This is a genomic window from Planktothrix tepida PCC 9214 (assembly GCF_900009145.1).
Taxonomy (GTDB): Bacteria; Cyanobacteriota; Cyanobacteriia; order Cyanobacteriales; family Microcoleaceae; genus Planktothrix; species Planktothrix tepida.
In genome coordinates, this window is sequence record NZ_LN889803.1 from 115344 (window position 1) to 205886 (window position 90543).

Annotated in this window: 78 protein-coding genes and 1 tRNA gene; 39 read left to right on the forward strand and 40 right to left on the reverse strand. The window is 40.4% G+C overall.

Annotated elements, in window-relative coordinates; translation table 11 throughout:
- Positions 1-63: 63 nt before the first annotated feature.
- Positions 64-897, forward strand: coding sequence for a type I methionyl aminopeptidase (map, locus tag PL9214_RS18335; protein WP_072720216.1), 834 nt, complete (start codon positions 64-66; stop codon positions 895-897).
- 300 nt (positions 898-1197) lie between these two features.
- Here the strand turns inward: map and PL9214_RS18340 are convergent, their stop codons facing one another.
- The 5 genes from PL9214_RS18340 to PL9214_RS18360 all read right to left on the reverse strand — a co-directional run bounded on the left by PL9214_RS18340 (position 1198) and on the right by PL9214_RS18360 (position 5591).
- A complete protein-coding gene (locus PL9214_RS18340; RefSeq protein ID WP_072720456.1) occupies positions 1198-2190 on the reverse strand; it encodes a pentapeptide repeat-containing protein in 993 nt (330 codons plus the stop codon).
- Positions 2191-2220: 30 nt separating this feature from the next.
- Complete coding sequence (locus PL9214_RS18345; RefSeq protein WP_072720217.1) at positions 2221-3048, reverse strand: pentapeptide repeat-containing protein; 828 nt, start codon at positions 3046-3048, stop codon at positions 2221-2223.
- 267 nt (positions 3049-3315) lie between these two features.
- On the reverse strand, positions 3316-3510 hold the full coding sequence (locus tag PL9214_RS18350; RefSeq protein ID WP_072720218.1) for a hypothetical protein: 195 nt from the start codon (positions 3508-3510) through the stop codon (positions 3316-3318).
- A 352-nt stretch (positions 3511-3862) separates the two neighbouring features.
- A complete protein-coding gene (locus PL9214_RS18355) occupies positions 3863-4504 on the reverse strand; it encodes a TIGR04282 family arsenosugar biosynthesis glycosyltransferase (RefSeq protein ID WP_072720219.1) in 642 nt (213 codons plus the stop codon).
- 43 nt (positions 4505-4547) lie between these two features.
- A complete protein-coding gene (locus tag PL9214_RS18360; RefSeq protein WP_072720220.1) occupies positions 4548-5591 on the reverse strand; it encodes an AI-2E family transporter in 1044 nt (347 codons plus the stop codon).
- Positions 5592-5883: 292 nt separating this feature from the next.
- On the opposite strand from PL9214_RS18360, the gene PL9214_RS18365 reads away from it, so the two are divergent.
- The 8 genes from PL9214_RS18365 (at position 5884) to PL9214_RS18405 (ending at position 15035) form a co-directional block, all read left to right on the forward strand.
- The gene (locus PL9214_RS18365) at positions 5884-7719 is read left to right on the forward strand and encodes an APC family permease (protein ID WP_072720221.1); all 1836 of its coding nucleotides are present in this window, start codon (positions 5884-5886) and stop codon (positions 7717-7719) included.
- 470 nt (positions 7720-8189) lie between these two features.
- Entirely contained in the window at positions 8190-9680 is a 1491-nt protein-coding gene (locus tag PL9214_RS18370; RefSeq protein ID WP_083580077.1) for an ammonium transporter, read from the forward strand.
- A 427-nt stretch (positions 9681-10107) separates the two neighbouring features.
- The gene (locus tag PL9214_RS18380; protein WP_083580088.1) at positions 10108-10869 is read left to right on the forward strand and encodes an SGNH/GDSL hydrolase family protein; all 762 of its coding nucleotides are present in this window, start codon (positions 10108-10110) and stop codon (positions 10867-10869) included.
- A 4-nt stretch (positions 10870-10873) separates the two neighbouring features.
- Positions 10874-12043: an FAD-dependent urate hydroxylase HpxO gene (hpxO, locus tag PL9214_RS18385; RefSeq protein ID WP_072720224.1), complete on the forward strand. Its 1170-nt coding sequence runs from the start codon at positions 10874-10876 to the stop codon at positions 12041-12043.
- A gap of 53 nt (positions 12044-12096) precedes the next feature.
- The gene (gene uraH / locus PL9214_RS18390) at positions 12097-12459 is read left to right on the forward strand and encodes a hydroxyisourate hydrolase (protein WP_072720225.1); all 363 of its coding nucleotides are present in this window, start codon (positions 12097-12099) and stop codon (positions 12457-12459) included.
- Positions 12460-12461: 2 nt separating this feature from the next.
- Complete coding sequence (uraD, locus tag PL9214_RS18395; protein WP_072720226.1) at positions 12462-12980, forward strand: 2-oxo-4-hydroxy-4-carboxy-5-ureidoimidazoline decarboxylase; 519 nt, start codon at positions 12462-12464, stop codon at positions 12978-12980.
- Positions 12981-13017: 37 nt separating this feature from the next.
- The gene (guaD, locus tag PL9214_RS18400) at positions 13018-14343 is read left to right on the forward strand and encodes a guanine deaminase (protein ID WP_072720227.1); all 1326 of its coding nucleotides are present in this window, start codon (positions 13018-13020) and stop codon (positions 14341-14343) included.
- 35 nt (positions 14344-14378) lie between these two features.
- Complete coding sequence (locus PL9214_RS18405; RefSeq protein ID WP_072720228.1) at positions 14379-15035, forward strand: SH3 domain-containing protein; 657 nt, start codon at positions 14379-14381, stop codon at positions 15033-15035.
- 13 nt (positions 15036-15048) lie between these two features.
- Here PL9214_RS18405 and PL9214_RS18410 read toward each other — a convergent pair whose 3' ends face one another.
- The 3 genes from PL9214_RS18410 to larC all read right to left on the reverse strand — a co-directional run bounded on the left by PL9214_RS18410 (position 15049) and on the right by larC (position 17944).
- Positions 15049-15576 carry a Ycf51 family protein gene (locus PL9214_RS18410; protein ID WP_072720229.1) on the reverse strand — a complete coding sequence of 176 codons (528 nt, stop codon included), beginning with the start codon at positions 15574-15576 and terminating at the stop codon, positions 15049-15051.
- Positions 15577-15720: 144 nt separating this feature from the next.
- Positions 15721-16506, reverse strand: a complete 786-nt coding sequence (locus PL9214_RS18415; RefSeq protein WP_072720230.1) for a slipin family protein — start codon at positions 16504-16506, stop codon at positions 15721-15723.
- A 124-nt stretch (positions 16507-16630) separates the two neighbouring features.
- Positions 16631-17944, reverse strand: a complete 1314-nt coding sequence (larC, locus tag PL9214_RS18420; protein ID WP_072720231.1) for a nickel pincer cofactor biosynthesis protein LarC — start codon at positions 17942-17944, stop codon at positions 16631-16633.
- 68 nt (positions 17945-18012) lie between these two features.
- Here larC and PL9214_RS18425 point away from each other — a divergent pair, with 68 nt between their 5' ends.
- Entirely contained in the window at positions 18013-18678 is a 666-nt protein-coding gene (locus tag PL9214_RS18425; protein WP_072720232.1) for an L-threonylcarbamoyladenylate synthase, read from the forward strand.
- Positions 18679-18682: 4 nt separating this feature from the next.
- Here the strand turns inward: PL9214_RS18425 and PL9214_RS18430 are convergent, their stop codons facing one another.
- Positions 18683-20290 carry a tetratricopeptide repeat protein gene (locus tag PL9214_RS18430; protein WP_072720233.1) on the reverse strand — a complete coding sequence of 536 codons (1608 nt, stop codon included), beginning with the start codon at positions 20288-20290 and terminating at the stop codon, positions 18683-18685.
- Between the two features lie 83 nt (positions 20291-20373).
- Complete coding sequence (locus tag PL9214_RS18435) at positions 20374-20970, reverse strand: hypothetical protein (protein ID WP_072720234.1); 597 nt, start codon at positions 20968-20970, stop codon at positions 20374-20376.
- A 331-nt stretch (positions 20971-21301) separates the two neighbouring features.
- Between PL9214_RS18435 and PL9214_RS18440 the strand changes: the two genes are divergently transcribed.
- Positions 21302-21571, forward strand: a complete 270-nt coding sequence (locus PL9214_RS18440) for an FmdB family zinc ribbon protein (protein WP_072720235.1) — start codon at positions 21302-21304, stop codon at positions 21569-21571.
- A gap of 13 nt (positions 21572-21584) precedes the next feature.
- On the opposite strand, the gene PL9214_RS18445 is transcribed toward PL9214_RS18440, so the two are convergent.
- A complete protein-coding gene (locus PL9214_RS18445; protein ID WP_139295106.1) occupies positions 21585-22115 on the reverse strand; it encodes a hypothetical protein in 531 nt (176 codons plus the stop codon).
- 183 nt (positions 22116-22298) lie between these two features.
- Here PL9214_RS18445 and PL9214_RS18450 point away from each other — a divergent pair, with 183 nt between their 5' ends.
- The gene (locus PL9214_RS18450; protein ID WP_072720237.1) at positions 22299-22748 is read left to right on the forward strand and encodes an ammonium transporter; all 450 of its coding nucleotides are present in this window, start codon (positions 22299-22301) and stop codon (positions 22746-22748) included.
- A 38-nt stretch (positions 22749-22786) separates the two neighbouring features.
- On the opposite strand, the gene PL9214_RS18455 is transcribed toward PL9214_RS18450, so the two are convergent.
- The 4 genes from PL9214_RS18455 to PL9214_RS18465 form a co-directional block, all read right to left on the reverse strand.
- Entirely contained in the window at positions 22787-25003 is a 2217-nt protein-coding gene (locus PL9214_RS18455) for a DUF3769 domain-containing protein (protein WP_072720238.1), read from the reverse strand.
- Positions 25004-25006: 3 nt separating this feature from the next.
- On the reverse strand, positions 25007-25159 hold the full coding sequence (locus PL9214_RS31375) for a hypothetical protein (protein ID WP_186440398.1): 153 nt from the start codon (positions 25157-25159) through the stop codon (positions 25007-25009).
- A 52-nt stretch (positions 25160-25211) separates the two neighbouring features.
- Positions 25212-25328 (reverse strand): photosystem II reaction center protein I, encoded by a 117-nt coding sequence (locus PL9214_RS18460; RefSeq protein WP_072720239.1) that lies wholly within the window; start codon positions 25326-25328, stop codon positions 25212-25214.
- A gap of 198 nt (positions 25329-25526) precedes the next feature.
- Entirely contained in the window at positions 25527-27035 is a 1509-nt protein-coding gene (locus PL9214_RS18465; protein WP_139295107.1) for a hypothetical protein, read from the reverse strand.
- Between the two features lie 49 nt (positions 27036-27084).
- On the opposite strand from PL9214_RS18465, the gene PL9214_RS18470 reads away from it, so the two are divergent.
- Complete coding sequence (locus tag PL9214_RS18470; protein ID WP_072720241.1) at positions 27085-30285, forward strand: alpha-mannosidase; 3201 nt, start codon at positions 27085-27087, stop codon at positions 30283-30285.
- A gap of 13 nt (positions 30286-30298) precedes the next feature.
- Here PL9214_RS18470 and PL9214_RS18475 read toward each other — a convergent pair whose 3' ends face one another.
- The 3 genes from PL9214_RS18475 to PL9214_RS18480 form a co-directional block, all read right to left on the reverse strand.
- Positions 30299-30820 carry a phycobiliprotein lyase gene (locus PL9214_RS18475; protein ID WP_072720242.1) on the reverse strand — a complete coding sequence of 174 codons (522 nt, stop codon included), beginning with the start codon at positions 30818-30820 and terminating at the stop codon, positions 30299-30301.
- 175 nt (positions 30821-30995) lie between these two features.
- Complete coding sequence (locus PL9214_RS31380; protein WP_186440399.1) at positions 30996-31151, reverse strand: hypothetical protein; 156 nt, start codon at positions 31149-31151, stop codon at positions 30996-30998.
- Positions 31152-31371: 220 nt separating this feature from the next.
- Complete coding sequence (locus PL9214_RS18480; protein ID WP_072720243.1) at positions 31372-32472, reverse strand: YheT family hydrolase; 1101 nt, start codon at positions 32470-32472, stop codon at positions 31372-31374.
- Between the two features lie 215 nt (positions 32473-32687).
- Between PL9214_RS18480 and PL9214_RS18485 the strand changes: the two genes are divergently transcribed.
- Complete coding sequence (locus PL9214_RS18485; RefSeq protein ID WP_222425252.1) at positions 32688-33554, forward strand: DNA adenine methylase; 867 nt, start codon at positions 32688-32690, stop codon at positions 33552-33554.
- A 5-nt stretch (positions 33555-33559) separates the two neighbouring features.
- Complete coding sequence (locus tag PL9214_RS18490; RefSeq protein ID WP_072720244.1) at positions 33560-34852, forward strand: type II restriction enzyme; 1293 nt, start codon at positions 33560-33562, stop codon at positions 34850-34852.
- A 14-nt stretch (positions 34853-34866) separates the two neighbouring features.
- On the opposite strand, the gene PL9214_RS18495 is transcribed toward PL9214_RS18490, so the two are convergent.
- Both PL9214_RS18495 and cofG read right to left on the reverse strand, forming a co-directional pair.
- Positions 34867-34937: transfer RNA gene (locus PL9214_RS18495), tRNA-Cys, on the reverse strand.
- Positions 34938-34953: 16 nt separating this feature from the next.
- Positions 34954-35931 carry a 7,8-didemethyl-8-hydroxy-5-deazariboflavin synthase subunit CofG gene (gene cofG / locus PL9214_RS18500; RefSeq protein ID WP_072720245.1) on the reverse strand — a complete coding sequence of 326 codons (978 nt, stop codon included), beginning with the start codon at positions 35929-35931 and terminating at the stop codon, positions 34954-34956.
- A 193-nt stretch (positions 35932-36124) separates the two neighbouring features.
- Here cofG and PL9214_RS18505 point away from each other — a divergent pair, with 193 nt between their 5' ends.
- A complete protein-coding gene (locus PL9214_RS18505) occupies positions 36125-38185 on the forward strand; it encodes a prolyl oligopeptidase family serine peptidase (RefSeq protein ID WP_072720246.1) in 2061 nt (686 codons plus the stop codon).
- Between the two features lie 78 nt (positions 38186-38263).
- Here PL9214_RS18505 and PL9214_RS18510 read toward each other — a convergent pair whose 3' ends face one another.
- The 9 genes from PL9214_RS18510 to PL9214_RS18550 all read right to left on the reverse strand — a co-directional run bounded on the left by PL9214_RS18510 (position 38264) and on the right by PL9214_RS18550 (position 49158).
- Complete coding sequence (locus PL9214_RS18510) at positions 38264-38992, reverse strand: hypothetical protein (RefSeq protein ID WP_072720247.1); 729 nt, start codon at positions 38990-38992, stop codon at positions 38264-38266.
- Positions 38993-39099: 107 nt separating this feature from the next.
- On the reverse strand, positions 39100-39771 hold the full coding sequence (locus tag PL9214_RS18515; RefSeq protein ID WP_072720248.1) for a Fe2+-dependent dioxygenase: 672 nt from the start codon (positions 39769-39771) through the stop codon (positions 39100-39102).
- Between the two features lie 6 nt (positions 39772-39777).
- The gene (locus PL9214_RS18520; RefSeq protein WP_072720249.1) at positions 39778-40062 is read right to left on the reverse strand and encodes a hypothetical protein; all 285 of its coding nucleotides are present in this window, start codon (positions 40060-40062) and stop codon (positions 39778-39780) included.
- A 114-nt stretch (positions 40063-40176) separates the two neighbouring features.
- Positions 40177-41040 carry an SPFH domain-containing protein gene (locus PL9214_RS18525; RefSeq protein WP_072720250.1) on the reverse strand — a complete coding sequence of 288 codons (864 nt, stop codon included), beginning with the start codon at positions 41038-41040 and terminating at the stop codon, positions 40177-40179.
- 187 nt (positions 41041-41227) lie between these two features.
- Complete coding sequence (locus tag PL9214_RS18530; RefSeq protein ID WP_072720251.1) at positions 41228-43132, reverse strand: S9 family peptidase; 1905 nt, start codon at positions 43130-43132, stop codon at positions 41228-41230.
- 149 nt (positions 43133-43281) lie between these two features.
- Entirely contained in the window at positions 43282-44004 is a 723-nt protein-coding gene (locus tag PL9214_RS18535) for a M15 family metallopeptidase (RefSeq protein WP_072720252.1), read from the reverse strand.
- Positions 44005-44141: 137 nt separating this feature from the next.
- On the reverse strand, positions 44142-45437 hold the full coding sequence (gene purB, locus PL9214_RS18540) for an adenylosuccinate lyase (protein ID WP_072720253.1): 1296 nt from the start codon (positions 45435-45437) through the stop codon (positions 44142-44144).
- 455 nt (positions 45438-45892) lie between these two features.
- Entirely contained in the window at positions 45893-47500 is a 1608-nt protein-coding gene (locus PL9214_RS18545) for an SdrD B-like domain-containing protein (RefSeq protein WP_072720254.1), read from the reverse strand.
- Between the two features lie 665 nt (positions 47501-48165).
- Positions 48166-49158 carry a ribose-phosphate pyrophosphokinase gene (locus PL9214_RS18550; protein WP_072720255.1) on the reverse strand — a complete coding sequence of 331 codons (993 nt, stop codon included), beginning with the start codon at positions 49156-49158 and terminating at the stop codon, positions 48166-48168.
- A gap of 23 nt (positions 49159-49181) precedes the next feature.
- Here PL9214_RS18550 and PL9214_RS31385 point away from each other — a divergent pair, with 23 nt between their 5' ends.
- The 4 genes from PL9214_RS31385 (at position 49182) to PL9214_RS18565 (ending at position 53639) form a co-directional block, all read left to right on the forward strand.
- Positions 49182-49328, forward strand: coding sequence for a hypothetical protein (locus tag PL9214_RS31385; RefSeq protein WP_186440400.1), 147 nt, complete (start codon positions 49182-49184; stop codon positions 49326-49328).
- A gap of 182 nt (positions 49329-49510) precedes the next feature.
- Positions 49511-49966 (forward strand): GatB/YqeY domain-containing protein, encoded by a 456-nt coding sequence (locus PL9214_RS18555; RefSeq protein WP_072720256.1) that lies wholly within the window; start codon positions 49511-49513, stop codon positions 49964-49966.
- 213 nt (positions 49967-50179) lie between these two features.
- Entirely contained in the window at positions 50180-52186 is a 2007-nt protein-coding gene (locus tag PL9214_RS18560) for a serine/threonine-protein kinase (RefSeq protein ID WP_072720257.1), read from the forward strand.
- Positions 52187-52265: 79 nt separating this feature from the next.
- Positions 52266-53639 carry a 2-succinylbenzoate--CoA ligase gene (locus PL9214_RS18565; RefSeq protein ID WP_072720258.1) on the forward strand — a complete coding sequence of 458 codons (1374 nt, stop codon included), beginning with the start codon at positions 52266-52268 and terminating at the stop codon, positions 53637-53639.
- On the opposite strand, the gene PL9214_RS18570 is transcribed toward PL9214_RS18565, so the two are convergent.
- Positions 53617-54033 carry a DoxX family protein gene (locus PL9214_RS18570; RefSeq protein ID WP_186440401.1) on the reverse strand — a complete coding sequence of 139 codons (417 nt, stop codon included), beginning with the start codon at positions 54031-54033 and terminating at the stop codon, positions 53617-53619. The two genes, PL9214_RS18565 and PL9214_RS18570, sit on opposite strands and share 23 nt — an antisense overlap.
- A 178-nt stretch (positions 54034-54211) precedes the next feature.
- The gene (gene menA / locus PL9214_RS18575; RefSeq protein ID WP_072720260.1) at positions 54212-55111 is read right to left on the reverse strand and encodes a 2-carboxy-1,4-naphthoquinone phytyltransferase; all 900 of its coding nucleotides are present in this window, start codon (positions 55109-55111) and stop codon (positions 54212-54214) included.
- Between the two features lie 325 nt (positions 55112-55436).
- Between menA and PL9214_RS18580 the strand changes: the two genes are divergently transcribed.
- Positions 55437-56918, forward strand: a complete 1482-nt coding sequence (locus tag PL9214_RS18580; RefSeq protein ID WP_072720261.1) for an isochorismate synthase — start codon at positions 55437-55439, stop codon at positions 56916-56918.
- A 110-nt stretch (positions 56919-57028) separates the two neighbouring features.
- Positions 57029-58030 carry a thiamine-phosphate kinase gene (thiL, locus tag PL9214_RS18585; RefSeq protein WP_072720262.1) on the forward strand — a complete coding sequence of 334 codons (1002 nt, stop codon included), beginning with the start codon at positions 57029-57031 and terminating at the stop codon, positions 58028-58030.
- A 147-nt stretch (positions 58031-58177) separates the two neighbouring features.
- Here the strand turns inward: thiL and PL9214_RS18590 are convergent, their stop codons facing one another.
- The 7 genes from PL9214_RS18590 to PL9214_RS31390 form a co-directional block, all read right to left on the reverse strand.
- Positions 58178-59194 (reverse strand): type I glyceraldehyde-3-phosphate dehydrogenase, encoded by a 1017-nt coding sequence (locus PL9214_RS18590; RefSeq protein WP_072720263.1) that lies wholly within the window; start codon positions 59192-59194, stop codon positions 58178-58180.
- A 262-nt stretch (positions 59195-59456) separates the two neighbouring features.
- Positions 59457-62996: a WD40 domain-containing protein gene (locus PL9214_RS18595; protein ID WP_072720264.1), complete on the reverse strand. Its 3540-nt coding sequence runs from the start codon at positions 62994-62996 to the stop codon at positions 59457-59459.
- A gap of 66 nt (positions 62997-63062) precedes the next feature.
- Positions 63063-65141 carry a hypothetical protein gene (locus tag PL9214_RS18600; protein ID WP_072720265.1) on the reverse strand — a complete coding sequence of 693 codons (2079 nt, stop codon included), beginning with the start codon at positions 65139-65141 and terminating at the stop codon, positions 63063-63065.
- 183 nt (positions 65142-65324) lie between these two features.
- Positions 65325-65528 carry a phycobilisome linker polypeptide gene (locus PL9214_RS18605; protein ID WP_072720266.1) on the reverse strand — a complete coding sequence of 68 codons (204 nt, stop codon included), beginning with the start codon at positions 65526-65528 and terminating at the stop codon, positions 65325-65327.
- A 222-nt stretch (positions 65529-65750) separates the two neighbouring features.
- A complete protein-coding gene (apcB, locus tag PL9214_RS18610; RefSeq protein WP_072720267.1) occupies positions 65751-66236 on the reverse strand; it encodes an allophycocyanin subunit beta in 486 nt (161 codons plus the stop codon).
- A 68-nt stretch (positions 66237-66304) separates the two neighbouring features.
- Positions 66305-66790, reverse strand: a complete 486-nt coding sequence (gene apcA, locus PL9214_RS18615) for an allophycocyanin subunit alpha (protein WP_072720268.1) — start codon at positions 66788-66790, stop codon at positions 66305-66307.
- An 803-nt stretch (positions 66791-67593) separates the two neighbouring features.
- Positions 67594-67764 carry a hypothetical protein gene (locus tag PL9214_RS31390; protein ID WP_186440402.1) on the reverse strand — a complete coding sequence of 57 codons (171 nt, stop codon included), beginning with the start codon at positions 67762-67764 and terminating at the stop codon, positions 67594-67596.
- 77 nt (positions 67765-67841) lie between these two features.
- On the opposite strand from PL9214_RS31390, the gene PL9214_RS18625 reads away from it, so the two are divergent.
- The 14 genes from PL9214_RS18625 to PL9214_RS18690 all read left to right on the forward strand — a co-directional run bounded on the left by PL9214_RS18625 (position 67842) and on the right by PL9214_RS18690 (position 83798).
- On the forward strand, positions 67842-68366 hold the full coding sequence (locus tag PL9214_RS18625) for a thylakoid membrane photosystem I accumulation factor (RefSeq protein ID WP_072720270.1): 525 nt from the start codon (positions 67842-67844) through the stop codon (positions 68364-68366).
- 121 nt (positions 68367-68487) lie between these two features.
- Complete coding sequence (locus PL9214_RS18630) at positions 68488-68667, forward strand: DUF3285 domain-containing protein (RefSeq protein WP_072720459.1); 180 nt, start codon at positions 68488-68490, stop codon at positions 68665-68667.
- A 127-nt stretch (positions 68668-68794) separates the two neighbouring features.
- A complete protein-coding gene (ybeY, locus tag PL9214_RS18635; RefSeq protein WP_072720271.1) occupies positions 68795-69364 on the forward strand; it encodes an rRNA maturation RNase YbeY in 570 nt (189 codons plus the stop codon).
- A 387-nt stretch (positions 69365-69751) separates the two neighbouring features.
- Positions 69752-70030 carry a zinc ribbon domain-containing protein gene (locus PL9214_RS18640; protein WP_281250347.1) on the forward strand — a complete coding sequence of 93 codons (279 nt, stop codon included), beginning with the start codon at positions 69752-69754 and terminating at the stop codon, positions 70028-70030.
- 217 nt (positions 70031-70247) lie between these two features.
- Complete coding sequence (locus PL9214_RS18645) at positions 70248-70667, forward strand: diacylglycerol kinase (protein WP_245824297.1); 420 nt, start codon at positions 70248-70250, stop codon at positions 70665-70667.
- A 3-nt stretch (positions 70668-70670) separates the two neighbouring features.
- A complete protein-coding gene (locus PL9214_RS18650) occupies positions 70671-71258 on the forward strand; it encodes an anthranilate synthase component II (RefSeq protein WP_072720273.1) in 588 nt (195 codons plus the stop codon).
- Positions 71259-71317: 59 nt separating this feature from the next.
- On the forward strand, positions 71318-72121 hold the full coding sequence (locus PL9214_RS18655) for an MBL fold metallo-hydrolase (protein WP_072720274.1): 804 nt from the start codon (positions 71318-71320) through the stop codon (positions 72119-72121).
- A 118-nt stretch (positions 72122-72239) separates the two neighbouring features.
- The gene (locus tag PL9214_RS18660; protein ID WP_072720275.1) at positions 72240-72800 is read left to right on the forward strand and encodes a fasciclin domain-containing protein; all 561 of its coding nucleotides are present in this window, start codon (positions 72240-72242) and stop codon (positions 72798-72800) included.
- Positions 72801-72827: 27 nt separating this feature from the next.
- Positions 72828-73424, forward strand: coding sequence for a fasciclin domain-containing protein (locus tag PL9214_RS18665; protein ID WP_072720276.1), 597 nt, complete (start codon positions 72828-72830; stop codon positions 73422-73424).
- Positions 73425-73472: 48 nt separating this feature from the next.
- Entirely contained in the window at positions 73473-74666 is a 1194-nt protein-coding gene (locus tag PL9214_RS18670) for a glycosyltransferase (protein WP_072720277.1), read from the forward strand.
- A 132-nt stretch (positions 74667-74798) separates the two neighbouring features.
- Positions 74799-75860, forward strand: coding sequence for an N-acetyl-gamma-glutamyl-phosphate reductase (gene argC, locus PL9214_RS18675; protein WP_072720278.1), 1062 nt, complete (start codon positions 74799-74801; stop codon positions 75858-75860).
- Positions 75861-76078: 218 nt separating this feature from the next.
- On the forward strand, positions 76079-78667 hold the full coding sequence (locus tag PL9214_RS18680) for an N-6 DNA methylase (protein ID WP_072720279.1): 2589 nt from the start codon (positions 76079-76081) through the stop codon (positions 78665-78667).
- A 180-nt stretch (positions 78668-78847) separates the two neighbouring features.
- Positions 78848-83446, forward strand: coding sequence for a PAS domain S-box protein (locus PL9214_RS18685; protein ID WP_139295108.1), 4599 nt, complete (start codon positions 78848-78850; stop codon positions 83444-83446).
- The gene (locus tag PL9214_RS18690) at positions 83424-83798 is read left to right on the forward strand and encodes a response regulator (RefSeq protein ID WP_072720281.1); all 375 of its coding nucleotides are present in this window, start codon (positions 83424-83426) and stop codon (positions 83796-83798) included. The genes PL9214_RS18685 and PL9214_RS18690 overlap by 23 nt, the downstream gene beginning before the upstream one ends.
- Before the next feature lie 231 nt (positions 83799-84029).
- Here PL9214_RS18690 and PL9214_RS18695 read toward each other — a convergent pair whose 3' ends face one another.
- The gene (locus tag PL9214_RS18695) at positions 84030-84812 is read right to left on the reverse strand and encodes an SDR family NAD(P)-dependent oxidoreductase (RefSeq protein WP_072720282.1); all 783 of its coding nucleotides are present in this window, start codon (positions 84810-84812) and stop codon (positions 84030-84032) included.
- 101 nt (positions 84813-84913) lie between these two features.
- Entirely contained in the window at positions 84914-85468 is a 555-nt protein-coding gene (locus tag PL9214_RS18700; RefSeq protein ID WP_083580079.1) for a DUF2062 domain-containing protein, read from the reverse strand.
- A 168-nt stretch (positions 85469-85636) separates the two neighbouring features.
- On the opposite strand from PL9214_RS18700, the gene PL9214_RS18705 reads away from it, so the two are divergent.
- The 3 genes from PL9214_RS18705 to PL9214_RS18720 all read left to right on the forward strand — a co-directional run bounded on the left by PL9214_RS18705 (position 85637) and on the right by PL9214_RS18720 (position 90419).
- Positions 85637-86848 carry an RNA-guided endonuclease InsQ/TnpB family protein gene (locus PL9214_RS18705; RefSeq protein ID WP_072720284.1) on the forward strand — a complete coding sequence of 404 codons (1212 nt, stop codon included), beginning with the start codon at positions 85637-85639 and terminating at the stop codon, positions 86846-86848.
- A gap of 506 nt (positions 86849-87354) precedes the next feature.
- Positions 87355-89799 carry a response regulator gene (locus PL9214_RS31395; protein ID WP_072720286.1) on the forward strand — a complete coding sequence of 815 codons (2445 nt, stop codon included), beginning with the start codon at positions 87355-87357 and terminating at the stop codon, positions 89797-89799.
- Between the two features lie 221 nt (positions 89800-90020).
- A complete protein-coding gene (locus tag PL9214_RS18720) occupies positions 90021-90419 on the forward strand; it encodes a four helix bundle protein (RefSeq protein WP_186440404.1) in 399 nt (132 codons plus the stop codon).
- Positions 90420-90543 lie beyond the last annotated feature (124 nt).

Sequence of the window (90543 nt, forward strand, 5' to 3'; positions counted from 1 at the left end):
GTTGATATTTTAGGGTAACTTATAAAAAGGTCTTTTATCCGAACACACTCAACCCTGAACAAGATGAATATTCTGGCTGATTTTCTGTCTAAACCGGCTCAACCTAACCCCCCTCAAGTTAAAAAAAGTCGTCGAGGAATTTATATTAAATCCCCTCAAGAAATTGAAATCATGCGACAAGCTGCAAAAATTGTAGCTACGGTTTTAAAAGAAATTTCAGAGCAGGTAAAACCGGGAATGACAACGGCTGATTTAGATACTTATGCAGAAAAACGGATTCGAGAAATGGGTGCAAAACCCAGTTTTAAAGGTTATCATGGCTTTCCAGGTTCCATTTGTGCTTCAATTAATCATGAAGTGGTTCATGGCATTCCTAACCGTCGTAAAGTCATTCGCACTGGGGATATTTTAAAAGTAGATACAGGGGCTTATTATGAAGGATTTCATGGAGATTCTTGTATTACAATTGGGGTCGGTGAAGTGTCCCCAGACGCTGCCAAATTGATTCGAGTTGCGGAAGAAACTTTATATAAAGGAATAGAAAAAGTTAAAGCGGGAGCCTATTTACTTGATCTCGCTGAGGTGATGCAAGATCATGCAGAAGCCAATGGGTATAAAATTGTAGAAGAATTTACAGGTCATGGTGTCGGACAAAATTTACACGAAGAACCCTCGGTTTTTAACGCTCGTACCTATTCTTTACCCAATGTTAAATTGAAAGCTGGGATGACCTTAGCCATTGAACCCATTCTAAATGCGGGATCTCGATTTACCCGAACTTTATCCGATAAATGGACAGCCGTAACCGTTGATAATTCCTTATCTGCTCAGTTTGAACATACAGTTTTAGTCACCGAAACGGGTTATGAAATTTTAACAGATCGTTCTAAAATTTAGCCAGACTAGGATTCAGGAAACAGGAGACTGTGAGACAGGAGTAAGATGCTTAATGATTCAGGATAACAGCAATTATTCATGTCCTATTCTTGCTGTTCCCTGTTCCTTATAAAATCTCTAAGAAAGTTAACTCTCAAGAAAGAAAGGAAACCGGATGTTCTCAATGACAGAACAGGCAACTAAACTAGGAGCCGTGTGCGGTGAAAATCGTAAGTACGGTTCTGAATGTGAGGTGAGGGTTGTAAAGCCCTCATCGACCCCTAATAAGACCCTTAAAAATTAAAAGGGGTCAATGACTTTTTAAACTGCATGAAGAGTGCCATTGGGAAGTGTGACCCCCGCTAGATTAACATTTCTTAAATTAACTCCTTGTAGGTTGGCCCCGCGTAAACTCGCCCCAGAAAGGTTTGCACCTTCTAAATTAGCTTCGGATAAATCGGCTTTCCAAAGATAAGCATTTCGCAGGTCAGCACCGCGTAAATCCGTCTTTCTCAAGGTAGCTAAATTTAAGTTGCTTCTGAGCAGAGTGGCACAGGTTAAACTCGCCTGGGATAAATCAGCCCGCATTAACACCGCATCCGTCAAATTTGCCTGGAAAAGCTGGGCTTCAACTAAATTGGCATCTTGTAACTGAGCTTGTTGTAAATTCGCTTGTTTTAATTGAGCTTGGCTTAAGTTAGCAGCCATTAAATCAGACTCTTGTAAATTAATTCGCGTCATTACGGCTTGAGCAAAATTAACCCCACTTAAATCAAATCCTTGAAGATTAACCTCGATTAAATAGGCGGAACTCAAATTAATTCCTGTCATTTGGGTTTCTTGAAGAATCGCCCCACTCAATTTAGCTTGGCTCAAATTTGCCCAGTTTAAATTGGCCCTGGTTAAATTAGCACCGCGTAAATTTACACCGTAAAGATTAGCACCGCATAAATTGACACCCTGCAAATTGGCAGCCCGGAGATTAACTCCCCGCAAAATAGCACCACTAAGCTTAACGCCACTCATCTCCGACTTGACTAAAAACGCCCCTTCTAGGTTTGCTTTTGTCAAATCAGCATTTTTTAATTGCCCTTTTCCTAACTTAACAAAACTTAAATTACTGCCATACAAAAAGGCATTAGTCAAGTTAATTTCATGGAGCAAAGCCCGTGTTAAATCAGCCCGGGCTAAAGATGCTCCAGCCAGATTAGCCCCCACTAAATTAACTTGATGCAGAGAAGCACCAATCAAGTTCGCATTCTGGAAATCTCGTTCTCCAGCTAAATAACGATACAACAGTTCTTGAGAATCGATAATGGACTGCACTGGCACAGAATTCACCGCCTATTTATTGGGTAAAATCGCACCTCTCATATCTGCATCTCTTAAATTCGCTCGATCTAATTTAGTATCAATCATAATCGCTTCAATCAGATTTACACCACTTAAATTTGACCAAGATAATTTTGTGCGGTAGAGTCTGGCTCGACTCATATTCGCCCCGCGTAAGGTTGTCCAAGTCACGTTAGCTCCTCGCAGGTTGGCTTCACTCAAGTTAGCTTCACTTAAATCCGCCCCAATCATTGTCACTCGTGTTAAATCCGCTTCATGAAAGTTAGCTCCAATCATCATTCCCCCACTCAGGGTTGCATTCGTTAAATTGGCCCCTTCCAAGGTGGTTTCTCGCATAATCACGTTGGTTAGGTTAGCACTTTCTAAAATGGCTCCCGTGAGATTGGCTTTCATCAAATTTGTTCGGACTAACGTAGCATGGGTTAGATTGGCACCGACAAAATTTGCTTGGCTGAAATTGGCTTCGGTGAGGTTAGCTTCGGTGAGATTTGCTTGAGTTAAGGTAACATTTTTAGAAGAAGACCCGCGTAAACTCGCCCCGGTCAAGTTTGTTCGGTTAAACTTCGTATCACTCAAATAGCTGCCAATTAAGTTCGCATCACTCAAGTTCGTGTCAGTCAAGTCAACCCCCATAAACTTGGTTTCTCGAAAATTGACCCCTGTTAAATTGGCTCCAATAAAGGATGTATTTTCCAAGGTAGCCCGGGCAATAATGGCTTCACTGAGATCAATCCCACTTAAATCCACTCCAACTAGGCTAACGGCTCGAAACAACCGCTCTCCTTCTGTATAACGCTTTAATAATTCATTAACCTCCATATCATTCGCCTCACAAATAGTCCCGGTATAGGATGACACTATAGAAAAATCCTCTTTCCATCATCCCAGATTACTTAGGTTTATGCAGGAACAATCTATGGAAGTTAATGGTTGACAATAAACACTTGGCTATTACACCCGTCCCCCTGCTCCCCCTCATCCCCCGTCCCCTCATCCCCCCGTCCCCTCATCCCCTTGTCCCCTTGTCCCCTTGTCCCCCAGTAGGGATATTTGAGGATTAGCAGAAATTTGAGCTTGAAAGAATGTTTATGGAGGTATATCGAGAAAAGTACGGATTTGATTAGCGATTTCAAGGGCTTGATTTTGAAGTAAACTATAATTACTAGAAATCTTGATAGTTTTACCAGCAGAAGGGATTTCTAAAACAACAATATAAATGGGTTCTTTTTGACTGATTAAAATTGAAGAATAGGTTTTGACTTGGAAAGAAGTCCTTTGCACCCTAATATTGAGATTATCAAGGGGATATTCTGCTTTTTTTGTTCCGAATAATCTTTTGGTTTTCAGGGTTAATTTGTTTTGATTTTTATCTAAATAAATAGTTTGATGAGAGGTAAAAAAAAACGCCTAAAATTCCGACCAATAAACAAAAAACAATAAACAGACTGGGAAATACTTTTTCAGTAATAACGATAAATAATCCCAGAATTCCAAACATTAAAAATGGAGTACAAACCAATCTAATAAGCAAAACTCTTGTGCTGGAGTCTTTAAGAAGCAGTTGAGTTGAAGTCTGTTCTATTAGTTCCATAGATTTTTTGATTAAAAATTAAGGATTTTAACGGACTAAAGATTAAAAATCAACTCTTTTGTTCTCTATTTCCTTTAAAGCAATAAATTCCATAGACTCTAAATCTTCAGGGCGATCAATATCTGATAAAAGGGGTAATTCACTCACTGATAAATTGAGAGTTTGACAACACTTGATGGTTGTTTTAAAAACCTTTGAAGTTCCCCAAGGAATATCTTGAAAAAGTTCGGGGATATAATGATTTAATCCAATTAAATAATATCCCCCATCTTTTGCTGGCCCTAGAACAACTGCATGAGTTTCTAAAGCCTTAAATCCTTGAACTAAAATATCAACGGTTAAAAAGGGGCAATCTGTTCCCACCATAATAATATGGGTGTTTTCTTCATGAAATGCTGTTTCAAAAGCGTTTCTCATGCGATCGCCTAAATTCCCAAAACATTGAGCATCATAAATTAAATCCGATCCTAACCAATTCTGCATGACATCTAAATTTCCCCCGGTAAATCGAACTTCTATCGATAGGGGATCTAATGCTTGTAATTCTCGGACTGTAATCAGGGTTTTTTCGGTCATGTGACGATGCAAATTAGCGGCACCTTTTTCTCCTAAAATAGGAATTAATCGGCTTTTAGTTTTACCGGGTTCAGGATAGCGAGTGAAAATGATTAAATGTTTTTTCATGGTTGATTTTAATTAATAAAAAAGATAGAAAATTGGCAAATATCTAAAAAGCTTCAGAGGAGGGAGTTTGTAGTATTCCAATTAAGGATTTGAAAAAACTAGCTAGAGGAACAGCAACTATTAAACCGAGAAAACCTGCCACTCTAGCACCAATTAAAAGGGAAATTAAAATCAAAACGGGGTTTAATCCGGTAAATGTTCCTAGGAGGCGTGGAGCAATTCCATTTTCTACAATTTGATCAACAATAATCGCTGTAATTAAAACTTTTACTCCCAACCAAATACTATTTAAAGCCACTAAAAAGCAAACCAAAATAATCCCCAAACTTCCTCCAAAGGGAAAGAAAGCCATCATCCCGATGACAATTCCAAATAACAATCCAAAGGGAACCTGAATAATTAAGAATGCTAAGGTCATAAATCCCCCTAAAAGTCCAGCGACGGAGGCTTGACCAATAAAATAATTCTTAAAATTTTTTCTTAAAGCACTACGAACAGGAACCCGGATTTTAGTTGGAAATAGTTGATAGAAATCATCCCAAAGCGACTCTCCATGTAATAATAGATAAAAGGTCATAGCTGCAATGATCACAACATCTAATACTCGACCAAAAACGGTTAGAACTCCTCCAATTACATCTCCTCCTAAGGTTTGAACTTGACTGGATAATCGTTCCAATAGTTGAACAGTTACTCCTCCAACATTAACAGGGATATTCCGACTAATTGCCCAAGCTTCAAAGGTTTTAATTTGTTGGTTTCCTGACTCAATCCAACTGGGAAGACGTTCGATTAAGGTATTGAACTGTTGAATAATAATTGGAAACAAAGTGATCCCTAAAATTCCAAAAATAATCAAGGTAATCAATAATACGGCTAAAATGGCTGTGGTTCGTTGCAGTCCATATCGTTGCAGTCTTTGGACTGGATAATCTAAGAGAAAGGATAATAAAATTGCCGTTACAAAAATATGAATGATAGACTTAAAGTATTCTAAAGTCAGCAAGAAGACCCAACCATTTAAAACCAAGGTTGGAATCACTAAGGCAATCAATAATAATTTCAGCCAGTTAGGTTTAGGATTCATGAAATGCTCAAATCAATTCAATCAATTTAGGATTGAGGGCCAATCATTGCCTTCGGCTGTCCAAGTTATTGAGAAATTATATAGCTTTAATTCAATTTTGATGTCTTAATCTTCGTTAAATTTTTCTGATCCTCAGTCTAACCTCTATCGATGATTTAGGTCGATTAAAGCTCTGTCCATTGGCAGAATTGTTAAGCAGATGACTTGCACGTTAAAAATAGATTTCTTATCCTGTAGAATACCTTAATCATTAGGTTTTAGATGGAACCTAAGTTTACCCTTTTAAGGATCTATGTTCACCCTATCTCAAATTAATCGTTTTCTACTGGGTAAACCGTTACCCACCAGTGCCTATAGTCATGAACGCCTAACCAATTTTGCAGCCTTAGCCATTTTAGCATCCGATGCCTTATCCTCTGTGGCCTATGCAACGGAGGAAATTTTATTGGTTTTAGTCGCTGCGGGAAGTAGTTCTTTAGGACTCTCTTTACCCATTGCGGGGGGTATTATTTTACTGTTATTTGTAATTACCTTATCTTATCGTCAAACAATTCGTGCCTATCCTCAAGGAGGAAGTGCCTATTTAGTGGCGAAGGAAAACTTGGGACTTCATGCTGGGTTAGTCGCCGCCGCTTCGTTATTAATTGATTATGTTCTGACGGTCACAGTAAGTATTTCAGCAGGAATTGCCGCCCTAACCTCTGCCATTCCTGCTCTTGATGGCTACACCATTGAACTGTGTTTACTTGCGGTGGTGTTGTTAATGGTTGCGAATTTACGGGGGGTTCGGGAAGCGGGACGGATTTTTATGATCCCAACCTATAGTTTTATTATCAGTGTGTTTGTGTTAATGGGTTTAGGTTTTTATAAATACTCAACAGGTCAGGTAATAGCAACGGTTCCCATACTTCCTGTCAGTCAACCCTTAAGTTTATTCTTGGTTTTACGCGCATTTGCGGCCGGATGTACCGCTTTAACGGGGGTTGAAGCAATTTCTGATGGCGTGTTAGTTTTTAAACCCCCGGAATGGAAAAATGCCCGCACGACATTATTGTGGATGGGGGGAATTTTAGGGTTAATGTTTATTGGGATTACCTATTTAACCCAAGCGTATCATATTATTCCCGAAGAAGGACAAACAACGGTTTCTTTACTGGCACGAGAAATTTTTGGTAATGGTTTTTTCTACTATTTTCTACAATTAGCCACCTTATTTATTTTGTTACTAGCAGCTAATACCAGTTATGCCGATTTCCCGCGATTATCTTATTTAGTTTCACGAGATGGATTTTTACCTCGTCAATTATCCTTGTTAGGAGATCGTCTGGTTTATGCTAATGGAATTCGGTTATTAAGTCTTTGTGCTGCTGTTCTGATTATTATTTTTAAAGGTCAAGTGAATGCTTTAATTCCTCTGTATGCGGTGGGTGTGTTTACTTCTTTTACCTTATCTCAATCAGGAATGGTGATTCATTGGTTTAAGAGTAAATCATCCCGATGGCAACAAAGCGCCGTCATGAATGGTGTGGGAGCCTTAACAACAGCAATAGTTTTAGGGGTAATTGTTGCTACTAAATTTTTATTGGGAGCTTGGTTAGTGGTCTTGGCAATCCCTTTATTAGTGATCCTATTTTTAAAGATTCATAGTCATTATGAAAATCTTGCTAAACATTTCCGAGATGAGGAACTTTCACCTTATCGCTGTCCTTTACCTGCCCCAGATACCACTATTAAACATTCTGCCATTGTTTTAGTAGGATATCCCAATCGGGGCACCTTAGAAGCCTTAGATTATGCGCGTTTAGTTGCCCAAGAAATTGTAGCAATTCATGTTGATATTGGGACAACGAATCAAACGGCTTTGCGACGACGATGGGAAGATTTAGAAATTCATGTTCCTCTCGTTATTTTGGATTCTCCTTATCGTTCAGTTGTACAACCGATTCTGACATTTGTGAGTGAATTTGAAGCTGAACGTCCTTACGGTTTTTCAACGGTGATTATTCCCTCAATTGTTACTCGCTATTGGTGGGAAGAACTGCTACACAACCAAACGGCTTTATTTATTCGTCAAGCCTTGCGAAGTAATCAATGTCGGATTGTAACTACTGTGCGATACTATGTTTAAAAAGAATGCTACAAAAGGGAACTGGGAACTCGGAACTGGGAACAGACAGCAAAAGAAAATAGGGAATAGGAAAAAGTCATTAACCACCCGCGTTCCCCGTTCCCTTAATCACCAGCCCCTTCAATAACCGAAAAGAGGCTCAAAAACAGTATTGTTGAATACAGAAAATCTGTTAAAAATCTATCAAAAATTGTTAACACTTTAGTTAACAATCAGCCACCTACTAGCACCCCTTTGAAGGTGTTGAACTAGCCGTAACTTCTAGTTGATGATGTCAGCCCTTCATCAACTAGCACAAACTGAGAGTTAAGCACGGGGCTTTTCTCGAAGGGTGATTAACACTATCACTCGGATATAACGTTGAACTCAAAAAATAGAACCCGTGATTGATTCTGTAACTGATTAACCATCACTCCCTAGAATTGTGCGATTCATTTCCTGTACTGACATCAATTCCTAAATCCAACACAATGTTTATTCCGAAAACACCTCAATATCCAGGAAAACGGCGACAGCAAAGGACAAGTCGTTTCACCGCTAAAATCAATAGTCTAATCCTGAAATTACAGCATTCTCGATGGCTGTCTCCCAGTTGGTTAGCCTGTATCCCGTTAACGGCGATTATCGTTGGGGTATGGGGTTTTGCCGCCGTTGCTCAAGAAAATGCTCCCCCCCTCACCCCAGAAATTGTTCAGGGTTATTTAAACATTGCGTGGGTTTTAGTCGCTTCCATTTTGGTGATTTTTATGAACGCGGGTTTCTGTATGTTAGAAACCGGTTTCTGTCGCCAGAAAAATGCGGTTAACGTTTTAGCGAAAAACTTAATTGTCTTCGCCTTAGCGACCCTAATTTTCTGGGCTTTTGGATTTTCCTTTATGTTTGGCGGGGAAAACCCCTTCATTGGAGGTGGTGGCTATTTCCTCACCGGACAGTCAGAAACCTACGGTTTAAGCCCCTTTCCCGCAGGATTACCTGTTCCTTTACTGTTCCTGTTCCAAGTCGCTTTCGCTGGCACAGCCGCAACCATTGTATCGGGGGCTGTGGCTGAACGCATTGAATTTATTGCCTTTTTGCTTTTTAGCTTGCTTCTGGTTGGGATTTCCTACCCCATTACAGGTCACTGGGTTTGGGATAGTGCGGGATGGTTAGCCCAAGCCGGATTTAAAGATTTTGCAGGTTCAACGGTGGTTCACTCCGTTGGTGGTTGGGCCGCATTAATGGGTGCTGCGTTCCTTGGCCCCCGTTTAGGGAAATATGGGGCCGATGGACAACCTCGTGCCATTCCGGGTCATAACATGAGTATCGCGACCTTGGGGTGTTTAATTCTGTGGATAGGCTGGTTTGGATTTAACCCCGGTTCCACTTTAGCCGCCAACGAACAAATCCCCTATATTGCTGTTACAACCAACTTAGCCGCAGCGGCGGGCGGGGTTACTGCAACGGCTACATCCTGGTTTAAGGATGGTAAACCCGATTTATCCATGATTATTAACGGGATTTTAGCGGGTTTAGTGGCAATTACCGCAAGCTGTGATTCTGTTAGCTATTTGAGTGCTGTGATTATTGGTGGCTTGGCTGGGGTAATTGTTGTCTACTCTGTGGGTTTCTTTGACCGCATCAAAATTGATGACCCCGTTGGTGCAACGTCTGTTCACTTAGTCTGTGGCGTTTTTGGAACCTTAATGGCTGGAGTTTTTGGCGGTGCTAATTTAATAGTACAAATTCTCGGTATTCTCTCCATTGGCGGGTTTACCGTTGTTCTGAGTACGATTTTCTGGTTAGCCCTCAAAGCCACCGTTGGGTTACGGGTTCATCCTGAACAGGAATTTGAAGGCTTGGATATCGCCGAACACGGGATGGAAGCCTACGCAGGATTCCTCAAAGATGACGTTGGCCCCGGTCTAGGCAGTTCGGGCTCTAGTTTTCCCGGTAAAGGGAGTAGCGTTAGTAGTCGTTATTAATTAGAGTGCGGAGTGCGGAGTGCGGAGTTAGGAGTGCGGAGTGCAGAGTGCGGAGTTAGGAGTGCGGAGTGCGGAGTTAGGAGTGCGGAGTGCGGAGTGCGGAACCCGAACCTAATTATTTCCCCCTCGTCTCCCCCTCCCTCTTCTCCCTCTCCCGTCTCCCCGTCTCCCCCCGTCCCCTTGTCTCCCCGTCCCCCCGTCCCCTTGTCTCCCCGTCCCCTTGTCTCCCCCTCCCCAAGCCGGGGTATTTTTTTTGCCCATTTCAGGGAAAGGGATGTTAAATGTTAAATGGACGGATTAGGTTGAGTCAGTCTTGTTTAAGCAGTATTGGAATCCAGTGTTCATTCGCTCAAAAACGATTCCCCATTGGGCTTGGATATCTTTAATCAGCAATGGGTTACTCTTATTGATCATTCTGGGATTGATAATGCAGAGGCAATCTGTTTCAGGTGCGACTACATCATCGTTAACGGATGCTCTTGGGGCTACTCAGTTACAATCAACATCGGACTCGGCTTTAATCAATGCGGTCGGTGTCCCTCGTCATCGCTGGACGTATGAACAGTGGGTTGAACAGTTGAAGCGGGAAGCGAATGCTATTGCGGAACGCTCACCGGAACATTTACGGATTTTGGCGGGAGATTCCTTAAGCTTGTGGTTTCCATCTGAACTTTTACCCCCAGAACAAACTTGGTTAAATCAAGGGATTTCTGGGGAAACTTCCGCCGGATTATTAAAGCGAATTAAGTTGTTTGATATTACTCAACCGGACACTATTTTTGTCATGATTGGGATTAATGATTTAATTCGGGGGGTAGACGATACAACACTGTTAAATAATTATCGGGAAATTATTCGAGATTTACGTTGGGTACATCCTGATACTCAAATTGTTGTCCAATCTATTCTTCCCCATAGTGGTAAACAGTCTAGTTGGGAAGGGCGTGACCGTTTATTAAAAATTTCCAATGAACGGATTCGGAATCTCAATCAATCGTTAAAATTAATAGCGGAGGAAGAAGGAGCTTATTATTTTAATTTACATTCCTTATTTACCGATGCCGACGGCAATTTAAGGCCGGAGTTAAGCACGGATGGTTTACATTTAAGTCAACAAGGTTATTTAGTTTGGAGTTCGGCTTTAAAACTCTATACTCAAATTGCCTTAGAGCCATCTTCTAACCCTTAATATTATGAATCATCTCAAAGTTATTATTATTGGTGCAGGAATTGGAGGATTAACCGCAGGCTTAACCCTGCGACGGGCAGGATATGCCATTGAAATTTATGAAAAAACAAACGAAATTCGTCCCGCAGGTGCCGGAATTTCAATTTGGTCAAATGGGGTTAAAGTTCTTAATAGTTTAGGTTTAGGTGATGAAGTTGCTAAAATTGGGGGACTGATGGATGTGATGGAATATCGCAGTCATCGCAATGAATTATTAAATCGAATTTCTCTACATCCGGTGATAGAAACGGTCGGACAACGACCTTATCCCGTTTCTCGGACGGAATTACAATCTTTACTCTTAAAAGCGTTTAATAACGAGACGGAAACAGTTAAACTCAATGCTCAATGTATTGGAATTGAGCAAGATGAACATCGAGTCACCGCCTATTTTGCTGATGGATATCAAACCAGTGGCGATGTGTTAATTGCGGCGGATGGAATTCATTCTAAGTTGCGCGATTATGTTGTTGGTCATCCGGTAGAATTGCGGTATGCTGATTATGTTAATTGGAATGGTTTAATCAAAATTCAGGAAGATTTAGGCGATAAAAATACCTGGGTAATTTATGTCGGAGAAGGCAAACGTGCCTCGATGATGCCGATAGGAAATAATCGATTTTATTATTTCTTTGGTTGTCCGATGGCAAAAGGAACTTGGGTTGAACCTGAGTATCGTCAACAGGAATTAAAACAGATTTTTATGGGATGGCCGTTCCCTGTTCAACGATTAATTGAACGTCTTAATCCTTATGAGTCAAACCGTTTAGAAATACATGATTTAGATCCCTTAGAAACCTGGGTTCGAGGTCGAGTTGCATTGTTAGGAGATGCGGCTCATGCTACGACTCCAACCCTAGGACAGGGAGGGTGTCAAGCGATGGAAGATGCCGAAATATTATCTCGATTTTTATTAACGATTAATTTAGGCGTAGAATATGCGTTAAAACGATATGAAACAGAGCGCAAAGAACGCACGTCAACCTTGGTTCTGAAAGCTCGAAAACGTGCAGATATGATTTATGGTAAAGACCCAGAATTAACTCAAAAATGGTATGAACAACTGAAACAAGAAACGGAACGTGATGTTACGGATGCTTTATGCAAAACAATTCTGGGAGGGCCATTTAAGTAAACGATTAGAAACCGGGTTTCTGAAACTTATTTTAACCTTTCAATTTTTATCTTATGGTTGCTAAACTCACAACTCATGTATTAGATACGGCTAACGGTCGTCCTGCTGCTAATTTAAGGATTGAATTATGGCAAATTAATGTAGAAACAGGAGAACGAATTCCGTTAAAAACAGTAGTTACCAATTCCGATGGGAGAACCGACAATCCTTTATTAACAGAAACAGACTTAAACAGAGGAATTTATGAATTAGTCTTTGCGGTGGGAGACTATTTTAAAACCCAATATCAATCTCTACCTCAACCCTTATTTTTAGATCAAATTCCCATCCGATTTGGCATTGCTGACCCCACCGTCGCCTATCATGTTCCGTTATTAGTTTCACCTTGGTCTTATAGTACCTATCGAGGCAGTTAGAGATGACAGCTACTATTTTATTATCCCAACTCAATCAAATGTCTCAAACGGAATTTATCTCAACATTAGGAGCTATTTTTGAAGCATCTCCTTGGGTTGCTGAACAAGCTGGGTTAAAACGACCTTTTGAAGATATCCCCTCATTATATCAAACAATGGTTGATATTGTTAAAAATAGTGATTCACAACAACAACTCGCGTTAATTTGCGCTCATCCTGACTTAGGAAGTAAAGCAAAAATGGCAGAAGCCTCGGTTAAGGAACAAGCAGGAGTTGGGTTAAATTGTTTAACCCCTTCTGAATATGAACACTTTTATCAATTAAATAAAAATTACAAAGATAAATTCGGTTTTCCGTTTATTATTGCTGTTAAAAATCATACAAAAGCGAGTATTTTATCAGCTTTTGAACAACGGCTTAATCATTCTATTGAGGAAGAAAAAATAACCGCTTTAGAAGAAATTTATAAAATTGCTCAATTTCGTCTTTATGAAAAGTTGAACCATAACCTATCTTCGTAACATACACTCTAATATTAGATTAGAACATCGCTCTATCATGACAAACTTAAAACTTTTTCGCTCCTCATTTTTAGACTTTATTGCTGATCCCTTTTATGAATCAGAAGAGAACAGCGTTCGTTATATTCCTGATGGATTATTAGTGGTAGAAGCAGGCATTATTAAAGATTTTGATCATTATAGCATTTTAAAAGACAAATATCAAGGATTTCCCCTTACCCATTATCCCGATTTATTAATTATGCCAGGGTTCATTGATACCCATATTCATTTTCCTCAAACCGAAATGATTGCCTCCTATGGAAAACAACTGTTAGACTGGTTAAATCAATATACGTTTCCCACAGAACGGAAATTTAGTAGTCGAGAATATGCTCAAAAAATTGCTGCATTTTTCCTCGATGAACTCCTCAAAAATGGAACCACAACTGCCTTAGTTTTTGCTACGGTTTTTCCCCAGTCCGTTGAGGCTTTTTTTGAAGAAGCTTATCAGCGAAATTTACGGATGATTTCGGGTAAAGTGATGATGGATCGTCATGCACCGGATTATTTAAAAGATACCCCAGAAACCTCTTATCAAGAAACGAAACAATTAATTCAAACATGGCATAAAAAAGGACGTTTACTGTATGCTATTACCCCTCGATTTGCGATTACATCGAGTCCTGAACAGTTGAAATTAGCGGGAAAATTATTAACAGAATTTCCTGATGTTTATTTACAAACCCATCTTTCAGAAAATCTTAAAGAAGTTGAATTTGTGGCTGAGTTATTTCCCGAAGCTCAACACTATTTAGACGTTTATGCTCAAGCGGGTTTAGTGGGAGACCGTTCAATTTTCGCTCATAGTATTCATTTAAGCGATGATGAATTTAAACGGTTATCAGAAGCAAAATCGGCGATCGCATTTTGTCCAACATCTAATTTATTCTTAGGAAGTGGACTGTTTAAACTGCACAAAGCTAAATCTAAAATTCATCCTATTAACGTAGGTTTAGGAAGCGATATTGGTGCGGGAACCAGTTTTTCCCTCCTTCAAACTGCCAATGAAGCTTATAAAGTTGCCCAATTACAAAGCCAAACATTATCCGCCTTTCAAGCCTTATTTTTAGCAACATTAGGGGGAGCAAAAGCATTAAAAATAGATCATAAAATTGGTAATTTTGAAATTGGAAAAGAAGCGGATTTTATTGTTTTAAACTGTAATGCAACCCCGTTAATGGACTTAAAAAATCAACAAATTTTAGACAATCAAACCCGCCTAGAAATAGCCGAAAAAGTCTTTACACTGATTATATTAGGAGATGATCGAGCCATTCAAGCAACGTATATTATGGGAGAGATGGCATATACCAAAAAATAGGATAGAATAAATTCAATTAGCTGGCAAATGGTAATATGAATTCTACTGCTATTGTCACAACTTACGGTGATACCCTCAATGTTCGTTCGACTCCAAATGGTGAAATTGTTGAGGTTTTACAAAATGGAACCCCGGTTACAATTAGTGGAGAGTCTGTGAATGTCGAGGGTGAAATGTGGACACCCATCGGGACAAATCGTTGGGTTGCTGCGAAATTTTTAACGATTATTAACTCTGATATTTTAAACCTTCCAGGCTCTAAAATTGTGGCGACACAAACTCAGGAACAAATTGGAGGCGGTTTACAAGTTTATCAAACCCAATTAATCGATAATATCGGCAAAATTATTAATACTGTGCGTTGTGTTTCCGGGCGCATTGGTCAACAAATTCCCTCCGATGAACCGGGTTCTCAAACGCCTTTACCCTTTGGAATTTATACCTTTGATGCTCCGGGTGTTGTAGAAGAAGCACCCGGAGAATTTGGGGGGGTTTGGTCAGGAATTACACCCACTTTTCCCACCCAACGATTAGGGTTAGGGGTACATTATGATCCTTCGGCTTTTTCCTATGTTTCTCAAACGGGAACATCAGGATGTTTAGCCACCCCAACCATCGAAGAACGAGAGATAATGACATCATTTATTCTGCAATATCAACCGACCCATTTAATCGTTCAAAAGGCGGATTAAACTTGAACAGAATTTAAGAGTTAAACTGTTGTAAACGAGCCAGATTTTTGGTGAAAATCTGAATTTCTAGGTTATCATTTTCTCGTTCAATTACAGAACGTTTCACCTGACCTAAATAGAGGGGTTGAGACACTTCTGCATTCGGGTGAACCAGAGTTCGGGCACGAATTAACAACGCTTCTTGGAATTGTCCACCTCGTCCAGGAGAATATAAATTCGCCGCCGCTTGACGTAATGTGGCGTTTAATTGAGTTTCGGTAATATTAGGAGGAACGGCAATTACAATTTGTCTACCGCCATCATCAAAAACACGGGTATAAGGTAATGCGCCCGGAATTTCAACATGATAAAATAGACCTAAACTTAAGCCAAAAACCCCTACGGTTAAAACCCCTGTAAAGGCAGTGATTCCAACTAATCTAAACCGAGTTCCCCATTTAAAAATAAAAGCTAAAGCCGTAATTCCGCCAAAAGCTAAAGTCGCAATTCCAACCCACTTAGAAAGCTCTAGCCAATCTGTTGTTGATAACGGGAAGTTCATGATGGTCATTCAAGAAAAAACGTCTAACCTTCTAGCTTAATCTTAAACGGGTTCATTTGGGATAAAGATTCATCAATCTCTTTTTAACCCTTAGATTTGTAGGCTATAGTGCTAGGGAATAGGAAACAGGGTTGCAAAACCTTTTTATTCGGTTTTCGCAGGAAGAGAAGTTTTAGACTGGGGTTTAACGGCTAAATTTTGAGTTAATGAGGTTAAATCTGAAGGAAGTACAACAATCGTTGTGGTATTATTTTCGGTGCCAATTTCCGATAACATTTGCAACCGTCTTAACTCTAAAGCAGCCGGATTTTTCATAATCAGTTGAGAGGCTTCTGCTAATTTAATTGAAGCTTCTTGTTCCGCTTCAGCTTTAATTAAACGCGCTCGTTTTTCGCGGAACGCTTCGGCTTCTTTAGCCATAGCGCGTTGCATAGAAGTCGGAATTTCAACATCCTTCATTTCCACCCGTTCAATTATAATTCCCCAGGATTCTGTCATCTCATCAACAACTTCTTGAATTTTATGATTAATTTTATCTCGATTTTGTAAAACATCATCCAAACTGTTTTGACCGATGACATTCCTCAAGGTTGTTAAAGCGGCTTGATACACTGCTTTTTCATAATTTTCGACTTTAACAATTGCCTTAGACGGGTCAATTAAACGGTAATACAAAACTGCATTAACGCGAATGGTAACACTATCCGATGTAATCGTTTCTTGGGGTTCAATGTCAACGGTTTTTGTTCTAATATCGACTTGAACTTTTTGATCAATGGCTGGAATAATCCAATATAAACCCGGCCCTTTCACCGCCTGCACTCGCCCTAATCTGAAAACAACCCCCCGTTGATATTCTCGATCTAATTTAAACCCTGCAATTGTTAAATAAGTCAGTAGAATAAAAGCAGATCCAAACAGGTAACTCATGATTTTGGCTCTCCAATGCTAATTCTAGGATAAAGAGCAACAGAAATTAAGCTCAAATTCTTAATAAATTTTTAGGATAAGACATAGAAGCCTAATTATTGATCTCTCTTCTCTATCGGTAATTTTAAGGCAAATTATACCAACTTTGTAATGCTAATCGATGGACTTCTAACCAGCTAATTTTATGCTGTTTAGCAAGTTTAGCACAATCTTCATATTCTGGTTGAACATTCGTAATCTTTTCTCCCGAAAACCCGACCTTAATGCGAACAACACCATAAGGGGTTTGAACGGTTTGAATATCCCGTTTGAGAATACTGCGATTTTGCAGAGTATGACGAATTCCTAAAGTTGTCGTTTCTCGAAATAATATCGCTTCACAAGCTTGACGGTCTTCGGGATGACAAATAATCGTCAATAAGACTCCTAAACGAGACTTTTTCATGGTAATGGGTTGACTAAAAACGTCAATTGCTCCCGCTTGAAATAACAACTCAAACGTATAAGAAATTACTTGAGGGCTTAAATCATCAATCTGAGTTTTTAAGACCGAAATTGTTTCTGAAATTGTTTGAATTTCTGGATTAATTTTTGAATCAATATCAGAATTATAAAGTTGGTTCTGTTCTCCAATCCAAAGCCGTAAAATATTAGGAATGGCAAAATCCTGATAACCTGCCCCTAAGCCAATGGTTTGAATCGATAAAGCCGGAGGTTCTCCAAAATATTGAGCTAAAGTCACCGCAATAGCAGCCCCCGTTGGTGTAACTAATTCCCGTTCAATTCCATTGCTATAAATCGGAACTTTCCCCAGTTCAAATAACTTTAAAACCGCCGGAGCCGGAACGGGTAATTGACCATGAGCCGCCCAAACTGTCCCTCCTCCTGTGGGTAATTTTGAGCAGTAAAATTGATCAATATTCAACCAATCTAAACCCAAACAAGTTCCCACAATATCCACAATGGCATCCGTCGCCCCCACTTCATGAAAATGCACTTCTTCTAAGGGAATGCCATGAACAGCCGCCTCTGCTTCTGCTAATTTCCGAAAAATTGCTAAACTCCAAACTTCTACCTGTTTCGGTAATTTCCCTTTAAGAATAATATCTTCAATATCGGATAAATGACGGGTGGGGCTGAGGTCATGGGTGGGATGAATTTCATCTTGATGCAGATGATTGTGAGCCTGATCCTGATTATGATGGGAATGGATGTTTTTTGGGGAGAGTTGCTGTTGAGTTAAATTGACAGAAACTTTAGTGGCCAACTGTCCTTGACGACGAACAGATTTGACTTTAAACTGATATTCCGCCCCAATTCCCAGTAAATCTAACTTTTCCTTTAAATAATCGATGGGAACCCCGGCATGAACTAAAGCCCCTAGGCACATATCCCCAGAAATCCCAGTGGGACATTGAAAATAAGCAATTTTAGCCATAATTTGTCGTTAGTCTGTTAGTCTTAAAATCACTATAAAATTTATTCTCTAAAATACAACATTTGACTATGGCAATTCTGTACGAGCTTCACCCCCAAAACCCTCAAGAACGCACCCTTGAAAAAATCAAAGATGCCCTCAAGGATGGCGCGTTGATGCTATATCCGACGGATACGGTCTATGCCATTGGCTGTGATTTAACCGTTAAGTCGGCCATTGAACGAGTCCGACGCATTAAGCAACTCTCCAATGATAAACCCTTGACCTTCCTCTGTTCGTCCTTATCGAATATTACTGATTATGCCATTGTCAGTGACTCAGCTTATCGGTTAATTAAACGCTTAATTCCAGGGACATACACTTTTTTATTACCCGCAACTAAATTAGTTCCTAAATTAGTTATGTCTCCCAAACGCAAAACCACCGGAATTCGGGTTCCTAATCATCAAGCGTGTTTATCAATTATTGAAACTTTAGGCAATCCAATTATTTCAACTTCTGCCCATATTACCACAGAAGAAGAAGGTCAAGCTCCGATTGCGCTACCCATAGAAGGTCAAATTGATAAAGCCAAATTGTACGATAGTTTAGGAAAATTAGTTGATATTATTGTTGATGATACCTCAGATCCGGGTTATCAAGTTTCAACGATTATTGATTTAACCGCCGATGAACCTGTTATTGTTAGAAAAGGTCAAGGATGGGAAGAAGCAGAAGAGTGGTTGGAAGGATGAGGGCTTAAACCGTTTTTTGAATCATTAACTGATAGCCTTGATGCAAAGTTTTTACAGGTTTAGAAATAGTGTTCAGAAATTTATCAATGCCTTGACGAGTATCTTCTTCGGGATTTTCAGGATCTCGATATTCGTAATCATCAAAAATCATAATTCCTTCCGGTTTCAGTAATTGCCAAGATAGTAACGCATCTTGCAAAACCACTGAGGCTAAATGACAGCCATCAATATAAACAAAATCGTAGGTATGAGGGCAAAGAGTGGGTAATATTTCTTGAGAATAGCCCTCTAATTTAATTACTTTTTCCGATGCTCCAGTTTTAACGATATTTTGATCAAATTCCGTTTTAAAACTTAAGTCTATACAAGTCATTTTTGCCGTTGGGTGGGTTAAAATATGATCCAGTAACCAACAAGCAGACATCCCTTGAAAACTGCCAATTTCTAAGCCTTGAATCTGAGGACGATGAGCGAAAGCATGAAGGGCTTTATCCCACTTCGGAATATTCACGCTAAACCAATCTTTGGTAAAGTGATAATTCTTCTCGCTGCTGGCATTCCATCCCCTTAATTGATGGGATTTCTGATGACATTGAATCGATCTTTCGAGTTCCCCAATTTCTGATAAAAAGTTACCTAAATGGGTATGAGAATGGGGTAAATTAACGTTTATGTTTAAAGCTTTTTCTGAAACGGCGATCGCTTCTTCCCATTGTTTTGTATAACTATAAGCTCGACTTAAAGATAAATAGATAAATGGGTTCTTATCTTCTAATTTTAGAGCTTCTTGGTAAAAGGTGATCGCCATATCCCATTGTTGTAATTTAAACTTAATTTCTGCAATTTGAAAATAAGGTAAATAAGCTTTAGGATTTAAGGCAATCACACGCTTATAAGCCTGAATTGCATTTTCCCATTTGCCTAATTGTTTATTAATATTCCCCAACGCCATATAAGAGGGAAAAAATTGATCATTTCTTTCAACGGCTTGGCTATAAGCTTGAATTGCATTTTCCCATTGTTGCAGTTGATGATAAGCTTCTCCTAGGTTATGATACGCTTCATATCCCTGGGGGTTAGATTGAATGGCATTGCGATAACAAGAAATTGCCTTGTCAATATCCTGTTTTTGAAACAGTCGATTTCCTAAGAATAAATGTTCAGAAAATAGTCCTAAACTGGGTTCTAAATGAAACGCTTTATACCAGAAAATATCCGCTTCATCGAGTTGATTAACTTGAGTCAGAGCTTTTGCTAAATTTCGATAAACAACGGCTATATTAGGATTACATTGAATCGATTTTTGATAATTTAAAATTGCGGTTTCCCAATCTTTTCTTTCAGCAAAAATATCTCCTAAATTTCCATAAGCTTCTGCATAATCCGGCTTTAATTTTAAAGCTTTTTTATACCAAAATTCCGCCTGTTCAAAATCTTCTTGAACTTGCCAAATTACCCCTAATGTTTTACAAATCGGGGCATACTCTGGATCTATATTCATCGCCGCCAAACACACAGACAGCGCTTCATCAACTTGTTGATGTGCTAAATGATAATTTGCCTGTTGATACAAATATTTAACAAAATTCTTGGGATTTAAAGATGAGTCCATTCGATCAGTATTAATCTGGTTTTGGGTCTTGGGTATTAACAGTTGACTGTTAACGGTTAACAGCCAACACCTTTAAAAAGCATTTAACCTAAGCGATGATTACTTTCCATTTGTACAGTCGTTTCTTCAGGAGAAGGAGATGCTAATAAAGGACTATTTTTAGGTTTAAGTACCGCTTGAATTGTTCTTAAAAAACGATTGGGTTTAGTCGCTTGACCATTTAATAATTGACGTTCTTTAACTTTTTTTGCCAAATGTCGCATCACGGATAAATCTAATTCATCAATAAAATGATCCGCAATGCGTTCCCCCATCAATTCAATAGCTTCGGAATACTGTTCCATTAACGATTCTAACGCTTGAGAGGCTTCTGTTGTAATCTCATCAGGAACAGGATTTTGCTGAACAATAGGGGGTTCCGCTTCTACACTCGATTGTACTCGATTTAGGCGACGATTTAAGAAATTTTGATATTCATCAACAGTCATTCCTAAATTATAAACATGATGATGAACGTGATCAATTAAATCCACTTCTGACGGAGTAAATAAACCATCCTGTTTATAAATTCCATGCAAACTTGCCCAAGTTTTTAAGGCGTTGGCATCATGAAGTTGATAACGATCTAACAGTTGAGTGGTTGTCATATTGGTTTCAGGAGTTGGTTTAAAATCACTCATCGATACATCCTCACCAGAATAGGTTAGAGTCAGAAAATTTTAATATAAACTCAATTTTATAGTGTTAGGAAAATTAAAACCCCCGTCAAATTCATTATTTTTTTGTCACCCTGGAAACAAAGTGGATTTTTTCTTCTCTATCAAGATAGAGGATGAGATGTTGTTGAGCAAATGAATGGGAATCACAACCTCAACTTCCGTATTATCTCTGATTTTGGCAAAATTGCATCCGGTTTGGGTCTTGCCTTTTTTTGGGGGGTGAAACTTTGAGCAAAACCCTCCATAATAGAGATATCAATCCTCACCGACTGTGATAATAGAAAGCCTTGCTATGCCAATCTACGATTATTTCTGTCCGAGCAACAACCAAACGATAGAAGTGATGCACTCCTATAGCCGGGAGATCAAAACCTGGGGTGAACTTTGCCAGTTAGCCCAGTGTGAGACCGGAGAGACCCCTGAAGATGCTCCTGTACGTCGTGTCATCAGTGCACCGATGCTTTCGGTTCCCACCTCTAATTCCGATTATAAAAACGCTGGGTTTACGAAATTAGTCAAACGAGACAAAGGAGTCTATGAAAATGTCACCGCATCCGATTAATAGTAGTCTATAATCAATCCTTCTTTTTTTCTTGAGTTTTATCCCCCATAAATCCCTTTAACTTCCTGTAAAAATCAGGATGTTTAAGGGATAATTTATCCGTTTCAGGGGTTTCTAATTCGGAATTGATTTCTGGTTTAATATCTTTTTCTATTGTTTTTTGTTGGGTTTCCTGAGTCGGTAATGATTCGGGATTTTGACTCCTCAGTAATAAATTTTGCGGAAAGCGATGACAAATTAAACGCTCAAAATCAGAAGTAAAATGATAAATGGCTTGTCCCCGACGTTGCCAATAAATTAAGATTTGTTGTACAGAAATCGCTTTATAACGTCCTTGATATAGTGCTTCTAGGATTGCCAAAAACACCCAAGAAGCTTCATATTGTTCTAGCCACTCAGCCACAATTTGTTCAGAAGTCTGATCCGATAAATCAAAACCATAATACTTCAGTAACGCCGAAGCTTCCATAGAAGGCGGGTTCAAAGTTTCGGCTTGGGTTGGGTGGTCTTCCCCATCCGGGAACGGAAATTCTAAAGCAAACACAGCAATCACCTCCTGGGGGTTATCAGTTATCAGTTATCAGTTATCAGTGTAGAGACGTGCCATGGCGCGTCTGTACCAGTTATCAGTTGTCAGTGTAGAAACTTACCATAGTGCCTCTCTACTGAAGTTAATGATTTCCCCCCATCTCCCCTTGTCCCCCCATCCCCATCTCCCCTTGTTTTAGTGGCAATTACCGCAAGCTGTGATTCTGTTAGCTATTTGAGTGCTGTGATTATTGGTGGCTTGGCTGGGGTAATTGTTGTCTACTCTGTGGGTTTCTTTGACCGCATCAAAATTGATGACCCCGTTGGTGCAACGTCTGTTCACTTAGTCTGTGGCGTTTTTGGAACCTTAATGGCTGGAGTTTTTGGCGGTGCTAATTTAATAGTACAAATTCTCGGTATTCTCTCCATTGGCGGGTTTACCGTTGTTCTGAGTACGATTTTCTGGTTAGCCCTCAAAGCCACCGTTGGGTTACGGGTTCATCCTGAACAGGAATTTGAAGGCTTGGATATCGCCGAACACGGGATGGAAGCCTACGCAGGATTCCTCAAAGATGACGTTGGCCCCGGTCTAGGCAGTTCGGGCTCTAGTTTTCCCGGTAAAGGGAGTAGCGTTAGTAGTCGTTATTAATTAGAGTGCGGAGTGCGGANATCCCCTTGTCCCCCTACTTAAGGTTCCGGTGGAGTTCCAAAATCCGGGTCAGGGGTTCCTACCCAGTTAAAATCGCTAATTCTTAGATTAATACTACCAATGCGGCGCACTGGATTAATGCGTAGAATCACCCCATAGGTGCGACGGCTATATTCTAAAGTGAACTCATTGTTTAATGATAAACCATTCTCTAAATTCACCGCCGATTCAATTCCAGCCCTTAACCCCCCATAAATTTGTTGAACTAATCCCATACTAAGCACTCGTTGATCTACTAAGCGATCAAACAAAAAGGGGGATTGTCCATCCAAGAAAACTTGAGTATAAAATACACTAAATCCTGTATAGTCTAAAAAGTCTTTAGAAAAATGACCTAATTGTCCTTGTAGTCCGACTGATGTACTTAGATAAGATTGGGAATAATCTTCACTATATTGGGTTGTGACACCCCTCGTAATAAACGCTAATTTCAAAAAGGGAATCACCGGTTGAGGCGTATACCGTAACCCTTCTGTAGCAGTAGGAGGCAATCTTTCTCCTTGCCATAATAAAATCGGATAAATAAAGGTTCCCAAGGCTTCATAGCGATCTAATGTTACCCGATCATTTGGACGAATGGGTTTCAATAATTCAGGGCGATCGGTTTTCGCGTTCACCGATTGATAGGAAGTTTGAAAGCTAAATTGAGCTCCTTGATCATTTAAACGAATCACCGGAGAGGTGAGAACAGCCCCTAAACTACTATGGACGGTACGATAGCCCAAGGTTCCATTAAACAGACGGTTGCGATAACTATATTCTCCGTTGAGGGCAAATCCAGCCCCCAATTGTTGGCGCACTCGAAAACTCCCCCGGATCGCTTCTTCATTGAGATCGGGAAAATTTTCTAAGGTATTGAGGGATAAAAACCCCCTTAATTCCGTTGTCGGGGTAACGGCTCCTGATAATTGGGCTTCTAACCCTAAAGAGGCGGGTTCAAAGGGGGTAAGGTTATCTTGAAAAATTCGTTGGAGTAACAGTCGGGGAGCAACTTGTAAAGTTACAGGGCCCAGGGGAACGGTCGGAAGATTCCCTTGAATAAAATAGCCGCCAAAATCTTTGAGATCATAGCCAATGGAAAAGGGGAGCGGTTGTTTTTCCGTTCGATCTAGGACAGTTCGTTCTCGAAACAAAGGCAGATTCAAGGATTGATCGAGAACTAAGCGCGATCGCGTGGTAATCAGTTCATCTCGCAGGGGAGAAATGCGGTTAAATCGGGCGGTATCAGCCCTGACTTCTAGTTCTGGGGGGGAAAAGGGATCGTTGGTAATTCGGACATTTTGGGCTTCCCATCCCCCATTGCCGAATAAATCAATGCGCTCGGCGGCAAATCTTAGGCGATTAACCGTACCTTGAACCCCAAATAATGACCCCCCTCCGGCGGATACGGTGGCGTTTAATCCGGTATCGGCGGTAACTTTTTGCACCGGTTGGGCGGCGGTAATGCGATCACTAATGGGGGAGGGAAGGGTGGAGGTCGTACCCGTAACTAAGGGATCAACAATGGCGAGATCGGTGGCGGCGGTGCGGGTGGAAACGGTTCCTTTAGCTTGATACACTGACCCGGTATTCTGCACAAAGTTATAGTCCATGCGATCGCCCCGAATCACCTGATTTCCTCGTGTTAGGGCGACATTGCCTTCGGCGATCACTTGACGGTTGACTAAATTAATTTGGGCTTTATCGGCATCAATTAGGGACTGACGAAACCGCACCATGACGTTGCCTTCGGCGATGACGATTTGCCGTTGTTGATCATATTCTTGCCGATCTGCGGTGATTTCTACGAGATCTTCTGGAGTTGGAACTGGGATAACGGTGGGTTGTTGGGACTGAGGAGGAGGCGTGATGGCAATTTGGTTACAGGTTGGAGTCGGGCAAGAAGCCTCGGTCTGGGGAAAGGAAAAGCTAGAATTAAAGCGATATTGAGTGGGGGAAACGGTTTCGGGTTCCACCGTTGGACTCACAGGCGGGCCGAGTAAGTCTGCGGAGACTTGATAAACTTCCTCTGGTGTAGCTTGAGGGAGGGGATAGGTCAGGGTGGCGTGAGTTGTAACTTTGGGGGAAATTGAGAATGAAGGCGAAGGTTGCCCTAATTCATTGAGAGCCGTTATCTTCCCTGCTTGAATTGTATCTGATGAAGGCAGGGTACGAATCAAAGGAGGCGGTTCAGGGGGCGAGACCGGGTAGGGCATACTTCAGTAACAGAATTCCACACAATAGCCCGAACTCGACGGCATAAGGGACTGGGCTAAAACAATGCCATTAGCCATAAACTCTAGGGGATCATGACTAATGACAATTAAAGGTTTTATCATATCAAGGATTTTGTTCACAGAGGTTGTCGGCATATTAGTTCAATTTTTATGCCCCAACTTCTGTTGAGACAACTTCCACGCTGCTTTATTCTAAGTCTCTGCGTTTGGGGTTCCGCGCCGGGTCATTGGACAAAAATCCAAATACGAATAAAGCAACAAAGAACAGAACGACGATATTAACGATGATTTTTAGCGTCAGCATTGATGAATTTCTCCGGGGCTGCAAGAGTCTATTTAATAAATGTTATGCCGGAAGCACAACTTTATCATCATATCTCAAAATACCCTTTCCTTTAAGGATTCTTTTTCGCCCTCTTGACAAAGGATAACTTTGTGTTACTATTAAACTGGGGGATCTGTGCGCGCCTACAGGGTCTTTTTCCAATCCCCTCGAGTCTATCTAATTTTTCTGATAATGGGTTAACCAATACCAAGCTTTAGCAATTGTCTCTTCAACCTTGACCATAATTTGATCTAACCACCCTAAAATTCTTTCTAGGGGGTGTTTAATATATCCAGTTGAGGTAACTTGGGCTTCTAACCAGTCGGGTTTTGCTTCTGGGGTCGCTGAATTAGAAATGTTGGGGAATTCTATAGCATGATTTTGAGATTTTGTCAAGGGCTTTGAAGCAACGGGAGACGTTAAGGAGAGATGCTCTTCTGGGGTTGGTGATGGGTTGAAGCGGTTTAAGGAAGATTGGACTTTCTCCCAAACTCGGTTTTGGGTACTATTATTCTTATTGGTTAATGGGTTAGGGGAGAAGGAAGCGGGACGGAATTTAGCAGGTTTAGGTTTTTTAAGCTTAGATAAAATATTCTCAGCTAGAATCTCTGGGGTTAAGCCAGGATCTTCCAAGGGAGTCTGGGGAAGGGGGGAGGCGGGAGAAGAGTTTGGAGTTGAAATAACGCCAGAAAATTGTTCAGGATTTTCTTCGGAAGTTAGGGGGGGATGATGTTCCCCAAAGAAATAATCGATGGCGGCTAAAATTAAGGATTGAATCTTATAAAAATATTCATCAAACCCTTGTTCTAAAGAAGATTCTGATTTGACCGCTACATCAGTTTGAGGGGGTTTTTGCCAAACTTGAATAACCGTTTGTCCCCAAGTTTGACTCTGTTGAACAATGTTGTGGGTGGCGTGGGAAAGGGGAACAATTGAATAATCTTCAACTTGTGCGATCGCTCCATCTAAGGTATAAATCAATTGAGGAGAAAGGTAAGGAAAGGAACTAGACTCAGCAAAATTCGCTTCTCCAAAACAATTGATTTTGACCGCAACCGAACTGGTTTGTACCCAACTCATCACCTGCCAAAACCAACGAATGGGAGCTAAAATATGAGGAGAATGGAGAGCGGGTTTTAATTGAGGTTGAAAAGGTTTTTGCTGTTGGGCTAAATGTTGATAAAAATAGTAATAGTTGGCAATTTCTAAAACAATTTGTTGCTGAAGATGATGTTGTTCTTCAACGGTGAGACTATCTAAAATCACATTATCTTTTTGCACGAGAACCAAAGTTTGGGAGTCAACTTGACTGGCTATGCCTTGAATGTCTAAGGCGACGGGTGCAGAGGTAATCGAATTTTGAAATAGAGATTCGGTTTGGGTGGCGACTGTATTAAGAACCTGAATAATAGGAGTATCAACGTCTGGTGGTTCCGAGGTTTCAGCTTTGACCTGGGATGCGAGTTGGGGGAAATGCTGTTTAACCGCCGTTGCTAATTTTTGGCGAGTGACTCGAACCGTTTGCAGGAGAAAATAAACCGGATACAGTGCCGTTTGCAAGGTCATCTCGGTGGCATACTTAAAATAGCGCCAAGTTCGACTTCCCTCATCGGTCAATTTCTGAGCCGTTTGAGAGATAAAATTAAATAATCGACTTTTGTAGGGCCCGGAGTCAGCAACAGACATGGCAACAATGGGTTTATTTAGGATTCTCCCCCATTTAATATAACAGATCATGTGTTTTTCTACAGCCACCCTCCTCCTCAAACTAACTCAAGTTGCAGAACAATTGCGGGGGTTGACTCAGCTTAATATTCAACCCCAATGGCAAACCATCAACGCCATGCAGCTTGGAGAACCCGTTGAAATCAATGAACGGGGACACATTGCTTGGGCGGCAGGAAAACAGAATTTGAGATTAAGACAAAAAATTATAGTTCCGGCTGAGTTACGCGGTTATCCGTTAACCAGTTTAAGTTTAAGAATTGTCTTAAGTTGGTGGGCGGAAGATGCTCAAATCTATATTAATCATCAGTTTGTCCAAGCTGGAGATTTATTTGATAGTTATACCCGAATTTTATTAAGTCCCTCGGTACAGCCAGGGGATGAGTTTGAGGTGGAATTAAATTTAGTCAGTCCCGGTCATGACCGAGGAGCATTGGTTTCTTCCTTATGTTGGTATGAAGTCTCGGACGCTTACCAAATTGACCCTGCTTTTTTAGCCGATGAATTAGAAATTTTTGGGATAATTTTAAACGCCGAACTCCACAACCCCAATATTGAACCCAGCTTAATTTCCCTATTAGAACTTTTAGAGATTATTTCTGGCTATTCTCTCCCCCAAGATCTTCCAGAATTTAAAAATAGCCTGAACTTACTTCGTCAAACCTTACAGTCGATTATTCCTCAATTCCCATCTTATCAAATTCGCTTACTCGGTCACGCCCATTTAGATTTAGCTTGGTTATGGTCGATAGCAGAAACCTGGATAGCCGCGCAGAAAACCTTTGAATCAGTTCTAAACTTACAAACGGATTTTCCTGAGTTAATTTTTTGTCATTCATCCCCCGTTCTGTATGAGTGGATAGAACAAAACCGTCCTGATTTATTTAGCAGAATTTTAAATAGTGTTCAACACCAAACCTGGGAAATCGCCGCCGGACTTTGGGTAGAACCGGAACTCAATCTAATTAATGGAGAATCTATTGTTCGTCAGGTTTTATACGGACAACGTTATGTTTTAGAAAAAATGGGTCAACTTTCCACCGTCGCTTGGCTACCCGATACCTTTGGGTTTTGTTGGCAACTTCCCCAAATCTTTAAACAAGGCGGTATCGATTATTTTATTACCCAAAAACTGCGCTGGAACGATACTACAAAATTTCCCTATGGGTTATTTCAATGGCAAGGGTTAGATGGAACTCAAATTATGAGTTTCATGACCGCTTTAATCGGTGAACGGGTTGAACCAGTTAAAATGTTTAAAGCGGCGGTAGACTGGAAAACCCAAACTGGATTAAATCAGAGTTTATGGTTGCCAGGAGTTGGCGATCATGGAGGCGGGCCGACCCGTGATATGTTAGAAATAACTCGACGCTGGAATCAATCTGCAATTTTCCCTCAATTTACCTTTCAAACCGTTACCGATTATTTACAAGAAGTCCTGAATAATCCCCCCGCAACCCTTCCAATATGGCAGGATGAACTTTATTTAGAATTCCATCGCGGTTGCTATACGACTCACGCCGATCAAAAACGCTATAACCGCCGCAGTGAAACGCTATTATATGAAGCGGAACTGTTTGCAACTCTAGCAACCCTTTACGCCCAGTCTTCCTATCCCCAACCGGAAATAGAAACCGCTTGGAAGCAAGTTTTATTCAACCAATTTCACGATATCTTACCCGGTTCTTCTATTTCTTCGGTTTACCAACAGGCGAATCAAGAGTGGGAAACCGCCATCACAAAAGCAGAGGAGATTCTACAACAGTCTTTTGATGCGATCGCTAATTTTACGCCTCTTCCTCCCCCACCCCAACTGAATGCTCAACCCATCTTTATCTTTAATTCCCTGAACTGGTCACGCTCAGAAGTCGTTGCTGTCCCTATTCCCAATGGCGATAATTCTTGGGAAATTTACGATAGTCAGGGAATAGCCCAACTGTCCCAACTCCGGGGAGAAAGGTCGGAAACGCCACAATTGTTATTTTTAGCAAAAAATGTTCCGAGTGTGGGGTATCGAGTGTATTGGCTGGGGGTGAAGGAGGCTGAAACCCTTGAAACGTCGTGGAAAAGACCCTATATGACCGCAACTATTCCCCATTTTACTAAAAGTTTAGCAGAAAAAAACGAGTTTGTCAATAGTTATCAGTTAGAACCGGAAAAGATTAGCTTTGACAATGGAATTTTGCGAGTTATTATTAATTCCGAAACCGGAAATTTAGAACAGGTTTTTGACTTAATTCATCACCGTAATATCCTTAAACCAGGAGAAGGAAATCAATTACAAGCCTTTCAAGATTCAGGACAATATTGGGATGGGTGGAATATCGATCCGAATTATCAACAACATCCCTTAGCTTCTCCCCAACTGAAATCGATTGAATGGATAGAACAGGGGCCTATAGTTTGGAAATTGAGAATGATTAAAAAATTCCAGCAATCGGATTTTTGCCAAGATTATACTTTAGAACAAGATTCTCCCCTGTTAAAAATTGAAACAACCGTCAATTGGCAAGAGCGTCATATTTTAATCAAAGCCGCCTTTCCCCTAACCATTTCTGCGGATACAGCCAGTTATGAAATTCCTTGTGGTGTGATTCAACGGTCTACAAATCCCCAAACCGATTCAGAAAAAGCCAAATGGGAAGTTCCGGCGATTCATTGGGCAGATATGAGTACATCAGATTATGGAATTAGTCTTTTAAACGATAGTAAATATGGCTATGATGCTCAACCGAATCAATTACGATTAACGCTATTAAGAGGTTCAACTTGGCCTGACCCAGAAGCCGATTTAGGATCTCATCAATTTAGTTATGCCCTTTATCCCCATGCAGGAGATTGGAAACAAGCCAAAACCGTTCAAAAAGGCTATGAATTTAATCGTCCTTTACAGGTTAAAGTTTATCCTGCTGTTGCTTCTAGTTTATCTAATCAGACTTCTGAATTATCCGATTCCCAGAGTTTCCTAGAATTAGGATCTGACCATTTAATTTTAATGGCATTCAAACAGGCAGAAACCCAACCGCAACGCTGGATTTTAAGATGTTATGAATCCCAAGGAGAAGAGACTATTTTAAAATGCAATAATTCTCTAGGATTAACCATAGACTATCCCGTCAATCTATTAGAAGAATCCCAGGAAACCAGTAATATGATCATATCTCCTTGGAAAATAGCCAGTTTTGCTTTATCAGGAATAGACAACGGTTAACCGTCAACCCCGATTATTTTAATCCCATGCGAATTTCCGAACAAAAAGACGCTTGAGTTAAACCTGAATTATTTTTAACAATGCTGGTACGAAGCCTAAGATTTGGCATCAAATACCATAACCGTTCTTCCACATAAAAATTAGGAGATTCTGTAATTAAAGTTAAGACCTCATCTTCTCCTAAACTATAACGTCCCGATAAAGATTGATTGGGATTTGTGCCTTGATATTGTAATAATTCCCCTTGCTGAGGATGATCAGGATTAATAATCGGAACTAAAATAGCAGACCCTTTTTCTGGATTGGAAGTTCCTTCTATTGTTCCTTCCCACGTTAATCGAAACCCTCCAGAAATTGTAGTTGGGTCAATATTATGTTGCTGACAAACTTGAATCACCGTCCCATCCGTGTTCGGTAAAGGCTCAATGATTAAATTAGACTTACCCGCTTTTAATTCCCCCGATTTTAAATTGTGTAGGGTGCGTTGAGAAAACCATTTTCCGGCACTTAATTCAAAAAAATCGATAATATTCATCGTTAATTATCCCAAAAAAGCAGAACCCCAATCCTTGTGAATTTTACTATAAATGGGGCTGATTTTAATAGTCCCAGAGGTTAAAGTTTATCCCCTGTTAGGGATGCCTGCGCCACGCTTACAGACCCTACATTGACCCCTGAGACAATTTGTCATCTCAAGCTTAAACACAATATTAGTGATTTCGGCGATATTTAATTCGGGTTTTTGTCTCAATTTCCCATTCCTTATCCCATTTTTCTTTAGGGGGTGGTTCAGGTTTGGGTTTATGAAATTGAGCAGCAATGGCGGCTCCAGTCGATAATCCTAAAAGAATAAGCAGGGTTTCCATCTGGATTGCACTCTGGTAATTGGAAATCAACCGTTTCAAATTCTCATTTGAGTCGGACTTCTGATTGTTCCGTTAACGATTGCCTAAATTCTATCTTATCTTAGTTATAAATCCTAGAATCCGATGAGAAATTAAGCTTTGATAAGCTATTCCGAGTGTTTCGTCAACCGTATATTTCGGTAATTGAGAATTTACTTTTATCTCAAAATCCCTCTGAAATCTACGAGAATCTACGGTTGTATTTGATATTTTCATCCGTTCTTAAAGACTGTTCTTGCTGGTTAAACCAATCTAAAATACGATTCCACGCCCACCACCGATCTGGATCATTGAATTGACTTTGACAAGATTTACTACTAATATATCCAACATGACCCCCATATTGAGTCGCGACTAAATCAATGGCAGAATTGTGATGACTTGCAGCTTTCAACTCAGGAATAATGGCAGGTTCAAATAAGGGATCATCTTCTGCATATAAAATTAATGTAGGTTTATGAATTTGCGGAATTAACTGTAACCCACTACTCGCTTCATAATACTCTTCAACACTCTTAAACCCTAACCGCCCAATGACTAATTCATGGTCAAAGCCCCAGATAGAATTCGCTCGTTTAATCGCTTCTAAATCAATATCATTAGGATGATACTGATACAGATGTTTGGCTAATTTTTTCAGTTCTTTTGTAATCGCCCGTTCTAAATGTTTTCCCCAAGAATGTTGTACTAAATAACTTAAAGAACGATTAGAATCTAAACTGGGACAAATCACTGCCCCCCCAGCAATATCGGAATCTTTTAAGTTTAAATCTATTCCCCATTGATTGACAGTTTGAGCCGTCTTAATTCCCCATAAGGCTAATTGTCCTCCTAAAGAATACCCCGTAAACCAAAAAGGAGTTGGACAACCAATTTGTTTAGATTGTGCTGCAATTCTAACAAAATCTTCTCCTTCTAATAAGCCATCAGATGTTAAACTTGGAGATAATTCTGCTGTTTTTCCATGGGCTCTCCAGTCAAACAAAACCACAGCATAACCCGCCGCAAATGCTTTTCTTCCCCACAGTTTCAAAAACCATTGATTCTCTAAAGTCCCCGTAATTCCATAGGTGGAAACAATTGTTCCTCTAGGATTTTTAGGTTTAGCAATAATCCCGTAAATAGGAACCCCTCCCGCCCCTGAAAATACCACTTCTTGATAGGGAGGCTCAGGTAAGTTAATGGTCTTTTCCCAAGTTCGACTGGCTCTTAAAGCTCCATAAATGGTCATCAAGAAACCATTTTTGAGATTAAAAGGAGGCTGATAAATCGGCTGAGTCATTTAAGTTTTAGATGCTGTTGGTTAGTTTATCTTGAATAGAATAACAAATAATCAAGCATTTTGGGTAAATACTATCTTAGAAAAGGGAAGTAGTTTTTTTGTCCCTTACCCTTCTACCACAAGGATAAAAGAATTTTCAATAAAATATATTGACTAAAATTTCAATTTAATATAAAATAGACTATGCTCCTAAAATTTGAAGGAATTATTAGTTTGTGACTGTGCAAAAAAATCCCTTAGTTAAACCTTTTTTAAAATGGGCGGGAGGAAAGCGACAATTATTACCTGAAATTTGCAAATATCTTCCTAAAAATATAGGTAAGACTACATACTATGAACCCTTTTTAGGCGGAGGTGCACTCTTATTTGAGCTACAGCCTAAAACAGCAATTGTTAATGATAGTAATAAGGAATTAATTAATTGTTATCGAGTGATTAAAGATAAGGTTGAAGAACTCATAGAAATTTTAAAAGTTCACCAAGCAAAAAATTCCAAAGAATACTATGATTATCTTCGGGGAATTGATCGTTTAAAAGAGTATCGTGAATATTCTGATATTCAAAAAGCTGCTCGAATTATTTATTTAAACAAAACTTGTTACAATGGATTATTTAGAGTTAATTCTAAAGGACATTTTAATGTTCCTTTTGGTCGTTATAAAAATCCGAATATATTAGACGAGGCGGTATTAAGGGGAGTCAATGATTATTTTAATCAAAATACAGTAACTTTTTTAAATGTTGATTTTGCCGAAGCTGTTAAAGATGCAAAAAAAGGCGATTTTGTCTATTTTGATCCTCCTTATGATCCCGTTTCTAATACCGCTTCTTTCACCGGATATGATATTAATGGGTTTAATCAAAATGAACAAAGACGTTTAAAACAAGTGGTTGATGAATTAACCGAAAAAGGATGTCATGTGATGTTGAGTAATTCAGCCACAGATTTTATCTTAGATTTGTATAAAGATTATCAGGAAACAATAAAAACTGTTTCTGCAACCCGCAGTATTAACTCTAATGCTCTTAAACGAGGTAAAATAGATGAGGTTTTAGTTTTAAATTATGTTCCCAAACCTTAAAATACATGAACAACAAAAAACCAGGAAAAAATGATATTGCTTGGGAAACCTTATTTCAACGATATAGTATTTTAGATATTATTGCTAAACAAGGTTATTTTGAAATAGAAGCGACTCAAATTAATGAAGAACGAGAAAGTCGGTTAATGGCTAAGTTTGATCATTCAGTTAATTTACCCAATATTTTTAAAGATAATAATTTATCTATACTACCTATTTCCCGTTCAAAATATATTATTGGTTGTTTTGATGCTTACTTGAATGTTAAATATTCTACTGATATAGAACCTATTGATATAGAGTTTCCTTCTTATATAGAAAGTATAGACTATACCCATTTATATTCAGAATCATCTGCTATTAGTTGTGCATTTAATACAGGAATTATTAACGACTTATTAGGAGAGGAAACATCTTTTACACTTTCTGGAAGGATGTCCTCTGGTTGCTTTGATTTCACAATTAAAAATCATTTAAACAATCAAATTTATCCCATTTCAGTCATTAATAGTCAATGCGAAATAGATGCAGGTTTTGAAAGTGAAAATTATTTGATTTTAATTGAAGCCAAGAAATATCAAACTGATGATTTTATAATTAGGCAATTATATTATCCTTATCGATTATGGTCACAAAAAATTACTAAAAAAGTCATTCCTATTTTAATGACTTATTCCAACGACATATTCAGCTTTTTTATTTATGAGTTTAAGAATGAATTTGATTATAACTCCATTCGCTTAATAGAGCAAAAAAATTATATTATTGCACCCGAAGAAATTACACAGCAGGACGTTTCTGATATTTTTGAAACTATTACCTTAATTTCAGAACCTAGTAAACCATTCCCCCAAGCAAATAACTTTGAACGGGTCATTGACTTACTATCCCTTTTAGTAGAAAGAGATTTAACGAGAGATGAAATTACAGAAAATTATCAATTTGATCAGAGACAAACCGGGTATTATACAAATGCAGGTCAATATCTTGGACTTGTAGAAAAATACAAAGCTGTTGGTACAGGTGATATAACCTTTCGTTTGACACAGGAAGCTAGAGAAATTTTAAGCAAAAGACAAAAACATAAATATCTTTCTTTGATCAGAAAAATTTTAGAACGTCAAGTTTTTAATACAGTATTTCAATTAAATTTATCTAGGGGAAAAATGCCATCACAAGAAGAAATTTGCGAAATTATCTTGTCTTCTCGTGCTGAACTTAGCAAGCAGACCCCAGGAAGACGCCAATCTACTGTTAGAAATTGGATTTATTGGATTTTTAAGCAAATCCAAGATTAACAAATCATTTTTAAAGGCGGCACCCGGATTTGAACCGGGGATGGAGATTTTGCAGACCTCTGCCTTACCGCTTGGCTATGCCGCCACGACCATGCAGTTATTTAATATAGCACAGGTGTTTGTGAAATTGCAAGCTTTTTTCGCCATTGGCTCACAATCCCTTGTAGGTTAGGAACAACCCAAGTATCGTATTTAGGATAAACAGGTAGACGCCGCACCAATTGCCACCCATTGGGGGCTAAAATGGCTTGTAAGGTTTGATGATCAGGATGAGGATAATCGGGGTTCACCTCGTCACGGGGGCTAATTCCACCGAGATCTCGCGCTCCAGCGTCTAAACAGGCTAATAAAATATCAGGATGGGTGACTAAATTCGGAGGAATTTGTAAGGTGATTTCTGGAGGTAAAATAGAACGAGCGATCGCCACAACTTCGGGTAACTGCTGTAACTCAAAACTGTCTCTGTGTCCTATTTGTTGACTTCCTAAACTGTGGGGTTGTAAAATCACTTCTTGAATATGTCCCCATCGTTGATGAATACTTGCGATCGCATTTAAAGTATCTCGCCAATCTTGAGAAGTTTCTCCAATTCCTAATAATAGTCCGGTTGTAAACGGGATTTTTAATTCTCCAGCCCATTCTAACTGTTGTAACCGCAATTGAGGGACTTTACTCGGAGCATGGAGATGAGCGGTTTCTAATAACTTAGGGGTAATTTGTTCTAACATTAACCCCATAGAAACATTCACCCGTTTTAATTGTGACATTTCTGCAAACGTTAACGGCCCGACATTGGTATGAGGTAAAAACCCCAAAGATATAGCTAATTCACATAACGCATAAATCCGTTGAAACCACGCTGAACGTTGAGAACTATGCGGATGAACTTCCCCACTTAACACTAAAATCTCAATAATTCCTGAGTTTTGAAGCGGTTTTAAGAGTTGTTCAGCTTGATTTAAAGTTAACCAAGGACTTTCACCGATATTGGTTCTAAAATTACAATAGCTACAGCGATTAAAACAATCATAAGTCGGGACAAGCGTATAAGCAGGACTGTAAGTAATGTTTCCATTCATACATTTTCAATTTAAGTGTGAGGTTTTTCTCGCTTTTTTCTGGGAGAATAATGATCTATTAGAATTATAATAGGATAAGTCGGTTAATTTAATCATCCAGTGGTATGTGAAGTTGCACTTACGCACCCTATAAGTGTGAGATCAGGTTGATTTATCCCGATAACTTTTGGTTTACCCTTTATTGTTTAATCTCATGTCTGAACAAAATCCAATCCTCAGCTATCCTCATACTCGAAAATGTGATCAAGTTGATAACTATCATGGTGTAACCGTTGCTGACCCCTACCGATGGTTAGAAGATTTAGACTCAGAAGAAACGAAAGCATGGGTTGAAGCCCAAAATGCAGTGACATTTGCTTATTTGAATAATATTCCAGCCAAAGAAACCCTTAAAAATCGCCTCACGCAACTGTGGGATTATGAAAAATATGGTACTCCTTTTAAGCAAGGAACTCGCTATTTTTATTTTAAAAATGATGGACTCCAAAATCAAAGTGTTCTGTATGTTTTAGAGTCGTTAGATGGGGAACCGAAAGTTTTATTAGATCCCAATACCCTATCTTCTGATGGAACCATTGCATTATCAGGAATGTCCATTAGTGAAGATGGAAATTTAATGGCTTATGGGTTATCCACTTCGGGTTCAGATTGGCAAGAATGGAAAGTTAAAGATATTAATACTCAAGAAGATTTACCCGATCATTTAAAATGGGTTAAATTTTCAGGAGCATCCTGGACACACGATCATCAAGGATTCTTTTATAGTCGTTATGATGAACCTCAAGAGGGAAAACCGTTAGAAGAAACAAATTATTTCCAAAAACTTTATTACCATCGTTTAGGAACTCCCCAGTCTGAAGATACTTTAATCTATGAACGTCCTGATCATAAAGAATGGGGATTTAACGGATTTTTGACCGAAGATGGCAAATATTTAATTATTTCCGTTTGGATGGGAACTGAACCTAAAAACTTGGTTTTTTATCAAGATTTAACTCAGCCCAATTCCCCCGTTATAGAACTCATTTCAGAGTTTAAAGCCAGTTATCGGTTTATTGATTATGAAGGAGAAAACTTCTGGTTTACAACGGATTTAGATGCGCCTCGGAGTCGCGTTATAGCCATTAATATTAATACCAAAACTCACACCGAAATTATTCCCCAAGCTCCAGAAACATTAGAAGGAGTTAACATTTTAAATAATCAATTTATTACGGATTATTTAAAAGATGCCCATACTCAAATTAAAATCTTTAATTTAGATGGGTCATTTGTTCGAGAAATTGAATTACCGGGAATTGGTTCGGCGGATGGTTTTGGGGGAAAACGATATGATACCGAAACTTTTTACAGTTACACCAGTTTTACCACTCCTAATACAATTTATCGATACAATCTGGTGACAGGAGAAAGTACAATCTACCGCCAAGCTAACGTTGATTTTAATCCCGATGACTACGAAACCCAACAAATTTTTTATCCCAGTAAAGACGGAACGCTGATTCCGATGTTTATTACGGCAAAAAAAGGGTTAGAATTAAATGGAAATAACCCCACAATTTTATATGGATATGGAGGATTTAATATTTCTCTGACTCCCTCCTTTTCGATCAGTCGTTTAGTGTGGTTAGAAATGGGCGGAATTTATGCGATCGCCAATTTACGAGGTGGGGGAGAATATGGAGAAGATTGGCATCAAGCGGGTATAAAACTGAAAAAACAAAATGTTTTTGATGACTTTATTGGTGCTGCGGAATGGTTAATTGAAAAACGTTATACCTCCTCTCAAAAATTAGCGATTATCGGAGGAAGTAACGGCGGATTATTAGTTGGAGCTTGTATGATTCAACGCCCAGATTTATTTGCAGCAGCCTTACCTGCAGTGGGGGTTTTAGATATGCTTCGCTTCCATAAATTTACCATTGGTTGGGCCTGGTGTTCTGATTATGGTTCCCCGGAAAATCCCGAAGAATTTCAAGCTTTATATGCTTATTCTCCTCTGCATAATTTAAAACCTGGAATTACCTATCCTGCAACTTTAATTACAACGGGAGATCATGATGATCGAGTGGTTCCCGCCCATAGTTTTAAATTTGCTGCAACCTTACAGGAAAACCATGTCGGGGAAAATCCAGTATTAATTAGAATTGAAACCAAAGCCGGACATGGTGCCGGAAAACCCACTGCTAAAATCATTGAGGAAATTGCTGATGAATTTGCATTTTTAAAGCAAGTTCTGAATATGAATTCCTAACTGAACATTGATATTAGAAACCCGATTTCTTGGAGAAAGCGGGTTTCTATTTGTATTGAGAGCCTAATTCAATTCAGTTTAAATTGGTGTTGCAACCCGACCTTCAAACTGACCATACAGGGTATAATGAGAAAACGCATTGCTGACAACTCCACTGTTGATGGCTTGCAGAACATCAGGATTCTGTGCTAAATAAAATCCTGTGTTGAACTGGGTGCTGGGGTTTCGTCCTTCCTCAGCACCTGACATCACAAAATGTTCAAAACCTGAATTAAATACCCCAGCTTGGACAGCATTTGCGACATCAGGATTTGTATTTAAGTAGTAGGATTCATCAAAGAATTGATTCGGTGAACGTCCTTCTGTTTCTCCTAAATAAATATACTGTTGTAAACCTGAAGATAGGGTTCCTTGAGTGATGGCTAAATTAACATCAGGATTGGTTTGTCGATAATAGTTCTCGTCAAAAGTTTCAAGTAAATTCTCTTGATATTGAGGATTTTGTAAGACATCATCCCAATGGGTTCCTGTCACAATATCCCAATTTGTTGTTGGGATAACACCTGTTACTGAATTGGGTTGATAATAATCATCCGAACTGTTATTGTCCCAACTATTATCATAATGAGTATAATTTGTTGGGGTAACACCTGTTACTGAATTAGGTTGATAATAATCTTCTGAACTGTTATTGTCCCAATTATTATCATAATGAGTATAATTTGTTGGGGTAATACCTGTTACTGAAGTGGGTTGATAATAATCTTCTGAACTGTTATTATCATCGTTAGATTCATACAGACTCATGATCTTTTATCCTGTTGCGTTTAAATCGAAAACATTGGGGAGTTGAAACTATAGCCCTGATGTAGGGACATTTGATTAAACGCCCCTACATTTTAATGAAATTGGGGTTAAATATCAGCCCATTTCCGCAATAAATTGGCGTGACTTTTAGCAATCAAGTCGAATTCTATAGTTTTGCCATATTGTTTGAAAAGACTTCTACGAGCGGTATCTAAATCAAACAATATTTCTCGTTTAGATGGGTCACGAACTAAACTTTGAATCCAAGTAATAGCCGCCCAGCGAGTACCTTCAGTTACTGTTTCCACACGATGTAAGGTCGAAGACGGATAAACAATCGCCGAACCTGCATCTAACTTAAAACTCTGTTCCCCTAATGAAGTTTCAATCACTAATTCTCCCCCTTGATAGGTATTAGGGTCAGAGAGAAATAAAGTTAATGAAACATCCGTTCGAGAAATAAATTCATCTCCCATCACAGCATTATCGAAATGGGAACCATAATACATTCCCACATCATAACGACTGAAAATAATCGGGCGAATTGCTTTAGGACGTGCTGCTATTTGAAACAGTTCGTTACGCTTTAAAGCTTGGAGAACAATAGTTCTTAGTTCGGACGTAATCTCAGTATCGGTTTTGATTTGTTGATTATTTTTAACTTCTCTAACGTACCGTCCAGCCGTTGTTTTTCCATCTATAAACTCAGCTTGTTGAAGTAGCGTCAAAGTTGTTTCTAGTTCTTCTGGTGTGAGAACATCAGCAATACAAAAAATCATCAGATGTTAGCCTTCTCCACCTTCTCCGCTTTCTCCGCCTTCATCACCTTTCTTGTCTTTTCCTTTATCATCTGTTTTCCCATTTTTGTCGCCTTGAGTAGCTGCTTGTAACATCTCAGAATGGGTGAAAGTAGCCCCTGAAGTCGAAATATTGGATGGAATTTCTGGGTTCAAATTATGAGGTGCAGAAGCATTGGCAACATCGGACAATCCGCTTGTTAGAATATAAGCACCCACTCCCATCCAAATCTTAGTACGAGTAGACAGACGGTTATTTTTATTGCTATTCATGGGTTTAATCCTTAGTCCTTGATTTGAAACTAAGCCCATTGTAGTCATGGAATAGTGACAAAGTGGTGACGAAAGAAAAATAAATTTGGGGTCGTTGGAGTATAGAGCAATATCCTAGGTTTTTGGAGTGTTAGGATTAGATTGAGGTTTAGTGACTTCTTCCAAATTCGGTAAAATAATAGAAGGAGGTGTATTTTCGGATTCATTTTCCATTAAATGAGCAATGGGTTCTGTTAATTGATTCGGGTTCATAAAAATAACTTTAGAATTCGGACTTTGACTTAACTGTTGATTGGCTTCAACATATTGCTTTGTAATTAAAAATTTTAAAAATTCAGAACTATCTGTTTTTAATCCCAAAGTTTCAGCTAATACTTTTATGGATAGAGCTTGTCCTTGAGCTTCTAAAATTTCTGCCTGTTTTTTGCTCTCAGCAACCCGCTTGCGTTCCATGGCTTCCTGTAGAGATTTCGGAGGCGTAATATTCTGAATATCAACTCGAATAATCGTAATCCCCCATAATTTTGTTCCTTCTCCTAAAGCCTCTAATAATCTTTTATTCAGTTCTTTAATTTTAGCTAATAAATCTTCAAAATTAATTAAGCCAATTTCTGCCCGCAGGGTAGTTAAAACCAAATTAGAAATGGCTTCTTTCGTTTTATTGGTTTCAACGTTATAATAAAATTTCTGTAAATCTTCAATTTTCCAAAAAACCGCAGCATTAATTTTCAGAGTGATTTGATCTTTTGTAATTACTTCTTGGGGATCAATATCTAATAAACGTTCCCGGTTAGTATCATAATAAACAATCTTTTCAACCACAGGCACAATAAACTGAAGCCCCGGTTTTAGGGTGCGTTTATATTTACCTAATCGTTCAACAATTGCTAGATCACTGGTACTAATCACTTTAACTGAAGAATTCAGTGTAAATCCAATGATAATCGGAAATAAAATACCCAGAATATACTGGAACATAGGATTTTAAAAAATTAAAATTTAGCAGGAAGTATGTATAGCAGGGAACAGGGAGGAAAGCTTTCTGTTTATTAGAGGCTGATGGTTGATTGATTTCCTAACTTATAGTTCATGCTATTTATCATTTTAGCATGATTTTGAGTCAAGATGCCTTGAAGCCCCCTAAAAAAGGGGGATATTTTCAAGGCTAACTTGAGGATTTAATTACACCGCAATGTCCGGCAATTTCGCCAATGGGTTCAAACCGTCCTCCCAAATATTTAGCTAAAAACTCTTCAGCAATGGCATAAAAATGTAAACGATTTTCAGGACGGGCAAAACCGTGACCTTCATCCGTATACAGAACATATTCCACAGGCTTACCCGCTTGTTTCATCGCCTCAAAAATCTGCTCACTTTCTGCCTGTTTAACACGGGGGTCATTAGCCCCTTGACCAATTAATAAAGGTTTCTCAATTCGGTCAACAAAAAATAGAGGCGATCGCGCTTTTAAAAAGTCCGCTTCCGTGTCTAAATTCCCGACTCGATGATAGAAATTCTTGCGAATGGGTTCCCAATAAGGCGGAATACTTTGCATCAAGGTAATAATATTACTCGGCCCCACAATATCCACACCGCAAGCAAAAACGTCAGGCGTAAAAGTTAACCCCACTAAGGTTGCATACCCGCCATAAGATCCCCCCATAATGGCAATTTTATCCGGCTGAGAAATGCCTTGTTCTACTAACCAATTCACCCCATCAATGAGATCTTGGTGCATTTTTCCAGCCCATTCTCGGTTTCCCGCATTCACAAAGGCTTTCCCATAGCCCGTTGACCCCCGGAAATTCACCTGTAAGACCGCATAACCCCGGTTGGCTAACCATTGTGCTTCCGAGTCATAACCCCAGGTATCTCGCGCCCAGGGGCCACCATGCACTAACATCACCGTCGGGGCGGGAAGTGCAACACCCACAGGTTTTGTTAAATAACCCTGAATGGTTAAGCCATCAGAAGCCGTGTAAGAAATGGGTTCCATTGAGGCTAACGGTAAGCCTTCTAGTTTGGGTTTATTACTAAATAAAAAGCTGTGGGTTTTCGTTGGGCGATCGTAAACATAATAATACACCGGGCCGTCATCAACGACAAAACTAATCAGCCATTTTTCATCGGATAACGTTCGACTAATGCCAAATTCACCCGGACGAATTTGTTTGATCGCCTCAATATCTGCGGCAATACTTTCATCAAGAATATGCCATTCTTCTTTATCTTTATAGAAAGAAACCGCTTCAATATTTCGGGTTATAGGATGGGCTAATAATCCCCCAATATCATATTCAGGATCTTCAGCAATTATTGTTTCTTGACGAGTCGATAAATCTAAGGCAATTAATCGTTCTGCATTGGCATTATGGTTGCCCACCATATACAAAATTTTGCCATCATTAGAAAAGAAAGCCGCCCCCCCTTCTTCATCGGGCCCCCAATGACGTAGGGTTTCCCAAGGATGTTCGGTTGTTTCTCGATATAATAAATCAAACCCCCCATCTTCGGTGCTAGAACTCGCTGCCCGAATTTTAAAGTCAGCATCGGCTGTCCACCCTAAAATATTACCGGGATTTTCCGTATGAAAATCAACAGCCCCATTCTTTAAATTCACCTGATAAACATCAAAAACTTGGGGATCTCTCAGGTTCATTCCCACTAAAATTTGATCCGGGAATTTGTGATCTACATTAACCACTTGTGCCCGAACACCTTGAAAAGGCGTTAAGTCCCGGACAATATGGGTTTGGACATCAACTAAATATAAATGCCAATTTTCATCGCCATCGGAGTCCTGAACATACATCAGTTGATCTGGGTTATATGTCCAGAAAAAAAATCGAATTCCCCGTTTTGGATCACGGGTTAAAGCTTGAGTTTCCTCTTGTCCAACAATTTTTAACCAAACCTGTAAAATATTATTGTCATCGGGGGCAATATAGGCTAAATATTTGCCATCGGGGGACAAACTCGGACTCGTGCGTTCTGGGTTGCCAAACAGGAGCTCACGGGGAATTAAAGGCGGAAGTTGAGTTGCAGGTTTCTCTACCGTTGCAGTTGTCATACTTGATCAGTTCAAAATTTAACTGTCTCTATTGTGGCGTAACTGACGGTTGACTGTTAAATGTTGATGCTTGAGCTTTGGAACAACCCCCCAAGGGCTATTTTATCCTGTTCTAGGGGATCAAACAGCCCTGAAATCAGAAATGAGTTCTAACGAATATTTTCTAAAGGAACATCTAAAAGGCCGTATTTATCCCAACCTGGCGCATCAAAATGCCACCATTCTGTAATTAAAGGGATAAATCCTTGTTGTTTCATTTTAACAGCAAGTAAATCACTATTCCGACGAACTTGAGGAGCATTTCCCGTGTAATCTCTAGCCGCTTTGTCGGTAAAATCATCAAAGGCTGTTGGCATTTCTAACTCCGCCCCCGTGCGTAAATCAACTAAGGTTAAATCAACCGCCGCCCCTCGGTTATGTCGAGACCCTTTAGCCGGGTTTGCAACATAACGAGTATCAGGTAAAATTTCCCACATTTGCCGCGTTACAGACAGAGGACGATAACAGTCATAAACTTTTAAACCTAAGCCCATTTCTTCTAAATCTTGTTGTACTCTGGATAAGCGTTGAGCAACATCAGAACGCAACAAACAACGAGGAACCGAATAGATTTTTTTCTTTAAAAAATTGTTGGTTGTGGCATAGCGAATATCAAGACGAATATTCAGATTAACACTTCTAATATCGACTAATTTTTCGGTGGCTGGAACTTGGTTATAATCTTGAACCACAACAGTAGGAGGGGCAGTAGGAGGGGCAGTAGGAGGAGACGTAACAGGGGGGGTTAAATTTTGAGCATTAACGGGATAACAGTTAATACCCAAAATTATGAATAAAAATAAAAATAATCGCATCATGGGTTTAGAAAGCATAAGGTTAAAGTCCGGGTGATGTAATGAGTTAGAAGCGGGGTTAATTCAGAAAATATATCAATTTACAAACTCCTGTAGGGATGAGGCGCGCCTCGCCCCTACGATGAATTAGGTTTAAAAACCCGGTTTCTTGAGGTTTAAATGTCTAACCGTTGATAAATTTGATCAAGGTTTTTTAAGTGATGTTTGGGATCAAAACAAGCATCAATTTCTTCAGGAGATAATTTTGTCTTGACTTGCTCATTTTCCCTAATTAAAGCCTGAAAATCACCATTGGTTTGATTCCAAGCCGTGTGGGCGCAAGATTGAACAATTCTATAGGCTTCTTCCCGGCTAATGCCTTTTTCAACTAAGGTTAATAACACCCGTTGACTAAAGACAACACCACCATAAAGGTTCATGTTGCGCTGCATATTTTCAGGATAAACTAACAGATTCTTGACTAAATCTGTTAGTTCAACTAACATAAAATGAGCCACCGTTGAAGAATCGGGTAAGATCATCCGTTCAACGCAACTATGGGAAATATCCCGTTCATGCCAGAGGGCAACATTTTCTAAGGCAGCAACGGCATTTCCCCGAATAATTCGCGCCATTCCCGTTAAGCGTTCACTGCGAATCGGGTTGCGTTTATGGGGCATGGCCGAGGAACCTTTTTGACCTTTGGCAAAGAATTCTTCGACTTCTAAAACATCCGTGCGTTGTAAGTTGCGAATTTCCACCGCAAACCGTTCAATACTTGCGGCTAATAACGCTAAAGTTTGCACATATTCCGCATGAATATCACGGGAAATCACTTGGGTTGAAGCCGTATCCGGTTCGAGCCCTAAATTGCGACAAGCGATCGCTTCTACCCTGGGATCAACATTAGCATAGGTTCCCACCGCCCCGGAAATTTTACCCACCGCAACGGTTTGACGCAGACGCACCAAACGTTCTCGGTTGCGACACACTTCCGCTAACCATCCAGCTAATTTAAAGCCAAAGGTAATCGGTTCGGCGTGAATGCCATGGGAACGACCAATCATCACCGTATTTCGATGTTGTTGCGCTTGATAACGAATGGCTTGACTCAAGGCTTCTGTGCGTTCTAATAACACATCCACACTCGCCACTAATTGTAACGCTAAAGCCGTATCGAGTACATCGGAACTGGTTAAGCCTAAATGAATGTAGCGTCCGGCATCCCCAACATATTCGTTGACATTCGTTAAAAAGGCAATCATATCATGGCGGACTTCTGCCTCAATTTCCAGCACCCGCTTGATATCAAAATTCGCCTTAGCTTTAATTTCTTCAACGGCTTCTGATGGAATATATCCTAATTCTGCCTGTGCCTCACAGACGGCAATTTCTACTTGTAACCAAGTTTGCAGCTTGTAAGTCTCTGTCCACAAATTGCCCATTTCGGGCAAAGTATACCGTTCTATCATATTCTAGGTTTAGATGTTATCACTTTGATGTCAAAAGAGACGTTAATCGGTCAACAGGAGACTCTGAGACAGTTTTAGCTCAATTTCCCCTCTGTCGTATCCGAGCGATGTCACTAACATCCCATTCAGCACAACCGTCTTATTTTAACTTTTGATGGGGATCAGCGATAGCCTTCGGCTGGACGGAACCCATCGCAAACTGTGAAAAACCTCTGACATTATAATAACTGAGAAACAAAACAGCAAAATTATCTCCCAGAAAAATAAAGTTTAAATTGATTGCTGTTCTTAATTAATTTCTGAAATCCTCATCATCAATAATAATTTGGAAAAATATCTAATCCCGATAAAAAATATAGAGACGTGCGAACTCGCGCGCCTCTACAAAAGTTATTTGCAAAAAAGAGAAAACAATTATCTCCTTACCCTGACATTTAATTCATCCTGACTTCTCATTAAGCTTTTGCTGGGGGAACGGTTTGAACCCATCCCGGTTGTTGAACTTCCCGTAGGATATAATTCCCTGGCGGAACGTTAGTGAAAACGTAACTGCCATTTGTTCCGGTTACAGTTGTCGGTTCTGTGGCATCCAAAGTGCCGTTACCATTGGCATCAATATAAATTGTCCACCCCTGCAAAGGGGTTTCACCTGCATCAAACAAACCATTAGCGTTTTTATCATTAAACTTTATGCCACTGACGGAACCAAACTGACGGTTGCCAAAGTTGACGATAGCATTCGTGCCACCACTGATGCCAACGGAGCCAGGGTTAGGGGTCGTTTGTGTCCATCCAGTTTGCTGAACTTCCCGCAGGGTATAATTCCCAGGGGGAACATTCGCAAAGGTATAGCGACCATTAGCGCCTGTAACGGCAGCAGCTTCTGTGGCTTCAAGCGTGCCATTCCCGTTGGCATCAATAAAAATCGTCCACCCCTGTAACGGAGTTTCACCTGCATCAAACAAGGCATTAGTATTGGTATCATTAAACTTTATGCCTGTGATGGTTCCAAATTGGTTATTCCCAAAATTAATTCCGGTGATATTTGCACCTCCGGTCACACTCACCGGGCCAGGGTTAGGGGTCGTTTGTACCCATCCCGGTTGCTGCACTTCTCGAACAGTATAGTTACCTGCGGGAATACTGGTAAAGGTATATCCACCATTAGCATTCGTTACGGTTGTGGGTTCTGTCGCTTCTAACGTTCCGTTACCATTGGCATCAATAAAAATTGTCCATCCCGCTAAACCGGTTTCCCCAGTATCAAAGGTGGCATTGTTATTGAGATCATTAAATTTGACCCCACTAATGGAACCCAACTGACGGTTGCCAAAGTTAACAATAGCATTCGTGCCACCACTGACCCCAACGGCTCCAGGGTTCGGCGTGGTTTGTGTCCATCCCGGTTGTTGAACTTCCCGCAGGGTATAATTCCCCGGTGGAACATTGGCAAAAGTGTAACGGCCATCGGCGCCGGTCACTAACCTTCCTTCTCCCGTATCAGGAACGCCATTCCCGTTACCATCGACAAAAATTGTCCATCCCTGTAATGGGGTTTCACCCGCATCAAACAATCCGTTACCGTTACTATCGTTGAATTTAATTCCAGTGATAGTACCTGATTGGTTATTCCCGAAGTTAATTCCGGTGATATCTGCACCTCCGGTTACACTTACTAGCCCAGGGTTAGCAGTGGTTTGTACCCATCCGGGTTGCTGTACTTCTCGAACGGTATAATTTCCCGCCGTTAAGTTGGTGAAGGCATACCCACCACTGGCATTTGTTAGAGTAGTGGGTTCTGTGGCTTCTAAGGTTCCGTTATTGTTAGTATCAATAAAGATAGTCCATCCGGATAAACCCGGTTCCCCAGGGGTGAGCAGGCTATCTCGATTGAGATCATTAAACTTCGTCCCACTGATGGAGCCGAGTTGCGTATTACCGAAGTTAATCCCGTTAAGGTTTTGTCCTGAAGCCAATGTGATGGGAGCCGGGTTTTGGCGACTTTCCCTATCCAAACCGGAATCGAACAAAGGAATCGGATTAGAGTCGTTTGGATCAAACATAAGATAAATTGTCCTATTATGACTGAATAATCAAACTATCCTCTATGGTTTTCTACTCAAAACTGAGAATCTGGCTATTATGTTACTCTATACTTTATTTTTCATCTAGTTAGAAGCCCTAGAATTAAATTTTATGAATTTAAATGGCCAAATGACACCCGTGAGCCGTCAGGAAATCAAATTATTGATCTTAAACATAATTGCGCCCCGACTCCCCCTCATCAATCCTAAAATCCTGATCTGTTACATTTAGTTAAGCTTTATAGAGTTAGTTTTCATAATTATTAAAATTATTAGTTTTATTGAAATTTTTAGGAATCTGAAAAAAGTTAAAATATTAATAAAGCTAAAACGTTATGGATAGAAACAGTTTATCAAGAAAATAAAAATAAATTGCTTTTTTATCTTTTAAACGAATTTATGTTTGCAGAAAATATCTAAAAAGATTAAACTCATTTACGGAGTCTTCTTTTTACCATTCTCCCGAATAAACCGCTACAATCATGATGGGAATCTGCGATCGCTCAATTTACTCAAAATTATTGATTGATGGATAAACCCTTATTCGGACGACCGCACTATAGTAAGTAGTCAAGAATTTACAACGATCAACGATAAAGGGCCAATTTTTGACTGATAACTGATAACTGATAACTGATAACTGATTATCGGAACATACTGCTTACAGAGCTATCTTCGTGAATTCGCCAAATTGTTTCCCCCAGTAAATTCGCAACAGACAAAACTGTTAACTGATCAAACTGTTTTTCGGGAATAACGGGAATTGTATTGGTAACAATCACTTCTTCAAACACCCCACTCGATAAACGTTCAATGGCAGGGGAAGAAAAGACCGCATGGGTGGCACAGGCGTAGACTTGACGCGCACCTTCTCGACGTAATAAACGAGCACCTTCAGCAATTGTCCCGGCTGTATCAATCATGTCATCGACTAAAACAGCCGTTTTCCCCTTGACATCCCCAATCACATTTAAGACTTCTGCAACATTATGCGCTTGACGACGTTTATCAATAATCGCCAAAGGTGCATCATTCAGTTTATTAGCAAAAGCCCTAGCACGGGCGACTCCACCAACATCCGGGGAAACAACAACAATATCGGATAACTGTTTGCTCATCAGGTAATCTAAAATTACCGGAGAACCATAAACATGATCAAAGGGAATATCAAAATACCCTTGAATCTGAGCCGAGTGTAAATCCATGGCGAGAATTCGACTAGCACCCGCTTCAGTAATCAAGTTAGCCACTAATTTGGCAGTGATGGACTCACGACCTGCGGTTTTGCGATCGGCTCTGGCGTATCCATAATAGGGAATAACAGCCGTAATTTGACGCGCAGAAGCCCGTCTACAAGCATCAATCATGATCAACAACTCCATTAAGTTGTCATTGACCGGATAGCAAGACGGTTGAATCAAATAGACATCACAGCCTCGAATCGACTCTTGAATCTGGATGTAAATTTCTCCGTCAGCGAATCGCTTGCGAACCATTGACCCTAAGTCAATTCCTAAATAACGGCTGACTTCCAGGGCTAGGGGAGTATTTGCCGATCCTGAAAAGAGTCGTAACCGACTATGATCAGCAACTAATGGCTCAGAATACGGAAGGGGTAATGTAGCAGAACGGATCACGGCGAACCCTCACAGTTCATGACATGGCAATCAATCTTAATCATTCCAGAAAAGACTGGAATTCGGAACAGGTTTGGCGAATTGAATTTGGCTGTTGTCTGTTGGTACATCTCAGCAGCCAAGCCAACGGAAAACGACGTTTTTCAGTAAGCGGAAGCACTGCTGCTTGAAATTGTGCAAATCAAACGTCCTCTATATTAATTGTGGAGAAAGAGTGATCAAATTAAAATAGGGAAAATACTGAAATTTATGTTAAGACAGTTTAGCCAATAGATCAAGAAGAAACTGTATATTTGCTCTAGGGGTGTCCCTGCTATGATTTGGGGAGCAAATTGAAGTCCCATTAGAAGCCATGAGTCTCAAAGATCGCATTAGTGAAGATATCAAAGCTGCCATGAAGTCTAAGGACAAGGTGCGGCTAGAAACCGTTCGCAGCATTAAAAAAGTGCTGCTAGAGAAAGAAACCAGCCCTGGAGCAGAGGGAAAAGATTCCCTCACCGAAGCACAAGAATTAGAAGTGTTAATTCAAGCGGCGAAACAACGTCGAGACTCCATTGAACAATATCAAAACGCTGGACGGGAGGATTTAGCCGACAAAGAAAAAGCTGAACTTGCCATCATTGAAGAATATCTTCCCAAACAACTTAGCGATGAAGAAGTGAGTGCCATTATTGATCAAGTTATTGTCGAGGTTGGTGCAACTTCTGCTAAAGATATGGGGAAAGTGATGGGGCCAGCCATGCAACGCTTAAAAGGTCAAACGGACGGTAAAAAGGTTCAGGAACTGGTAAAAGCGAAGTTAGGTTGAGCGTTAACGGTTGGTTGTTGACGGCTTTGCACGCTCGCTTGTCGAAGTGTCGAAGTGTCGAAGTGTTAAGGCTTAACAGCCAACCGTGATTACGGAATCGAGACTGTTCTGTTTGTAGTCAGCCGTGACTGAACCTGTGGAATTGTACCTAAGCTTTATAATACAAAAGGTTAATTTTCATCTGGGTTTCTTGATCACTCACCTGCTAGAAGCATGACGCAAACTGCTATTCCCGTTGGGACAATTCTGCAAAACCGCTACCGCTTGATTGGTGTTTTAGGCCAGGGGGGGTTTGGTCGTACCTATTTAGCCGAAGATCAAGGACGATTTAACGAGCGCTGCGCCTTAAAAGAATTTATTCCCGTCCAAACCGGAACCTACGCCCTACAAAAATCTAAAGAACTGTTTCGGCGGGAAGCCCAAATTCTCTACCAAATTCATCATGCTCAAATTCCTCAGTTTGGGGCGGTTTTTGAAGAAAATCAACGGTTATTTTTAGTTCAAGATTATGTAGAAGGGAAAACCTATCACGCTTTATTAATGGAGCGGAAAAAAGCAGCACCTGGTTTTCCTCAAACCTTTACGGAAGCTGAAATAGTGCTGTTTTTACGGCAAATGTTGCCCGTTTTAGCTCATATTCATAGTTTAGGAATTATTCATCGAGATATTTCCCCGGATAATATTATTTTACGTCATCGAGATCAACTGCCTATATTAATTGATTTTGGGGTGGTGATTGAAATTGCAACTCGCATCAATACCCCTGATTTAACCTTACCTCCGGCTACTCGCGTCGGAAAATTAGGGTATGCTCCTTTTGAACAAATTCAAACGGGACAAGCTTTTCCCAGTAGTGATTTATATGCTTTAGCGGTAACGGCTATTGTTTTATTAACGGGTCAAGAACCGCAATATTTACTCGACCAAACCGCTTTATCTTGGAATTGGCAACCTTATAGTAATGTCAGTCCGAATTTCGCTCAAATTATTAATCGAATGTTGAGTCGGCAACCGAGCGATCGCTATCCATCGGCTCAGGACGTTGAACAAGCGTTACAAACCCTGAATCAACCTTTGAGTTTTCCCCCCACTCAAACTCTACCGATTCCCGTTCCTTCCCCCACACCCCAACCCCCAGACCCGAATTTTTCTCAACTCCCCACCCTAGCGGTTGGACGACCCTTAGTTACTCAACAAGGTCAACAGCAAGCCCAGAACAATAATAGTCCCGTTGTTCCGCCTCCGACCCCTTCCCTATCTCCTAATCCTGATCCGATTCTCTCAAGCCCTCAATCCCTTTGGGATAAACCCATCACCGTGATTATAGCGGGTGTTTTAGTGGCTTGTTTAGCAGCTTGGGGATCTTGGGCTTTAGTTAAAGGATTCCTGAAAATTACTGACCGCAAACCCGAAGAACCCCCCTCCCAGGTCAATCCTCCCCTGGCTAGTCCCTCAAATCCTATACCGTCCCTACCCTTACCTAATTTAACCCCGAACCCCACCCCATCGAATCCAGCATTGATTCCTTCTCCGGTTGTACCCACCCCCACTACAAAGCGCTTGAATTTAGTGGTGGGAGAACCAACGGTCGTTGAAGGTAATCTGAAAGCCAATCAAGCCGCTAACTATGTGGTTCCGGCTGAAGCTGGACAACAGTTTTATGCCTCCGTCAGTGGGGAAGGAGTCTTATTAACCTTACTTGGCCCGGATCAACAACCGATTAATCAGGGAGAAGCGGTCTCTTTGTGGCAAGGAACTTTACCTTCCACCGGGGACTATACCGTAATTCTCAATCCTATTCCTGGGCTACCCGAAAGTAACTATAAGTTAGACCTGACGTTAATTAATACCCTTTCCCCCATTACGCCTTCAGAACCTCAACCGGAACCTACCCCCCTTCGTGAACCGGAACCTACCCCCCTTCGTGAACCGGAACCCAGCCCTCAACCAACCTTTGCACCTGCGCCAGCCCCAGCCCCTGTTCCAGCACCGGAGCCAGCCCCGACACCAGCACCGACCCCGCCTCCGACACCTGCTCCTACCCCGCCTCCGACACCTGCTCCTACCCCGGAACCCGCCCCAATTCCAGCGCCAGAACCGACTCCAGCACCGCCCTTGGAACCGAGTCCCACACCAGAACCGACTCCAGAGCCAGTCCCAGAATCTACTCCCCTTCCTTCCCCAGAGTCTCAACCTATTACTACACCTAAGTTGGAATGAAATTTATAGCAGGGAACAGGGAATAGGGAACAGGGAACAGGGAATGAGTTTGCTGGATTTAGAAGTGTCCTAGTTTAATATGGATTTTATTGATAAAATCAAAAGCCAAAATCAGGTTAATTTAGAGCAGAAAGAATTTTTAATAGATCTTTCTAAAACTTATTTGCAAGAGATTAATCACTGGGAAAAATTAAATAAAAATTATCCTAAAATACTAATATCAGAATCTGACCCTATTTTATTTTTAGCGGCTTTTGTAGCTGCGGTGACAGCAAAATGTCCTGTGTTTTTAGGTAATCCTCAATGGGGAAAAGAAGAATGGAATCAAGTTTATGAATTAGTTAAACCTAATTTATTAATATCTCAAGGTCGAATTTTAGATTATCAAAATTCTGCCCCTAAGAATCATGAATTGCTTCAAAATTTGATTATGATTCCCACGGGAGGAACTTCGGGAAATATTAAGTTTGCTGTTCATACTTGGGATACTTTAACGGCTTCAGTTTTAGGCGTTCAACAATATTTTCAAACCCCTGCTATTCATTCTTTTTGTACGTTACCCCTTTATCATGTTAGTGGATTAATGCAGTGGATGCGATCGCTTTTAACCGATGGACAATTCATCATCACATCCTTTAAAACGGTAGAAACAGAAGACTGGATTAATTTTAATCCTCATCACTTTTTTATTTCCTTAGTTCCCACCCAATTACATCGCTTATTACAACAACCCTCCTTAACAAATTGGTTATCTCAATTTCAGATAGTCTTATTAGGAGGAGCCCCCCCTTGGTTAGACTTATTAGAACAAAGTCGTTTTTATCAAATTCCTCTGGCGTTAACCTATGGAATGACAGAAACTGCTTCTCAAATTGTTACCTTAAAACCCTCGGATTTTTTACGGGGAAATAATAGCTGTGGAAAGGTTTTACCCCATGCTAAAATTAAAATCCAGGATCAAAATGGAGCCGAATTAAAAACGAATCAACCCGGACTGATTACAATTGAAGCGGATTCCTTAATGTTAGGATATTATCAAGAGAATTTTGATCCTCAAATGCGGATTAATAGTTTTATACCTGATGATTTAGGTTATTGGGATGAACAGGGATATTTAACATTAGTAGGAAGACAGAGTAATAAAATTATTACTGGGGGAGAAAATGTATTTCCCGCAGAAGTAGAAGCGGTTATTCTTTCTACGGGTTTAGTTCAGGATATTTGTGTAATAGGGAAACCGGATCAATACTGGGGCGAAATTGTGGTTGCGGTCTATGTTCCGGGTTTTAAACAGGTGTCTCTGATGGAATTACAACAGGCAATGCTCGGAAAATTATCCAAGTTTAAACATCCTAAATTGTGGATTCCTTTAGAACAGTTACCTCGTAATTTCCAAGGAAAATTAAATCAAAAACTCCTGCGAGAATTCGTTATGGATTATCAGGATCAGTAAAGTCAGTATTACTCATCGTAATATGTTCATCAACACTTACTGGCCCTGCTCCAAAATAGGTAATCATCAGTAACCCACCCATAATTGATAAATTTTTGAAGAAATCAATTTTTTCTGAAGGGATATCCCAAAAATTATGAAAGACGAAGGTTGCTGGAATTAAGAATAGAATTAAAAGCCAAGCCCCTAAACGGGTTTTATACCCGACCACTAACGATAATCCTCCGACAATTTCGACAATAATGGTTCCTACTAATAATACCCCCGCAAACGGTAAACCTTTTTCTGTCATCATTGTTTGAGTATTGGCAAAATCAAAGATTTTATTAACCGCAGCGTGAATGAAAATTGTTGCTAAAAATGTCCGTCCTATTAACGGAATAAACTGCATCATTATTGAACCTCTTTTTATAGTAGGGAACGGGGAACAGGGAACAGGGAAAAGTAAGTCATGAATAAGCTTACTGGATTTAGAAGTGTCCTAACTGTAATGCGTAGTGGTGGTGTATAACCTGGAAATTTTTCTGGTGGGCTTTGCCCACCAAATCAATAAATAACAAAAGGGTGTTCATTTAATGTAAAATTAACCCTACCCCTAAGAATAAGCTACTCCAAAATTGTAGAGAAATCGCAATAAATTTGCAATTGCTGACTAAGTTAGGCTGGTTATGATATTGACTGACATGACGGCAGAGTTTTATAGCAGAGGGAATTCCAACAAAGCTGAGTAACGTCCAAATGGGTAAAATTCCAAATAGCACTAATCCCCCAGTTAACAAAAAAATGCTTCCACAAACCCAAGGTAAAAGTTTTGCACCTCGTTCTGTTCCTAAACGCACAATGGGAGACTTTTTACCCGCCGCAATATCATCATCAACTTGATGAAAATGGGAACAAAATAAAACTAAGGTGATCGGAATTCCGACAATAATTGATGTCGCTAAACAAACCCATGACCAGCTTTGGGTTTGACTATAATAGGCTGCGGAAACCCCCAAGGGCCCAAAAGCAAAAAAACATAAAAATTCTCCTAATCCTTGATATCCTAACCGAAAGGGAGGCCCTTGATATAAATACCCCAACCCACAACACAGGAGAATTAATCCTAAAACGGTTAAATCCTTTTGCCACCAACAAATTGCTAATAATCCTAAAAGAGCTAAAGCTAAACAACCATTCCCAATAGCAAGAATAAATAATTTATTTCCGGTTAAATTGACTAAAGAATGATGCTTATTTTTATCAATTCCTGTTTCTGAATCAAAGACATCATTCAAAAGGTTTTCCCAGGCTAAAATTAAAATAGCAGCCGTGATAAACGTGGTAAAAATTTTCCAATTGAGGGTAGACGTTTCAAAGACGGCAACGGCAGTGCCAACCCAAATTGGCATAATGGCCACACTATACATCGGCGGCTTAATCGCCGCTAACCATAATTTATTTTTTGAGGCTGCAATCAGTTCTGTGGTCATAGCAGGAAGATTTTAAACGATGAAATGCTATCGTCCCATAACAATAACTGATCAGGGTAGAGAACTTCAAACAGGGGGTGTAGGGGAACAGGGGAGGCACAGGAGACCGGGAGTGGGGTGCAGGGGGAGGAAATAATTAGCTTCTGACTTCTGAGACCTGCTATATAAACTTTTTTTACAGACTGAAGGGAAGATTTTTCCAAGAGAGATTATGAATAAAGGGTAAATCGCGCTGAAAGTCGTTAAGTTATATTACGATAATCAAAGTTAACGATTTTTCGGTAATACTTTTCCCTGTTCTAACCTTTTCTTGTTCGTTTTTTATATGCCAGTTTTTCCTTCTGCAACCCCGTTATTGCAAGATCGCCAAGAACTGCATCGTTTTTTGTTAGAGTTTCAGCATCATGGATTACAGGATTACCAGACTAAAATTCTCAGTATTGCTCATGAAATTCAATGGATTGATCCGTTAGCAGTTTTACAGGAGTTTTATCATCCTAATTTAATTCATTTTTATTTTGAGAAACCTCAAATTGAGGAATCCTTTGTTGCGGTTGATACGGCTATAAAGTTCACCACAGGAGGAAAAAATCGGTTTTTAGAAGCTCAAAACTTTATTCAGTCTTGTTTAGATAAAACTGTTATTATTGGTTCTAAAAACAGTAATTTACCTAAACCTTATTTTTGTTGTAGTTTTACTTTTTTTGATCAACATTTTAATTCTAATTTATCGGTGGACTCTTTACCGGATTCTTCAATTCATCAAGAACGAGTTTATTTTCCGCCAACTACCATATTTCTACCGAAATGGCAAGTGATTCGCAAAAAGAATCGCTGCATTTTAATTGTTAATATTGTTTTAAAGAAAAACTCTAAAATCGAAAATATTTTGAGTGATGTTTGGTATAAAAGTCAACAAATTAATGCGTTAGAAAAAACCTCAATTCTCTCGGTCGCCTGTGAAAATTCTAGTTTATTATTAACAAAACAAGTAGAAACTGACCCCAAACCTTATTTACAGTTTAAACAGTCTGTGAATTCCGCTTTAGATTTAATTCAAGCTAAATCTTTAAAGAAATTGGTGCTTTCTCAACCCATTGATGTGGTTTCTAAAAAACCGTTTAATTTGATTCATTCTTTAAATAATTTACGATTTTTGTACCCAGATTGTTATATCTTTTCAACGGGAAATGGCAAGGGTCAACAATTTATTGGTGCGAGTCCAGAACGGTTAATTAGTTTAAAAAATCAGGAGTTAATTACCGATGCCTTGGCGGGTTCAGCCCCCCGTGGCAAAACGCCTTTAGAAGATGTTAATTTAGGTCAAGAATTACTGAATAGTGAAAAAAATCTGCGTGAGCATCAAGTGGTGGTAGATTTTATTGTTGAACGGTTATTAAATTTAGGGTTAACTCCGAATTTAACGGGTTTACCTTGTTTAAGACAACTCACTAATATTCAACACCTATGGACACCGATTCAATGTCAAGTTTCTAGCCAGATTCATCTGTTAGAAATCTTAGCCCAATTGCACCCGACTCCGGCTGTGGCGGGAACCCCTAGAGATATTGCTCAACAACAAATCCATCATTATGAAGCTTTTGATCGCTCCCTTTATGCGGCTCCCATTGGTTGGATTGATCATCAAGGAAATGGAGAATTTGTTGTCGGAATTCGTTCTGCTTTATTAGATGGAAATCGTGCTAGACTTTATGCAGGAGCCGGAATTGTGGCGGGGTCAGAACCGGAAAAAGAACTCGCTGAAATTCAATTAAAATTACAAGCTTTATTACGAGCATTAGTGTAAAAAGGGAACAGGGAACAGAAGGGAAAAGGAAATAGGGAATAGAGGGCAAGAAAAAGTGTAGGTTTGGGCTTTGCCCGCCCCCTACGACTGTTAACCAACAACAAATAATAATGTTAGTTAAAGAGATTGGAGAACAAGGTTTATTGGCAATTGTGCAGCGTTTTTGTCCTCCCGAAATGGTCGGGGATGATGCGGCGATTTTGTCGGTTCCTAGGGATGAATCTTTAGTCATTACAACGGATATGTTAGTGGATAACGTGCATTTTAGCGATCGCACCACATCCCCCTTTGATGTTGGATGGCGGTCAGCCACCGTTAATTTATCCGATCTCGCCGCCATGGGTGCGTTTCCATTAGGAATTACTGTCGCATTAGGAATAACAGGTGATCAACCCGTTGCATGGGTGGAACAACTTTATCAAGGATTAACAACCTGTTTAAATCAGTACAATACCCCAATTATGGGCGGTGATATTTGCCGATCTTCTGTCACTTGTATTTCCATTACCGCTTTTGGAAGTGTTAACCCAGATTTAGCCATTAAGCGTTCTGTCGCACGCCCAGGGGATGTAATTGTGGTTACGGGATATCATGGGGATTCACGAGGCGGATTAGAATTACTGTTACATCCCGAATTACAAACCCAATTAACGGCTAATCAACGATTATCTTTAATCCAAGCCCATCAACGCCCTCAACCCCGCTTGGATGTTTTACCGAAATTGCAAACCCTGTTAGCCTCCCAACCGTCCACTGCTATTGCTGGAATGGATAGTAGCGATGGACTCGCCGATGCCATTGTCCAAATTTGTCGTGCCAGTCAAGTCGGAGCTCAGGTACAACGTTGTCAAATTCCGATATCCGAAGCTTTACAAACCTTGCTTCCCCCTCAACAAGCCTTAGAATGGCCATTATATGGGGGTGAAGACTTTCAACTGGTGTTATGTCTTCCGGGCGATTTAGCTCAACTTTTAGTTCAACAGTTAGGGACAGCAGCCTCAATCATTGGTGAAATTACATCCCACCCCAATATCTTATTAATTGATGATGCTGAACCCTCAACGGTAGAAGAACTTTCCCTCAGTAGAGGATTTCAGCACTTTTTATCATAACCGTGAGTTATGAATTATTAATTTTAAATTAAATATTCATAACTCGAAGCCATCATCAGCCAAACTGAAATCGGAGTAGGGCGTTTTAAGTTTGAGCATCCCAACGGTCGCCACCAACGAAAAACGCTGCCTCTCTCCTGATTCAATCTATTTCCAATTTGTAGCCACTAATTCGGCTAAATCAACCACCCGTTGGCTATAACCCCATTCGTTGTCATACCAAGCCACGACTTTCACCATGTCGCCACCCATAACCATCGTTAAGCTGGCATCCACAATAGAAGAAGCGTCATGTCCCTTGTAGTCAGAAGACACCAACGGCAGATCGCTGTATTCCAGAATCCCCTTCATATTACCTTCGGCTGCTTCTTGGAGAGCTTGGTTGACTTCTTCGACGAAGGTTTTCTTCTCCACCTGTACCACTAAATCCACAATGGAGACGTTAGGGGTAGGAACTCGGAAAGCAATCCCGTTGAGTTTTCCTTTTAATTCAGGAATCACTAAAGCAACGGCTTTCGCAGCACCCGTAGAAGTCGGAACAATATTCACCGCAGCGGCTCTGGCCCGACGCACATCCCGGTGACTGGCATCTAACAGACGCTGATCTCCAGTGTAACTGTGGGTTGTGGTCATCGTTCCTTTGACAATGCCGAATTTTTCATGCAGCACTTTAGCAAAAGGAGCTAAACAGTTAGTGGTGCAACTGGCGTTACTGAGAATCCGGTGTTGATCGTGATTGTAGTCTTGGTGATTCACACCCACCACAAAGGTATCCACGCCATCTCCTTTTCCAGGAGCCGTAATCAGGACTTTTTTAGCCCCAGCCTGAATATGCTTAGAGGCTCCTTCCTCCGTAATAAATACCCCAGTGGATTCGATAATTAAATCCACACCCCATTCTTGCCAAGGCAAATTCAAGGGATTCCGATCAGACACACATTTAATGGTTTTGCCATTAATAATAATGGAGTTTTCATCGGCTTTGATATCCACGCCTTTGAGCGTCCCCAGCATGGAATCATATTTCAGCAAGTGAGCATTGGTGGTGGGATCAGAAGTATCGTTGATTCCCACAAACTCTAAATTGCTATTTTGCCGAGTTAACCAGCAGCGCAAAACGTTACGTCCAATCCGTCCAAAACCGTTGATTGCGACTTTAATCACCTTGTTCCTCCTAACAATGGCATCGCCCAAACCAGGCTAAAGTTTAACGAGATAGATGTTTCTATTGACCCCAATCATACCGTAAAGGCTGTCGCATTCTTCTGTTTTCTAGCAGGGAACAGGGAACAGGGAACAGGGAACAGGCAATAGGCAATCTTGCTATAGGCAAGAAATAATTTCCTCCCCCTGCTCCCCCTGCTCCCCCTGCTCCCCCTTGTCCCCCTTGTCCCCCTGTCCCCCTGTCCCCTTGTCCCCTTGTCCCCTACTCCCCCTTCCCGGCTGTCACCTCGTCACACAAATGTCGGTCGCTTTCTTCTAAGTCCCCATTCGTCTGTAAATAATCTCGTATCCAGTTACATCCGTGAGTAATCAAATGATCCATTGATCGAACTTGCTGAAGATTCCACAAAACAACGGTACTATCCTCACTGGCGGAGGCGAGTTTCTGACCATCGCGACTAAATGCCAGTTCCCAAATTCCTCCGGTATGGGCTTTGAGGGTGGTTAATAAGGTTCCGTCTGGTTGCCACAATTTAATCATGCCATCCCCACTTCCAGTCGCAAGAAGTGTTCCATCGGGACTAAAGGCTACTGCCCGCACCATATCATCATGTCCCGTTAAAGTCTTGACTAACGTGCCATCGGTTTTCCAGAGTTTCACAGTTTTATCATCGCTACCACTGGCTAAAAGTTGGGACTTTGGGTTATAGGCGATTGACCGAACTACCACTTGACTGGCTCTAATCGTTCTCAAAAACTGACCGTCTTTTGTCCAAAGTTTAATGGTGCCATCTCCACTACAGGAGGCAATCTTCTGACCATCGGGGCTAAAAATAGCAGCCCAGAGACCCGCTTGATGTCCCTTTAATTGCATCAGTAAAACCGGAGTTTTTCCTTCAACATTCCAGAGTCCAACGGTTCCATCTCCACTAGAGGTAACCAGTCGCGTACCATCGGAACTAAACTGGCTTTTTCTCAGTGCGCCTTGATGTCCTTTGACAGTTGATAGCAATTTCCCATCCCTTGTCCACAATTGCAGCATTCCTTTGATACTGGCAAGAGCTAACCGTTTGCCATCGGGACTAAACGTGACTCCCATCAATCCCCCATCTGTTTTTAAGGTGCGTAGAGGTAGTACCGACGGTATCCCATCGCGAGTGTCCCAGAGTTTGACCGTTCTATCAAGACTAGCAGAAGCCAAAATTTGGCTATCGGGGCTGAAGGCAAGGCTAAACACCGCAGTTTGATGCGCTTTCAAAGATTTAAGTAAGGGGTTCGCCCATTTCCAGAGTTTCACTGTACTGTCTGAAGACATAGAAGCCAAGGTTTGACCATCAGGACTAAACTCCACATCCATGATCATCCCCCGGTGTCCGGCAAAGGTGCTGCGGAGTTGGGGATGGTTCCAAGTTGTCCCCACTCGTTGCCAGAGTTGAAGGGTTTTGTCATCGGAGGCGGAGGCTAGTTGCGTGTTGTCGGGACTGAAGGTTACATTCATAACCATGCCTTTGTGTTGTTTCAGAGTCGTTAGCAGAACAGGCATATCTCCAGAAAATTCCCACAATTTCAGGGTTCCATCCGCCGAGGCTGTGGCAATGGTATTCCCTTGAGGATTAATCGCTATACCCAGAATCACAGCATTATGACCCGGGACAGTGGCTAAGAGTTGACCGTCAACCCCCCAAATCAAGAGTTTCCCATCTTCTCGACTCGCTAGGATTTTTTGACTATCTGCGGTAAACGCTAGTCCATAATTAATACCGTTCCCGGTAATCAAAGTTCTGATCAGGGTTCCATCTCGTCCCCACAATTTGACTGTTCCATCTTCACTTCCAGAAGCAATCCATTTTCCATTGGGGCTAATCTCCACCGTTTGAACTACTGCCTGATGACCCTTCAAGGTATGGAGTAAAGCCCCATCCCGTGTCCAGAGTTTCACCGTGCGATCGCCAGAAGCGGAAGCAATCAGTTGACCGTCTCGACTGATAGCAACACCCCCCAATAGTCCCTGATGCCCTTTCAGGCTTTTCAACAGTCTGCCTTCTTTTGTCCACAGATTAATGGTATTATCCTGGCCGGCGACGATCATCAGTTCTCCATCTGGGCTAAACTTAATCCCACGAGTTCCTGTCCAAGGTTTGGATAAGCGGTTATATTCATCAGCCCCTAAAATTGCTTGTTGAAGAACTAATTCCACCTGGCTTTGAGTTTTCGGATCAACTCGACCTAACAACAATAGTTTTCTTCTAGCGCGTAACGCTTCTATTAAGGCATCTAAATGATGATTAGACGCAAATAACCCTTCAGAAGAGGAAGCTAGGGCTTGAATTTCGCTGATCCGAGCTTTTCGTTCACTGATAACGACTTTACGATATTGCCAAAAATTCGTTAATCCTAAAGCCGTCACGGTAACAAATGCCACTATTAATACCATCATTAACAACCGTTGTCTGTGAGCATTTTTTTCAACTTCTTTGAGTCGTTGGGCTTCTAAAGCTTGTTGAACTTCCTGCCTATCTATGGTTTCACTAGCTGATAAAAATTGATAATCTAAATCACTTAAACTTTTGTTTTGTGTCCACTCTTGGGCATCTTGTAAGGCTTTTCCCCGTAATAAACGAGATTGATCGGTTTGTTCAGAGGCGACCCAATCCTCTAACAGTTGCCAGTAAGGACGAAGTTTGTTAAATTCTTTTTCAACCCATTGTAGATTAAAAACTTCTTGATAAATTCTATTTTTAATTTTTAGATATTGATTGTCTTGAATCACTAAACCGGACAATATCAGTTCAATTTTTTCTCGGCTATCATCAATGTTTACATCTATTTGATTTAAAATTTGTTGGTAGATACCTAGGAGTCTTCCGGCTTTATGTTCGTTTCTGAGCAGGCGAGCGCGGATTGTTCTTAAATGTTCAGGTTCATCTTGTTTTTCCCAATTGGTGATTAAATATTGTCTAGCAATAGACTCGACTGCATTTTTTTCATGACCGGGGGAAATCGTTAACCTCGATACAGAATTAACGGTCATTAATTGAAAGATTAATTGACTAAATTTATGGGTTAAAAAAGGTTGTCCTCCTGTCCAATTTAAAATTTCTTTTAAAATTTCTGTGCCATTTTCACACTGATCATTTAATCCCACCGCTAAAGGTTGTGCTTCCTCAAAGGTAAAGCCGTCAAGATGAATGGGTTTCCCAATATTAAAAGGGGTTCGATTCCGATCTTGAATTAAATCGCTGGGTGTGGAAACTCCACAAATTGCCCAAGTTATTCGATAATATTGGGGAGCCATGACTCTTTTATTATAAAAGGAGCGAATCAGGGCAAAAAAATCATCGACTTGAAATTTTAAACTTAAAACACTATCAATTTCATCAATTAAAATAATAATATTTTGGTCAGGGAAATATTCTAATAAAATATCTTCAATAAAATAGCCCAATCTTTGCGCTAAGGATAATTCTGCATTGTCTAGCCACCAAGCTTTTAAATTAAATTGTCCAAACAAATGAAAATATCTACATAACTCGGCAACAATTCCTTTATACCACTGTTCGGGTGTAACGGTTTCACTTCCAATCACGGTCAAATCAATGATCGCACACTGAAACCCTTGATTTTGAAGTCGATGAGTTGTCCGCACTAAAAGAGAAGACTTCCCCATCTGCCGACAATTGAGAATATAACAAAATTCTCCCTTTCTTAAAGCTTCATATAATTCTTTATCAGCTTTTCGGGGAACATAACTGGGTATATAAGTGGCAAGACTCCCTCCAACTTGATAATAGGATTTGATCATGTGTCAGTTATCAGTTATCAGTTATCAGTTATCAGTTATCAGTTATCAGTTATCAGTTATCAGTTATTAAAGAGGTAAAGAAGGTGCTGGAGGAGGGTTGACAGAGCGTTCAATCGTGATTTTATTGCTTTCTCGTTGGGTTTGCATTTCAACAGAGATCGCTTCAAAAAGTACCTCTAAACTACTGTAAGGAACTTCTAAATCAATAGTGGTTTCAATTTGATCAAACCCATTGGGTGAAAATTCTGTTAACCACCGAGGGCCATCAACAACACTACGAGTTTGCCGATCAAAAAGCCAAACTTTGACATAAATTCGAGGTAAACCATCGGGAAGTCGCACCCGAACTTTTACCAATCGTCCGGAAATAATTTCTGTTGCTAAGACCTCAATTTCTGGATCAGGAACGGGTTGATCCTCTGATAAAACATAGGGAATCGGTTGATTTGTCGTAGAAGTTTCCGGTTTCGTTTCTTTCCCCAGTTTACGTTTTGAAAAAAATGCGGAAGGAGATTCCAAAGGTTCATCATCAACGACAATTTCTTCTAATTCCTCCTGGGGATGAATCACTTCTGAGAAAACTGGGGAACAGGCATCTTGCTTGTCATGATCAGAACGTTTAACAATATTAGTAGCAGCATTAAACGGAATCTCCGGTAAAGGATTAACGTTAGCGCGTTTAACCCATTGTGACCATTCCTGATCCTGGGCTAAAGAATTTAACCGCGACCAAAATCGATTATTGAGATCCAACGCTTGAAAGGCTTGTTGAACCTCTGGATCTGGTTTAGGTTTAGTAATGGGGGCGGATTCTACTATGGGATCGGGGACGGGTATCGGCAAGGGTGAAATTGAAACGGGGATATCTGTAGACGTTGATTCGGACGTTTCAACACTGATTGATAAATCCTCAGACACCGGAACCCCAGGGGTCTGAACCTCCTGAGTCGTTGAACTCTGGCCAAATGTTGGTAAATCTAGGGGGGTAGAGGGTCGAGAGTCCGTTCCAGAGGGATGTATTTTGGGTGGCAAAATGGTGGAAATCTCAGGAGCAAAGGGTTCAGCAGAGGGGGATTGAGCCGTTTTTATGTTATCGCTGAGGTCGGGTAATTCCAAAACTCCCAAATCCAACGTTGAAAGGTCAGGGAAGTCTTCTTGATCCTGTTGGGTGCCAAAACCTTGATCAATGGCTTCGAGGAGATGTTCAACCTGAGTCACCACGTTAAAAGATTGGGTCGTCACCGGAACCCCATCATGGGAAAAGATCACTTCCCCTAAAATTAAACGGGTTTTGCATTCAAAGGGAATATAAACCACACCGGAAAAAGACAGGGGAAAATCCGAGAACCGAAGGGGTTGGCTTACCTCAAATAACGGTTCTGCGGTTTGGGGGTCGCGTAAACGAAATTGCAGTTCACAGGAAGGAAGGACGGGATAAACAGAAGTTGAAGGCTGAGAGGGGGAAGCGATGGGCAGTTCGATGCGCCCCCATAGGATTACAGGTTGTCCCAAACGGGCAACAAAGGAATCTTGATCGAGGCTCAGGTGCAGCGCATTGAGCAAAGTCTCTACCGGCTGAAGGGGTTGGGGAGACTCTTCAACGAGGGACAAGGGAGTTTCAGGGGTTGAAGCTTGGGGCTGTGGGGGTTCAGCAACCGGATTAGAACGAGAGGTGGGAAATTGTACAATTTTAGGGGAAGGTTCCGGTGTTACCTCAATATCTACCGATTCTGTGGGGATAATATTGACCGTCGGGGGTTGAGTTTCTTCAAAGGGTTGATCAAGGTCTTCTAGGTCTACGGGGAGAACTCGGAGTTGGATTGTTCTTTTACCAACCGTTGATAATAATCCAGAGGTCAGTTGAGGGGAGCAGGAAAACTGCCAATTTCCAGGTTTTAAGGAAGTGTAAGGCATCACCACCATTAACCCTTCGGAATTGGTCGTTAGTGTTCGAGTTTGAACTTGTTGAACAGGTGGAAGGGCTTCAAAATCTTGATAAATAATGCGAACATCAATGGAGGTGTTTGTATAACCAGAACGGGCGACCATCCGATAGCGCCCTTCTAAAATTTCAACATCGGGGGATTCTAAGGTCAGCCAAGTATTATCCCCTTCTTTTTGGACTAGAAATTCCCAACTTGCCATTTCCCGCCTCTATTCAGGTGGTGTTTTATCTCTCCAATATCATAGCCGAATAGGAGTCAGGAAATAGGAGGAGGCAGGAGGCAGGAGGCAGGAGGAATTAAGAATTAAGAATTAAGAATTAAGAATTAATCTCTATTCTTCTTTCCCAGTTCCCTCTACCTTCTGTCCCCTGCCTCCTGCCTTCTACAGTAATCCTGTATTCGTTCCTGGCTTGCCAGTTGCCAGTTCCACTTTGACAATTTTACCGCCCATTTTCATGATGCGTTGTTGTTCTTTGAACCAATTGTCATAGGGAACTAACTTTGTAAAGTAAGTATTTTGTAATTCCCGTTGGGTACGAATCCGGGTTTGGCTTGGCACACAAGCTGTTACTTTGAACATCCGCATTTTTTTTCGTCTCTCCTGAGCAAATTTAACAAGTTTTAGATCAATTTTTAAATGCTCAAAGGCCGGGAGTCAGAAGTCAATACTAGCTCGCTAAAACTTATCAGGAATAACAGACAAGCCTTTGGCGGTCTAGCACTCACTCCAGACTTCCCTGGCCTTGAAGGTTGTTCGGATTTTGAATTGGGAATTTAGAAATTCACCCTCAAAAACCTAACATCGGTTTTAGCTTAAGCCAGAGGAGATATAGTCAAAGTAAATGCCCATTTCTTTGCCAGCATCAGCGCCCACTAAGCTAGCGGTCACTTCTTTCATGGCTTGGATGGCTTGAACGGTAGAACCGATGGGAACACCCAGAGAGTTATAGGTTTCTTTCAAACCGTTGAGAACGCGCTCATCAAGAATGGAAGGATCGCCAGCTAACATGGCGTAGGTGGCATAACGGAGGTAGTAGTCTAAGTCGCGAATGCAAGCAGCATAACGACGGGTGGTGTACATATTTCCACCAGGACGGGTGACGTCAGAGTACAGCAGAGATTTGGCTACTGCTTCTTTGACGATGGTGGCTGCGTTGGCACTGATCGTGGAAGCAGCACGAACCCGCAGTTCGCCAGTGGCGAAGTAGGCTTTTAATTTGCCCAGGGCGCTGGCATCCAGGTACTTACCTTGAACGTCAGAAGAATTGATTACGGAAGTAATGGCGTCTTGCATGATTGTTCTATTTCCTTGTAGTCGCTGAATCTAGGAATCGTTTAAAAAAGGTGATAAAGCAATCGGAACTATGACATTGCACCGATCACATAGTCGAAGTAAGCTGAGGCTTCGGCTGCATCTTCACCAGATAACAGACCAGCAGCAACATTCTTCGTAGCACGAATTCCTTCGACAACGGCTTCAATGGGGGTACCCAGAGATTTGTACATTTCCCGAGCGCCAACGATCCCGATTTCTTCGATGGGGGTAACATCGCCCGCAACGATTCCATAGGTGACCAGACGCAGGTAGTAGTCGAGGTCGCGTAAGCAGGTAGCGGTCATTTCTTGGCCATAAGCATTGCCACCAGGAGAGACCACATCAGGGCGTTTCTGGAAGAGTTGGCTTCCAGCTTCTTTGATGATGCGCTCACGGGCACCTGTCAGCGTTTCGGCGATGCGAACGCGACGCTCACCAGAGGTGACGAAGGCTTTGATTCGATCTAATTCACCAGGGCTGAGGTAACGCGCTTCGGCGTCGGCATTAACGATGGATTTTGTGACGATACTCATTTTCTACAAAAGCGTTTAGCTAACGTTTTCCTGATTGACACTCTCCCGAAAACCCATGTAACTGAGTTGGAGAGTCTCAGAGTGACCTCTGAGCGTTCCTGCTTGTTCAGATACATTCTGGATCAAGCCATGATCTTAGAGTGTATCTGCTTTGTGATCCGCAATCAAATCTATTTTTATTTAAGATTTTTATCGGTTCACTTTTGGCTTGTTCGTAGCCCTCAAAAATTTTTGAGATTTTTAGGGGACAGTTCACAAGCTTGACATCCTCCACTGCCTGAAAGCAAGTGAATTCCCAGCCTGCTCCCTATTCGGGTCTGCATCTGATGGGTTGACGCTTCCTTGATCACAGCCTAAATTCTTAGGTCTTATGCTTTCTTTCTCCACGCCCGTTTAGAGTCTCCGAATGCCTTCCGGCGACTGTAACTCGCTTTGGACATTCGCCCAATACTGTTACTACCTATCGCTTGTATTTTGAGGCATAGAGCCCACATTCTTAGCGGGATTGTAATAGTTTTTAACATTCCACGGGGTGGGAACGATGTCCACTGATTTTGAAGCGACAATTCAATCCCAAAAATCATGAACCCTAAGCCTAGTCAAGAACGATATCGTTGACACTCCCCGCTCTGAAGAGACGGGGATTCTTAAGAGATTTTCACTCTTAAAGGCTGAGTCAAACAATCCCTATCCACTCCGGCAAAACCATTGTGGCTACTTTTCTTTTAGGATGTCTTGATGACGATACCCATCGTAGATCTTCAACAACTGATTTAAGTGGCACAACAAGGGTTGATTACCCATCAAGATCCTTGATGTTCGCGGGGGTCAGTTGCGATCGCGACGGCGGTTGCATTTGTATTATAAAATTCAGTGGAGTTTCTACTCTTTTTTGAGAACACCGGAAAACTAATGTCACAATAGATTCCGTTTCTATCTGAATTGTTGCTTCCAGAATATGCGTCTAACTCCATGGAATTGTCCTCCGTTCAAAATTCTACAACAGTGCTTTCAGGGTTTTAAAGGTTTCAAAACCCTACTGATAACCTTCGTGATTATTAGTGTATTCTTTTTTACCCTTGTCCCAACCGCGTTAGCCAGTTTGGATGATGATCGCTTTGATGGTAATATTTTTGCCTTGTATGGGGGAAATGGTTCCCTAGTCCCTCCCAGAGTTACCTTAGCAGAATCCCGCAGACAAGGCAGACCCGCTTTATTAGTCTTTTTCTTGGACGATAGCAAAGATTGTAAAAAATTTACAACAACTGTATCTGAACTTCAGCGTTTTTACGGAAGGGCTGCGGATTTTATTCCGGTCAATGTTGATACTTTATTACCCGATACCCAGTTTTCTAGTCAGGAACCGGGCTATTATTACAAAGGCTATGTTCCTCAAACCGTATTAATTGACCAGTCGGGGAAAGTGGTTCTTGATCAAAACGGACAAGTTGCTTTTGAACGTGTCGATGATGTGTTTCGTCAAGTTTTTGATTTACTTCCTCGGTCTGAATCTGTGGAATTGCGGCGACGTTCTTTCAATGAATTTAACACCGAGTTAGTAGAAACTCAGCGTTAAAACCGTTGGGGATATTGTGGATGGTAGATTCGACCGGGCGATCGCTTCATAAAATGTTACATTTTTGTTAAGATTGAGTCAGTCGGTCTATTTTCCCCTATTAATTTCTAAACCAAGCGTGATGAATACCCCCTCCTCTCCGGCATCCTCAGAGGTTAAACCCAACGAACCCAAACCCAGCTATGTTAAATTAGCGATGCGAAATATGGTTCGCAAAGGCGGAAAGTCTTTGTTTCATTTTGCATTAACCACCATAGGTTTATTAGGATTTCTCATCGGGATGGCTTACCTGACTCGCTAACCCCTAGAATTTTGATTAAATTTTATCTTATAGCAGTCGTCAGAGACCTATTAAGGCAAAGTAGTGATGCAGCAAAGCTAGACCCTACACCTGTTTTTTCCTCCCTGTTCCCTGTTCCCTTCTATAAATGAGTGTTCAAATTGAAGTTAGTATACAGGACTGTTTTTGGGATCGGTTTGTGTTAGAAAACCCAGAACCTAACTCCAGCCCAGACCAGAGTATGGAGTCTTCGCCCCTAGTAATTGACTGTCCCATCAATGAGACAGAATGGGAAAATTGGTTTCAAATTTGGCTGAATCATTTACATTCTGATCTTCCCAGCGCATCCAGTTATGAATTAAGCTTGCGCCTAACGGATAATACAGAGATAGAAACGTTAAATACTCAGTATCGTTCCCAAAATAAACCGACCGATGTGTTAGCCTTTGCGTCATTAGAGGTCGATTGTCCCCTACCTCCCGAAATTTTATCTTCTCAATCGCTATATTTGGGCGATATTGTCATTTCGGTGGAAACCGCTTATAACCAAGCTCAAGAACAGGGACATTCCCTCAAAACCGAGTTAGGATGGTTAGCGACTCACGGGTTATTACATCTTTTAGGTTGGGATCATCCTGATGATGAAAGTTTAACGGAAATGTTAAACCAACAACGAGTTCTTTTAGAAATTATTGGATTAGTTAACTCGCTACGGTGACTCCCTGAGTACAGCACAAATTCTGAGGTAGAGCCATGAAGCACAGATTTATTATAAAGCCAGGATGGGAGCTTGAAAACCAGCGTGTCTTCAGACAACAGATGAAAAGCGACTCAGGGGAATTTATTCCCCATGAATATTTTTCTGATTTATGTTTTCTGATTTATGTTAACCTATCAACAGGTCGAAAATAAGAGATTTCCATGATAGTTTTAGAATACAAAGTTAAAGACAAGCTTGAGCAATACAAAGCAATTGATCAAGCAATTCGTACAACTCAATTTGTTCGCAATAAAGCGATTAGATACTGGATGGATAATTCCAGAGAATTGAAAATTGACAAATTTGCCTTAAAGCGATGCCTGTTGGTATTTGTTCCGACAATAGATAGAATATTTTGCAGCTAAATTTGATAAATTGGCAATTCCGGTTGCACCCCATTACACTTTGCAAAAATGTTCTAATTGTGGGGTAATTGTTAAAAAATCTCTATCGACTCGCACCCATATTTGTAACTGTGGATGTGAGTTACATAGAGATACAAACGCTGCAAAAAACATTCTCAATCTTGCTAAACAAGCTAGGGATGGGCAATCCCGAAGTAACGCTAATGGACTAGAAACCTCTACTCTTCTTGGGGAAACCCTGGTCGCAGCACGTATCTAGGTCGAAGTTAGAATCCCCGTCTATAAGAGAGCGGGGAGTGTCAAGATAGATTGCTTGCAGTATGCTTATGGAAACTGAATGTGGTTAAAAATGTAATCAGTGAAGGATCTATCCACTAATGCACCTAAACAAACCCTCTATTTCAGAATTTGCAGCCTCATCGTTGATTTCTCTACCTCAAGGAACAACACCAGTACAGCCCAACCGGTCTGATGCTATGGGAAAAAAATATAACCGAGAATTATCTTGGACAATAGCATCTAATTTATTAGTTAGCTTTAAATATGCTTGGGCTGGAATCATTTATGCTTTTAGAACCCAAAGAAACTTTCGGATTCATACTCTTATTGGAACCCTAGCCATTGGCTTGGGTCTTTTTTTGAATTTACCCAAGGTGGAAGTGGCAGTTATTGGCTTAACCATTGGGGCGGTAATGACGATGGAATTATTGAATACAGCCATAGAATCCGTTGTTGATTTAACGGTGGGTCAGTCTTACCATGAGTTAGCCAAAATTGCTAAAGATTGCGCCGCCGCAGCCGTTTTAATCTCTGCTATTGTGGCATTATTTGTGGCGGTAATCTTACTATTACCTCCTTTCATCGCCTGGATTAACGTTACCTTATTAGGAGTTTAAACCTTGATTATTGTTATTGATAATTACGATAGTTTTACTTACAATATTGTTCAATATTTAGGAGAACTCGGTCAAGAATTACCGATTGCTTCTGAAGTTCAAGTCTTTAGAAATGACAAAATTTCTATCGAAGAAATTCGTCAGATGAAACCCGATGCAGTGGTGATTTCTCCAGGGCCAGGTCGTCCAGAAGATGCCGGAATTTCCCTAGAATTAATTCGAGAATTAGGGCCAACTTTACCCCTTTTAGGCGTATGTTTAGGCCATCAAAGTATTGGTCAAGTATTCGGGGGGAATATTATTTCTGCACCGGAACTAATGCACGGAAAAACATCCCCCGTTCATCATACTGGGGTCGGTGTTTTCTCTAATGTTGAAAATCCCTTAACCGCCACTCGCTATCATAGCTTAGTGATTGAACGAGAGACTTGTCCTGATGTTTTAGAAATTACAGGATGGGTGGAAGATGGGACAATTATGGGGGTTCGCCATCGGGACTATCCCCATATTCAGGGGGTACAATTTCACCCGGAAAGCGTTCTCACCCGTTCTGGAAAACAACTCTTAAGAAATTTCCTAGAACAGATATAATTGTTAACTCGGAACTGTCATCCCGGCTTTAATCCGTTGCTTCCGTCAACCCAAATATTATGAAACGGCGAAAATTAATTCAATTAACAACCACGACGCTATTAACAACGTTAGCAACTGGGTTAACGTCTCAATGGCAAAAATCTACAGCCCAATCTGCTTCTGGAAATACTTTAACCGTCCAATGGTTAGGACATACGGCTTTTTTATTTACAGGGGGAGGATTAAGAGTTTTAGTCAATCCTTTTCGCCAAATTGGGTGCACCAGTGGTTATCGCAGTCCACAACAATTTCAAACAGATTTAATCTTAATTAGTAGCCGTCTCTTAGATGAGGGAGTGATAGAAGGATTTACGGGAAATCCCGCTTTATTATATGAACCCGGTGTCTATCAATTTAATGGCACTCAAATTCAAGGGATTCGCACCATTAAAGACCGATTTGAAGGGCGCAGATTTGGCGTTAATGTCGCTTGGTTATGGAAACAAGCCGGGATTAAAATTTTACATTTAGGAGGACTAGCAGCCCCTTTAGGAATGGAAGAACGCATTTTAATTGGTCGTCCTGATTTAATGTTAATTCCGGTTGGCGGGGGGGCAAAATCCTATACCCCGGAAGAAGCCAAAAAAACCATTGAATTTCTGAATCCGCGAATTGTAATTCCCACCCATTATCGAACGTTAGCAGCCGATGCAACAACCTGTGATATTGAACCCATTGATAATTTTTTAACCGTAATGGCGGGAACACCCATACAAATTCAAAAAACAGATACCCTGACATTAACTGCCGATAATTTACCGAAAGAAGGCCCTATAATTAATGTCTTAACTTATAACTTTGATAATAATCCCAAAAGTTAGGTATTCCTTAACAGTTAACGTTTAGCTGTTAACAAGTAAGGTCGGGTTCTTTAAAATTAACTACAATTTTGATGAATCCCCTACTAACTGATAACTGATAAATTCCCCTTTAATTGTTATGAATCCTCAAAATCACACTCAAAAATTGAAACAAATAACGGTATTTTTTAGCGTTGTTGGAGTGATACTCGGTGGAAGTGTGCCCGTTGAAGCGCAACTATACAATCACACCTTAACAAAGTTTGTTAATATTGCCCAAATTCCGGCTACAACATCACTGGATATTGTGGATACGGTGGTGAGTGCGGGTGAGTTTACAATTTTAACCCAAGCCTTGCAAGCGGCGGATTTAGTCGATATCCTGAAAGCAGAAGGGCCATTTACAATATTTGCACCAACGGATAAAGCATTTTCAGAACTTCCGCCAGGAACTTTAGAAAACTTACTCAAACCCGAAAATAAAGCAGAATTAGTCAAGATTTTGACCTATCATGTTGTTCCGGGAAAAGTATTGTCAACTGACCTTAAATCAGGGGAAATCGAAACCGTAGAAGGAGATACCATTAACGTACAAGTGGGTGCATCGGTAAAAATTGATAATGCAACGGTGATTAAAGCCGATGTTCCAGCTATTAATGGGGTAATTCATGTTATTGATACCGTAATTCGACCCAACTAATTTACACAATTTAAAGAGGATTTAATCATGAACAACTTAACAGAATATCAAAACCCAGGTAAACGGGTCGGACTTCTTAGCCTTTTGAGTTTCCTCCTGTTAGGAACAATTTCCCCCGTTGTCGCCGCAGAAGCTCAAATATCTCCTAATTCAAAACTCGTTGACAGCCAAAATATCGCCCAACTTCCAATTCCTAAAGAAGTGATTAAAGCTGTGGGTGGAGATTTAGCTAGTATTATTTTATCCGATGACCGGTTTACAATTTTAGCTGCAATTTTAAAAACAACCGGATTATTAGATGCTCTAAAAAAGGGAGATTTTACCATTTTCGCCCCAACGGATGAAGCCTTTGCTAAATTACCCCAAGAAATTTTAGAAGCTATCCTGACATCAAAAGACTTGAGTAAAATTACTGATTTATTAAAATATCATGTCATTCCAGGGAAAGTCAACGCAACGGATTTAAAAGCAGGAGAAGTAACAACTTTAGAAGGAGATTCTATTACGGTAGGAACCGATAATAATCAAATTCAAGTCGAAGATGCCAGGGTGATTGATTCTGATATCCCGGCGAGTAATGGGGTTATTCATGTTATTGATAAAGTGATGGTATTACCTGAATAAGGTAAAATTAATCTTGATTGCATCTAAAAAACAACTTTATTCCCAGTTATGAAATTAAGCCTTTGCATGATTGTTAAAAACGAAGAGGAGACTTTAGCTAAATGTTTAAACAGCGTTAAAGGAATTGTTGATGAGATTATTATTGTAGATACGGGGTCAACGGATAGAACCCCAAAAATTGCTCAACAATTTGGGGCTAGTGTTCATTTTTTTGACTGGTGTGATGATTTTGCTAAAGCCAGAAATGCAGCTTTAAGTTATGCAACGGGACAATGGATTTTAGTCTTAGATGCAGATGAAAGATTAGCACCGGGAATGGGAGAACACCTCCATCAAATGATGCAAAACCGTGATTTAATTGTGATTAACTTAATTCGACAAGAAATCGGTGCGAGTCAATCTCCCTATTCTTTAGTCTCTCGATTATTTAGAAATCACCCGCAAATTTGTTTTTCTCGTCCCTATCATGCAATGGTGGATGATAGTATTACTGAATTAATTCACCAAAAACCTCAATGGAAAATTGGAACTTTACCGACAGTAGCGATTTTACATGATGGATATCAAGCTGAAACTATTACTAAACGGAACAAATGGCAAGCCGCAAAATCATCAATGGAACGTTATTTAACAGAACATCCCAATGATGCCTATGCAGCGAGTAAATTAGGAGCTTTATATGTCGAAATCGGTGAATTAAATCGAGGAATTGAACTCTTAAAATTAGGTTTATCTCAAGGCAATGATGTAGAAGAAGGGGTTTTATATGAACTGCATTATCATTTAGGAATTGCTTATGGGAAACAACAACAATTCGCAGAAGCAAAACACCATTATCAACAAGCTATTGAGATCAATATTTTACCTCAATTGAAGCTAGGAGCTTATAACAATTTAGGGAATATTTTTAAACAAGAAGAAGAACTAGAATCTGCTAAAATAGCGTATCAAACCGCCATTGAAATTGATCCGACTTTAGCGATCGCTCATTATAATTTAGGCATGACCTTAAGAGCAATGGGAGCTTATCGAGAAGCGATCACAGCTTATCAAAAAGCCATTGAACTGAATCCCAATTCTGCCGAAACCTTCCAAAATTTAGGGGTTTTATTACTCCAAATTGGTCAACTCAGCGATAGTTTTATGATGTTTAAAGCCGCCATTGAATTACACGAACAAAACAACTCTCCAGAAGCTGAACGCTTACGGATGGGACTAGCGGAAATGGGTTTTCGACTGTGAGATATCCCAGAGAAATTTCAAAAGATTTTTCCAAATTTTTCCAGAATCCGCTATCATGCAGCAAAAGCTTGTCCTGAGCCTTGTCGAAGGATTGTCGAACGGATTATATGATTTTACTAGGAGTTAGGTAATATGAGTAATGCAAAACGGATTCCTGTGGGGATTGTGGGAGCATCAGGTTATGGTGGGGTACAATTGGTTCGCTTATTGCAGGATCATCCCCTGGTAAATATTGCCTATTTGGGGGGTGATAGTAGTGCTGGAAAACCCTTTTGCAGTCTCTATCCCCATTTGAATGAATGCGTGGATTTAGTGATAGAACCCATTGATATTGATAAAATTGCCTCTAAATGTCAAATTGTCTTTCTATCTCTCCCCAATGGTTTAGCTTATCAAATGGCTCCACAATTGCTTGAAAAAGGCTGCAAAGTATTAGATTTATCGGCAGATTATCGATTTTCTAATTTAGACATTTATAAAAAATGGTATGGGGGAGAGCGTCAGGATCAAGCGATCGCAGCAACGGCGGTTTATGGCTTACCTGAACTCTATCGCGATCGCCTTTCTACGGCTCAATTAGTCGGTTGTGCGGGTTGTTATGTAACTGCGAGTTTATTAGCGATTGCACCCTTATTAAAACAGGGATTAGTGGTTCCTGATACCGCCATTATTGATGCTAAATCAGGCACTTCTGGAGGCGGTAGACAAGCTAAAGTTAATATGTTATTAGCAGAAGCTGATAGTTCAATTGGCGCTTATAGTGTGGGGGGTCATCATCGTCATACCCCAGAAATTGAAGAGATTTGTAGTGAGTTAGCCGGACATGATATTTTAGTTCAATTTACTCCCCATTTAATGCCAATGGTACGGGGAATTTTAGCAACGGTTTATGCAACTTTACGAGATCCGGGGTTAGTTCGAGAAGATTTAATTACGATTTACAAAGCGTTTTATCGCAATTCTCCCTTGGTGAAAATTTTACCTGGAGGTACTTATCCTCAAACAAAATGGGCTTGCGGAACAAACCTTTGTTATTTAGGAATTGAAGTTGATCAACGCACGGGACGAGTGATTGTGATGTCGGCTATTGATAACTTAATTAAAGGTCAAGCCGGACAAGGGGTGCAGTGTATGAATATTATGATGGGTTGGGAAGAAACATTAGGTTTACCGCAATTGTGTTTCTATCCTTAAATCTTATGTAGAGACGTGCCATAGCACGTCTCTACAAAGGAATTATTTCTTAGATTTAAACTGTTTTTCCACAATACTAACAATCGTAAATTCATCCCACGCTGACCCTATGCCTACGGCACGCTACGCAAACGGGTTCAGGCGTGAGGCACGAGTGCGTAAGAAGCTAAATCATTTGTATAGTGTACTATTAGCTGTTGCAGTACAGAGAGATACCAATGGATCTGTTTGAAATTCCTCTGAACCCCGAAGGTAAGATTATTGACTTTTTGACTGGTGATGTTTTAGAAGCAAAACCAGAAGAATTTGTCCGCCAACAATATTTAAGAGTTCTTCACTTCGAGTATCAGTATCCGAAGACTCATTTAGCTAGAGAAGTACCCGTTTACTATGGCTCAAAAGAATTAAAGGATTTAGAAGGTAGACCCGTTCGAGCCGATATAGTCATTTATTCAACGGCATCTGCTTGTACCGCACGTGATCAAGGCAGAATCGAAATTATTGTTGAGTGCAAAGCACCGAATGAAACTTCAGGCTATAACCAACTTGTCTCCTACATATTCAATACAAGTGCCAATGGTGGTGTTTGGTTTAATGGTGATGTTAAATATTACCGTCGCTTAAGCACTCCCAGAAATGAATTAATTCCTTGGATAGGAATTCCCAGGAAGGGGGAGGCTTGGGATGCTCTAGGACGTAGAAGGAAAGAAGACTTAAAACGTCCAAAAGATATTAAAGGTTTGCTTCGTAGATGTCACAACAAACTTCATGGACGCGGTGTAGATGGTGAGGAAGAAGACCTCACTATGGATATGGTTCGCCTAATTCTTGCGAAAGCAAAAGATGAGGAATCATCTGATGAGTTTACAACCTTTTACTGTACACCTGAAGAATATGCTACGCCTGAAGGACAAGCTCAAGTAGAACAGCGAGTTCAGATTTTGTTTGCAAAAGTAGTTACCGATAATCCTGATGTATTTGGAGAGTATGAAAGGGTTACTGTTGGTAGACGCGCTATTGCTGATGTTGTAGTTGAGCTTCAAAATTATCGTCTCTTAAGCAACCTTTTGGAGTCAGACGACTGGGACATCATGGGTTATGCTTACGAACAGTACACAGCAACCTACTTAAAACGTCAAAGAGGACAATTTTTCACCAATCGCCTCGTTATTGATTTCATGGTTGGAATATTAGCTCCGACTTATGAGGATAATATTCTTGATCCTGCTGGAGGCTCTGGTGGATTTCTTACAGGAGTAATGCGCTATGTTCGGCGCAAAATTCTTTCCTCAAATGCAACAGATATTGCAAAACAAAGACAATTAGATAGACATAGAACTCGTCTTTTTATGGTAGAAATTAGCAAACGGCTTGTGAAGATTGCTAAAACTGCCATGATCCTCAACGGAGATGGACATACTGGTATGACTCAAGGTGATAGTCTTGGGTCTATTGATAATTTGAACGAACACGTCCGCGCTCTAGCAGGACAGGGCAAACCTACAATTATTCTTACTAATCCACCTTTTGCGGGTGTTGGTGAAGGACGCATTTCAGACAAAAAAATATTAGATAACTTTAACTGTGGTCTTAAATGGACTATGCGTGATGGCAAATATCAAGCAACTTCTGAGCTTGATGATGGAGTACCACCTGAAATGTTATTTTTCGAGCGTTGCTTGCAATGGGTTGCGCCTGGTGGCAAAGTGGGGATCGTTATGCCAAAGAGCTTTCTTGATACCCAAACATACTTTCCAGCCAGACAAATTCTCTTTCGTGATGCCAGACTTTTAGGTGTAGTTAACTGTCACAAAAACACTTTTCAGCCTCATACGGGTGTTAGAACTTGTTTAGTGTTTTTTCAAAAGAACCGACCCAAAGAAAACCCGCCAGATGATTATCCTATCTTTATGGCAATCTCCAAAAAGGTTGGGCATGATAGTGAGGGAATTCCAATCTTCAAAAAAGAAGACAGTGGTTCTGATTCAGAAATTCTTGATCACGATTTAGATGAAATTTTAGATGATTATTATCGATTTCTTCAAAACAATCTCCAACCATCTGAGTATCGTTTTTCAATCAATGTGTCTGATATTAATGGCGATCTCAGAATCAACCCTCAAGCATATCTTCCAGACCTAAATGCAACAATACGCGCACTTGAATCTCTTGATGGTTCTGATAATTGGGCGATCGCAACTTTAGGGCAGATTTGCGCTGGCGTTAAGATATTCAAAGGCCCACGATTAAGAACAGAGAGCCTAATTGTTGAGACTCCTGGCGATCAAATTGAACCCTACTTCACACCATCTGCTGTTTTACAAGAAAAAGGAGATAGCGTTAAATTACTAGATTTATCAAAAGCATCTAAAAGTCAACTTTCAGCGTTAAGAGCGGTTCGTGTTTATCGCGGTGATATTCTCATTACACGATCTGGTTCTATAGGTCGTGTGGCATATATTACTAATCGTTTGAATGGGTTAATTGTGTCTGATGACTTGATACGAGTCAGAATTCCAGATGAGACATTTCGACTTTATGCTTATGCTTTCTTACAATCTAAACTAGCCCTTGATCAAATGATTTTGAATGAATACGGCTCAGTCCAACAGCACCTTGAACCACATCATATTGCAAACATTATTATCGCTATACCAACTGATGAAGCCGCATTAAATAGTGTTGTGGAGAAGACAAGAAGAACCATCATGCTGCGTGAGGAGCTTGAAGCATCCCAAATTGAGATGCAAAGTAGTGTTATTGACTTGTTCGCTCAACTTTCTGACAATCAGCAAGGGGATTCGTAGCTGTCGCCATTGAATGATTTAATACAAATCGAAAAAGTTTACAATAACCGTATTCAAAGCCCACGTCTTTCAAGCGTGGGATGTAGAATACCCGCCTTTAGGCGGAGTGAAGGCTAGTGANTGGATCATCTGAAGACGAAAGCACAATTAATCGCGGAGTTAGAGGTGCTACGGGCGCAGGTGGCAACCCTAACACAGGTAATAGAACAGAGCCCGTCTAAACCTTCATTGTTGGTAAATTACTTGAGTTCTGGGGGAAATGGTAAATCCCTGCAAGTTCTATGTGTAGAAGATAGTGAAATTGATGGCAATATTTATCAACGGTTCCTTAGACAAAATCAGGAGTATAATTATCAGTTTATTAACTTTAATTTAGGGGAAGAAGCTTTAATTTGGTGTCAACAAAATCAGCCCGATATTCTGCTATTAGATTATAGTTTACCCCATATGGACGGGTTAGAATTTTTAATCCAATTTCGGACATATTGGGAAAATCATCAATGTCCGGCTCTGGTTATTACAGGACAGGGAAATACAGAAATTGCCGTTGAATTCTTCAAACAAGGTGCTCAAGATTATTTAGATAAAAGCCAGATTACTGCGGATAGTTTAAATCGAGCCGTGACTCATTTAGTTCAAAAAACTCAACTCTTACAGGAACAACAATGGCAACAACAACGCCAACAATTGATTGCTAAAACAGCTTTATCGATTCGTCAGTCCCTGAATTTAGCCGAAATTCTGCAAACAACCGTTACAGAAATTAGACAGATTCTACAAAGCGATCGCGTGATTGTCTATCAATTTCAACCTGATCGCACAGGTATCATCCTACAGGAATCGGTTTGTGATCCAACCTTATCCCTTCTAGGGGCGGTGATGCCAGAAGAACACTTTCCCTACACCTGGGTCACACCCTACGAACAGGGACGAACCAGAGTGATCCAAGATATTTATACCGATCCTGACATCAGTGACTGTCATCGAGAATTTCTCGAACAGTTGCACATCCGCAGTAACCTCATCGTTCCCCTGCTGTTGCGAGATCATCTTTGGGGGTTATTAATTGCCCATCATTGTACCGCTCCTCGATTTTGGACAGCCAATGAAGTTAACTTAATGCAGGAATTAGCCACTCAAGTGAGTATTGCCATTCAGCAAGCAACCTTACTCCAAGAACTACAACAGGAATTATTAGACCGAAAACAGGCAGAAATCGCATTACAACACAGTCAAGAACAGTTAAAAACGGCAGTAGAATCGGCCGATTTAGGAACCTGGTGTCTGGATGTAGCAGCCCAAACATCTACGGTGTCTGATCGGTTTAAGGCAATGTTTGGCTTTCCCATCACCCCTGGAACCGTAACCTTTAACTCGATTATCCAACGTATCCATCCCGAAGATCGCCCTCTGATCACTGCAAAAATCGGACAAGTGATCGCCCATCAACAACCCTATAACGCCGAGTATCGAATTATTTGGCCCGATGGTACAGTACGCTGGATTTTGGCGAAGGGAAAGGCCTTGTGTGATCAACAGGGTCATGTGGTGATGGTGGCTGGTTGTGCACTTGATCTCACAGAACGGAAACACCTGGAAACCCAGTTGCAAATTAATGAAGAACGGTTAAATTTAGCCCTAGATTTAACGGGAATTGGCTGCTGGGATTGGAATTTGCAAACTCAGGACATTGTGTGGAATGACAATCACTTCCGCCTATTGGGATTAGATCCTGAAACGGTGGTCTCCGACTATGCAACCTGGCGAAAATCCCTCCCTCCTGATGATCTCGAAACAGTAGAAGCACTCTTGCAACAGTCAATCCAAACTCAAGAATTTTACTCAGCAGAATATCGAATTATTTGGCCTGATGGGAGCTTGCATTGGATTTGGGGTGCGGGTCAGATTCTCCGAGATCAACCGACTCGAATGTTAGGGGTGATCAAGGATATTACCCCCCGTAAACAAATAGAAATTGACCTGAAAGAACGGGAAGAAACCCTGCGCCTGTTTGTTAGTTATGCTCCGGCGGGAATTGCCATGCTGGATGAAAATCTGCATTATGTTATGGCTAGTCAACGCTGGGTAGAGGATTATCAACTAGAGTCGATTGAATCCATTTTAGGGCGATCGCATTATGAAATTTTTCCTGAAATTCCTGAACGTTGGAAACAAGTCCATCGGCGCTGTCTAGCCGGAAGTATAGAAAAATCCGATGAAGATTTGCTGGTGCGTTCTGATGGAACTCAACAATGGGTTCGCTGGGAAGTCCGCCCTTGGTCTAATAGCCAAGGTGAAATTTCTGGAATTATTATTTTTTCTGAAGATATTACGCAACGCAAACAATTAGAAAAAAGCCTCAAAATCAGTGAACAACGGCTTCGCATGACCCTAGAGTTAACCGAGATTGGGTGCTGGGATTGGGATTTGCAAAGTCATCAATTAACTTGTAGTGACAATCAATTAATATTATGGGGACTGCCTTTAGACAGTCGAGTTTCTGACTTTGAAGCCTGGAAAAATTTACTCCATCCTGATGATCTTCCCCAGATTGAACACAGCCTCCAAAATACCCTTGAAAACCACGATATTTACACTGTTGAATATCGGATTTATGGGCTAGATGGGAGTCTCCATTGGATGTTGGGAAGAGGATATTTGCTGATAGATGCCAACGGTCAACCGAGCCATATTTTAGGCATCACCTTAGAAATTACCGAGCGTAAACGAGCAGAAATTGCCCTACACAATCTGAATACAGAACTAGAAGAAAAGGTTAAACAACGCACAAAAATATTAACTAAAATCAATAATCGTCTGCAAAAAGAACTGATAACCAGAGAAATCATAGAGAAAAAATTAAAAAAACAGGAACAACTGTTACAGAGTTTCTTTGATGCGGCTTCCGTTGCTAATATTGGCTTAGGAATTCGAGATCATCAGTTCCGCTTTGTGCAAGTCAATCAAGCCTTTGCTGATATGAATGGTTATTCCATTGAAGCCCATCTTAATCATTCAGTCAGCGAACTTTTACCCCATCTAGCTCCCTCAATTCTACCTTTATTACAACAGGTATTGGAAACGGGAGAAGCTATATCTAATAGAGAAATTGCGATCACTTTACCCCAAGAACCCAACGTGATGCACTATTGGTTAGTGTCCTATTTTCCGATTCCAGGGAACACTCAAAATCAAAAGGCAATTGGGAATATTATTATAGAAATTAGCGATCGCAAACGAATTGAAATCGAGCGAGAAAAACTGATTGATATTTTAGAAGTAACGTCCGATATTATCGCAACGGCTTCGGTTAATACACTGGGGGTAGAATACCTTAACTTGTCAGGTCGTCGAATGTTTGGCTTTCCAGAACACACACCAATTGATCAACTTTTGATTCCTGATGTGCACCCGCCCTGGGCTTTTTCTATTCTTAGAGATCAGGGAATTCCGACTGCGATTCGAGAAGGGGTTTGGATGGGAGAAACGGCTATTTTGAAATCGGATGGAGCGGAAATTCCGGTTTCTCAAGTGATCCTGGCTCATACATTTGGGACGAATCAAGTTCAATTTATTTCTACTATTATTCGTAATATTACACAGCAAAAACAAACAGAAGCAACCCTACGCGAATCCAACCGACGTTGGCAATCTCTTCTCGATAATGTGCAGTTAATTGTTGTAGCTTTAAATGAAGAGGGTCAGGTTGAATATATCAATCCTTTTTTCCTGAAATTAACCGGATATTCGGAAGCGGAAGTCTTAGGAAAAATGTGGTTTGATCACTTTATTCCCCCCCATCAAAGATTAGAAGTTAACAAGATGTTCCAAGACATTATGACGGTTGATTTCCATCCCTATTATCAAAATTCTATTCTCACCCAATCAGGAGAGGAACGCATAATCGCCTGGAATAATACTTTATTACAAAATGTTGAGGGTCAGCCTATTGGTACTCTCAGTATTGGAGAAGATATTACAGAACGCTATCAACTCGAACGCATGAAGGCTGAATTTATTTCTATGGTCAGTCATGAGTTACGCACGCCACTAACTGCTATGCAGGCGGGTTTGAGTTTACTTCATAGCAATATTATTGCACCGCAGTCTCCTGAAGGACAAATTACCCTGGATATTGCTATGACCGGGGTTAATCGGTTGGTACGTTTGGTGAATGATATTTTAGATTTAGAGCGTTTGGAATCGGGTAAAATTCGTCTGGCAATTCGCCCCTGTGATGTTACGATTTTAATCAATACCGCGATTGCTCAAATGCAGGAGTTAGCCAATCAAGGTGGGATTGTCCTTGAAAGTCAGATTCAACCTTTTGAGATTGATGCTGATCCAGATCGATTATTACAAGTTTTGATTAATCTGCTGAGTAATGCCATTAAATTCTCTCCTAATCACTCTGTAATTCATCTTTCAGTGCATCTTTATCAATCTTCTTCAGATGATGAACAACCCACTATCAATGCACATCAAGCTTCAACCTCCAACAAAATTTATCCGCCCCTAACCTCTGACTTTTTGTTATTTGCAATTCGAGATCAAGGACGGGGAATTCCGAAAGAAAACCTGGAGAGTATTTTTGAACGCTTCCACCAAGTTGACAGTTCTGATTCGCGTGAAAAAGGGGGAACTGGTTTAGGATTAGCTATTTGTCGGAGTATTATTCAACAGCATGGGGGACAAATTTGGGTGGAAAGTCGTCTCCAAGTCGGCAGCACATTTTATTTTACAATTCCTATTAATTATGAAGCGAGTTCTTATTATTGATGATGATCGGGCGATCGGTCAAATTGTCCAGATTTCCTTAAAAGCGATTGCTGGATGGGAGGTGTTGATGGAAACATCCGGTCAGCAAGGCATTGATCGAGCGTTAGTAGAACGTCCTGATGTTATTCTATTAGATGTGATGATGCCAGAAATGGATGGTATTACGACCTTTAAAAAAATACAGGAAACTTCAATTATTGCATCGATTCCCGTTATTTTATTAACGGCAAAAGCTCAGATTCACGAAAAACAACAATTGAGTGAACTTCCTATTGCTGGAGTCATTACTAAACCCTTCACGGCTCCTGATTTAGTTCAACAGATGCGCTTGCTGTTGCATTGGAAAGAGTAAAATCAGTTATCAGTTATCAGTTATCAGTTATCAGTTATCAGTTATCAGTTATCAGTTATCAGTTATCAGTTGACAGTTATCAGTTNTACTTACTTCCTATAGGGAAGGACTTTTGGAAAGTGTTTTATCGCAATTCTCCCCTGGTTAAAATCTTACCCGGTGGCACTTATCCGCATAAATCGTTGTAGGGCTTTAACCCCAAGATCGGAGGGCTTTAGCCCTACAACAAGATTATTTCTTAGGTTTAAACTGTTTTTCTACAATACTAACAATCGTATCCCTAGGAAAAAATCGAGGTAAATTCACAATAAATTGATTACTTAATCCCCCCGTTACTAAAGTTGAAAACTCTTTTTCTAACGCTTGTAACGTCTCTTCAACTACTTCCTCCGCCGTTGCATAATTTTGTCCGGCACCTGCAAAGGTTTGGGGAAATTCTGCTTCTACAAAAAAGTTAGATTCTGTAGGGCCAGGACACACCACTAAAATTCTCACCCCAGAGTCTTTATTTTCTGCCCATAAGGCTTCTGTAAACGTCAAAACAAAGGCTTTTGTTCCAGAGTAAACGGAAGAATAAGGTAAAGGTTGATAACCCGCAATAGAAGCCACATTAACAATTGCACCTGAACCTCGTTTTTTCATATCGGTTAAGAATAAATGAGTCAGTTCAACTAAAGCTAAAATATTCAACTGAATCATTTGAACTTGTTTTTCTAAGGGTCTATCAACAAACGCACCATAATCTCCAAACCCAGCATTATTAATCAGTAAATCAACAGTTAATCCCGCTTGAGAGATGGCATCATAAACTGCTTTTGCTGCACCCGGTTGAGTTAAATCTTGAGGAATGACATGAACTTTAATATTATATTGAGTCTGAAAGTGTTCAGCTAGTTTTTCTAATTTATCTTGAGAACGAGCTACCAAAACCACATCCATTTTGCGAGATGCCAGTTCCTTTGCAAACGCCGCCCCAATTCCAACAGACGCTCCTGTAATTAACGCAGTCTTCATTAATTCTCAATCCTAGAATAACTTTCTAATCCATTATTGTAACGTATTTTTGATATTTTGTTAAGATTACTAGCTTTATATCAGAAATTAATAACCCAGAATCAATTGTAATCAGATGAGTGCATTTTTCGATACCGTCGATAAAATTGTTTTTGATGCAAACGGTGAATAAAATATAAACTTCCCCAATAACTAATAATTGCACAAATTAAGGCAACCGTGAAAGATCCAACCAATAAAGCGATGATAAAATCTGTGCCTAAGTTAAGAATATTATCAAAAGATAAAGATTGTTCTTCTTCTAAAGAAAGGGTAGGAAAACCTAATAACCATTGACCGATATGAAAATTAAACCAATAAATAGGAATAGAAGTAATGGGGTTACTCACCCAAGTTCCAACCACCGCCAACAATTTATAGCCCCGCAGAAGGGTTGCTAAAGCCACCCCTAAAATGATTTGTAAGCCAAAAAACGGAAACCAACCCGTAAACACCCCAACAGCTAAACCTCTAGCTAAATATTCAGGTTTACCTTGACGGTGGATAAAACGACGATAAAAATATTTCCTCCACTGACGCCATAACTTCTGAACGGGTTTGGGTCGAGATGCAGCCATTATTTGGCGTTGTCGGTGCATCTCCAGCAACGGTCGCATCCCATTGTCCTCCTACTTCTTGATTCATCTTAATTTTAGCTTCTTCCGCAACGAGTGCCCCACGTCTGACCCGTTAGGGCAGCGTGGGATGAATTGCGGTCAGGGACTAGAATGTTCAATAATTGGTTATTATAAAATATAATATAATAAAAAAGGAGGTGATTCAAAGTGCTAAAGGCAACAAAAGTAAGGCTCTATCCAACACCTGAACAGGAGTTGGCATTAGCTAAATCGTTTGGCTGTGCAAGATGGTATTGGAATTTTGCCTTAAATGCCTGTATTCAGCACTATCAAGAAACTGGTAAAAGCCTAAAATTAGCATCTTATAAAGGAATGCTCCCTCAACTTAAAAAAGAATATCCTTGGCTCAAAGAGAATTGCTACTCATCAGTTCTTCAATGTGTAGCTATAAATTTAGATAGAGCCTACAAAAACTTTTTTGAGGGACGAGCTAAATTTCCTAATTTCAAATCCAAACATCACAAGCAATCAATTCAGTATCCCCAAAGTGTTACTGTTAATGGTGAATACCTAAAAGTTCCCAAAATTGGTGAGATCAAAGCGATATTTCATCGAGAAGTTACGGGAAAGATTAAAACAGTAACAATCTCCAAAACTTCGACTGATAAATATTTTGCTTCAATTTTATGTGAAGTCGAAGGAACTGACGTTAAACAGTCGGGAGATAATATTATTGGGATTGATCTAGGGTTAAAAGATTTCGCAATTACTCATAATGGAGAAAATGCAACTAAATACGCTAACCCCAAACATTTATATCGTCATCAGAAAAATCTAGCCCGGAAACAGAAAAAACTCTCCCGAAAAACTAAAGGTAGTAAATCGAGAGAGAAGTTTAGAAAAATTGTAGCTAAGGTTCACGAAAAGATAACCAACTCCCGCCAAGATTTCTTGCATAAATTATCAAGAAAGTTGGTAAACGAAAGTCAAGTGATTGTCGTTGAAAACCTCAACGTCAAGGGAATGGTTAAGAACCGGAAGTTATCAAAAGCAATATCTGATGTGGGTTGGGGAAAATTTGTCAACTTTATTGATTACAAGTTGAAACAAAGCAACGGTGAACTTGTAGAAATTGATCGCTTTTTCCCTAGCTCCAAAACCTGTTCGAGTTGTGGTCATGTCCTAGATGGATTATCTCTGGATATCAGAGAATGGGATTGTCCTAATTGTCATACTCATCATGACCGTGACGAAAACGCGGCACTCAACATCAGGAATGAAGGGATCAGAATATTAACTGAAGGCGGAGGGAACCTCGTCTTTGCCGATGGAGGCTGTGTAAGACCACCTGCTTGTAAAAGTAAGGGGCATTGGTCTGTGAATTCGGAAGCCTACACCGCCCTAGTCGGGTCGGTGTAGGTAGTTCACCGGGTTTTCTCAACCTCTATCAATGGGTTGTTTTTATGAAAGTGAGAACAGGAATAGAGAATAATCAATCAGAAATAGAAAAAACAAAATAAAAATAGAATATTCACAAAATTTTCACAAGTTGAGTCTACATTAGAATTGGATACCGGGAATAACTTTTTAGTCCCAGTTCACTCTTAATAATACTTTACTTTGAATAAAATTTCTTAATCCTCCTATGAATACTTGTCCCTGCTGCTCTGAATCAATGCTTCGTCATACCCGCAACCATCAAGTCTATTGGTTCTGCCGTCATTGTTGGGAAGAAATGCCTGTATTCGAGCTTAAAAATCCGCCCCTCAGCATTTTATCCCGCAAAGAGACTTCTCTCCCTAGTCAACCTTCTCTGGTTCTATCTTTGTTACACTGACCGACCTCCTTTATAATGCTTGATTGAGAGGTAGGCAATAGTGCGTAAAATTGAATCATCCCGCATAACATCCACAAGGAATAAAAATGTGAAAATTCTGTGTGTAGAAGATGATCCCAATTTAGCTAAACTATTGGAAACTCTCTTAGTGCAGCATCATTATCAGGTCGATTTAGCCAGAGATGGATTGATCGGATGGAACTTTGCAGAAACCTTTACCTACGACTTAATTTTACTCGATATAGGTTTACCTCAATTAGATGGTTTACAGTTTTGTCAACAACTTCGAGTAAATTCCTCCTCCCCCTCAAGCCGGAATTCTGATACACCTATACTGCTGATGACCGCTTTGGATACAGTCACCAATAAAGTCATGGGTTTGGATGCAGGAGCAGATGATTATATTGTTAAACCGTTTGATTTACAAGAATTTTTAGCTCGAATGAGGGCCTTATTGCGACGACATCCAGACAGTCGCTCACCCCAATTAACTTGGGGGGAATTGTGTATGAATCCTAATAGTTGTCAAGTAACCTATCAAGATCAACCGATCATATTAACCGCAAAAGAATATGAATTATTACAGCTTTTTCTGCGAAATCCCCATCAGATTTTTAGTGTCAGTCGCTTATTAGATTGTCTGTGGAAATCCGATGAATTTCCCAGTGAAGGAACAGTTCGAGCGCATATTAAAGGATTACGAAAAAAACTCAAAGAGCAGGGGTCTAAAGATATTATAGAAACCCTGTATAAATTAGGCTATCGATTAAGATTAGAAAAACAGAATCAAACCCCAAATAAAGCCCAAAAATCACAAAAAAAACCGGAAGTTTTGAAGGAATTTCCTCAACAATTAGATCCGTCTTTCCTAACTTCAGAAATGCTACCTGAATTGTGGCCCGTATGGCAGGAGTCCCAACCCCTTTACTGCGATCGCTTATCCATTGTTCAACAGGCGATCGCAGCCTTATATGAAGGACGATTAACCCCCGAACAACAACACCATGCAGAACGAGAAATTCATACGTTAATCGGATCATTAGGGTGTTTTGGATTAATGTCAGCCTCGGATTTATCCCGCCAAATTCAGCAGATTTTGAAATCGGGAGAACCCTTGGGATTAGCAGAAGCCGACCAACTCCAAACCTTAACAACCAGATTACGGAACGCGATTGAACAGACTAATCAACACATCCAACACAAAAGTGATCCCCAACCTCAACCTCAATCTAAAACCCCGATTCGCAGCACATTGTTACTTGTAGATGATGATTTTCCCCTGGCTCAAATTATTGCCATTGAAGCCGTGAATTGGGGCTATGAATCCCATATTGCCACGGATCTGCACCAAGCCCAACAACTGTTGACTCGGTATCAATTTGATAGCATAATCTTGGATCTCAACTTCCCGAATTCTACAGAAACGGGATTAGATTTTCTAGCAACGGTACGACATCAATATCCCAATATTTCAGTGGTAATGTTAACGGCAGAACCCGCCTGGATGAAGCGAATTCAGGCGGCGCGGTTGGGAAGTCCCTGCTTCTTGCAAAAACCCTTAACTCCCAATCAAATCATGCAGGCGGTATCCCAAGTTTTAGAGCAAAAAAATTCCCTATCGACTCGGATTTTAGTCGTTGATGACAATCTAATTTTACTAGAAGCTTTAGAAAGTGTATTAGAAGACGCAGGTTATCAGGTCATCTTGCTGAATCAAGCCGAAAAATTTTGGGAAATCTTAGAACAAACGGCTCCTGATTTGTTAATTCTGGATTTGGAATTATCCAACATCTGCGCCTTGAAACTGACAGATCCCATACCCTCCCCCAGTGTCACGGGTTGGGATTTGTGTGAAATTATTCGCCGTGATCCACGCTGGAACCGATTACCTATTTTGGTTTTATCCGGTTATACTGACCCTGAAACCATTCAACGCAGTTTTACCGCCGGGGCTGATGATGTTTTATCGAAACCCATTGGCCCCCAAGAATTGCTGACTCGGATTGAAATTCGACTACAACAGCGACAACGCTGGAAAATGACGGAATTGGATGAGTTAACGGGAGTCAGTCTCCGGCGAAAAGCGTTACAAGACCTAACTTCGTTACTCCATTTAGCCCAACGACAACAACAACCCTTCAGTCTAGTAATGTTGGACTTAGATCATTTCAAACGCATCAATGATCAATATGGACACGATATCGGAGATCAGGTTTTAAGTTATTTGGGCAAACTTTTACAACAATCCTTAAGACAAGAAGACGTGGTAGGACGTTGGGGGGGCGAGGAATTTGTAATAGGGATATATGGGATAATGAAATCCACTGGAATTCATCGATTACAGGAGATTTTTGAGGTTTTCAGCCAGCACCAATTCTGGGCTAAGAATGGAATTCCCTTTCAAGTCACCTTTAGTGGCGGAATTGCTCAGTTTCCTGATGATGGCAAAGACATACAAACCCTTTACCAAGCTGCGGATACAGCCCTTTACCAAGCTAAAGCCCAAGGCAGAAGTCGAATAGTAATCAGTTGACAGTTATCAGTTATCAGTTATCAGTTATCAGTTATCAGTTATCAGTTATCAGTTATCAGTAGAGACGTGCCATGGCGCGTCTGTACCAGTTATCAGTTGACAGTTGACAGTTGACAGTTGACAGTTGAGGCGCGCCATGTCGCGTCTGTACTCAGTTGGGGGTTAGTCTTAATCAATTGGATGTTGGGGAATGAATCATTAGTTAATAAGAGGAGGTATTGATGAGTGATGAAGGATTGTGTCAAAAAAGTTTGGTTTATGATAAAGCTTATAAATTTGCGATTCGGGTTGTTAATGCTTATAAATATCTAACTCAAAATAAGCAGGAGTGGGTTTTGTCTAAGCAGTTAATTAGAAGTGGTACATCAATTGGAGCGAATATTGCTGAAGCTAATGGTGCAATATCTCCAGCAGATTTTTCTGCCAAAATGTCTATTGCATATAAAGAATGTCTGGAAACTAAATACTGGCTTTCTTTATTAAAAGACACAAGCTATTTAGATGAACAAGCTTTTAACAGTATCTATCAAGATGCTGATGAAGTCGGAAAAATTCTTTTTGCCATCCTTAAAAATACTAGGATCACTAAAAACTGTCAACCGATAATTGATAATGGATAATTGATAACTGTCAACTGTCAACTGTCAACTGTCAACTGATAACTGATAACTGTCAACTGATAACTGTCAACTGATAACTGTCAACTGATAACTGATAACTGATAACTGATAACTGATAACTGAT

Coding starts and splice junctions, on each gene's coding strand:
- map (WP_072720216.1), top strand. CDS start 64: ATGAATATTCTGGCTGATTTTCTGTCTAAACCGGCTCAACCTAACCCC.
- PL9214_RS18345 (WP_072720217.1), bottom strand. CDS start 3,048: ATGGAGGTTAATGAATTATTAAAGCGTTATACAGAAGGAGAGCGGTTG.
- PL9214_RS18355 (WP_072720219.1), bottom strand. CDS start 4,504: ATGAAAAAACATTTAATCATTTTCACTCGCTATCCTGAACCCGGTAAA.
- PL9214_RS18360 (WP_072720220.1), bottom strand. CDS start 5,591: ATGAATCCTAAACCTAACTGGCTGAAATTATTATTGATTGCCTTAGTG.
- PL9214_RS18365 (WP_072720221.1), top strand. CDS start 5,884: ATGTTCACCCTATCTCAAATTAATCGTTTTCTACTGGGTAAACCGTTA.
- PL9214_RS18370 (WP_083580077.1), top strand. CDS start 8,190: ATGTTTATTCCGAAAACACCTCAATATCCAGGAAAACGGCGACAGCAA.
- PL9214_RS18380 (WP_083580088.1), top strand. CDS start 10,108: ATGCAGAGGCAATCTGTTTCAGGTGCGACTACATCATCGTTAACGGAT.
- hpxO (WP_072720224.1), top strand. CDS start 10,874: ATGAATCATCTCAAAGTTATTATTATTGGTGCAGGAATTGGAGGATTA.
- uraH (WP_072720225.1), top strand. CDS start 12,097: ATGGTTGCTAAACTCACAACTCATGTATTAGATACGGCTAACGGTCGT.
- uraD (WP_072720226.1), top strand. CDS start 12,462: ATGACAGCTACTATTTTATTATCCCAACTCAATCAAATGTCTCAAACG.
- guaD (WP_072720227.1), top strand. CDS start 13,018: ATGACAAACTTAAAACTTTTTCGCTCCTCATTTTTAGACTTTATTGCT.
- PL9214_RS18405 (WP_072720228.1), top strand. CDS start 14,379: ATGAATTCTACTGCTATTGTCACAACTTACGGTGATACCCTCAATGTT.
- PL9214_RS18410 (WP_072720229.1), bottom strand. CDS start 15,576: ATGAACTTCCCGTTATCAACAACAGATTGGCTAGAGCTTTCTAAGTGG.
- PL9214_RS18415 (WP_072720230.1), bottom strand. CDS start 16,506: ATGAGTTACCTGTTTGGATCTGCTTTTATTCTACTGACTTATTTAACA.
- larC (WP_072720231.1), bottom strand. CDS start 17,944: ATGGCTAAAATTGCTTATTTTCAATGTCCCACTGGGATTTCTGGGGAT.
- PL9214_RS18425 (WP_072720232.1), top strand. CDS start 18,013: ATGGCAATTCTGTACGAGCTTCACCCCCAAAACCCTCAAGAACGCACC.
- PL9214_RS18430 (WP_072720233.1), bottom strand. CDS start 20,290: ATGGACTCATCTTTAAATCCCAAGAATTTTGTTAAATATTTGTATCAA.
- PL9214_RS18435 (WP_072720234.1), bottom strand. CDS start 20,970: ATGAGTGATTTTAAACCAACTCCTGAAACCAATATGACAACCACTCAA.
- PL9214_RS18440 (WP_072720235.1), top strand. CDS start 21,302: ATGCCAATCTACGATTATTTCTGTCCGAGCAACAACCAAACGATAGAA.
- PL9214_RS18455 (WP_072720238.1), bottom strand. CDS start 25,003: ATGCCCTACCCGGTCTCGCCCCCTGAACCGCCTCCTTTGATTCGTACC.
- PL9214_RS31375 (WP_186440398.1), bottom strand. CDS start 25,159: ATGCCGACAACCTCTGTGAACAAAATCCTTGATATGATAAAACCTTTA.
- PL9214_RS18460 (WP_072720239.1), bottom strand. CDS start 25,328: ATGCTGACGCTAAAAATCATCGTTAATATCGTCGTTCTGTTCTTTGTT.
- PL9214_RS18465 (WP_139295107.1), bottom strand. CDS start 27,035: ATGTCTGTTGCTGACTCCGGGCCCTACAAAAGTCGATTATTTAATTTT.
- PL9214_RS18470 (WP_072720241.1), top strand. CDS start 27,085: ATGTGTTTTTCTACAGCCACCCTCCTCCTCAAACTAACTCAAGTTGCA.
- PL9214_RS18475 (WP_072720242.1), bottom strand. CDS start 30,820: ATGAATATTATCGATTTTTTTGAATTAAGTGCCGGAAAATGGTTTTCT.
- PL9214_RS31380 (WP_186440399.1), bottom strand. CDS start 31,151: ATGGAAACCCTGCTTATTCTTTTAGGATTATCGACTGGAGCCGCCATT.
- PL9214_RS18480 (WP_072720243.1), bottom strand. CDS start 32,472: ATGACTCAGCCGATTTATCAGCCTCCTTTTAATCTCAAAAATGGTTTC.
- PL9214_RS18490 (WP_072720244.1), top strand. CDS start 33,560: ATGAACAACAAAAAACCAGGAAAAAATGATATTGCTTGGGAAACCTTA.
- cofG (WP_072720245.1), bottom strand. CDS start 35,931: ATGAATGGAAACATTACTTACAGTCCTGCTTATACGCTTGTCCCGACT.
- PL9214_RS18505 (WP_072720246.1), top strand. CDS start 36,125: ATGTCTGAACAAAATCCAATCCTCAGCTATCCTCATACTCGAAAATGT.
- PL9214_RS18510 (WP_072720247.1), bottom strand. CDS start 38,992: ATGAGTCTGTATGAATCTAACGATGATAATAACAGTTCAGAAGATTAT.
- PL9214_RS18515 (WP_072720248.1), bottom strand. CDS start 39,771: ATGATTTTTTGTATTGCTGATGTTCTCACACCAGAAGAACTAGAAACA.
- PL9214_RS18520 (WP_072720249.1), bottom strand. CDS start 40,062: ATGAATAGCAATAAAAATAACCGTCTGTCTACTCGTACTAAGATTTGG.
- PL9214_RS18525 (WP_072720250.1), bottom strand. CDS start 41,040: ATGTTCCAGTATATTCTGGGTATTTTATTTCCGATTATCATTGGATTT.
- PL9214_RS18530 (WP_072720251.1), bottom strand. CDS start 43,132: ATGACAACTGCAACGGTAGAGAAACCTGCAACTCAACTTCCGCCTTTA.
- PL9214_RS18535 (WP_072720252.1), bottom strand. CDS start 44,004: ATGCTTTCTAAACCCATGATGCGATTATTTTTATTTTTATTCATAATT.
- purB (WP_072720253.1), bottom strand. CDS start 45,437: ATGATAGAACGGTATACTTTGCCCGAAATGGGCAATTTGTGGACAGAG.
- PL9214_RS18545 (WP_072720254.1), bottom strand. CDS start 47,500: ATGTTTGATCCAAACGACTCTAATCCGATTCCTTTGTTCGATTCCGGT.
- PL9214_RS31385 (WP_186440400.1), top strand. CDS start 49,182: ATGGCAATCAATCTTAATCATTCCAGAAAAGACTGGAATTCGGAACAG.
- PL9214_RS18555 (WP_072720256.1), top strand. CDS start 49,511: ATGAGTCTCAAAGATCGCATTAGTGAAGATATCAAAGCTGCCATGAAG.
- PL9214_RS18560 (WP_072720257.1), top strand. CDS start 50,180: ATGACGCAAACTGCTATTCCCGTTGGGACAATTCTGCAAAACCGCTAC.
- PL9214_RS18565 (WP_072720258.1), top strand. CDS start 52,266: ATGGATTTTATTGATAAAATCAAAAGCCAAAATCAGGTTAATTTAGAG.
- PL9214_RS18570 (WP_186440401.1), bottom strand. CDS start 54,033: ATGATGCAGTTTATTCCGTTAATAGGACGGACATTTTTAGCAACAATT.
- menA (WP_072720260.1), bottom strand. CDS start 55,111: ATGACCACAGAACTGATTGCAGCCTCAAAAAATAAATTATGGTTAGCG.
- PL9214_RS18580 (WP_072720261.1), top strand. CDS start 55,437: ATGCCAGTTTTTCCTTCTGCAACCCCGTTATTGCAAGATCGCCAAGAA.
- thiL (WP_072720262.1), top strand. CDS start 57,029: ATGTTAGTTAAAGAGATTGGAGAACAAGGTTTATTGGCAATTGTGCAG.
- PL9214_RS18595 (WP_072720264.1), bottom strand. CDS start 62,996: ATGATCAAATCCTATTATCAAGTTGGAGGGAGTCTTGCCACTTATATA.
- PL9214_RS18600 (WP_072720265.1), bottom strand. CDS start 65,141: ATGGCAAGTTGGGAATTTCTAGTCCAAAAAGAAGGGGATAATACTTGG.
- PL9214_RS18605 (WP_072720266.1), bottom strand. CDS start 65,528: ATGCGGATGTTCAAAGTAACAGCTTGTGTGCCAAGCCAAACCCGGATT.
- apcB (WP_072720267.1), bottom strand. CDS start 66,236: ATGCAAGACGCCATTACTTCCGTAATCAATTCTTCTGACGTTCAAGGT.
- apcA (WP_072720268.1), bottom strand. CDS start 66,790: ATGAGTATCGTCACAAAATCCATCGTTAATGCCGACGCCGAAGCGCGT.
- PL9214_RS31390 (WP_186440402.1), bottom strand. CDS start 67,764: ATGGAGTTAGACGCATATTCTGGAAGCAACAATTCAGATAGAAACGGA.
- PL9214_RS18630 (WP_072720459.1), top strand. CDS start 68,488: ATGAATACCCCCTCCTCTCCGGCATCCTCAGAGGTTAAACCCAACGAA.
- ybeY (WP_072720271.1), top strand. CDS start 68,795: ATGAGTGTTCAAATTGAAGTTAGTATACAGGACTGTTTTTGGGATCGG.
- PL9214_RS18645 (WP_245824297.1), top strand. CDS start 70,248: ATGGGAAAAAAATATAACCGAGAATTATCTTGGACAATAGCATCTAAT.
- PL9214_RS18655 (WP_072720274.1), top strand. CDS start 71,318: ATGAAACGGCGAAAATTAATTCAATTAACAACCACGACGCTATTAACA.
- PL9214_RS18660 (WP_072720275.1), top strand. CDS start 72,240: ATGAATCCTCAAAATCACACTCAAAAATTGAAACAAATAACGGTATTT.
- PL9214_RS18665 (WP_072720276.1), top strand. CDS start 72,828: ATGAACAACTTAACAGAATATCAAAACCCAGGTAAACGGGTCGGACTT.
- PL9214_RS18670 (WP_072720277.1), top strand. CDS start 73,473: ATGAAATTAAGCCTTTGCATGATTGTTAAAAACGAAGAGGAGACTTTA.
- argC (WP_072720278.1), top strand. CDS start 74,799: ATGAGTAATGCAAAACGGATTCCTGTGGGGATTGTGGGAGCATCAGGT.
- PL9214_RS18680 (WP_072720279.1), top strand. CDS start 76,079: ATGGATCTGTTTGAAATTCCTCTGAACCCCGAAGGTAAGATTATTGAC.
- PL9214_RS18690 (WP_072720281.1), top strand. CDS start 83,424: ATGAAGCGAGTTCTTATTATTGATGATGATCGGGCGATCGGTCAAATT.
- PL9214_RS18695 (WP_072720282.1), bottom strand. CDS start 84,812: ATGAAGACTGCGTTAATTACAGGAGCGTCTGTTGGAATTGGGGCGGCG.
- PL9214_RS18700 (WP_083580079.1), bottom strand. CDS start 85,468: ATGCGACCGTTGCTGGAGATGCACCGACAACGCCAAATAATGGCTGCA.
- PL9214_RS18720 (WP_186440404.1), top strand. CDS start 90,021: ATGAGTGATGAAGGATTGTGTCAAAAAAGTTTGGTTTATGATAAAGCT.